The organism is Leptolyngbya sp. PCC 6406 (assembly GCF_000332095.2).
In the GTDB taxonomy this organism is placed as follows: Bacteria; Cyanobacteriota; Cyanobacteriia; order Phormidesmidales; family Phormidesmidaceae; genus PCC-6406.
Genome location: NZ_KI913949.1, coordinates 3,996,127 through 4,087,800, shown reverse-complemented (window position 1 = coordinate 4,087,800; position 91,674 = coordinate 3,996,127). Strand labels below are relative to the sequence as shown.

Annotated in this window: 75 protein-coding genes, 3 tRNA genes and 1 pseudogene (1 of these 79 only partly in view); 41 read left to right on the top strand and 38 right to left on the bottom strand. The window is 55.9% G+C overall.

The genetic code is table 11. The features are described 5' to 3' along the window. Positions 1-28 precede the first annotated feature (28 nt). A complete protein-coding gene (locus LEP6406_RS0218095; RefSeq protein ID WP_008313496.1) occupies positions 29-1,036 on the top strand; it encodes a cysteine hydrolase family protein in 1,008 nt (335 codons plus the stop codon). 84 nt (positions 1,037-1,120) lie between these two features. Here LEP6406_RS0218095 and LEP6406_RS0218090 read toward each other — a convergent pair whose 3' ends face one another. Next, positions 1,121-1,360: a UPF0175 family protein gene (locus LEP6406_RS0218090; RefSeq protein WP_008313499.1), complete on the bottom strand. Its 240-nt coding sequence runs from the start codon at positions 1,358-1,360 to the stop codon at positions 1,121-1,123. A gap of 161 nt (positions 1,361-1,521) precedes the next feature. Beyond that, positions 1,522-3,804: an ATP-dependent helicase gene (locus LEP6406_RS0218085; protein WP_036030967.1), complete on the bottom strand. Its 2,283-nt coding sequence runs from the start codon at positions 3,802-3,804 to the stop codon at positions 1,522-1,524. Positions 3,805-3,918: 114 nt separating this feature from the next. On the opposite strand from LEP6406_RS0218085, the gene LEP6406_RS33900 reads away from it, so the two are divergent. The 3 genes from LEP6406_RS33900 (at position 3,919) to LEP6406_RS0218075 (ending at position 5,791) form a co-directional block, all read left to right on the top strand. Further along, positions 3,919-4,161 carry a hypothetical protein gene (locus LEP6406_RS33900; RefSeq protein ID WP_225886569.1) on the top strand — a complete coding sequence of 81 codons (243 nt, stop codon included), beginning with the start codon at positions 3,919-3,921 and terminating at the stop codon, positions 4,159-4,161. Between the two features lie 116 nt (positions 4,162-4,277). Next, positions 4,278-4,350 (top strand) — tRNA-Thr (locus tag LEP6406_RS0218080). Positions 4,351-4,681: 331 nt separating this feature from the next. Continuing rightward, positions 4,682-5,791 (top strand): tetratricopeptide repeat protein, encoded by a 1,110-nt coding sequence (locus tag LEP6406_RS0218075; RefSeq protein WP_008313504.1) that lies wholly within the window; start codon positions 4,682-4,684, stop codon positions 5,789-5,791. On the opposite strand, the gene LEP6406_RS0218070 is transcribed toward LEP6406_RS0218075, so the two are convergent. Beyond that, entirely contained in the window at positions 5,774-6,085 is a 312-nt protein-coding gene (locus tag LEP6406_RS0218070; protein WP_008313506.1) for a TMEM14 family protein, read from the bottom strand. The two genes, LEP6406_RS0218075 and LEP6406_RS0218070, sit on opposite strands and share 18 nt — an antisense overlap. A gap of 259 nt (positions 6,086-6,344) precedes the next feature. On the opposite strand from LEP6406_RS0218070, the gene LEP6406_RS0218065 reads away from it, so the two are divergent. Continuing rightward, positions 6,345-7,019 (top strand): L-threonylcarbamoyladenylate synthase, encoded by a 675-nt coding sequence (locus tag LEP6406_RS0218065; protein ID WP_008313508.1) that lies wholly within the window; start codon positions 6,345-6,347, stop codon positions 7,017-7,019. A 374-nt stretch (positions 7,020-7,393) separates the two neighbouring features. Here the strand turns inward: LEP6406_RS0218065 and LEP6406_RS0218060 are convergent, their stop codons facing one another. Continuing rightward, positions 7,394-8,629, bottom strand: a complete 1,236-nt coding sequence (locus tag LEP6406_RS0218060) for an LL-diaminopimelate aminotransferase (protein ID WP_008313510.1) — start codon at positions 8,627-8,629, stop codon at positions 7,394-7,396. Between the two features lie 248 nt (positions 8,630-8,877). Here LEP6406_RS0218060 and LEP6406_RS0218055 point away from each other — a divergent pair, with 248 nt between their 5' ends. The 4 genes from LEP6406_RS0218055 (at position 8,878) to LEP6406_RS0218040 (ending at position 13,546) form a co-directional block, all read left to right on the top strand. Further along, positions 8,878-10,080 (top strand): ABC transporter ATP-binding protein, encoded by a 1,203-nt coding sequence (locus tag LEP6406_RS0218055; RefSeq protein ID WP_008313511.1) that lies wholly within the window; start codon positions 8,878-8,880, stop codon positions 10,078-10,080. A 118-nt stretch (positions 10,081-10,198) separates the two neighbouring features. Then, complete coding sequence (locus tag LEP6406_RS0218050) at positions 10,199-11,503, top strand: ABC transporter substrate-binding protein (protein ID WP_008313512.1); 1,305 nt, start codon at positions 10,199-10,201, stop codon at positions 11,501-11,503. 239 nt (positions 11,504-11,742) lie between these two features. Then, complete coding sequence (locus tag LEP6406_RS0218045) at positions 11,743-12,735, top strand: ABC transporter permease (RefSeq protein WP_008313513.1); 993 nt, start codon at positions 11,743-11,745, stop codon at positions 12,733-12,735. A 1-nt stretch (position 12,736) separates the two neighbouring features. Continuing rightward, positions 12,737-13,546: an ABC transporter permease gene (locus LEP6406_RS0218040; protein WP_008313514.1), complete on the top strand. Its 810-nt coding sequence runs from the start codon at positions 12,737-12,739 to the stop codon at positions 13,544-13,546. A gap of 17 nt (positions 13,547-13,563) precedes the next feature. Here the strand turns inward: LEP6406_RS0218040 and LEP6406_RS28740 are convergent, their stop codons facing one another. The 5 genes and pseudogenes from LEP6406_RS28740 to LEP6406_RS35695 all read right to left on the bottom strand — a co-directional run. Continuing rightward, positions 13,564-13,941 (bottom strand): DUF7980 family protein, encoded by a 378-nt coding sequence (locus LEP6406_RS28740; protein WP_225886568.1) that lies wholly within the window; start codon positions 13,939-13,941, stop codon positions 13,564-13,566. A 216-nt stretch (positions 13,942-14,157) separates the two neighbouring features. Beyond that, positions 14,158-14,994, bottom strand: coding sequence for an ABC transporter permease (locus LEP6406_RS0218030; protein ID WP_008313516.1), 837 nt, complete (start codon positions 14,992-14,994; stop codon positions 14,158-14,160). Continuing rightward, positions 14,951-15,763, bottom strand: a complete 813-nt coding sequence (locus LEP6406_RS0218025; protein ID WP_008313518.1) for an ABC transporter ATP-binding protein — start codon at positions 15,761-15,763, stop codon at positions 14,951-14,953. Before LEP6406_RS0218025 ends, LEP6406_RS0218030 begins: the two co-directional genes overlap by 44 nt. A 488-nt stretch (positions 15,764-16,251) precedes the next feature. Beyond that, positions 16,252-16,713: a MarR family winged helix-turn-helix transcriptional regulator gene (locus LEP6406_RS0218020; RefSeq protein WP_008313519.1), complete on the bottom strand. Its 462-nt coding sequence runs from the start codon at positions 16,711-16,713 to the stop codon at positions 16,252-16,254. Between the two features lie 543 nt (positions 16,714-17,256). Continuing rightward, positions 17,257-17,445: pseudogene (locus LEP6406_RS35695) on the bottom strand (PIN domain-containing protein); the annotation flags it as partial. A 65-nt stretch (positions 17,446-17,510) separates the two neighbouring features. On the opposite strand from LEP6406_RS35695, the gene LEP6406_RS0218010 reads away from it, so the two are divergent. After that, positions 17,511-18,507, top strand: a protein-coding gene (locus tag LEP6406_RS0218010; protein ID WP_155834715.1) for an IS1/IS1595 family N-terminal zinc-binding domain-containing protein whose coding sequence is annotated in 2 segments (ribosomal slippage) — positions 17,511-17,873 and positions 17,875-18,507 — 996 coding nt in all. Because the reading frame shifts where the segments join, the coding sequence is not laid out codon by codon here. Here the strand turns inward: LEP6406_RS0218010 and LEP6406_RS0218005 are convergent. Then, positions 18,475-19,332: a CHASE2 domain-containing protein gene (locus LEP6406_RS0218005; RefSeq protein WP_008311159.1), complete on the bottom strand. Its 858-nt coding sequence runs from the start codon at positions 19,330-19,332 to the stop codon at positions 18,475-18,477. The genes LEP6406_RS0218010 and LEP6406_RS0218005 overlap by 33 nt on opposite strands. Before the next feature lie 10 nt (positions 19,333-19,342). Continuing rightward, positions 19,343-20,035, bottom strand: a complete 693-nt coding sequence (locus LEP6406_RS0218000) for a response regulator (protein WP_008311157.1) — start codon at positions 20,033-20,035, stop codon at positions 19,343-19,345. 363 nt (positions 20,036-20,398) lie between these two features. On the opposite strand from LEP6406_RS0218000, the gene LEP6406_RS0217995 reads away from it, so the two are divergent. After that, the gene (locus tag LEP6406_RS0217995; protein WP_008311155.1) at positions 20,399-20,863 is read left to right on the top strand and encodes a phosphate-starvation-inducible PsiE family protein; all 465 of its coding nucleotides are present in this window, start codon (positions 20,399-20,401) and stop codon (positions 20,861-20,863) included. A gap of 533 nt (positions 20,864-21,396) precedes the next feature. Here LEP6406_RS0217995 and LEP6406_RS0217990 read toward each other — a convergent pair. After that, positions 21,397-23,214, bottom strand: a complete 1,818-nt coding sequence (locus tag LEP6406_RS0217990; protein ID WP_008311149.1) for a putative bifunctional diguanylate cyclase/phosphodiesterase — start codon at positions 23,212-23,214, stop codon at positions 21,397-21,399. Positions 23,215-23,220: 6 nt separating this feature from the next. Next, complete coding sequence (locus tag LEP6406_RS28735; RefSeq protein WP_008311147.1) at positions 23,221-25,794, bottom strand: GAF domain-containing hybrid sensor histidine kinase/response regulator; 2,574 nt, start codon at positions 25,792-25,794, stop codon at positions 23,221-23,223. Between the two features lie 1,373 nt (positions 25,795-27,167). Between LEP6406_RS28735 and LEP6406_RS0217980 the strand changes: the two genes are divergently transcribed. The 5 genes from LEP6406_RS0217980 to pth all read left to right on the top strand — a co-directional run bounded on the left by LEP6406_RS0217980 (position 27,168) and on the right by pth (position 32,861). Further along, positions 27,168-28,493 carry an AAA-like domain-containing protein gene (locus LEP6406_RS0217980; RefSeq protein WP_202807538.1) on the top strand — a complete coding sequence of 442 codons (1,326 nt, stop codon included), beginning with the start codon at positions 27,168-27,170 and terminating at the stop codon, positions 28,491-28,493. Between the two features lie 65 nt (positions 28,494-28,558). Beyond that, on the top strand, positions 28,559-30,151 hold the full coding sequence (locus tag LEP6406_RS0217975; RefSeq protein ID WP_008311142.1) for an Hsp70 family protein: 1,593 nt from the start codon (positions 28,559-28,561) through the stop codon (positions 30,149-30,151). 280 nt (positions 30,152-30,431) lie between these two features. Then, positions 30,432-30,968: a hypothetical protein gene (locus LEP6406_RS0217970; RefSeq protein WP_008311140.1), complete on the top strand. Its 537-nt coding sequence runs from the start codon at positions 30,432-30,434 to the stop codon at positions 30,966-30,968. 167 nt (positions 30,969-31,135) lie between these two features. Beyond that, a complete protein-coding gene (locus LEP6406_RS0217965; RefSeq protein WP_008311137.1) occupies positions 31,136-32,038 on the top strand; it encodes a DMT family transporter in 903 nt (300 codons plus the stop codon). Between the two features lie 181 nt (positions 32,039-32,219). Beyond that, complete coding sequence (gene pth, locus LEP6406_RS0217960; RefSeq protein WP_008311135.1) at positions 32,220-32,861, top strand: aminoacyl-tRNA hydrolase; 642 nt, start codon at positions 32,220-32,222, stop codon at positions 32,859-32,861. A 28-nt stretch (positions 32,862-32,889) separates the two neighbouring features. Here pth and LEP6406_RS0217955 read toward each other — a convergent pair whose 3' ends face one another. Next, positions 32,890-33,207 (bottom strand): DUF1825 family protein, encoded by a 318-nt coding sequence (locus LEP6406_RS0217955; protein ID WP_008311133.1) that lies wholly within the window; start codon positions 33,205-33,207, stop codon positions 32,890-32,892. 141 nt (positions 33,208-33,348) lie between these two features. Further along, a complete protein-coding gene (locus LEP6406_RS0217950; protein ID WP_008311131.1) occupies positions 33,349-34,263 on the bottom strand; it encodes a J domain-containing protein in 915 nt (304 codons plus the stop codon). A gap of 785 nt (positions 34,264-35,048) precedes the next feature. On the opposite strand from LEP6406_RS0217950, the gene LEP6406_RS0217945 reads away from it, so the two are divergent. Further along, positions 35,049-35,471: an SHOCT domain-containing protein gene (locus tag LEP6406_RS0217945; protein ID WP_008311129.1), complete on the top strand. Its 423-nt coding sequence runs from the start codon at positions 35,049-35,051 to the stop codon at positions 35,469-35,471. A gap of 132 nt (positions 35,472-35,603) precedes the next feature. Here the strand turns inward: LEP6406_RS0217945 and LEP6406_RS0217940 are convergent, their stop codons facing one another. The 3 genes from LEP6406_RS0217940 to LEP6406_RS0217925 all read right to left on the bottom strand — a co-directional run bounded on the left by LEP6406_RS0217940 (position 35,604) and on the right by LEP6406_RS0217925 (position 39,564). After that, positions 35,604-36,986 carry a UDP-glucose dehydrogenase family protein gene (locus LEP6406_RS0217940; protein WP_008311127.1) on the bottom strand — a complete coding sequence of 461 codons (1,383 nt, stop codon included), beginning with the start codon at positions 36,984-36,986 and terminating at the stop codon, positions 35,604-35,606. A 228-nt stretch (positions 36,987-37,214) separates the two neighbouring features. Continuing rightward, positions 37,215-38,177, bottom strand: coding sequence for a UDP-glucuronic acid decarboxylase family protein (locus LEP6406_RS0217930; protein ID WP_008311123.1), 963 nt, complete (start codon positions 38,175-38,177; stop codon positions 37,215-37,217). A 604-nt stretch (positions 38,178-38,781) separates the two neighbouring features. Next, positions 38,782-39,564, bottom strand: a complete 783-nt coding sequence (locus tag LEP6406_RS0217925; protein ID WP_008311736.1) for a Spy/CpxP family protein refolding chaperone — start codon at positions 39,562-39,564, stop codon at positions 38,782-38,784. 166 nt (positions 39,565-39,730) lie between these two features. Between LEP6406_RS0217925 and LEP6406_RS0217920 the strand changes: the two genes are divergently transcribed. The 4 genes from LEP6406_RS0217920 (at position 39,731) to LEP6406_RS0217905 (ending at position 44,062) form a co-directional block, all read left to right on the top strand. Next, positions 39,731-40,981, top strand: a complete 1,251-nt coding sequence (locus LEP6406_RS0217920; protein WP_036030939.1) for a sensor histidine kinase — start codon at positions 39,731-39,733, stop codon at positions 40,979-40,981. A 3-nt stretch (positions 40,982-40,984) separates the two neighbouring features. After that, positions 40,985-41,656: a response regulator transcription factor gene (locus LEP6406_RS0217915; protein ID WP_008311740.1), complete on the top strand. Its 672-nt coding sequence runs from the start codon at positions 40,985-40,987 to the stop codon at positions 41,654-41,656. Positions 41,657-42,013: 357 nt separating this feature from the next. Continuing rightward, positions 42,014-42,436 (top strand): hypothetical protein, encoded by a 423-nt coding sequence (locus LEP6406_RS0217910; protein ID WP_008311742.1) that lies wholly within the window; start codon positions 42,014-42,016, stop codon positions 42,434-42,436. 63 nt (positions 42,437-42,499) lie between these two features. Then, positions 42,500-44,062 (top strand): sulfatase, encoded by a 1,563-nt coding sequence (locus tag LEP6406_RS0217905; protein ID WP_008311744.1) that lies wholly within the window; start codon positions 42,500-42,502, stop codon positions 44,060-44,062. 222 nt (positions 44,063-44,284) lie between these two features. Here LEP6406_RS0217905 and LEP6406_RS0217900 read toward each other — a convergent pair whose 3' ends face one another. From LEP6406_RS0217900 to LEP6406_RS0217890, 3 genes are all read right to left on the bottom strand, one after another. Then, positions 44,285-44,719, bottom strand: a complete 435-nt coding sequence (locus tag LEP6406_RS0217900; protein WP_008311747.1) for a ferritin-like domain-containing protein — start codon at positions 44,717-44,719, stop codon at positions 44,285-44,287. A gap of 117 nt (positions 44,720-44,836) precedes the next feature. Further along, positions 44,837-45,244: an ExbD/TolR family protein gene (locus LEP6406_RS0217895; RefSeq protein WP_008311750.1), complete on the bottom strand. Its 408-nt coding sequence runs from the start codon at positions 45,242-45,244 to the stop codon at positions 44,837-44,839. Positions 45,245-45,313: 69 nt separating this feature from the next. Further along, positions 45,314-45,961 (bottom strand): MotA/TolQ/ExbB proton channel family protein, encoded by a 648-nt coding sequence (locus LEP6406_RS0217890; protein WP_008311754.1) that lies wholly within the window; start codon positions 45,959-45,961, stop codon positions 45,314-45,316. 406 nt (positions 45,962-46,367) lie between these two features. On the opposite strand from LEP6406_RS0217890, the gene LEP6406_RS0217885 reads away from it, so the two are divergent. After that, positions 46,368-47,732, top strand: coding sequence for an energy transducer TonB (locus tag LEP6406_RS0217885; protein WP_008311756.1), 1,365 nt, complete (start codon positions 46,368-46,370; stop codon positions 47,730-47,732). 331 nt (positions 47,733-48,063) lie between these two features. Next, positions 48,064-48,237, top strand: a complete 174-nt coding sequence (locus LEP6406_RS33000; protein WP_008311759.1) for a hypothetical protein — start codon at positions 48,064-48,066, stop codon at positions 48,235-48,237. A 764-nt stretch (positions 48,238-49,001) separates the two neighbouring features. Here the strand turns inward: LEP6406_RS33000 and pyrF are convergent. After that, positions 49,002-49,745: an orotidine-5'-phosphate decarboxylase gene (pyrF, locus tag LEP6406_RS0217875; protein ID WP_008311761.1), complete on the bottom strand. Its 744-nt coding sequence runs from the start codon at positions 49,743-49,745 to the stop codon at positions 49,002-49,004. Beyond that, positions 49,745-51,022 (bottom strand): tyrosine--tRNA ligase, encoded by a 1,278-nt coding sequence (gene tyrS / locus LEP6406_RS0217870; RefSeq protein WP_317133853.1) that lies wholly within the window; start codon positions 51,020-51,022, stop codon positions 49,745-49,747. Before tyrS ends, pyrF begins: the two co-directional genes overlap by 1 nt. A gap of 338 nt (positions 51,023-51,360) precedes the next feature. On the opposite strand from tyrS, the gene LEP6406_RS0217865 reads away from it, so the two are divergent. Beyond that, positions 51,361-53,280 carry a transglycosylase domain-containing protein gene (locus tag LEP6406_RS0217865; RefSeq protein ID WP_008311764.1) on the top strand — a complete coding sequence of 640 codons (1,920 nt, stop codon included), beginning with the start codon at positions 51,361-51,363 and terminating at the stop codon, positions 53,278-53,280. A 226-nt stretch (positions 53,281-53,506) separates the two neighbouring features. Here LEP6406_RS0217865 and LEP6406_RS0217860 read toward each other — a convergent pair whose 3' ends face one another. Beyond that, the gene (locus tag LEP6406_RS0217860; RefSeq protein ID WP_008311765.1) at positions 53,507-54,343 is read right to left on the bottom strand and encodes a hypothetical protein; all 837 of its coding nucleotides are present in this window, start codon (positions 54,341-54,343) and stop codon (positions 53,507-53,509) included. 652 nt (positions 54,344-54,995) lie between these two features. On the opposite strand from LEP6406_RS0217860, the gene LEP6406_RS0217855 reads away from it, so the two are divergent. The 4 genes from LEP6406_RS0217855 to LEP6406_RS0217835 all read left to right on the top strand — a co-directional run bounded on the left by LEP6406_RS0217855 (position 54,996) and on the right by LEP6406_RS0217835 (position 59,694). Then, a complete protein-coding gene (locus LEP6406_RS0217855; RefSeq protein ID WP_008311766.1) occupies positions 54,996-55,712 on the top strand; it encodes a Crp/Fnr family transcriptional regulator in 717 nt (238 codons plus the stop codon). A gap of 110 nt (positions 55,713-55,822) precedes the next feature. Beyond that, positions 55,823-56,566, top strand: a complete 744-nt coding sequence (locus LEP6406_RS0217850) for a PHP domain-containing protein (protein WP_008311767.1) — start codon at positions 55,823-55,825, stop codon at positions 56,564-56,566. A gap of 618 nt (positions 56,567-57,184) precedes the next feature. Then, positions 57,185-57,880: an MBL fold metallo-hydrolase gene (locus tag LEP6406_RS0217840; RefSeq protein ID WP_008311770.1), complete on the top strand. Its 696-nt coding sequence runs from the start codon at positions 57,185-57,187 to the stop codon at positions 57,878-57,880. A 50-nt stretch (positions 57,881-57,930) separates the two neighbouring features. Further along, positions 57,931-59,694, top strand: a complete 1,764-nt coding sequence (locus tag LEP6406_RS0217835) for a SulP family inorganic anion transporter (protein ID WP_008311772.1) — start codon at positions 57,931-57,933, stop codon at positions 59,692-59,694. A gap of 26 nt (positions 59,695-59,720) precedes the next feature. Here the strand turns inward: LEP6406_RS0217835 and LEP6406_RS0217830 are convergent, their stop codons facing one another. Then, on the bottom strand, positions 59,721-61,673 hold the full coding sequence (locus LEP6406_RS0217830) for a sensor histidine kinase (RefSeq protein ID WP_008311773.1): 1,953 nt from the start codon (positions 61,671-61,673) through the stop codon (positions 59,721-59,723). A gap of 673 nt (positions 61,674-62,346) precedes the next feature. Here LEP6406_RS0217830 and LEP6406_RS0217825 point away from each other — a divergent pair. From LEP6406_RS0217825 to kaiC, 3 genes are all read left to right on the top strand, one after another. Further along, a complete protein-coding gene (locus LEP6406_RS0217825; RefSeq protein WP_008317814.1) occupies positions 62,347-63,243 on the top strand; it encodes a circadian clock protein KaiA in 897 nt (298 codons plus the stop codon). Positions 63,244-63,312: 69 nt separating this feature from the next. Beyond that, a complete protein-coding gene (gene kaiB / locus LEP6406_RS0217820; RefSeq protein WP_008317811.1) occupies positions 63,313-63,621 on the top strand; it encodes a circadian clock protein KaiB in 309 nt (102 codons plus the stop codon). Positions 63,622-63,794: 173 nt separating this feature from the next. After that, positions 63,795-65,357, top strand: coding sequence for a circadian clock protein KaiC (kaiC, locus tag LEP6406_RS0217815; protein WP_008317809.1), 1,563 nt, complete (start codon positions 63,795-63,797; stop codon positions 65,355-65,357). A 306-nt stretch (positions 65,358-65,663) separates the two neighbouring features. On the opposite strand, the gene LEP6406_RS0217810 is transcribed toward kaiC, so the two are convergent. The 10 genes from LEP6406_RS0217810 to LEP6406_RS0217765 all read right to left on the bottom strand — a co-directional run bounded on the left by LEP6406_RS0217810 (position 65,664) and on the right by LEP6406_RS0217765 (position 81,822). Continuing rightward, a complete protein-coding gene (locus tag LEP6406_RS0217810; RefSeq protein ID WP_008317806.1) occupies positions 65,664-66,065 on the bottom strand; it encodes a fasciclin domain-containing protein in 402 nt (133 codons plus the stop codon). Between the two features lie 61 nt (positions 66,066-66,126). Next, positions 66,127-66,906: a uracil-DNA glycosylase family protein gene (locus LEP6406_RS0217805; protein ID WP_008317804.1), complete on the bottom strand. Its 780-nt coding sequence runs from the start codon at positions 66,904-66,906 to the stop codon at positions 66,127-66,129. 95 nt (positions 66,907-67,001) lie between these two features. After that, positions 67,002-68,282, bottom strand: a complete 1,281-nt coding sequence (locus LEP6406_RS0217800; protein ID WP_008317801.1) for a CO2 hydration protein — start codon at positions 68,280-68,282, stop codon at positions 67,002-67,004. A gap of 260 nt (positions 68,283-68,542) precedes the next feature. Continuing rightward, positions 68,543-70,060 (bottom strand): NADH-quinone oxidoreductase subunit M, encoded by a 1,518-nt coding sequence (locus LEP6406_RS0217795; RefSeq protein WP_008317797.1) that lies wholly within the window; start codon positions 70,058-70,060, stop codon positions 68,543-68,545. A gap of 243 nt (positions 70,061-70,303) precedes the next feature. Further along, a complete protein-coding gene (locus LEP6406_RS0217790) occupies positions 70,304-72,148 on the bottom strand; it encodes an NAD(P)H-quinone oxidoreductase subunit F (protein ID WP_008317793.1) in 1,845 nt (614 codons plus the stop codon). Between the two features lie 290 nt (positions 72,149-72,438). Beyond that, positions 72,439-75,327 carry an ATP-binding protein gene (locus LEP6406_RS0217785; RefSeq protein WP_008317790.1) on the bottom strand — a complete coding sequence of 963 codons (2,889 nt, stop codon included), beginning with the start codon at positions 75,325-75,327 and terminating at the stop codon, positions 72,439-72,441. A gap of 452 nt (positions 75,328-75,779) precedes the next feature. Further along, positions 75,780-77,099 carry a P-loop NTPase fold protein gene (locus LEP6406_RS0217780; RefSeq protein ID WP_008317787.1) on the bottom strand — a complete coding sequence of 440 codons (1,320 nt, stop codon included), beginning with the start codon at positions 77,097-77,099 and terminating at the stop codon, positions 75,780-75,782. A 171-nt stretch (positions 77,100-77,270) separates the two neighbouring features. Further along, a complete protein-coding gene (locus LEP6406_RS28730; protein ID WP_008317783.1) occupies positions 77,271-80,153 on the bottom strand; it encodes a GUN4 domain-containing protein in 2,883 nt (960 codons plus the stop codon). A 384-nt stretch (positions 80,154-80,537) separates the two neighbouring features. After that, positions 80,538-81,314 (bottom strand): enoyl-ACP reductase FabI, encoded by a 777-nt coding sequence (gene fabI / locus LEP6406_RS0217770; protein WP_008317780.1) that lies wholly within the window; start codon positions 81,312-81,314, stop codon positions 80,538-80,540. A 220-nt stretch (positions 81,315-81,534) separates the two neighbouring features. Next, positions 81,535-81,822 (bottom strand): hypothetical protein, encoded by a 288-nt coding sequence (locus LEP6406_RS0217765; RefSeq protein WP_008317777.1) that lies wholly within the window; start codon positions 81,820-81,822, stop codon positions 81,535-81,537. Positions 81,823-81,973: 151 nt separating this feature from the next. On the opposite strand from LEP6406_RS0217765, the gene LEP6406_RS0217760 reads away from it, so the two are divergent. Next, positions 81,974-82,411 (top strand): heavy metal-responsive transcriptional regulator, encoded by a 438-nt coding sequence (locus LEP6406_RS0217760; protein ID WP_008317775.1) that lies wholly within the window; start codon positions 81,974-81,976, stop codon positions 82,409-82,411. Positions 82,412-82,421: 10 nt separating this feature from the next. On the opposite strand, the gene LEP6406_RS0217755 is transcribed toward LEP6406_RS0217760, so the two are convergent. After that, a complete protein-coding gene (locus LEP6406_RS0217755) occupies positions 82,422-83,141 on the bottom strand; it encodes a Tic22 family protein (RefSeq protein ID WP_008317772.1) in 720 nt (239 codons plus the stop codon). Between the two features lie 174 nt (positions 83,142-83,315). Beyond that, positions 83,316-83,389, bottom strand: a tRNA-Pro gene (locus LEP6406_RS0217750). A 93-nt stretch (positions 83,390-83,482) separates the two neighbouring features. On the opposite strand from LEP6406_RS0217750, the gene LEP6406_RS0217745 reads away from it, so the two are divergent. After that, positions 83,483-83,920, top strand: a complete 438-nt coding sequence (locus LEP6406_RS0217745; protein WP_008317771.1) for a DUF4332 domain-containing protein — start codon at positions 83,483-83,485, stop codon at positions 83,918-83,920. Here LEP6406_RS0217745 and LEP6406_RS0217740 read toward each other — a convergent pair. Beyond that, positions 83,917-84,441 carry a GNAT family N-acetyltransferase gene (locus tag LEP6406_RS0217740; RefSeq protein ID WP_008317769.1) on the bottom strand — a complete coding sequence of 175 codons (525 nt, stop codon included), beginning with the start codon at positions 84,439-84,441 and terminating at the stop codon, positions 83,917-83,919. The two genes, LEP6406_RS0217745 and LEP6406_RS0217740, sit on opposite strands and share 4 nt — an antisense overlap. Positions 84,442-84,904: 463 nt before the next feature. Between LEP6406_RS0217740 and LEP6406_RS0217735 the strand changes: the two genes are divergently transcribed. The 8 genes from LEP6406_RS0217735 to rpsJ form a co-directional block, all read left to right on the top strand. Next, a complete protein-coding gene (locus LEP6406_RS0217735; RefSeq protein ID WP_008317766.1) occupies positions 84,905-85,630 on the top strand; it encodes an ACT domain-containing protein in 726 nt (241 codons plus the stop codon). A gap of 28 nt (positions 85,631-85,658) precedes the next feature. After that, the gene (locus tag LEP6406_RS30490) at positions 85,659-86,603 is read left to right on the top strand and encodes an alpha/beta fold hydrolase (RefSeq protein ID WP_008317764.1); all 945 of its coding nucleotides are present in this window, start codon (positions 85,659-85,661) and stop codon (positions 86,601-86,603) included. Further along, positions 86,594-86,665, top strand: a tRNA-Gln gene (locus tag LEP6406_RS0217725). Before LEP6406_RS30490 ends, LEP6406_RS0217725 begins: the two co-directional genes overlap by 10 nt. 223 nt (positions 86,666-86,888) lie before the next feature. Continuing rightward, positions 86,889-87,263, top strand: a complete 375-nt coding sequence (rpsL, locus tag LEP6406_RS0217720) for a 30S ribosomal protein S12 (protein ID WP_008317763.1) — start codon at positions 86,889-86,891, stop codon at positions 87,261-87,263. Positions 87,264-87,426: 163 nt separating this feature from the next. Further along, complete coding sequence (gene rpsG, locus LEP6406_RS0217715) at positions 87,427-87,897, top strand: 30S ribosomal protein S7 (RefSeq protein WP_008317761.1); 471 nt, start codon at positions 87,427-87,429, stop codon at positions 87,895-87,897. A 258-nt stretch (positions 87,898-88,155) separates the two neighbouring features. Then, the gene (fusA, locus tag LEP6406_RS0217710) at positions 88,156-90,231 is read left to right on the top strand and encodes an elongation factor G (protein WP_008317760.1); all 2,076 of its coding nucleotides are present in this window, start codon (positions 88,156-88,158) and stop codon (positions 90,229-90,231) included. A gap of 25 nt (positions 90,232-90,256) precedes the next feature. Beyond that, positions 90,257-91,486 carry an elongation factor Tu gene (gene tuf / locus LEP6406_RS0217705; protein ID WP_008317757.1) on the top strand — a complete coding sequence of 410 codons (1,230 nt, stop codon included), beginning with the start codon at positions 90,257-90,259 and terminating at the stop codon, positions 91,484-91,486. 142 nt (positions 91,487-91,628) lie between these two features. Further along, positions 91,629-91,674, top strand: partial view of a 30S ribosomal protein S10 gene (gene rpsJ / locus LEP6406_RS0217700; RefSeq protein ID WP_263971260.1) — the beginning only. Its footprint extends 263 nt past the window's final position; 46 of the gene's 309 nt are visible here — the first part of the coding sequence; its start codon is at positions 91,629-91,631; its stop codon lies off the right edge, out of view.

Sequence of the window (91,674 nt, the reverse complement as noted above, 5' to 3'; positions counted from 1 at the left end):
CCAACACCCCATCACCCCATCACCCCCCATGCCCCTCCCCAACTTCTTCACCCCCGACCAAGTAGAAACGGTCTACCGAGTTCCCTACCAAGACCGCGCCACCGCCGCCCGAACCTGGGCGACAGAGCATCACATCACCGCTGCCAGCGAGGATACGGTGCGGATCTGTCTGCTGTTAATCGATGTGCAAAATACCTTCTGCCTACCGGATTTCGAGCTGTTCGTCGGCGGGCGTTCTGGGCGGGGCGCAGTGGAGGACAATCGGCGGCTGTGCGAGTTTATCTATAGCAACCTGGGGCGGATCACCGCGATCGCGCCTACCCTCGACACCCACAACGCCGCTCAAATCTTCCATCCCCTATTCTGGGTGGATGACCAGGGCCAACACCCCGCCCCCATGACCTCCATCACCTACGGGGATGTGGTGCAGGGACAATGGCGGGTAAATCCCCAGATGGCTCCCTACCTCAGCGCCCCAGATCTACAAGCCTTTGCCCTCCACTACACCCAGCGCCTCGAAAAGGACGGCAAATATCCCCTCACCATCTGGCCTTACCACTCCATGCTGGGGGGCATCGGCCACGCCCTAGTGTCGGCGGTAGAGGAGGCTTGTTTCTTCCATGCGATCGCGCGCAATAGTCCCACCCGCTACGAAATCAAGGGGGACAATCCCCTGACGGAAAACTACTCGGTGTTGCGACCCGAGGTGCTGGAGGATGGTCAGGGAGTAGCGATCGCCCATAAAAACACCACATTCACTAACACCCTGCTCAGCTTTGACGCCATCATCGTGGCGGGACAGGCCAAAAGCCACTGTGTCGCCTGGACCGTGGATGATCTGCTGACGGAAATCCAAGCCCGTGATGCCAAGCTAGCGCAAAAGGTGTATCTGCTGGAGGACTGCACCTCTCCGGTGGTTGTCCCTGGGGTGGTGGACTTCACCGAGGCAGCGGAGTCTGCCTACGAGCGCTTCGCCGCCGCCGGAATGCACCGAGTCACCACCGCCACCCCCCTAGCTGACTGGCCCGGTCTATAGCGCCATAGATTTTTGGTATTAGACTGAGTTGCCCAATTTTCGCCAAGTTTGAAATTGGTGAGGTGTTACTTACGATAATCATCGCTATTCAGTTTCTTGTAAAACCTTGAGATCATCCTGAAACTCAGCAACATCATAATGGACGCAGATACCTCGATCAGAAAGCAGTTTTTGAAGCTGCATCCGATGTAATCCCATCAGTTCACTAGCTTTTCCCAAGCTAATTTTGTCCTGACAAAATAGCATAATTACAATTTCTACAAACAATTCTTTTTCTGATAAGCCACTAGCTTTTACTAGGCCATCTGAAATCACTAAACTCATGGTTGCTTCCCGAACTCGTCAGACTTCTGTTTAGATCGTAACAGCCAAAGTAAGGACAGGTCAGGCTGTTGGCAAGTGTAAAAATGGTGCATCTGTGCCAGTGATACACCTTGCGATTGTCATCTTTGGGGATGTTGCCGTGGCGGTATTGAGGATTGATATTAGGCAGAATTTTCGATCGCGCTTAACCCTGGACAAGGGGGAAGCTCCGAAAGATTGTCTGGCTTGCTCCAGGTGAAGGGAGCCTGATGGGCAGCGGCAATCCAGAGCAAGCGCTTGGCGCGGGTCATGGCCACATAGAGGAGGCGAAACTCCTCCGCCACCTTTAGATCCTGGGCCTGCTTCCAGGCGGTGAGGATATCGGGAATCGGGGCGGGCTTGTGTTCCGCATGGGTTTCGGCCCGGATTTGAGCCCGCACCACCTCCGACAGGCTGAAATCCCCCAGAAAGGTCTGCTGGGGGGGAACCCACAGATTCCCTGGAATCGTGCGGCTGTGGAGAAAGGGTAGAAACACCGCGTCCCAGTCCAGCCCCTTGGCCTTGTGCATAGTCAGCAACGTCAGTTGGCCGGGGCGGGTGTAGCGCTCGTCGCGATCCTCCGTATCCACTGCCTCAAAACGTTCTGTCCCCACGATCTCCTGGAGCGTGGCGATCATGGCCCGCAGGGTATTGTCTTCACGGGTTTGCTGGGCAAGGCGGACGGCAAGCTTATCCGCCGTCGCCAGTTCGCTCTGGTTATAGCCCAGGGTCAAGCCGATGAAGGGAACCAGGTGGTAGGGGGGCAGTTCTAACCGCGATCGCAGTAGCCCGGTACAGAGGTGCTGGGCTTGGCGGGCGGCCTCGGGGGCAGGGGCGGGATCTAGGGGACCGGGGTAGAGAAACTGCTCCGGCTGCTGGGCAAGGCGGTTCAAATCTTGGGTGGGGAGGCGTTGGCGGTTGACGAGTACCTGCAACGCCGCCTTGAGACGATCGGGGGAATGGGGCCGCTCAATGAATTGCAACAGCGCCAGCACCTCTGAGGGGACGTGGGTCTGACGATCCTGCGCCCCCACATCCAGAATCCGCAGCCCCGTGGCGAGCAAATCCACCCCCAGGCTTTTGGGATCGTTGAGCAGGCTGCTGATGAAGCGTCCCTGCTTGTGCTCCCGCACCAAAATGGCCAGGCGAATCTCGGGATCGGCTGCGTAGAGGGCCAGAACCCGCTGGGCAATGGACCGCACCGTATCCGTCACCGTATCCGGTCGGTGTATCTCCACCCCTTGCCCTAGGGGAGCCGGGTTGGCGTCGGGCTGGGGATCCCCCGGTGGCACCGGGCGAATCTGCTGCCAGCGAAAGGGTTGTTCATTCCCCGCCTGTCCCGATTGGTTGACCCAGCGCAGCAGCCCATTGGCTGCCGCCATGATTACCCCCGTACTGCGCCCCGCCTCGTCCATGGTCACTAACCGCCCCTGGGCTTGGGCGCGATCGCAAAATTGATTGAAAAATACCGGATCAGCAGGGGTAAAGGTAGAGTTAATCGCCTGGTTGGGATCCCCTACCCGCACCAGATTCAGCGGCACTTGGGGATCTACCGGATCCGCCGCCAGGGTTTCCAGTAGCCGAGTTTGCAGCGGTGACGAGTCTTGGGCCTCGTCCTCAAAGACGGCAAAAATCCGCGATCGCCAAAACTGCTGGGCCTCGGGGGAGTCCAACACCCGCAGCGCCGCCAAAATCATGTCGTCGTAGTCGATAAACCCCCGCTGGGCCAACAGAGCTTGATACCGCTCGTATAGGCCAGCGGCAATGCCCAGCCCGTCGTAGTCCTTCACCCCCTCCGGTAGGGCACGGGTGGTATTGCGGGCCAAGGTGGCTAAATCCTCCGGCATCAGCCCCGAACTTTTGGCCTCATGGATCACCGTCGTCGCTAGGGCAGGCAAAATCTCGGTCCGCAGTGTAGACTGCCGCCGCATCCGCTCCGTCTCTTCCCCGTCGAACTGCCGCCCCTCAATCATCTGCTGGTAGGCGTCAGGGTGGGTCACAATCCACTGCTCCACACAGGTCCGCACCAAGCGATGCCCCTGGCTCGGTGTCAGCAGGGTCAAGCTCTCCAGACTGATGCCCGACAGATCGGGATGGCGGGTGGCGATGGTCAGGGCTAGCCCGTGTAGGGTGTGGACCACAAAGCTATTCAGTGGCAGGTGCAGATCGAGTAAATGCCGCCGCACCTTTCCCTTCAGGTTCGCCGCCGCTGACCGGGTAAAGGTGACCAATACCAGTTGGTGACGGGCATTTAATCCATAGCGAGAAATTGCGATCGCGGCAGCCGCCGCCATGCCTGTAGACTTGCCCGCCCCCGGCACCGCCGACACCGCCAGCGGCCCCCCTCGCCAATCTGCCAACGCCTGCTGACCCACCCGCAGTTGGCCACGGAGATTCGCTAGAGCATCGGTAGAGGTTAATTTCATCCCCTTAGCGTAGCGAAGGGGAAGGTCCATCGCTAGACCCGGCTTAGGGCAACGTCCAGCTTAATTTTTAGGGTTCCGTAGGGTGCATAGCGCTATGGCGCGGCTTCGCCTTTTATGTCGCTTGCGAAACGCGAAGCAATGCACCGCAGATATACCACTGTGCCCATTTCCATGATCCATTCCCGCTGGGCTACGGAACTCAAAGACAACTACGGTACCCCCCAAGTACTGCCCTCAGTCATGGTGCGCCAGGAAAATGGCGACCCCTATGGGCCGGTGGGCTGGTTTGTCCCAGCATGGCGAGCCCTAAGAAACCGGGTTGCTGGCAGCGGGTTAGTCCGAAAGAGAAAGGGGTAACGAGTGCGGAGGCGATCGCGCTTTACCGCCGTTAGTAGCCGAGTCCGCCTGGGCAAATGCACCGTTCTCTTGTCCACTGCCACTACCCAAGATTTGATACACTGGTAGGCCATTACGCTGGTGTAGCTCAGTTGGTAGAGCAGCTGATTTGTAATCAGCCGGTCGCAAGTTCGAGTCTTGTCACCAGCTTCCAAGCCAGAACCCTTGTAACACAAAGGTTTCAGAGATTTTCTTTATGCTTCAGCCCAGAAGCGCGATCAGCGAGACTTAAAGCCAAGGGATCTATGGGTTCGTTTGGTTAAGGGACTCGCAAGAAAATAAGGTACCAATTGCCACCTTGCCTATTGGTGCATTGCTTCGCCTGGGCGAAGCCGCGCCTTAGCGCTATGCACCCTACCAGTGCTCAACGGTTCCGGTACTTTATTTAGACGCACGTCCCTAAGCTTTGGGCAAAGAGGCTATAACCCTCCCCCCAATCTCGCCCTAGAATAAAACCACTCCGACCCTTCACCCTTAGATCATGAAGGATTTAGTTAATGCGGCCCTAGAGCAAGGGGATTACCATACCGCTGCGGATCTCCTACAAACCTGGAAGCAGCAGCAGCCGGGGGATCCCTGGCTGCTGCTGACCATTGGGCGTTACCAGGAAGCGACGGAACGGTGGGAATCAGCGGAGAAGACCTATCTGCGCCTGCTGCGCCAGGTCACCTTACCGAAACTGATGACCCTGGCCCGTCAGGGCATCCAGCGGGTCCAGACCCATTTGCTCCAGGCGCGGGAAGAAGCCCTGGAAACGGTGCGGGCGATACCGGGTAGCGAGGATCCCGGCATTCTATGCCTGAAGCCGGTGCAGGGGGAGGCCCGCACCGCAGCGGCCCAGGGGCTTGCCAAGGTGATGCAGATGGATCCCTACATGGCGCGGCTGCAATTGCCCAGCAAGGCATGGCGACTGTATCGGGTGGGGCCAATTGGGGAGTTGCAATATTTGGGCCAGTCTTTGATTCAGGCCCAAACCCCGGCTTTTTGGGTCAAGTATGCCGATCTCAAGGCTGTGCAGGTTTTTCGGGTGCAGTACTTCCGCTCCGTCAGTCCCCAGGGGTCGGTGGTGTGCCAAAACGATCAGGGGCAACTGGGGGAAATTGGTTTCCAGTGGGACGAAGTGACCCAGGGGGTGCGGGGTCTGCTGCCTCTGTTTGAGTCTGTGGTGGATCGTGGCCCCTGGGGAGAAATTCTCCGCAAGGACAAGACGCAGGACTACGCGGAGGTCTTAGACCTCCATTTCCATGGCCGTCGCTGTGTGCTGCGGATATGCGATCGCACCTACCAATTTCGCCAGGGCAATCCCCTGCCCAATGGCGATCGTATTCCCGATCAGCAGACCTCCACCCGTCCCCAATGGAATGCACTGGTGAGCTACATCCAGGGCAAGATTCAGGGCCACCGCCATGACCAATTTGCCTCCTTTGGGGAGGGGGCGGTGGAATTTGTGGATCTGATGCCCTCTATGGCCCACCGCATTCCCCTAGTGCGCTTTAAGGAAACCAATTGGGATCCCGCTTTTCACCTCTACAGCAGCCTACATTTTCTGCAATATTCTGAGGGAAGGGAAGGGCTATCCCAGCCCGGTTAGCAGGGTTGCTCCTGCGACTAAGCCCGCTGCCACCATCAACCCCGCTGGCATCACCTTGCGGGTTTTAATCAAACGCACCACAAAGACGATTAACAGTAGGATCGTTACTGCGATCGCAAGTCCCAATCCCCAGGGTTGTCCCTTAACGATGCCCAGCCCGCTAATGGCCAGTAAAATACCGCTGACTAGGCCCGAAATCAGTGAGACCTTACTGCGGACTTGGAGAAAGCCAATAATGCCCCCCACCAAGGCCAAGGCTCCGTACCCAAATGCTGCGATCGCTGGAATCACCATACCCCCTACTCCAATGCCTTTACACCAGCTTCGAGTTTCCCAAAAAGAGGGTCAGCCCTCAGGATTTTGTATCAACTCTAAATCTGAATTCTAAATCCGGGCATCAACGTAAGCCGAGACAATATTGGCTCCGAGGAATTCAGGAGTTAGGAGCCAGAATTCAGTACTCTCCTGGCTCCTAACTCCTACCCACGAGATTTGTCCCGCTTTGAGTTGATACCCCTAAATCCGAATCTCAATCCGATCGGATGCCAAGACTATGCCCCAAGTTGCTTTAGAGGAATTTGTAACCCAGGTCGCCTCAGGTGCGGCCCTGGGCAGTTTCCCCACGGATACCGTCCCGGCCCTAGCGGCCCGACCCGACCAGAGCGATCGCATTTATGCCCTAAAGGACCGTCCCACGGGCAAGCCCTTGATCCTGATGGGGGCCGATCTCGCCGATTTGTTGCCCTATGTGGTGGGGACGGCGGCGGAGATCCAAACCTGGCAAGCCGTCGCCGCCCAGTATTGGCCGGGAGCCCTGACCCTGGTGCTTCCTGCCAGCGATCGCGTCCCCGCCGCCATGAACCCCCAGGGGACCGGCACCCTGGGCATCCGTGTCCCCAACCATCCCCTGGCCCGCCACCTACTGGCCCGCACCGGACCTTTGGCCACCACCAGCGTCAACCGTTCTGGGCAGCCTCCCTTGACCCAAATGACGGATATCGCCGCCCAATTTCCCCAATTGTTAATCCTGGCTGAATCTGCGATGGTCTTTGACCGGCCTTTGGCCATCGCAACCCTGACCGACGAGATTGGCCCCATTTCCATAGTCGCCTCCGGCTCTCCCTCTACCGTTGTGCGCTGGACGGGAAAGGGGTGGGAGGTTCTGCGGCAGGGGGCGGTGAGGGTGATGGGGAGTGTGAGGGTGGATGGGTTTGAGGGTAAGGGGTAGGGGGAGTGTGAGGGGCGGCGTAGATCCCGTAGGGGCAATCCCTTGTGGTTGCCCTTGTTGCCGGGTGATCGGTATTGGGGTGGGTAGGGGCGAGCGGCGCTCGCCCTTGCAGGGGAATTAGGGTGATTTCCGTTAACATCCCCTCTTGGGAGGGGTGCCCGAAGGGCGGGGTGGGTCAGGGGTGTGGGGGTATTGGGGTTATTCCCGTAGGGGCGGGTTTGGCTCGTATTGACGGGGAAATCCCGAATGGGAGGCTCAAAACCCACCCTGGCGCGTACTAAGGGATCTGCGGGTTAATAGTTTACCCAGTGGCCAGGTTTTCTCCCGAAGGGAGAAAGCCCGATCGGCGGGTAGTTTATTTTCCTGCAATTTCCCTAACCTTGGAAATTGGCGGTGATGCGGGTCATGGCTTGTTCCACGTTCTCCCGGCTGTTGAAAGCGGAGATTCGCAGATAGCCCTCCCCAGCCGCGCCAAAGCCGGAGCCGGGAGTGCCGACGACGTTGCAGGTGTGCAGCAACTTGTCGAAGAAATCCCAGCTAGAGAGGCCATGGGGGGTCTTGACCCAGACATAGGGGGCGTTGACGCCGCCGTAGGTGGTGATGCCAGCGGCGGAAAGCTGCTCCCGGATGATGCGGGCATTTTCGAGATAGAAGCGGATCAGGGCTTGGATTTGACTCTGTCCGGCCTCGGAGTACACCGCCTCCGCCCCCCGCTGAATGATGTAGGAGACGCCATTGAACTTGGTGGCCTGACGACGATTCCAGAGCCGATGGAGATCCACGGCGGAACCATCGGAGGCTTTGACCTTCAGGGTTTTGGGCATCACGGTAAAGGCGCAGCGGGTGCCGGTGAAGCCTGCATTTTTAGAGAAGGATCGAAACTCAATGGCACAGTCCCGTGCCCCCGGCACTTCGTAAATCGAGTGGGGCATGGTGGGGTCGGTGATGAAGGCTTCGTAGGCCGCATCAAAGAGAATCAGTGAGCCGTGTTCCTGGGCGTAGGCGACCCAGGATTCGAGGTGGGCTCGGGTGGCGGTGGCTCCGGTGGGATTGTTGGGAAAGCAGAGGTAGATCAGGTCTACTTTCTGCTTGGGAATCTCAGCGGTGAAGTTATTTTCAGCGGAAATGGGCAGGTACACCAGCCCCTCGTATTTGCCATCTTCGCTGGCATCTCCCGTATGGCCCGCCATGACATTGGTATCGACATAGACGGGGTAAACCGGATCGGTGACGGCAATGGTGTTGTCGTGGCCGAAGATATCCAAAATGTTGCCGCAGTCGCACTTGGATCCGTCGGAGATGAAGATTTCATCGGCGGTGATATCGCAGCCTCGCGCCTGGAAGTCCTGTTGGGCAATCTTTTCCCGCAGCCAAGCGTAGCCCTGCTCGGGACCGTAGCCGTGGAAGGTGGCGCGATCGCCCATATCATCCACGGCCTTGATCATGGCGGTGCGGCAGGCTTCTGGCAGGGGCTCGGTCACGTCCCCAATGCCCAGTTTGATGAGGTCGGCGTCGGGGTGGGCGGCGGCAAAGGTGCTGACACGACGGGCAATTTCGGGAAAGAGGTACCCGGCCTTCAGCTTCAAATAGTTTTCGTTGATGGTGACCATAGCTGTCGTTGACTGTCGGTAATAATTTGTTACGGCGTTATCGATCCAGCTTACTGCGATCGCGGGGACTCCCGACCTGCCTGAGCGGGTGTGCCGATTCCCCTCGTTTGGTCCCCAGAACTCAGCAAACGGTAACCCAGGCTACCCCGTCATCGGGCAGTCAATTGTATACAGTATTCAGGCTAATTTTTAGGGCTGGGGTGATGCGTCGCTTCTCCCCCCCCTACTCCCCCAGAGGATTCTGCCCCATGCGCACCGGTACATCATCCACCCCAGCGACAGCCTCTGCCTTGCCGACCCATACCCCTGAGGAGACCTACCAGGTCATTGCCCAGGCAGCGGCGGGGGTGTCCCTGCGATCGCTGACCAAGCGCTACGGATCCTTTGTTGCAGTAGAAGACCTGACGCTTGATATTCCCGCCGGGGCCTACTGCTGCCTGCTGGGGCCGAGCGGCTGTGGCAAAACCACCACCCTGCGGATGGTGGCCGGCCATGAAATTGCCTCCAGTGGGGATGTGTATATCGGCGATCGCCGCGTCACCAGCCTTCCCGCTGCCAAGCGCAACACCGCCATGATGTTCCAGAACTACGCCCTCTTTCCCCACAAAACCATTTGGCAAAATGTCGAGTTTGGTCTCAAGATGCGCGGCGTGGCCCCCGCCGAACGCAAAACCCGAGTCGGGGACATTTTGGAACTGGTGGGGTTGAGCCATACCTGCGATCGCAAACCCACCCAACTCAGCGGCGGTCAACAACAGCGCATCGCCCTCGCCCGTGCCCTCGTCACCCGGCCCCGCGTACTGATGCTCGACGAACCCCTCAGTGCCCTTGACGAAAACCTGCGGGTGCGAATGCGGAGCGAGTTACGCAAGATCCAAAAGCAATTTGGCCTCACCTTCATCCAAGTCACCCACCACGTCGAAGAAGCCTTTGCCCTCTCCGACCAAGTGGTGGTCATGGACCACGGCCACATCGACCAAGTCGCCACCCCCACAGATCTGTTCAGCACCCCTGCCTCCCGCTTTGTCGCCAAATTCATCGGCGACAACAATATTTTCGAGGGCAAGGTCGTGGGGGCCGTCCCCGACAGTGATGGGCTAGACATCATTGAACTCGCCATTCCCGGCATTGGCTCCCTCTTTTGCCGGGGCCAAGCCCTACCCCCCGGCACCGAGGCCGCCTGTTCTGTGCGACCCGACCTGCTCACCGTCCTGCCCCACAGTTCCACCCCAGACACCTCCCCGTCTCCCCAAGCCAACCACATCACCGCCCGCATCGTGGATGTAGAACTCACGGGGTACGTCACACGGGTGGGCCTATTGGTGGAGGCCACCGGCCAAGAAATGCTGTACAAAGCCCGCACCCAGGACTGGCAGCAGGCCGGAGGGCAGGAGGGGCAACTAGTGACCCTGCGCTGGTCCGCCCATGACGGCGTATTTTTGCCCAGCTAGCGCCTCTAGCTAGCGCCTCTAGTGGGGGACGAGTCGCGCCCATCCCCCTGGGTTCAGGCTCGATCTCCAACCCTTTTCCCCTCTCTGTAGACCACAACATAAGGACTTTCACGACACCATGGCCAAACTTTCTCGCCGCCAACTCATCCGCACAGGTCTCGCCACCGGAGCCGCCGTCGCCGCTGCCCGCTGCGGTGCACCCTCAGGCACCCCCAATAACCCCGCCTCTGGCCCCCAGGTCAACACCAACCAGATTAAAGATGTCACCTTGCGGTTGATTGGGACGGGGGTTTCGCAAATCAACGAAATCCGCGACAAAGCCCAGGAAGACCTAGGGTTCAAATTTGAAATGCGGGCGCTGAGTACCGAAGAAAACAACCAGATCGCCATTACCCAGCCCGGTCAGTACGACATTTTTGACGGGGAATATTTCAGCCTGCCCCTGGTCGTGCCCTCCGGCAACTTGAAACCCATTGAAATCAGCCGCATTACCGACTACGACAAGATCGTCTCCTTCTTCCGTACCGGGGAATTTGAGGGACTGCCCGTTGAGGCGTCCCAAGGCACCGCCCCCTACCGAGTCATGTACTTGGATGGGCCAGATTCTACGGAATTTTCCGCCACCCCCACCGACTACGCCACCCTCATTCCCTTCCAGTACAACGCCGACACCCTGGGCTATCGACCCGACTTGGTGGGGCGCACCATCGAGAGTTGGGGCGAACTCTTCAACGCAGAATTCCGAGGTAAAACCTCCATCCTCGACATTCCCCAAATCGGCATCATGGACGCCGCCATGGTGGCAGAAGCCCTAGGGCTGATGACCTTTGGCGACAAGGGCAACATGACTCGGGAAGAAATTGATCAGATCATTGAAATCCTGAAGGAGCAAAAGGCAGCGGGGCAGTTCCGCGCCTTCTGGAAAACCTTTGACGAGTCGGTGAACCTGATGTCCTCCGGTGAGGTGGTGCTGCAATCCATGTGGTCCCCCGCTGTCACCGCCGTCCAATCCCAGGGCGTCGAGTGCATCTACGCCCCGCTGAAGGAAGGCTACCGAGGCTGGGGCGGCGGCATTGGTCTGTCTAAAAACCTGGATGGTATCGCCCTAGATGCCGCCTATGAGTACATCAACTGGATGCTAGAGGGCTGGGTCGGAGCCTTCCTCGGTCGCCAGGGCTACTACAGTGCGGCCCCGGAAAATGCCAAGAAGTACATGTCCGAGGCGGAGTGGGCCTTCTGGTACGAAGGGCAATCTGCCCCTGAAGACATTGTGGATCCCTTTGGTAAGACCCTAGCGAAGACGGGGGCTACCCGCGATGGCGGCTCTTTTGAGGAACGCTTTGGCAATATCGTCTGCTGGAATTCCACGATGTCGGAGAACACCTACCTGGTGCAGAAGTGGAATGAGTTCATCGCTAGTTAGGGGTGTGAGGGTGTTGGGTGGATGAGTGAAGGGTGAAGGGTGGATGGGTGAAGGGTGACCATCCTATTCCCTCCGGGAAGGCTCCGCCAACGACTCCGCCGCTCAGGACAGGCAAGGGATTGCCCCTACGGGATCTATCTGTCACCTGCTGCATTGGGCGCGGTTTCCGCGCCCCTAAACCCAACACAGTTAAGGCACTGTCCACCGTTCCCTACAGCACATACCTGGATTGGTGGGCAATGCCCACCCTACGGTTTTGTTACCTGCTGCACTGGGCGCGGAAACTGCGCCCCTACCCGACCAACTCAAAACTCAAAACTCAAAACTCCTGTCACCCCTCAACACCCCAATACCCCATCCACACACACTCCCCCATGGACCAGAGTTGGAAAACCCTCAAGCCCTATCTGCTAGCAACGCCCCAGGCGCTGCTGTTGCTTCTGTTTTTGGTCGTGCCCATTCTGTTTATTGGTATTGTCAGCTTTTGGGAGTTCACGGGGTACTCCATGACCCCGGCCTTTACTCTGGATAATTACGTCAATATTTTCACGTCGGAAGTCACTCTGAAGACCTACTTGAATACCTTCAAGTTTGTGGGCATGGTGTGGCTGGCGACGTTGTTGATTGGCTATCCTGTGGCCTATTTCCTGTCTTTCCATGTCCACAAGTTGCAGTGGCAGATTTTGTTGTTTTTGCTCTGCACGATTCCCTTTTGGACCTCGAATATCATTCGGATGATTTCCTGGGTGCCGCTGTTGGGGAAGGAGGGGTTGGTGAATCAAATGCTGATGGGGATGGGCATGATTCAACAACCTCTGGAGTTTTTGCTCTACTCGGATTTTGCGGTGGTGTTGGGGATGGTGCATCTCTACATCATTTTTATGATTGCACCGATTTTCAACAGCCTGATGCGGATCGATCGCAATCTCGTTACGGCGGCGGAGGATATGGGGGCGTCGGGATTTGGGGTTTTTCGGGAGGTGATTTTACCGTTGTCGGCTCCTGGAATTGCCATTGGGTCGATCTTTATCGTCACGCTGGTGATGGGGGAGTTTATCACTGTGCGGCTGATGGGGGGCGGGCAGGCGGCTTCCATTGGCAAGCTGATTCAAACTCAGATTGGGAGTGTGCAGTATCCCCTCGCGGCGGCGAATGCCATGGTGCTATTGGCGGTGACGCTGGTGCTGGTGGTGGGGATTCTCCGGGTCGTCAATATTCGCAAGGAGTTGTAGGGTGAAACCGCGATCGCTATCTTTCTACCTCTTGGCTGGATTCTTTGGGCTGTTCGTGCTGTTTCTCTACGGTCCCATGCTCACCATTTTTATCCTGTCTCTCCAGGGACCGGATGGAGCCCTGACCTTCCCGGTGCGAAGCTTTGGCTTCTACTGGCTGGGGCAGGTGTTTCAAGAACAGCGGGTGGGCAATTTTGTGGAGCCGTTTCAACGATCGCTGGTGCTGGGGGCCATCGTGACGGTTTTGGCGGCGACGGTGTCGGTGCTTTCCAGCATGGCCTTCCGCGATCGCTTTCGGGGGGCAAACGGGCTGTTTTACTTGACCATCTCTAGCCTGATTGTCCCCAGTGTGTTGATCTCTCTGGGGATTGGGGTGATGTTTCAGGTGTTTGGCTGGCCGACGAACTGGCTGACTTCGGGCCTGGGAGCCCACCTGTCTTGGACGCTGCCCATTGCCTTTTTGATCATGCTGGGGATTTTCAACCGCTTTAACCCGTCCTATGAGGAGGCGGCGCGGGATCTGGGGGCCTCGGATGTGAAGACCTTCTGGGAAATTGTCATGCCCTTGATCGCCCCCAGTTTGATCGGGGTGGGGATGCTGACCTTTACCCTGTCCTATGACGAATTTACTCGGACTTCCCTGGTGTCGGGCCAGTACAACACGCTACCCCTGGAAATCTTTGGCATGACCACCAATGTCACGTCTCCGGCTCTCTATGCCCTAGGAACCCTGACGACCCTGTTTTCGTTCTCTATGATTGCGATCGCATTTTTTGCCTACCGTTTCCTCGCCCGCAAACAAGGAACCTAGGGATCTGCTCATAAGGGTCATAAGGGTAGCCAGTCCGGCAGCATAGAGGTGAGGGTGGGGCTCAACTCCTCACCCAGAAAGTCGGGGGTGTCGAGGATATGAAATTGCAGCAGCGCCACAATTACGACGGTGTAAAGGGTAGAGGTGATTAGGCCATTCCGCAGGCTATGGTTAGGGGTATCAGAGGTATCCCGGTGTAAAGCGGTGACAGCCCCCTGCTGCATCAACATAAATCCGGCCACATTAGAAAGCCAGTAGCCCACTACCGTCAGCGGAATCAGGGCATCGGGGTAGACGCGGCTGAGCAGGTAGCCAAAACCCAGGGCCAGGGGCAGATTGAACACGACATCGTTCCACCAGCAGAGAGGAGAGAGTAGGTAACCCAGAAGTACCAAACCCCCACCCCAAATCCGCCGAGGCCAGAAAAGGGACGCGGAGGAGTCGGCATCTGGTTGTTTTACCGCTAATTTTTCCTCTGGCATGGCCACGATGGGTTGGGGGAATACGTTCCATCTTGTCTCAGCTTCACCAGCGCCACAAGAGCCCAGGGACGGGTGGCAAGGAAAGCCGCGTTATGGGGAGGGTCGATTCGGCCCTCCCCCTGGCCTGAGCTATCGCACTAATCGCGGATAAAGCTGGCCACACCCGGCAATGAGAACCGTGGTGACGCTGAGCAACACGGCGAAATCAAGCAGGAGGCTGTAGTTGCCTGCGGGCTCCGTTAGCATCAGATGCCGCAGGGCATCTACCAAATAGGTCAGCGGGTTCAACCGGGATAGGATTTGCAGCCACGGCGGCATAATCGAAATCGGATAAATGGCATTGCTGGCAAAAAAGAGGGGCATCATCAGCAGTTGGCCCACCCCCATCACCCGCTCATGGGTTTTGGCCCAGCAGGCAACCATCAGGGACAGGGCTGAGAAGAGGGCGGCTCCTACCATGACTGCGATCGCAACTCCCAGGATTGCCAGGGGATGCCAGTCGAGATTAACCCGCAACGCCGCCGCTACCCCGTAGACAATCACCAGTTGAGACAGACACCGCACCCCTGCCCCCATGGTTTTTCCCAGTACCAGGGCCGAGTGGGGCGCTGGGCTTACCATTAGCTTGTGCAAAATGCCCAAGTCTTTTTCCCAAATCACGAGCAGCCCCGTGAAAATCGACATAAACAGGACGCTTTGGGCCAAAATCCCCGGTGTCATGAAGTCCATATAGCTGAGGTTCCCGGTGGGAATGCCCCGCACCTGGGTAAACACCTGGCCAAAAATGGTCAGCCATAGCACGGGCTGCACCGCGCGGGTCAGGAGTTGAATTGGGTCGTGGCGCAGCTTGCGGATTTCCAGCTCCGCCGCCACCAAGGCTTTGGTGCCAAATTCATAGATGGCAAAGCCGATGGGGTTGGGTCTAGCCCAGCCGTTGCGCGCTGCGTCGTGTGGTTGAAGTGTCACTGTAGTTTCCCTTTTCCTGAATAGCGTTAGTGGCGAGATCGTCCCCGGTGTAATGGATGAAGACATCATCCAGGGTGGCATCCCGGTGATGCAGGGATGCCTTGAGGCTGTCGGGGGTACCGATGGCCACCTGCTGCCCCTGGTACAGAATGGCAATGCGATCGCACAGGGCATCCGCCTCGTCCATAAAGTGGGTAGTCAAAAAAACCGTCGTATTGTGATCCCGTCGCAGTTGTAGGATCAGTTCCCACATCGCCTTGCGGGCCACCGGATCTAGCCCCACCGTGGGCTCATCCAGAAATAGGATCAGGGGATGGTGCAGGGTGGCCTGGGCAATTTCCAACCGCCGAATCATGCCCCCGGAATAGGTATTCACCAACCGCTGGGCCACCGACTCTAACCCCACATAATGCAGGGCAGCCTTGATCCGCTGCCGCCGCTGCCGGGAGGGCACGCCGTAGAGCTTGGCCAAAATCAACAGATTTTCATGGCCCGTCAGGGTGCCATCCACCGACAGGGCTTGGGGCACATAGCCAATACACCGTCGCACCGCCATGGGCTGGCGGGCAATATCGTACCCTGCCACCAGCGCCTGACCGGCACTAGCGGGCAACAGGGTAATCAGCATCTTGATCAGGGTACTTTTTCCGGCACCATTCGGCCCCAGTAGACCAAACACCTCCCCCGCCTCCACCGACAGACTGAAGGCATCAACAGCGGCTCTAGAACCGAAGGATTTGGTGAGGTCGTGGAGGGTGAGGATGGGCATGGGAGTGGGGGAGTGATGGGGTGGGGGAGTGTTGGGGTGGGGGAGTGTTGGCGAAGCCTGCCCGGAGGGCTTAGGGGTGAGGGGGGACAGGTTCTAGGAGTTTTGAGTTTTGAGTTTTGAATTGATGCCGTAGGGGCGCGGTTTCCGCGCCCAATGCAGGGGGTGACAGAACCGTAGGGTGGGCATCGCCCACCAATCCAGGTATGTGCTTTAGGGAACGGTGGACAGTGACTTATACTAAATCCTGCTTAGTTACCCCCGATTCAAAAGGGTGAATGCCATTCGCCTCTACAGTTTGACCGTTTGGGAATCGGGGTTATGTGACTCGGATTTGGTATTAACTGTGTTGGGGTTTGGGTAGGGGCGCGGTTTCCCCGCCCAATGCAGCAGGTGACAGATAGATTGCGTAGGGGCAATCCCTTGTGGTCACCCCTTCACCCTTCACCCTTCACCCCCTACCCATCCACCCTCACACCCCTCCACTCCCCTCAACGGGTCTCCTCAAACAGGTCGCCGAGAATGGCCAACCCCACCCTGACCTGATGCAGTTTCTCTTCAGAAAGCACCTCGATTCGCTGCGCCACGGTGGCCACGGTGGATCCGTACACCTGCTCCATCTCAGCGAGTCCCGCCGCAGTTAAGGTCAGGGCAACTCGCCGCCGCTCCTGGGGATTGTCGATGCGCTGCACCAAGCCGCGCTGCACGAGGCGCTCGACCATGGCGGACATGGTGGGACGGGTAACATCCAGATAATCCGCCACTTCAGATAGGGAGGAGTGGGGCTGGCGACGGAGGAAATACAACACCCGCAGTTGGGAGAGGGAAAAGTGCGGCTGGCCGTGGCTGCGAAGCTCTGCCCGCAAAAATCGGGTCATGGCGGGAATCACCGCCATGATGTCAGTGGCGCATTGGGCGGGTGTGACAACGTCCTGGGGAATGACTGGGCTCATCAGGCAGCGCTAATGGTTAGCTAAACTAATCATTAGCCTAACGCAAGTTTAGCTGGACTTGCCTACTCATAAAGACGTGTAAAGGTGCGGCAGGTCATTGGTCAGCCCTGCCCCTTACACTGGGGCCATCGGCTGAGACAGGCATCCCATGGCTATGCCCCCTAGCGATCGCACCATTTCGATTTTGATCTCATTCAGGCCAAACGCTACGAATTTGCCAGTGAATGCATTACCTCTGGTGCCTAGTGCAGCGTCAAGCTTAATTTTTAGGGTTCCGTAGGGTGCATTGCTTCGCCCACGCGAAGCAATGCACCGCAGGATGGCCGCGCTACAAATCAGGGGTAACCCTAAGTCTGAGTCTAGGCAGAGCCTATACGGCTACCTCTAAGTTTAAAAAATCCAAAGTCTGTCAACTTGCAGAGGATAGGCTTTGGCTTTGGATTTGGAAAGGCGAGAAACTTTGGCTAAGCGCAGCATTGTTTACATGGATGGCTTCAATAGCGGGATTGTTAGCTGGCTGGCATAGACACATCCTTAACTTTGCTACCAATGCTCCAATATCAATCCATCCACATAATCGAAATCAGTGTCATCACTCACTAAAACCCAACCATGTTCTAGGCATTGAGCAGCAATCCACACATCATTCATTGGAATTGGTCGCCCTTTGCGCTTCAACGCTAACCGCGTTTGGGCATATATTGTTGCTGTTTCTCTGCCCAATGGCACTGCTCTACAGGCACTGTCATCTTAGGGAGTGAGAGCTAGACTGTAGATACAGCAAGCCTTTAAGTCCAATGAACTGTATCCATTGTCAGAGTGAGGCCATCGTCAAGAATGGCACCAAACCCCTCAAGACGGGTCAAGTCCTTCAACAATACCTCTGTAAAACCTGTGGTCGTCGCTTCAATGAACGCAGCGGCACCCCCATGGCCCGCCTGCGCACCCCAGTCACCACCGTAGAGATGGCCCTCAATGCCCGCCACGAAGGACTCGGCATCAGAGCTGCTGCCAGGGTGGTGGGGACATCTCCCAGCAGTATTACCCCCTGGGAAGAACGGTTATCGTCTCATCTGCCCGCCTGGTCACCCCCTGCCCCAGAGGGCGGAGAGGTCACGATAGAAGGCGATGAACTCTACACCCGCGTCGGTGAGAACCTTCCCCCCCGAAGCCTCCGAGGGATGGACTATTAGCTTCATTGAGCGAGAGAGTCGCTACTGGCTAGAAGCCAGCGCTGGACTCAAGCAGGCTCAGTTGTTTGAGGAAGGGGTGCAACGGGCGTGGCAATGGGCAGAACCCAGCCTTTGGATTCGCTGGTTTACCGACGGTGAACGTCGCTATGGCAAGGAATTGTGGAAACTGGCCAGCGTCTATCTACCGAGCCACCTCAGCAGCGATGCCTATCCCTATCGCAAGGTGTGGCGGGAGGGGTTAGAGGTGGCCATCAAGATCAAAGGCTCTCAAGGTGAACCCAGGGTAGAGTGGCTCAAAGTTGAGCATCCTTGGACGGCCCTCAGTGCCCTCAGCGAGGTCCACGCCAATCACCTGGAAGCCTTCAACAGTGCCTTGAGGCGACGGGCAACAGCCTATCGCAGGCGGCAGAATCACTATGCCAAGCAGGTGGAGGGCTTGCAGCGAGCTTTGAATGTCCAGCGTCTGATGCACAACTGGGTGCGGCCCCATTGGAGTTTGGAGAAACGGACGACGCCTGCCATGGCCATGGGATTCATTCAGCGCCCCTTGAAACTCTCTGAAATCCTATTATCCAGGGGATTTGAGGCTCTCACTCTTTAATAGGATAGTGCCCAAGTCAGAAGCATTAATCACCTCAAAGGGGCGGGTTCCGGCCCGAAAGTTTACTAGGGTTTGCACCCCTTGAATCCCCAATTCTCGGGTATAGCCACCAGAACTGGGGATCAATCTAGGAATTTCTACACCTACGGGCCTCTGGCGCATTTGTCGCCCTTTCAGGGGTCTTTCAAAGCGCATTGCATCCTGATCAATATGGCCATTCACCAGCTCATAGCCCTGGGTAGATAGGTAGACTTCACAAATAGTCAGGGAAAAGGACTTTTTGAACTGCCTATTGGAATCCTCAAGACCCAGGAACATCCGCCGTAACCTACCATCCCTATCGATGGATTGATCATTGAAGCCGATTTGAGCCTTGGCAGTCTTCTCCGGCAACCCTTCCAAAGGAAATGTAGGGTTCGGTGGTAAAATCTTCTCCACACTAATGAGGGTGGAATGATCTGCAAATAGTGTCAATAGGGTCTGGCGATCTTTACTGGGCAGTGCTTCCCGCGTTAGGTTTAATCCCACCACCGCTGGTTGATGGGTATAGAGGGTTTGAATGAGTTCAATTAGTTGGGTGTCAGATACGGTTTCCTGCCCCTGCAAATAATCTGTATCTAGGCCAATGATCGTAATGTAGGGATCTGGACGTTCCTCGGCTCTATAGACAAAAAAGGTATCAATAGCCAACAGTTCTAGATTAGAAAATAAGCCCACGGCACGAGTGAACATGACCAAGGAAATGATGCCAAACCCCACCCGCCACTTCAGAGAACGTCTCAGGAGTGTTTTGAGCTGTCGGAGGTGACTCTGGTTTGAAATCATAGCTATTATCCTAGGCAATCAGACCCTTTTCTCGGGCCTTGATGCAGGTAATTACGCGCAGATTTTTGCCTACTTCTCGCTCGTCCTCTGGATAGACGCTGAGAACATCGTAAATTTTGCTCCAGTAGTTCCGCACCATCCCTTCAGAGACATGGAGTTTTTGTGCGATCGCACGGTCTTGAAACCCCGAGCAACAGGCTAAATCCAACGTCGTCAACCACTCTGGCTTCAGTTCTAGTCCTGCCTGCATCCCGCGAATATCGCGAGTGTGGGTGTAACCCTTGAGGGCACAGTCAAACCGTTCAAAGGTTTCCTGGGTGGAGCGGCCCTTGTCTGTGACGGTGAAGCCACCGAGATGGTTGTCAATGTCGGGGCGAATCCTGACCAGGGCATCCAGATAGGAACTATGGACGGCAATATTGAGGTGGGGATAGGTCTGCATCAGGGTTTTGAGCACCTCAATGCCCTTTTCCGTCGTGGGCAGATCCCCATCTTGGCGGGGGATTTGCAGATCTAAAATCACTAAATCTGGCTGAAGCGCTTGAATTGAAGCGAGCGCTTGATCGAAGGTATTGGCATGGGTGACCTGGGCACTGGCATAGAATCGGTTGAGGATGCTGCGAATGCCAGCCAAGGTAGTGGGATGGTCCTCAACGACCAAGATGGTGCAGTGTTCGCCACTGGATTTTGCCGTCGAACTCATGGGTTCCGTAGATTACAACAATGGATAAATGCCCACTGACTGACCATAGGTGCGGCGGGGACAACGCGATGGTTAGGGACCGGCCCGGAGGGGCCATCGCAGCATGTAGCCGTGTTCTAAAGTCACAGTGTTCTATTCTGCTGAAGCCCCCAAGCCAGATCAATAGGGAAAACTATAGTCCTGGTACTAAAAACTGTGCCTTGGTCCTCGGCACCCACTCGGACACGGAACCGAGATCACGCCACCTGTAGCGATTGTGATCAAACCCGGCCCACTTCATAACCCGAAAAGAGTCTGAAACAGCTCTCGGCAGAGGGCCGGAAATCCCGTATGCTCTCAGCAGCACCTTAGAGGACAAGGAGTATGGTTCGTCAGCGCAGGCGTCCCTTCCAGTGGGTAGTCCACAACTGGCAGGATGATCAATTTTTGAAGCGGCTACGCCAAGTGGAGGGAGTTGTTTCCAAGGTGCTCTCCCTAGCGATGGTGGGGGTGATTCTGGTAACGGTGGCGGATTTAGGAATTGTACTCTACAGCTCGTTGTTGACCATTGATAATGGCGGTTTCCTCCAGAACACCCTGATCGAGATCTTCGGCATGTTCCTAAGTGTGCTCATCGCCTTAGAAATTTTAGAAAATATCACCGCCTACATTCGGCAACATGTGGTGCAGGTAGAGCTGGTGATGGCCACTGCCCTCACGGCGGTAGGGCGAAAACTAATTATTTTGGATTTAGAAAAAGTCTCAGGGGTTAGCCTACTTGGGCTTGCAGGTGCCTTATTTGCCCTAGCGCTGAGTTACTTGATTGTGCATAAGGTGCATCAACAGTAGCATCATGGTCAAAGGACACCACTTGATTCGGAGTCGGGGATGTCAGGTTCGTGGAATTGGAAGCTGCCTGGGCGGTAGTAGGGGCCGATGGCAAGGGAAAGGAAAGGTTAAAGGTATCGCGGCAGCGAATATCGACCCAGACCCGATACACCGAGGAACTCGGCGTAATGAGGGTGAAGAATTCTTGACAAAGGGTATAGGCAAAATTAAAGGCTTCGCTTTTTTTGTTGCTATGGAAAATACCCGCCAGCCTTAGAATTCGGCCTTGAAAAAGGATTGCTTCATGGACCGCATGGTTATCGTAGAACTTAAAGACGTTAACTTTGGACTCTGGGATAACGTTAGGTACTGCCATGGGGATTCGTCCTTAGGATAAAAAGGGGGTGATTAAAAAAGGAAATAGATACGGCACTCACTTAGCAAATCCCTGTTTCTATAAAAGGGTTAAAATTGTTAAGCCTTAAGTTAACCATTCACGCTCAACTCCTATATTGTAACAAAAGTTAATTAACTTGTGTGTCGTAGCCATGAAGCTAGCCAGTGCTTTCGCAAAGTTTTTGAGGAGATAAAAATGCTTCGGCGGTGGGGGCTGACATGGGGCGAGCAAAGAGATATCCCTGACCAAAATCACATCCCATACTCTGAAGTTGTTCCAGTTGACTTGGGGTTTCAATGCCCTCAGCGACCACCTCTAATCGCAGCGCTTTAGCAATACCTAAAATTGCCGTTACCACACTGGCGTCACGGGTATTTTTACTGATGTCTTGGACAAAGGCTCGATCAATTTTCAGTGTGCTGACGGGGAGTCGATGGAGATAGCTAAGGGAGGAATATCCGGTGCCAAAATCATCGACGCTGAGACGAATTTTCTGGAATTCCAACTGTTTCATAACCTTGCTGGCAATTTCGTTGTCTAGAACACCACTCTCGGTAATTTCGAGGCGGAGATGGTGGGATTTAAGGTGGTGGCGGGCAAGACACTGTCCCAACTGAGTAGGCAAGTTGATCTGGGAAAGATGGCGGGTAGAGATATTGAGGCTGAGGTAAAAGCTGTCATTCACCACCCCAAGCTGTTGCCATTGACTCAGTTGGGTGCAGGCGGCATCTAGCAGATAGTTGCCCAAATCCACAATCAATTGGGTTTCTTCGGCAACGGGAATAAAGGTGTGGGGTAGGAGCAAGCCTCGTTCTGGGTGACACCAGCGGCACAGCACCTCCATCCCCACGGTCTGCTGGTTCTCTAGATAGACAATGGGCTGATAGTAGGGCAACAATTCTTGGCGATTGAGGGCTTGATGCAGCTCGGTTTCAATTTGCAGAATTTCGGCACTGGCCCGCTGCATGGCAGGATTAAAGAGGCAGAAACGGGCCTTGCCGTTGGCTTTGGCGCAGTACATAGCGGTATCAGCATCCCGCAGCATGTGCTCGGGGCGGTAGTGTTGGGCGGCGTTGCTGAGGACAACACCAACACTGGCGCTGATGAAAATTTCTCCCTGGGCTAGGTGAAAACTGGGGGTGAGGACATCCAACAGGGATTGGGCAATAGCATTAGCTGCCCGCTGCCCTGAGACTTGGTTGAGCAACACGACAAATTCATCGCCCCCAAAACGGGCTAGGGTGTCATTGGGTCCTAGGCAACTGGAGAGGCGCTGGGCAATTTCCATCAGGAGTTCATCCCCAGCGGCATGGCCAAAGGAATCGTTCACAAGCTTGAAGCGATCGCAGTCTAAAAACAGCAGCGCAAACTGGTAATCAGGGTCCGTCTGCATGGATTCCAGCGATCGCGCTAGACATTCCATCAACAGTGCCCGATTGGGCAACTTGGTGAGGTCATCGTGGTAGGCCAACTCCATAAGCTGGGCATTGGCCAGTTCTAGCTGCTGGGTGCGCTGTCGCACCTTGGCCTCTAGCTGGTGATTGAGATCCTGCACCACTTGTAGGGCCGACCGCAGCAGCAGGTGGTTGCGGGTGCGGGCCAGCACCTCCGCTGCCTGAAAGGGCTTGGTAATATAGTCCACCCCCCCCACGTCAAAGGCTTGGACTTTGTCCCCAGCCTCGCTGAGGGCGCTGAGGAAAATGACCGGCACCTGGGCCGCCTGAACCTGAGCCTTGATGCGTCGGCAAACCTCGTAGCCGTCGAGATCTGGCATACAGATGTCCAACAAAATCAAGTCGGGGATGGCGGTGTCCACCGCCCGTAGAGCCATTTCGCCACTCAGGGCCTTGCGCACCAGATAGCCTTGGGATTCCAGCACGTCGGCAAGAAACACCACGTTTTCTAGGGTGTCATCCACGATCAAAATGTCGGCTGGATGCGGAGCCTCTAAATAATTGCTGGCATAAGGATCCATCTGGTGTTAACCCCCTACAGGAACTTCAGGACTCGATAACAGCGGTGTGGTCACTGCCAAAATACGCTCGAATTGAAAGACAGAGGCCAAATGCAGGAGGGCCTGGGCTTGGGGTGCTTGGTCGGTGGGCATAGCCTGGGCAAGAACTTTAACCTTGGTATCGCTGCATTGACTGGCGGCGTGGTGCAAATCCCAGAGCCAATCGGAAGGCATGGTTTGCAGGGCAGAACTATTGAGGGTGAGGGGGGCGGTCGCTGTGGATCGTGCGAGGATTCCTTCTGCACCGGGGGAATTAGGGCTGCCGAGATAGCGGGCCATGGTGGCTAACAGGTCATCCCCGAGAAAGGGTTTTCGCACCATGTCGTCGCAGCCAGCGGCCAAAATAGCTTCGCGACTTTCTTCAAAGGCGGTGGCGGTGAGGGCCAGAATGACTGTTGGTTCCAGGTCCTGTTCGCACTCTAGGGCGCGGATGCGGCGGGTGGCTTCGTAGCCATCCATTTTCGGCATTCGCATATCCATCCAGATCAGGTGGGGCCGCCAGCAGCGCCAGCGCGCGATCGCATCTGCGCCATTTTCCACTTCCTGGAGTTCAAACCCCAGGGGAGTCAGATATTCCCGCAACAGAATACGGTTGGTATGGTTATCTTCCGCCACTAGCACCCGGTAGGGTTCTTGGCCCGAGGTCAATTGCAGCAGGGGGCTAGAGCGGTTGTAGCTGCGACAGCGCTGGGGCTGCGATCGCGCCGTCACCGCTAGCGCCAGAGTAAAGGTGGTTCCCTGACCCACCGTACTCTCCACCGCCAGATCTGCCCCCATCAACTGCACATAGCGCTGGCTAATGAACAACCCCAGACCGCTGCCCTGGCCCGACTTTACCCCCGTCTTAGTCTGCTGAAAGGGTTCAAACAGAACCTGAAGTTCCGCCTTACTCAGCCCCGGCCCCGTATCCTCCACCTCGAAATAGAGCCTGTAGTGGAGATCATCCCCCGCCTCTATCGAAGGCTGGGGGGAATCGGCCTGTACCCGCAACCGGACATGGCCGCTGCTGGTGAACTTGATGGCATTCCCCAGAAGGTTTAACAGAATCTGACGTAACTTACCCTGATCGGCACAAATCCATTCCGGCAGGGGCACCGCCTGCTCTAAATAAAAGGACAGGCCCTTTTGCCGTGCCCTCAACCCCAGCATGGCCTGCAAGTTTTCGAGAAACGGCCCCAACTCAAAGTCCGTGTCGCACCGTTGCAGACGACCCGCCTCAATCTTGGACATCTCCAAAATGTTGTTGATCAGCCCCAGTAGATGCTCGCCGCTGGTGTTGACAATATCCACATAGCGCTGGTGTCGAGGGGAAAGGGTGTCATCCCGCCCCATTAACTGGGTGAAGCCCAGAATGGCATTCAGGGGGGTCCGCAGCTCGTGGCTCATACTGGTGATGAAATCCCCCTTGGCACGGTTGGCCTGATCAGCAGATTCCTTGGCCTGTTGTAGTTCCGCTGTCTGTTGCCGGGTGCGGTGCAGGAGTTCCCCCTGCTGAATTGCCACCCCCAATTGGCTGCCCACCTGCACGACCATCTGAATTTCTTCCGGCTCCCAGGTGCGGGGGGCATCGTTTTGGTAGCTGGCCAAGAGCCCCCAGAGGGTTTGACCGGAATAAATAGGCACCGTCAGATAGGCCCGTGCTTGCAGGGCCGCTATCAACTGGACATAGCGAGGGTGGAAGTCCGATTGGCAGATGTCGGGGACACTGAGGTAGTCCACATTCTCCTGATAGAACACCCCTTGGGTAGCCTGGAAATGGGTGCTGAGGTGGTTATCGCCATTTTCCTGGAGACAGACAGCACAGCGGTCCTTTTTGAAGGTGGTTTGGGTCCAGGGCGTAGCGGTTAGATTGCCCTGGGGATCAAGGCAAGGCTCCCAACCCTCAGCGACGGTTTCTGCCACAATCGCGCCGCTCCAATCTGGATTAAAGCGATACACGAGCACCCGGTCACAGAGCAGTGCCCGCCGCAGTTCGGCAGTGGCAGCGGTGAAAATTTCGTTCAGGTCCAGACTGCGTCGCACCTGCTGAATGATGGAGGCGGTGGTGCGGGCTTGGAGGGCAAGCCGTTCTAGATGGGCATTGGCGGCGGCTAGGGCAGCGGTGCGTTCCTGCACCCGCTGTTCCAATACATCCTGCTCTGTGACCAATCGACGATTGAGGGTTTCGAGTTCTTGGGGCGATTTCAGGGCCAGAAACTGGGGTAGCCACGCCCGCAGCTTGAGGGCGGTAATGGCAAAGATCAGGGCGCTGAGACCCTTGACGATGCCCACCATCCAGTCTTGGGGAAACCACATGGTCCAGAGATTCAGTCCATGACCCAGGCCACAGATGCCAATGAAGGCTCCAAACAGCAGGAACAGATTGCGAAAGGGCGTGTCTTGACGCCGTCTAACAAAGTGCACCAGCATCACGGGGATCGAAAAAGCTGCGATCGCAGCTAGCAGATCACTGCCCCCATGGAGAATCACCAGGAATATACCCTCCAGGCTATTAGCAGCCTGAGGAATCAAATGAGATGCGCCAAAAATCCCGTTGCCCATTGTCAAACTCAACCATTCTGTCGGTGGACAGCATCCGTAGCAATTGTTCTTGTTGCACCCATCGACCTGGCAGAATCCCCTAGCAAAGATGTTGCCATGGTCAGGGACCGGCCCAAAGGGCCATCGCAGCATCTTTAATTTCCCTGTCCCCATCGACCGACAGGGCAAACCGCCCTCAAATCTTAAAACTTTATAAATTTTCTTGCCAGCACATAGAGACCCCAGAAAGTCACACAAACCCTTCCCTTTCTAGGGTTCAGCCTCTGTTTTGAAACAGATCTGTCCTAAAACAGATCTGTTTTAGGACAGATCTGTATGTATGATTAGCCCGCCTTCGGGCTGAATACGATCCGATCTGCGATTCCAGCAGTCGTGATGTCATTTCTATCCTTGGTGCCTGGGTCAACGCCGCTAGCCCCACTGACGGGAGTTAACAAACTGGGGCCTAGGGAAAACTACTGAGAGATGAAACAACTTAGACCGACTTAGATCTACCGTCAGCAAAGACGGGACGGGACACAGAGGGATGGGGACACAGGAGATGGTGACATCAGTGGCCTCACTTCTATCGTCATTGGGGAACCCTAGGGACCGTAGTCTCTAGAGCAGGCGTTACACCTTTCACAAAGAGGAGACCTACAAGAGGATCTCTACACCTGCCACCATCTATTGTAACGTTAAGTTAACAAACTGGATTTGTCCACTCAACTTCAAAAGTTAATCGCTGAATTTTAGGGTTTTCAGCCTCAACTTCCAAAAAGCAGGGAAAGTGAGAAGTTTATCGAATTTACATTGCTTTATGCTGCTCTAAGAACCAAGTTTCGGAGGCTAGAGCAGGATGCCAGCAGATAAAGGGAACCAAAGCCCCATATCTTTACGATCCAGGCAGCGAGTCAGATGGAGCCCGCCCCTGGATATTCTCATAAAACAGAATTGTCTCTCAGAAACAATAAATCCATCCCCCGATACATGCATTACCCCTGTGGATATCCTTCATATATGAGTTGTCCGTCTACCCTAGGATGAGGCATGGAATATCCAAAATATGGTTTTATCGTGGGAATACTTCTGACCCAGGGGGATACCAGCTAGAGCCTAAAAACTGGATCCGCCAAGCTTAGGGTTAAGGCGATAGGGGCACAATCAAACGCTCGTTGGCATGGGCTGATCAGAGCCCGACCCCGCCAAGGTTCAGCTCAATCAGTAGATATAGCCTGAGTAAGATTGGTAACATTGATTCGTCAGACCTAAGGGAACAGAGATAGTTTCCTGGGGACTAAGTAATGGCGCTGATTGTACTGAGGCGGAACGCAACATCCCCTTGCTGGACCTAACTTAACGGTTAGGGAGTACGGATGCACTCTCAGAAACCTATGCAGACACCTAAACGCAAACGAGGCGTAATCCTCAGCGTCCAAGGATGGCAGCGTCTCCAGTCAGCGGAGTACTTGTCCTATATGCGAGACAATAGTGGCAAGCCCTATACCCTCGATCAACTGGCAGAAATGACGGGCCTCAGTCCCAATACCTTGACCAAGGTCCGTCGTCGTCAAAAGTCAGTGGATACCCCCACCGTAGAAGACTATTTTCAAGCCTTTGGCCTGGTTTTAGAACCAGAAGACTGCCTGGGGCAAGAGGTGGAGTGCTGCCCCACCAGTCTGGCCAGTTTGCAACTCGGTCCCCTCAAAGGCCAATTAACCATAGACTCTCCCTTCTATATCTATCGTCCTCCCATCGAGCGACTCTGTAGCGATGAGGTGATGAAACCCGGAGCCCTAGTGCGGATCAAAGGGCCTTACCAATACGGCAAAACTTCCCTCATGGCCCAAGTGCTCAACCGGGTACAGAATCAGGGCTTGCGGACGGTGGTGGTCAGCTTGCGGGGGGCAGACCAGCAGGTTTTTCAAAGTACGGATCGCTTTTTGCGCTGGTTTTGTGCCATGGTGGCGCGGGGGCTGGGACTACCCGCCGCTATGGACAGCCGCTGGGACGGTATGTTTGGGGGCAACTATAGCTGTTCTGAATATTTTGAAACCTATCTGCTTCCCGCTGCCGAGGCTCCCTTACTGTTAGCGATCGATGATCTTGATGAAATCTTTCGCTATCCTGCCGTTGCCATGGATTTCCTCGGTTTGCTGCGGACCTGGTACGAGCGGGGTCACTACGGCGTACATTCACAACAATTTGCCCACCTGCGGTTGATGGTGGTTCATGCCACCTTGATACTGTCGCCCTTTAACTTGGGCCAGTCGCCCTTTGATGTGGGGTTGATGGTGGATTTAGACGCCTTTACCCTGACCCAGGTGCAAGAATTAGTCCAGCGCTATGGACTGGTCCCCCCAGTTACGGTGGCCCAACAACTCTATGATCTATTGGGGGGGCATCCCTATTTGACCCAACTGGCCCTGTATCACCTCAGCCAGAAACACATCTCTCTGGCGGAATTGCCCTTGTGCGCGATCGCGCATAAGGGTATTTTTAGCAGCCATCTGCGGCAGCAGCTCAGCTATCTTCAACGAGATCCGACCCTGTTGGAGGCGATTGCCCAGGTAGTGGAGCAGGACTGCGGCGTTACGCTTGATCCCCACATTGCCTTCAAGCTAGAGGAGGTAGGGTTGATTACCTTTGAGGGCCAGCGGGCTTTACCGGGCTGCAACCTCTATCGCCAGTATTTTGCAGCCCTGTGCGGCGACAGGTAGTTTGCCCTAGAGGGAATAGGGGGTGCACTCCGCTATGCTACCTCTAGTCCCGTACTGAAACTCGGATGACCTTTGCCATCGACTTTGGCACCAGCAACACCGTCGTTACCCGCTGGAATGCCGCTACCCAGCAGCCGGAGATCCTTTTTCTGCCCGCCCTAGTGCAGCAAATTGCCGATAACCCACCGCTGATTCCGTCGCTGATCTATATAGAAGATGCGGCAGCGGATACCGTCCAGGCGGGGCAAACCGTGCGCGATCGCGGCTTAGATCAAACCCGCGATCGCCGCTTCTTTCGCAACTTCAAACGGGGGATCGGTACGCCAATTCAAGGATTTCTGCCGGAGTTGGATGGGCGGAGCCTGAATTTCGAGCAGATCGGCCAGTGGTTTGTAACGGAGGTAGTGCGGGGACTCCAGACCCAGACCGAGGTCACGGATCTGGTGTTTACGGTGCCTGTAGATAGTTTTGAAGCCTATCGTCACTGGCTAGGAGGGGTATGCCAGAGTCTGGGGGTAGAGCAGGTGCGAATGCTAGATGAGCCCACGGCGGCGGCTTTGGGCTACGGCCTGCGGGATGGAGAAACCCTGCTGGTGTTGGATTTTGGCGGTGGCACCCTAGATCTGTCCTTGGTACAACTGGCGGCGGCTCCCCAGGGGCAACCCCTGGGCTTCATTTTGAAATGGGGCCAAAAGTCCCTGGCGGAAACCTCAGCCCAAAAGCCTCAAACCGCCCGCGTCTTGGCCAAAACTGGCGACAATCTGGGGGGCGCTGACATTGATAACTGGTTGGCAGATCACTTTCGTCAGACCCAGGGGCTCGATACGACCCCGCTGACGCTGCAATTGGTGGAGCGTTTGAAAATCCAGCTTTCTCGCCAAGAGCAGGCCACCGTTACCTATTTTGATGATGAAACCCTCGACAGTGTGGAACTGGCCCTGACGCGATCGCACTTCGAGATCCTTTTGAAGGACCAGGGATTCTTCCAGCGCCTAGACAGCCGCATGGAGCAACTGCTCCAGCAGGCCCGTCGCCAGGGTATCACCGCTGCCGATGTGGACGCGGTGCTGGTGGTGGGAGGCACCGCCCAAATTCCAGCGGTGCAAACCTGGCTCCAGGGCTATTTCCCCCAGAACAAAATCCGCAGCGATCGCCCCTTCACCGCCGTCGCCGAGGGAGCCCTGCAATTACAACGGGGTCTGGACCTCAAGGATTTTCTCTACCACAGCTACGGCGTCCGCTATTGGAATCGCCGGGAAAACCGCCACGGCTGGCACCCCATCATTCCCTCGGGGCAACCCTATCCCATGGCGGAGCCAATAGAATTGGTGTTGGGGGCTTCCACCGAGGGCCAACCCAGCATTGAGCTGATCATCGGTGAGCTAGAGGAGGGGGAGGGCATTGCGACAGAGGTATTTTTTGAGGGCGATCGCCTCATTACCCGCCAGCGAAAAACCGCCGCCGCCGCCGTCCAGCCTCTAAATGATCGCGACGGCAGCCGCACCATTGCCCGCCTAGCTCCCCTCGGGGCTCCCGGTAGCGATCGCATTCGCGTCCTATTCCAGGTCGATCGCGATCGCACCCTGCGCATCACTGTCGAAGACATCCTCACCGGCGAAACTCTCCTCCAGGATCGCCCTGTCGTCCAACTCAGCTAGCCTACCCACCATAGGTCAGAGGGATATAGTGTTAGACCGCAATGAGGAATTTTGGATCTATGCTCTTGAAATTGATTGGTTCATTCCTGTTGCGTGACGAAACTTTACTATCAAGGCATGGCGGAAGTAAACGGTAAACCTAAAGTGGGGCGCAGTGCTCGGCTTTTGGGAGTCAGGCTCGGCATTGGCATTAGCATTATGCCAAGAGTCACGATGCTCCTGGAAAAGTACGAGACCGCATTGACAAATACCCAAACTAGCTGAGAGAGGGTTAGTTAAAATGACGTGGGCATTTAGTTTGTCGGCTGAATGTGGGGCAAAACAGGTTGCTGCTGAGCAGTTTGCCCAGTATTTCGACGGTCTTTCCTATCTTTTTTCAAACGGTAATGCATCCCAATGCCATACAGCAATTTTTCAGGATATCGAGGGGAACTGGTGGTGTCAGGTTTGTCCCAGTGGCATCAGTGAAGCGGGAATTGAGGGTTCTGACATTGCTTACCAGATGACGGAGTTAGGTATTGAACTCTATCAGCAGTTGCAGTCTGCTCCCCCCTTTCGGTATGCCTTGGTTGGCGTGGAAGTTGATGAATTTAGAACCTATAGTGAGTTGATCTCGGAAGGAACCGTTCCCAGGTTTCCAGGTTTAGTCTTGGCTGAGGCAGTTTGGCAATCGCTCGGAGCCTCGACTTTATTTCAACCTTTCAGTACCGGCTACGTTTGGTGTCCCTATGAAGGCGAAGTTTATAAGCCACTGATGGTATCGCCAGACTTAAAGAATAAGTTAAGCGAACTACTGGCTCTTAAATGCGTTTCATAGATGAGGCGATCGCGATCGTTACGAAGCACTTCTTCACAGCTAAAACGGTCTCCCCATAATTCCAATGCAGCGGACGGTTGAGGGCCATTGATGTTGAGTTCGAGGTTATCTACCACCGCTGGCTTTTTCCGATAGGCTGACAAGGAAAATTCAGGCGGTGACAAGCATTGGATAATGGGTACCTGGGTCAGGGGGAAACCGCAGCCCTGACGGCGGCGGCACTGTGGGCGATCGCGACGGTGCTATTCGGGCGCTTGGGCAAAACTCTATCGCCCCTGGTTCTGAACTTGGTCAAGGGCGGCATTGCGATCGCATTTATTAGCCTGACCCTGGTGCTGCGATCGGGAACAGCGCCCCAATTGCCGGGAGCCTCGGTCCTGTGGTTAGTGCTGAGTGGAGCCATCGGCATTGGTCTGGGGGATACCGCCTACTTCAGCGCCGTCAATCACCTCGGCCCCCGTCGTGCCCTCCTGATGGAATGCTTGGCTCCCCCCCTCTCAGCGGTACTGGCCCTAGTTTTTCTAAAGGAAACCTTAAGTGCGATCGCATGGGTCGGCATTTTTCTCACCCTGCTGGGGGTGAGTTGGGTCATTTCCGAGGGTGTTCCCGCAGCGGGAGCCGGAGTAGGCTTGTCTCCAAGGCGCGGCATTGTCTGGGGGGCTTTAGCCGCCCTGGGGCAGGCCAGCGGTGCCGTCATGTCCCGCGCCGCCCTGGCAAACACAGCAGTAGATCCCCTCTGGAGTAGTCTGCTGCGATTGGGGGCTGGGGTCGGAGTCCTGCTCTTCCTGCTCCTAGGGCGGGGACAAGGCCGTGCCCCATTTCAAGGATTGCGATCGCCCCAGATTTGGCCCGTTCTGATACTGACCGCCTTTCTCGGCACCTATCTCGCCATCTGGCTTCAGCAGGTGGCATTCAAGTATGCCTCCACAGGCATTGCTCAATCCCTGACCGCCACCAGCCCCCTGTTTGTCCTCCCCATCGCCGCTCTCCTGGGAGAACGGGTGACGGGACGGGCCGTACTGGGCGTGCTCGTAGCCTTGGCAGGCATCTGGCTACTGGTGAGCAACTAGCTGAGCAGCCGTTTTGCCATTTTCCCTAGGAACGGCTCCGAGCGCCGTGGATCACCATTAGGGACTCGCAGGAAAATGCTGCCGCTTGGGGTAGCGACCTTGGACTTTGGCCACAGGATGGGGCCATAAGTTTGCAAAAATGAGATTGACCCGGCCCTCTGTTGTAATTCATTCTGTTGCCATGGCTGACGATAGCGCCACTCCCCACTTGATTATTCCCCGATTGGTGGTGGGCCTGGGGAATCCCGGCGAAAAATATGCCAAGACTCGCCACAACATTGGCTTTGAGGTGGTAGATACCTTGGCCCACCGCTGGCAGGTTGCCCTAGCCAGTCAAGCTAAGTTCCAAGGCATCTACGGCGAGGGCTGGGCCGCAGGGCACAAGGTTGGTCTTCTCAAGCCCCAAACCTACATGAACCGCTCCGGTCAATCGGTGCGGGCGGTCTTGGATTGGTACAAAGTGGAGCCCGAGGCCGTGCTCGTGATCTATGACGACATGGATCTGGCCACGGGGCGACTGCGGCTACGACTGTCGGGCTCCGCTGGCGGCCATAACGGCATGAAATCCCTAATTGCCCACCTGGGGGGGCAAGACTTCCCCCGTCTGCGCCTAGGCATCGGCAGAACAGCGACAGGGGAACCCGGTGATCGCGCCGTCGTGGCCCATGTCCTAGGCCGCCCCTCTGCCGCCGAGCGCGCCCACATGGAAGAGGTGGTTACCCTAGCGGCAGATGTCGTGGAAATGGCCCTGCGGGAGGGCGTCGAGAAGGCTATGAGTCGTTTTAATGGCCGCACCATTGAAGCCCCTAGCGCCCTGGGTTAGGCATTGGGTCGTCTAAGGGGGTCTAAAACTACTTATCGATTTCCGCCTTCATCCGTTCCAGAGTTTGATGCATCTGGTCAAACATCTGCTGGGGTGTGACCCCAAACTGATTGAGCTGGGTTTTGAGCTGCTCCACCGTCATCTGGGCGGCAAAGTCCTCAGACAGCTCGAAGCGCTTCATGAAGATGCGGTAGCGCTCCATCATGGTTTCCATCTTCTCGATGTAGAGGATCTTGCCCTCGCGGTCAAACTTACCGTAGCTACTGCCCAACTGCATCAGGTTTTGATAGTCCTGAAACAGTTGCATCGCTTCTTGTTGAACAATCTCGGAATCAAAAAAGCCCATATCCCTATCTTCCTCGCTGACCTTTCGTAAGTTGCCTTACCAGCTAGATTCCAGGGAACCGCTAGAAGGGTGTCTTAGATCTTGAATATCCCTAGCCTACGAAGGATCCCCGCCGCTGGCCAAGGTGAAATATCCCCACCCTTAGCGCTTCTTAGCAAACATGCCAAATAACCCGCCCCCCTTCTGTTGGGAACCATTGTTGTTGTATTCGCCGGTATCGATGGCAAGCTGGTGCGCGTACTTGAGGGCTACAGCATGGCGAGGATTGAGTTTTAAGGCTTGGCGAATATGGACCTTGGCCATCCCCTCCATCTTGTTGAGTAGGTAGGCTTGGCCCAGCATGGTGTGGTAGCCCGCGTTAGTGGCTTCAATGCGGACGGCATCCCGTAACTCTTGGATTGCTTGGGGGTAGCGCTTGTTCGCAATGTAGGTTTTGGCCCGCTCAATATGGCGTTGAGCGTAGTTGACGGGTTCGGGCTCCGGTTCGAAGGGGGCGGGGGGGGGAGCCGTTACTGGAGTCTGGATTGTGGCGGAGGAGACTAGACCGGCGCGTTTTTCCCGAATTACCGGATCCCCCATCTTGCGGCGCAGATAGATCATGTTCAATTCTGCGATCGCAGCGGTCTGCTGGATAAATGTCTCAGCAGACTCGTATTGAATCTCCGACAGTTGGGTGAGGGTCTGCTCGTAGAAGGTATCCACCTCTGATTCGGGCACGACCATCAACTTTTGCGCCAGATCCCGTCGCGCCTGGAGTTTCTCTTCGCGACTCAGACGGCGCACCTTAAACCGTAGAGTAGCCAGGGTTTCAGCACGCCCCTTCTCCTGTTTGAGGCGCTGATAGGCCGGATTCACAAACCGGGTCAGGACTTGATTTGCAAACGCTTCGCCGGCGTCATCGTTGCCAGATTGGACATCGGGGTGAAGTTGTTTTGCGACCTGGTGATAACGCTTCAAAATACGGCGCTCGTCAGCCGTCACCGCTAACCCCAGGACAGCATAGGGATCGGTCGCAAAGCGTTTAATCCAATCGGGCGAGAAATCGGCATTCGACATGCAAGACGGCCTGATGTGGCGACGGTAGGGGATAGAACGGGGTAGCGAAAGGGTCTGGGACAGGCGCTCCAGGAAAGCAGTGTACTCAAGTACGCTTCATAGACCTCTTTCGCTAGAGAAGGGTGGCTTCTCCGTCGTCTGGCCTAGGATCCGCTAGGACACGCCTCAAGAGAGCACCATTCCTTCCTAGGATAATGAATATACGAATATATACGGAGTCGGATTTGAGGCAAAGGGCAGCTCATTTTGGCTCATGAAGCAATACAGACCCATCGTTCTGGATTAGGGTTGCTTCTCACCGTAACCTAGGAAGACCGGAATCGGTGGACAGAAGTGATGAATCGTCAATCCTGGATCACGGCAGAGGGGGCTAGCCCAGGGTAGCTCAACCGCAATAGGGACGGGGGCGGTCCAATATGGAATGCGATACCAAGTCCAGCTCGAAATCTGGAGCTTCCCCACCGGGAAAACTCCACTTCTGGACTTGGGCAAGGTTTATTTTTAGGCGGCTGGTTTAAACTGACTTTTCTAGGCTCCAGGCCCCTCAACCGGACATAAACCAGATACCTGCGACCATTAATTTGGGATCTGGGGCATCTCCCGTCCAGAAAGTCCCTGTATTGCCCCCATGAGGACTCATCCCAGTTCTCCAAATAACCGCCACCCAAGCCCTATGCCAAAGGCAGGCTCATCGCCAATGGGCAGGCTAACTCCCTGGGAGTGGCTTCGCCAACGCCTTTCTTGAATGCCTTCAGGCTATACACACCCATCCACCCTCACACCCTATGGCCCCCCTTCTAGATACCCCTCCCCAAAATCCCCCGCGCAAGGTGGTGGCGGCCACCTTAGCCCTGGCGGGAGCCCTGAATCCCTCGCCTGTTCCCTTGGCGGGCCTCCACAAGTTTTATCTGGGCCAGCCCCTTTGGGGAGTGCTCTATTTGTCTTTAGGATGGACCCAAATTCCCCGTATGGCCTGTGCTCTGGAGGCGATTTGGTATCTGATGGCGATACCGATGGGGAGTGGTCTGCCCCAATTTTGGCGATCGCAGTCCCCAGCTACAGGAACCGCGATCGCACAACAGACCCAGGCCATCGCCGCCGCCATTCGCGATCTAGAACAGCTTCGTCAGGAGGGGCTAATTACAGAGCAGGAGTTTGAACAACAGCGACGACACCTACTGGAGTTGGCGGAATCGGGAACGTCCTAGGTGTCTGTCAACTTTACCTTTGGAGTCTGCGTAGGTTGGGTGAAACGGAGTGGAACCCAACAGCGGTGGGTCATGTTGGGTTTCGCTAGCGCTGCACCCAACCTACAAATTGAGGCTTGACAGAGCACTAGGCTAACGGCCAATACCCAGGTAGCGGAACCCTGCGGCTTCCATAGCCTTTTGATTCAGGAAGTTGCGGCCATCGATCAGCACTGGCGTGTGCATAAGCTTCGCCATCTTGCCGTAGTCGAGAGACTCAAATTGCTTCCAGTCTGTGACCAGTACGAGGGCATCACAGCCGTCCGCCAGTCGTTCGGGATCCGTTTCCACAATCACCCCCGATAGACCATCCCGCAGACCACTTTGGGAGACGATGGGATCGTAGGCTTTGACCCTGGCCCCCAGACGATTAAGCTGCTCGATCAGGGTCAGAGAGGGGGCATCTCGCATGTCGTCGGTGTCGGGCTTGAAGGTGAGCCCCAGAAGGCCAATGGTTTTGCCCTTCAGGATTTTGAGTTCCTGCTGGAGTTTTTCCAGGGCCACCAGTCGTTGGTGCTGGTTGACGCTGACGGTGGCCTTCAGCAATTCTGCCTCGTAGCCATAGTCATCGGCAGTGTGTAGTAGGGCCAGCACATCCTTCGGGAAGCAGGAGCCACCCCAGCCAATGCCCGCCTGGAGGAACTTCTTACCAATACGGGAATCGAGGCCAATGCCCAGAGCCACCTGGGTGACATCGGCTCCAACGCGATCGCAAATATTGGCCACTTCATTAATGAAGCTAATCTTGGTGGCCAGGAAGGCATTGGAAGCGTACTTCACCATCTCGGCGGAACTCAGGTCCGTCACCACCACGGGCACCTGAGGCAGATCCGCCTCCTCAGCAAACTTACGCTCCACCAAGGGGGCATAGAGTTCCTGCATCATCGAGATCGCGCGTTCATTGTTGCTCCCCAGGACAATACGATCAGGGTTGAAGGTATCGTAGACCGCCGAGCCCTCCCGCAGAAACTCAGGATTACTGACCACATCAAAGTCGGCCTGAATGGCCTCCTCCGTAGACGGTCCTCCAGCCCCCACCAGCGCCTTTCTGCGTTCGGCAATACCATCCAAGACGATCATCCGGACCCAGTCCCCCGAACCAATGGGCACCGTAGACTTATTGACGATGACCTTATAGCCCCCATTCAGGTGAGCGCCAATTCCACGGGCTACCGCCTCCACATAGCGGGTATCACTCTCCCCCGTAGGCAAAGGCGGCGTACCCACAGCAATGAACAGAATCTCACCGTGGGCCACCCCCGCCGCCAGATCCGTCGTAAAGGTGAGTCGCCCCACCTCCATAGAAGACTTCATCAACTCCGACAGACCGGGCTCATAGATCGGCGACTGACCCGACCGCATCAGGGTCACTTTTTGCTCGTTGTTATCAACGCAAATGACATCATGACCAATGTGGGATAGGCAGACACCGGTCACTAGGCCCACATATCCAGTTCCAATTACACAAACACGCATAGGGTTACAGTCCTCATTGCACTAAGGTGAGCTTTCCAAAATAGATGCCACTTGGCGGGGGGTGCCCATCAATATTGATATCTAGGGCTAGGGTTCCCAAGGGCAGCAACCGACACGATAGTTTCCAGTGGTAGTTTCCAGCGGTTAAACCCTGGGGTGTAGCGCTGGAAATCATCACCCACCAGCTCGTGGCCCAGTCGGCACTGAGCCACGAACGGTTAGGGAGATCTAGATCAAGGTAGATTCCGCCATGGAGGGGATCCCCATAGCAATGCGAGCCCGAAAATCTTCAATGGTCTTTTGCAGACCTAGAGTCAGGGGGATAGTGGGCTCCCAGCCAAGAGCCGTCTTGGCCAGAGTGATATCAGGCTTGCGACGGCGGGGGTCATCCTGGGGCAGGGGTTCAAACTTAAGTCGGGCTTCGGGGTTGACCATGGCCTGAATGGTTTCCGCCAATTGCAAGATGGTGTACTCATCCGGGTTACCCAGGTTGACGGGGCCAACGGTGTCGCTATTCATCAGCCGAATGAATCCCTCCACCAAGTCCGAGACGTAGCAGAAGCTCCGGGTTTGGGATCCATCGCCGTACACCGTCAGGGGAATGCCCTTGAGAGACTGGACAATCAGGTTGCTCACAACCCGGCCATCGTTCTCTAACATCCGGGGACCATAGGTATTAAAGATCCGCACCACCCGAATATCCACACTATTTTGGCGGTAGTAGTCAAAAGCTAGGGTTTCCGCCACCCGCTTGCCCTCGTCGTAGCAACTGCGGATACCAATGGGGTTAACATTGCCCCGATAACTTTCTGGCTGGGGGTGAATTTCAGGATCCCCATAGACTTCGGAGGTGGAGGCGAGAAAGAAACGGGCTTTAACCCGCTTAGCCAAGCCCAACATATTGAGGGTGCCGAGGAAGTTGGTCTTGCTCGTTTTGACGGGATTGTACTGATAGTGAACCGGGGAAGCGGGGCAAGCCAAGTGGTAAATCTGATCCACCTCTAGGCGGATGGGCTCTGTAATGTCGTGGCGAATCAGTTCAAAGCGGGGATTGCCAAACCAATGCTGAATGTTGCGCTTGTGCCCGGTGAAAAAGTTATCTAGGCAGAGAACCTCATGGTTAGTCTCCATTAGGCGGTCAATGAGGTGCGAGCCAATAAAACCGGCTCCGCCAGTGACTAAAATTCGCATAGGAATTAGGTGTCGAGAAGGACCAGGAACAAGGGGCTCCTGCGGCTACACTCAGGAGGATACCCCTCCTAGCCCTTGGAGTAACCCCTTCTACCAGGATTTACGGAGAACTGCGACTTCCCAAACACCTTATAGGGGAATGAATGCCCCAATTCCCATTCCGTTTGGCTTCGTTCACGGCAATCTGCTTTCTGGTTGCCGCCTTCCGCTTGCCGCCTAGATGTCCTAGAGGACGTGCAATTAAATAACACCCCACCACCAGCCCAATATCGGCCACCCGCCCACCGGGCAGCCACCCTACGACTCGGTTACTCCTCCCGAAGACACAGAGGGAAGCCTGTCATTCCGAGCGACATTCTGCATTGGGCGCGGAAACCGCGCCCCTACCCCAAAGCCCAATATCGGCCACCCGCCCACCGGGCAACCACCCTACGACTCGGTTACTCCTCCCGAAGACACAGAGGGAAGCCTGTCATTCCGAGCGACATTCTGCATTGGGCGCGGAAACCGCGCCCCTACCCCAAAGCCCTGCGGGCAGGCGGCGAAATCTTCGGTTCTGGATCGTTAATCCAGAACCGAAATCCAAAACCGAGCTGGGATCTTGTTAGCGGGGGCGACGAGCCCCGCGATCGCGGTGTTGTGCCATCAGGGCTTCCCGGAGTTGCTGGCGCTGCTCTGCCGTGAGCACCTCCGTAATTTCCTCCCGAGCAGTCATCATGACCGTCCGCACACCAGCCTTCTGTTCATCGCTGAGGGTGATGCTGGTAAACGCTTGCCAGTAACTTTGGGTTTCTGCGAAGGTTTCTGCAAAGGTCGCCTGCTGCTCTGCCGTGAGCAGTGCCGCCGCATCAGTGCGACTCCGGGCTACCACCTCCTGAATCTGAGACTTTTGATCCGTCGTCAGATCCAAGGTGGCTAGAGCCTGGACCACTGCCTCTGGGTTGGGGCCACCTCGCCCCCGTGCCCCATGCCCGTTACCCCGGCGTGCCCCCATGGCCTCCTGGAGTTCCTGACGTTGTTCATCCGTCAACACCTCACCGATCTCGCCATGGGCAGTGGCCATGATTTCGCGCACGGCAGCTTTTTGGTCATCGCTGAGGTTGGCCGCCTGAAATGCCTGCCAGTAGTTGGGGCTATCGTTGGGGCTGTCGCTCAAGGCTGCGGTAAAAGCTGCTTTTTGTTCGTCGGTGAGTAGGGTCTCTACCTCGGCTCGAATTCGGGCAAAGATGTCTCCAATGGCGGTACGTTGTTCCGAACTCAGCTCTAGGGTCTCTAGACCGGGATGACCATTGGCGCGAGCGCTATGGGGTTGGCTAACTAGGGTGGCTGCCCCCAGGGTTACAGCCCCCAATAGTCCAACCAAGCTCGCTGTTAACAGGCGTTTCATAGGGGTTCCTCTGGTGTTCTGTTAGGGATGAAATCTTGACGTAATCTCATCCTAGGCAGTGCCTTGAGGACTGCCCTGGGGCAAAGGTCATAGTTCAACCATGACTTTGGCCATGATCACGGGGGAGCCTCTTTGCGCTTTGATGGAGGTCGATGCAGGTAGGGTGATGCCCCCAATAATTCGTCCAAGTAACCATCCCTTTCCCTTTTTGCTGCATCTGGAGTGGGTGCTGCTGGGGGTGGCGGTAGTAAGTGAGTTGACTCCGGTGCCCTTACCCCGCCATACGGTAGGGCCGGGGGTTGCGATCGCGGCTCTACTCCTCTTTGGAGCCCTAGGGCTGCGGCTACCCACTCAGTCACCGTGGCTCCGAACCGTCCACATTGCCGTCCAGGGCTGTCTGATTCTGCTCGCCTCCCAAGCCGGGTTAGCGGGGTTACGACTATTTCCCTTTCTCTACTTAATTTTGCTGATTCGCAGTTGCCTGATGCTGGCCATGGCGGGACGCATTGTGGTGCTCTGCGGATCTTTTCTGATGTTTGCTGGGGTGTTGCAGGTGCGGCTGCGGCTCTTGGCAGAACGGCTACCCTTCCGGGTGGGACGGCCCCTCTTGCCGCTGTTGACCGGAATCCAGGTGAATTTAATCTTCCTGTTCGGGGTGCTGATGGTGTTTGTATTGTTCATGGTCAACGCCTTACTGGCGGAGCGACAACGGCGGGAGGAACTACGGCGGGCTAATGAAAAGCTGCGGGAATCCGCTGCCCAGATCGAAGCCCTGGCGATGGCCCAGGAACGCAGCCGCATTGCCCGCGACATCCACGACTCCCTGGGCCATTCCCTTACCGCTCTCAATATCCAGCTCGAAAGTGCCGTCAAGCTCTGGCCGGGGGATGCGGCCAAGGCCCATGACTTTCTACTCCAGGCCAAGCAAATGGGTTCCACCGCCCTAGAGGATGTGCGGCGGGCGGTGGCCACGATGCGCTCCAATCCACTCCAGGCCCGATCGCTGTCGGATGCGATCGCGCAATTAGCCCAGCAATTGACCGAGGCCACCGGAGTAACGCCCCAGATCAAGATCAATGCCCCCTCCCTCCCCAGCTACCTTCAGGTAAGCATCTACCGCATGATGCAAGAAGCACTGACCAATATTGCCCGCCATGCCGAAGCCACTGCCGTGGATATTTCGGTGCAGACTATCCCCGCTGACCATGGCGGCGGTATCTCCGTCACCATTCGCGACGATGGTCGGGGCTTTTTTCTAGATGACAACCGCACCGGGTTTGGCCTCAAGGGAATACGGGAGCGGGCGGAGGGAGATGGGGGTCGATTTCAACTGATCAGCGCCCCCGGTGAGGGCTGCACCATTCAGGTGTGGTTGCCGCAACCACCCTCGGCAGAAGATGAACTCCTGGGGAGATAGACCATGATTCGGGTACTGCTGGTGGATGACCAGGTGATTATTCGTCAAGGCTTACGGGTTCTGCTGGGGCTAGAGGCAGATGTGCAAGTCGTGGCGGAAGCGGAAAATGGTCGCCAAGCGCTCCAAGTTCTGCACACCTGTAGCAATGGTCCGGAGGCGGTAGAGGTGGTGCTGATGGACATGCGAATGCCTGTCATGGACGGGGTTGCCGCCAGTCGCGAAATCCGTCAGCGCTTTCCCACGGTGAAGGTTTTGGTCCTCACCACCTTTGATGAGGATGAGTTGGTACAGCAGGCGATCGCGGCGGGGGCGATGGGCTATTTGCTCAAGGACACGCCCTCGGAGGAGTTGGCGGCGGCAATTCGGGCGGTGCATCGGGGCTATACCCAGTTTGGCCCTGGCATTTTTCAAAAGATGATGCCGACGATGACCACTACGCCTGACGCGCCCCCCCTACCCCCTGGGTTCCAAGACCTCACCCCTCGGGAACGACAGGTGCTGGCGCTGATTGGGTCGGGGGCCAGTAACCGGGAAATTGCCGCCCAGCTCTACATCTCTGAGGGTACGGTCAAAAACCATGTAACCAATGTGCTGAATCGACTGGAATTGCGCGATCGCACCCAAGCCGCCCTCGTTGCGGCCACGATCCGTGACCACCTGCCCAGCGGCAGCTAAGCGGTTCAGTTCCTGGGTGGGTCTTTACCTGGGACTACCTCCTACCCTGGGGCGATCCTGTCCCATCAGGGGTTTAGAGCCTATGGCTATGCGATCGCCCCAGGGTAGGGGGGAGATCGCGACATCCTTGGGGATCTGAGTCGGGGAAATGTGGTCTAGTCTGAAGAAGTCTCGATGTCGGTGCCTAGGGCGATTACAGACCCGTGCAGATCCAGATCCATGCAGATCTAGATCCATGCAGATGCCCTAGACCCATGATGTCGGAACAGTGCGCTCTGGGCAGGCGGGGTTCTCTAGCCCCCCATCGCCACCCTGGACTGAAGGATACTGGACTGAAGGATAGTTGAGGATATCGCCATGTACCCCCAAGGAAATAACGCTCAACTCAACTTTTCGGGCCTAGGCTGCTGGCTGACGGTGATTGGGTTTGCATGGCTTTTGGGAGCCTTGGGTCTAGGCTGGCTGGTGAAGTCTATCGCCGTGTTATTGGTTCTACTGTTGGTGGCCCCCGTGATTGGCTTCCTGGGGTTTCGCTGGTGGCTGAACCGCAACCTGATTGAGGGAGCTTGCCCGGTGTGTCAAACCTCCTTGACAGGGTTAAACAAGATGCGGACGGTCTGCCCCAATTGCCAAACGCCGCTCCAGGTGACGCTAGAAGGGTTTCAGCGGGATGTCCCCGAGGGTACGGTAGAGGTGGATGCGGTGGACATAACGGACGATACCCGCGATGCCACGGTGGTCTCCGTGGAAGTGTTGCCCCCAGTGGAGGAGGATCGCTAGCCGCCGGATGTTCTTCCCCTACGTCGTTATGCTGAAAATAGTCTTCAACGGAATGTGAATGCCATGGTGAGCCCTCGTCCCGATATCCTCTTCATCGTGCTGGACACCCAGCGCGTGGATCGGCTTTCTTGCTATGGCTACGGACTTCCGACAACGCCAAATTTAGACCAATTTGCCGCCACCTCTACCCGGTTTGAAACTGCGATCGCACCGGCCCAATGGACGGTTCCCTCCCATGCCTCCATGTTTACAGGGCTCTATCCCTCGGAGCACACCATGGTCCAGACCTACTCGACGATGCCGGCGGAGATTCCCACCCTGGCGGAGCGGCTGCGGGACGGCGGCTACTTTACTGCGGGCTTTTGCAACAACCCCCTAGTGGGAGTGATCAACAATGGTCTACGGCGGGGCTACCTCAGCTTTTTGAATTACAGCGGCCTCCTCACCTCCCGGCCTAACCAGGCAGGCAGTTCCTCCGGCTGGTTGGATCGCTATCGCCAATGGTTCAAGCGGCGGCTCTCTGACATCATGATCAGGCTTCAGGATGCCTTTGCCCGCTCCGACTGGCTGCTGTCCCTATCCTTTACGCCCCTGATGGTTCCCCTGTGGCAGACGGCCCTCAGCTTTAAGGGCAACACGGCTAAATCCTTGGAGGATACGGCACGCCTATTGTGCGATCGCAATGGTGTCGATGCAGACCAACCCATCTTTGCCTTTGTGAATCTGATGGGAACCCACATGCCCTACCACCCCCCTCGCGCCTACGTAGAGCAATTTGCCCCCCATGTCCTGCGCGATCGCGATGCCCGTAGTTTTCTCCACCGCTTCAACAGCGACGTATACGGCTGGCTAGCCCCTCTTACAGGAGCCCTAAATGAGGAGCAAAAGAAAACCCTAGATGGCATGTATGACGCCGAGGTGGCAGCCCAAGATGAACACCTAGGGCGCTTCTTTGCCAAGCTGTCCCAATCCGGTTGCCTGGATAACACCCTCGTCATTATCTGTGCCGACCATGGCGAGCACCTAGGGGAAAAGCAGTTCATGGGCCACAGCCTATCCATCTATAACGAACTGGTGCGGGTGCCCCTGATTATTCGCGACCCCGCCCAGCGCCTGCCCCAGGGAGCCGTGGTCGAGGAGGTGGTCTCTACCCGGCGGCTGTTCCATACAGTGCTGGACGCAGCCCATCTGGCCAGCGAACCAGAGCAAACCCTAAGTCTGGTGACAGATCCAACCCTGGTCAGTACCGTGGCAGAACTGGACTATGTCTTTGCAGAAGCTATTCCCCCCCAGAACTTGGTCAACCTAATGCAGCGCCGCCAGCCACAACTGGTGCGAGATCGCGCCTGCGACCAACCCCGACGGGCAGTATGGATGGGACACCATAAACTGATTGAAACTGGGACCAACCAAGTAGAACTCTACGATGTCCAGCAAGATCCCCAGGAAAACCTCAACCTCAGCGCCATCCTGCCGGAAAATGTGGAAGTTCTTCAAGGTTGTCTCCAAGCCTTCGCCGGAGAAATTGACGGCTACGGCACCGCCACCACGGCCCCCCGTGCTCAAGGGTACGACGATCCCGAAGTGCAGCGCCGCCTTCAAGAACTGGGCTACCTAGAAGACTAAAGAATCTGCGATAAGGGTATCAACGTAAGCCGAGACAATATTGGTTCCGAGGAATTCAGGAGTCAGGAGTCAGAATCCAGTACTCTCCTAGATTCTGGCTCCTAATTCCTAACTCCTCCCCAAGAGATTTGTCCCGCTTTGAGTTGATACCCTGCGATCATATACAGCGATCCTGCATGAACTTTGAGTAAGCGTCTTCAGAGGGTTCGGGCAGAGAGGTCATCAGCTAAAATCGCGCAGCATTTTCTTGATTTCCAAGTTGTGCAGCTCCTCTTGGCCAATCTTGGTGCGGGCATATTCTTCTAGATAAATGCTGGCGTTCTCAACCACCCCCAGAAGCAGCTTGTACATCTGCAATGCTTTTTGCTCGTGGTTTAGACTCTCTTGCAGCAGGTCTCGCACCCCATGTCGATTCGTCTCCTCAATAGGCGCGATGCGCTGGCTGGGGTGTTCCTCCAGGCCAGTAATAATCTCCCCGGCCTCCTGAGCGTGGAGCAGCGACTCAGCAGCTTGGGCCTTAAAAAAATCCACAATGGGAATCCGGTTAGGCCCCGTCACCATCAAGGAATAGTGCGTGTAACGCACTACTCCCGCCAGCTCAAATTCCATAATCTGGTTCAGCAGTTCCGTCGTGGCTCTAGTATCAAGATCTTGCATTGGCTACAAATAATTAATTGACAACTCAAATCCCTTTCTCCTGCGGAAAAATTACGCTAACGACAAGCGCAGGACAAGGCCACCCATCTGCCCATTCACCTAGCCAGCCAGCCGCCCCTACTCCGACTGCTGCGTTGCAATCCCTAGCGTCGCCCCCTCAATCTCCCGCAATTCATCCATCACCGCAATCACTCGGCCATGGTTCACCGCCTCATCGGCATTAATGACAATAACCGATTCCTGAGTTGCGTCCATCAGGGCACGCACGCCCGCTTGTAAATTTTCGAGGTTAATCGCCTCCCGATTCAGGGCAATATCCCCCGAATCTTCCACCGTTACCGTAATCCGCGTTTGCTCTTGTACTTCAGCACTGGCTGCCTTAGGCAGATTCACCGGCAATGATTCTGATCGAGTCAAATACAGGCTAGAGATAATAAAGAACGTCAAAATCGCAAAGATGACATCGATCATCGGCACGATATTGAGTTCAAACTCGTCTTCGGCTTCTTCGGGAAGGTAGGACATGGGGTGTTGGGGTGTTGAGTGCTGAATTCAGCTCTACAGAGAGGCATCAAAACTTAGAACTCAACCCGCCTACCTCACAAAAGACTCTTCCCTAAGTTGGCTTCTGCGTTCGTAGTGGGTTTCGTAGAGAATTTCGAGCTGCCCGCCATATTCTTGAATTAGGGCGATTTGGCGCTTGTAGAGGCCACGAAACAGGTTGGCAAACATCAGTGTGCCGATAGCCACGACCAGCCCAGCAGCGGTAGAAATCAGCGCCTCGCTAATACCGCCTGTAACTGCCCCAGCATTAGCCCCCACATCCCCTAGCTGAAGAGCATCGAAGGAAGCGATTAAGCCCAAAATGGTACCGAGTAAGCCTAACAACGGGGCCACGCTGATGATAGTGGCAAACACGGTGCTAAAACGGCGTAGATGGGGAAGTTCGGACTGCATAGCGCTAGCTAGGGCTAAGTGAAATTGCTTGGGGCTGGCCCCTTCAATTTCCAGCGCTTCGAGAAAAATGCGGGCGATGGGCAGGCTAATGTTTTGCCGCAGCTTGGGGTAGACATCCATCGGAGCCTGTCGATAGGTGCGCAGAATGTCTTGCATCACTCGGCGCTGGCGCTGATTGAGCCGGACCCAGAAGATTAGCCGCTCGATGATGAGTGCGATCGCAACCAATGAAAACACCAGCAGCGGCCCCATGACAATGCCGCCTGCGGCCAAGATACTGCCCATAGTTAGTCCTTATCGTGCATTCCCAACTTCATCGCGCATTCCCGACTTCAGACGCCTACCCTGCCGTCGGGCTGGGTAGGCAACATCAAACTGTTGCAAATTACTGTCAAATGCATTGAGCCTGATTCTGGTGCCATTGTCAAGATCTTATAGGGAATAGATCCTGATAGTATATTGAGGAGGCAGGTTGTCTTAAGGCAGGTCAATTCTTTTTTCTGGCCTGTATTCCTTGTACACCAGGAGATTTCATCCTTGTTTATCAATCTAAACCTGTTCTCCACTTAAGCCTTTAGCCCAGCCCGTATAGCTACCTTGTTGAATTAATTGTCAACAACCTGCAACATAGTCAAGACTCCTTCTCAATATTGAGGAGGGTTATGACTCACCATTCCTTTGGACAGAGCCCATGAGTCTTTCTACCCTCTGCTTCGAACAACACGAGCAAGACCAAGCTAGGCTGCAAAAGCTCCTAGTCTGGGGGCTTTTAGGGTCGGTGGGGGTGCATGCGATCGCCTTTGGCCTCAGCCACCTCAACCTGCGGCCCAACACTGAAGAGGCCGAACTTGCCCTCATCGAGTTGATTGTCACCGAGCCTCTGGCCCCAGCCCCCACCCAGCCTGCCGACCTTAGCACTGAGACGCATGACCCAGCCCCGGCTCCAGCGACTCGGGCTCCAGCGACTCAGGCCCCAGCCCCAAAAGCAGCGGTGGTTACCGCTCCCCAGCCCGTCGAGGTTGCCAAGTCTGAGGTCGCTGAAGCTGTAGAACCTGAACTCGCTGAAACCGAAGCGGAATCAGACCTGGAAGTGCCTGAAGAAGTGCCTGAGGAGCAGGAAGAAGAAACCGCTGAGTCAGCCCTGCCACCCGAAGCAGTTGAGACGGAAGCGGAAATTGCCGAAGCAGAAGAAGAGCCGACAGCGCCAGACTTAGCCGCTGTGCCAGAAGACGCTTCCCAATTTGATCGACTCCGTGACTTTTTTCGGCGGCGGCGAGATGCCGATCGCGGTGCAGTCGCGACAGAGACTCCATCCGCTGGTAGCCCTGAATCATCTGGACCGCCGTCCCTTGACGCAACGGGTACCACCGAAACAACGGCTGCCCGCCCAGGCACGGGCACGTCAGAAACTGCCAATCCCTCAGAAGGCGGTAATGGTCAAGGTCAAGGTTCTCGTACTGTGGCTTGCCAAAACTGTGTGCGCCCCAACTATCCCCAAAGTGCTCTGGATGCCGGTGTTGAAGGCCAACCCATGGTCAGCGTCGATATCAACCCCGATGGCAGCGTCCGTAGTGTGACCCTAACCCGCTCTAGCGGTAACCCTGACATTGACCAAGCCGCTCTCCAGGCTGCCAGAAACTCACGGTTCCAGCCCGTCAGCGGGGGAGCCAGGGTGCCCATTGAGTATGACTTAACTATTGAAGGCTCGCGCCGTAACCGCGATGCTCGCCGTCGGGGCGAACGTCAAACAGTAGAGCTGCCACCAGAACCAACGCCTACCCCTGAGTCAGCCGCAACTGCGCCAAGTCAAGCCCCTACCGCTCCGCCAGTACCCTCTAGGGAAAATGTCGAAGCCAACCCACCAACGCCAGCACAACCGGCGGCTTCAGATTTAGATTCGGAATCCGAGCCCGCAGCCGAGCAAGCCGCCCCTGTGACTGAGCCCGAGGCTGCAACCCAGCAACCACCCCCTGCGGCTCAGCCCGAGCCTGCAACCCAACCACCACCCCCTGCGGCTCAGCCCGAGCCTGAATCTGACGACAATTCTGAGAGTTAACCCTCTCCGATACTCAGCACCACTTTGAGGTTGCACCTAGATGAGGATGGTGCGGCAGGGGGCAAGTCTGCACATGTAATGACTCCCCCCAGGGAACCAGTCCGATCAGCGAGACTTTATCGATCCAGGTACAGGCCAGGGACGGATCAACCCAGGAAGACACCCTGGAGCTGAGGATCAAGCCCGATCAGCGGGGACTTTATCGATCCGAGGGATGTTTTCGCTGAAAGCCTCGAAAGGCTGCCGCCCTGGAGGGAAATCTGAGAGAGTCCTTGTCAGTACGTTAAGGATTTGTTACATTAACGTTACAGATGTTAAAGAGCTTTTAGATATGCACCCTTCTACCCGTGACGCTCTGGCACGCTACTACGCCGCCCAACCCAAGGCGGCAGTATATACGGCCCAGATGACTGAAGATGCAACCCAGATCGACTGGCAAGAGGGACTTCTGGCAATTGCGATCGCAGCTTCCCTAACCGCTACGATAATTGCGATCGCAGCTTAGGTCCATCCTTATTACCTCCAGACCTTCAGAATTACCCTGAATAAAAAAAGGAGGTAGATGCGATCGCATCTACCTCCTTTTTTTATTGATGTAGTGCTCATAGTGAGATGATTTCTACCCGAGAGCCCCCCTGTCTCAGTCAGCACCAACAATATCGTCGGGGTGAACGGCTGTGCACCTAATGCGGAGACTTGCTTTCATAACGCCCGCAATCTAGTGCTCAGTCAATTAATAATTGACGGGTGACCGAAACCCTGGAGTTTAGTTGGGGTTAAATCTTGAGGGTCTTCGGCCCGTCAAAATTTTCCTGACAGAACACTAGGGCGTGTGGACAATTAACGGGGAAACCCTTGCGGGGTAGGCATGCCCCCATCCGCCCTACGGCATCAAGTTAGGGGCTGTAACCGCCCTATAACCAGGAAGCTGACTTTGATTTTCCACAGCCCCTAGCCGTCTCCAAGGAGTGATTCCAAATAGCTGAGGTGACGAGGGGCACGGGATTCTGCTGGCGGCTGATGTGGAACGGGACAAAACGCCGCTGCCCGGAGAACACCGTAGGGGACACGCCCTGTAAGCAGCGGTTGCGGCTGAGCGGTGCGAGTTTGAACCACCATGGCGATCCCTCGGTAACAATGCCCCCATTCTATCCAGGTGAAATTTTCTCTAGGGGATCTTGATACGTATATTGAGGTGATCTCAGAGAGGTGTCGTAGGTGATGGGTTTTTCAGGACGTGAAATCCCCTAGTCTCAACGCCGACGGAGGCTAGGCTATCTCATCACAAATGTGTTGAAAGGCTAAGGCTGGATCCGCCGCCTGGGTAATGGGCCGACCGATGACTAGATAGCTGGCTCCCGCTGCGATCGCATCCCCCGGCGTCATCACCCGACCCTGATCCCCCTGCGCTGCCCAACTTGGGCGCACCCCTGGACACACCAGCAGAAAATCCGCCCCGCAGATCAACCGCAACTGCGCCGCCTCCTGGGGAGAACACACCACCCCCGCCAGTCCTGCCTCCTGAGCCAACAGAGCCATTTGCAAGGCGTAATCCGTCAGCTCCAAAGGTACCTTCAGCTCCAAGGCCAACGTCCGAGACTGGATGCTGGTCAGCAGGGTTACCGCAACGATTTGGGGAGGGGGTACCTGTGCCAGCGCAGCCCCCTCCAGCACCGCCGCTTGGGCCACCACCAGCGCCGCCTTACCCGCCGGGGCATGGACCGTCAGCAGATCCACCCCATACCGCCCCGCCGCCCGACAGGCTCCCGCCATCGTATTGGGAATGTCGTGGAACTTAAGGTCCAGAAAAATGCGCTTCCCCCGCGCCTTCAACGCCGTCAAAATTGCAGGACCATCACTGACAAACAGTTCCAGCCCCACTTTCCAAAAAGACACCAGAGGCAGGGCATCCACCAACGCTAGCGCCTCGGTCACCGTGGGTAGATCCAACGGCACAATAATGCGCTCAGCAGGAAGGACAGGGGATTTCAGAGCAGACAGAAGAATACCCATTAGGGCACCAACCGCAAGAATTTCTTCTTGCCCACCTGCAAAACCTTCCCCAGCAACACCTCCGGACTGTCAAACCCCTGATTAGGATCGGTAATGCGATCGCCCCCCAACTTCACCCCACCATTCTGAATCTGACGACGGGCATCACTGCTACTGGCGCACAGAGGCGTTGCCCCCACCAAGTAAAAGGCTTTAGCCGGAAAATTCACCGCCGCCAGAGAAAACTCCGGCACTGCCTCCGCACCGCCACCGGTTTGCACCAGACTCAGGGCATCCTGCTGGGCCTGGTGAGCAGCCGCGTCGCCATGACACTGGCGCGTGATTTCCAAGGCCAAGAGCTTTTGGCGATCACGGGGATTCTCCGGCAAACTCTCCAGAGGCATCCGGGTCAACAGCTCAAAATACTGGGGAATCAGAGAATCGGGCACCTTTTCCAGCTTGGAATACTGGGTCAGGGGATCCTCCTGGAGGCCCACATAATTGCCCAGGGACTTCGACATTTTCTGCTCCCCATCAGTCCCCAGCAGTAACGGCAGCAACATCCCAAACTGGGGCTCTAGGCCAAAGTGTCGTTGCAGATCCCGCCCCACCGCAATGTTGAACTTCTGATCTGTGCCCCCCAACTCCACATCCGCCCGCACCGCCACCGAGTCATAGCCCTGCATCAGAGGATAGAAAAACTCGTGAAGAAAGACCGGACTCCCCTTCTCATAGCGCTCCGCGAAACCCTCCTTCGCCAGCATTTGCCCCACGGTCATGGTGGCAAAAAGATCCAAAATTTGGCTCAGATCCAGGATCGAGAGCCACTCAGAGTTGTACCGGATCTCCAACCGGCCAGGGGTATCAAAATCCAAAATGGCTCGTACCTGATCTAGATAGGTAGCCGCATTCGCCTTCACCTCCGCCTCAGTGAGTTGCTTCCGCACCTCCGACTTGCCCGTGGGGTCGCCGATGCGGGCGGTGAAATCGCCGATGATCAGCACAGCGGTATGGCCCGCATCCTGAAATGCCCGCAGTTTCCGCACCGGAATACTGTGGCCTAGGTGAATCTCAGACCCCGTGGGATCAATCCCCAGCTTGACCCGCAGGGGTCGAGCGTCTTGCCGCACCGACCCTGACCCACCGCAGGTTTGTAACCGGGCCAATAGGCTCTGATGCGGATCTGAGGTACCCGGCTGATCCGGGAAAACCTCGCTCACCCCCCGATAAATCCATTGAAACTCGTCTGGAATCAACGCCATCGGCTGAATTTGAAAGATATATAGAATCGCAATCAATCATATTACTTCCCGTCTTTGCCCAGGGCATAGGGCGCACCCGTGTGGTGCCCCTACGGAAAAATTCGTGACCTATTCCTAAAGGCATGGCACTGCTATGGACCCATGCTATGCCCTGATGTCAAGGAGGCGTGTTTTTGTCCTTTACCCGCCTAGACCTCCACCCGCCTGGAAGAGTGGCAGTCTTTCAGGGAGTACTCTATTCTGTTGCCATTGGTACAGACGAGATTTTCCTGGTCAATCCCCAACCCCTGCCGTTTCAGGTCTCTAGTTCCTATAATTGCAACACCTCAGGTTTCATAACCGCCTTTAGCATCCTTACATAACTTCTAAATCCGGTGTCTTCTAATACAGTTCCCCAACGGCGATCGCGCTCCATCCGCCAGACCTCAGACCTGATCAAATACATTCAGGATGTGGGACAAGTCACCGTGGCCACCCTCCTGGGCTCCACCATGCTGCTCAGTTCCGTAGCAGCAGGTGGGTTGGTGGGGCTGGCCATTAGTTTCCGCAACCTCCCCGACGTGCGGGTTCTGCGAAACTACTTACCCAGCGAAACCAGCTACATCTACGACATCAAAGGCACCCTCCTCTACAGCCTCCACGACGAGGCCAACCGAGATGTGGTGGATCTAGACGAAGTTTCGCCCAACCTGAAGCGGGCGATTCTAGCCATTGAAGACAGCCACTTTTACGCCCACCGTGGCATTAACCCCAGTAGCGTGGGTCGTGCCTTTCTGGCCAACTTTCAGGCAGGCTCTACCGTAGAAGGCGGTTCCACCATCACCATGCAGTTGGTGAAGAACCTATTTCTGTCACCTGATCAAACCATTAGCCGAAAGGTCGCGGAGGCGGTCCTATCCCTGCGCCTAGAGCAGATCTTTGAGAAGGATCAGGTTCTGGAAATGTACCTGAATCAGGTCTACTGGGGCCATAACACCTACGGCGCAGAGACCGCTGCCCAGAGCTATTTCAACAAATCCGCAGCGGATCTGACCCTAGCAGAAGCGGCCATGATGGCGGGATTAGTGCAGGCTCCCGAAGAATATAGTCCCTTTGTTGACTACCAGCTAGCCAAGCAACGGCAAGCCACGGTGCTGGGGCGGATGCGACAACTGGGCTGGATTACCGCCGAAGAGGAAGCCACCGCCAAGGCCCAACCCCTGATGCTGGGGGAAATTACCTCCTTTCGCAGCAGTGTCTCGCCCTATGTGACGGAGGCGGTGGTGCAGGAGCTGAAGGAGGTCTTTGGCAATGAAGCAGTGCTCAAGGGGGGAATGCGGGTCCAAACCACGGTGGATCTGGCGATGCAACAGACCGCCGAAGCCACGGTTCAGCGGAACCATGCCCTACTGCGACAACGGGGACTGAATGCGGACCAGATGGCCCTAGTAGCCATCGACCCCCGTACCCATTTCGTCAAGGCCATGGTGGGCGGTGTGGACTACACCACCAGCCAATTCAACCGGGCTGTTCAGGCCCAGCGTCAGCCCGGTTCTGCCTTCAAGCCCTTTGTCTACTACGCCGCCTTTGCCTCTGGGCGTTACACCCCCGACAGCATCATCCAAGACACCGCCGTTAGCTACCCCGACGGCTACGAATACTATTCTCCCCGCAATTACGATGGCGGATTCATGGGCAATATCCCCATCCGTCAGGCGCTGGAGGTTTCCCGTAATGTGCCTGCGGTGAAGTTAGGACAGGAAATCGGGGTGGCCCGTATTATCGAAATCTGTCGGCTCTTGGGGATTGAAAGTCCGATGGAACCCGTTATTTCCCTCCCTCTGGGAGCGGTAGATCTAACGCCAATGGAAATGGCCGGAGCCTATGCCACCTTCGCAAGCAATGGTTGGCATTCTCCGCCCACCTTCATCGTTCAGGTGACGGATAGCAGCGGTAATGTGCTGCTGGACAACACACCTAAGCCCCAGTTGATCCTTGATCCCTGGGCGGCAGCTTCTCTGACGGATGTGTTGCAGGGAGTGATTGCCCGAGGTACGGGTACTGGAGCCCAACTGGGTCGTCCTGCAGCGGGCAAAACTGGGACAACCGACTCTCAGCGGGATATTTGGTTTGCGGGCTATGTACCCCAGTTGGCGACAGCCATCTGGGTGGGTAACGACGATTACAGTCCCCTAGGCGTTGGGGCCACGGGGGGTGGCTTTGTGGCTCCTGTCTGGCGTGACTTTATGAATCAGGCGCTGGTAGATGTTCCGGTGGAAAATTTCCGCAACGCCTCCGAATTTGCTAAGCCCTAGTGCTCTGTCAAGCCTCAATTTGTAGGTTAGGTGCAGCACTTTGTAGAATTCTTGTGGGATAGCCATCTTGGCTGTCCTACTCAAGTTGGGCAGGCCGGAGGCCCACCCCACAAGAATTCCATACAAGGTTGGGTTGGGTGCAGCGCTAGCGGAACCCAACATAGCCCACCGCTGTTGGGTTTCACTTCGTTTCACCCAACCTACGCAAACTGTTGGCCTAGGACTTCTAAATACGCTCCACGGGCGGTTGCCCTAAGACGTGCAGGATGTGACCCAGCAAGACCTGCGTAGCCCGAATGACCCAGAGCACTCGCAGACGATCTCCCTCTGAGTCATCACCCTCTGGCCCCTGACCATAGGGCCGCCACTGACTCAGCAGGTCATAGAGAGATGCCCCCAAGCAGTAGCCTTGTCGCCAATAGGTTGGGGGGGTGCTATGGCGAGCCAGGGTATCTAGCGCCTGGACTAGGGCAATCAGGTGGGTCGCTCCCAGCCCAACAGACGGGTTTTCGATGGACTGCTTCCAGACGGGGGGTGCACTCACAATCGGTCGCGAGCTATGTGTCCCCGGTTCTAGGGCCAGCCACTTGGCCCCATCGGCCTGCACCAGCCAACTGCCGCAACGGCCATAGCTGTATTGAACAAAGGCGGGTAGGGAAAGCCCTACGCGATCGCAGAGGGGCAGATTCCAATTCCTAGGCGTCAGGAACGGGGACTGAGTTGGGGGTATCGCCCCTTCTCCCCGATACACCGCCGTCGCTTGCCATTGATTAAGCTGCTGGAGCCAAGCCATCACCCCGGCAAGACTGAGGGTAAACCACAAGTTCCCCTGGGGATCCGCCTCCACCCGCCACGTCACCAGCGCCTCACTGAGTTGTTGCGCCAGCCCTATCCCCCCCCGGAGGATTACGGGCTGTCCCCAGGTCACTTTATACACCAGGGGTAAACGACTAGGTACGAGGGTGATCCCAGGGGGGCGCTCCGTCGCCGTCGTGACCCCGATCGTCTTGAATGTATCCTGCAATACGGTTTTGGGGGACAGGGCAAAGAGCGCATCAGCCATGATTGGGCGATGCAGAAAAGAATATTTAGCGGTATTCATCAAAATCCAGTACGCCCACGGTAGGGGCGTATGGCTGTGCGCCTTGAGGGATATACACAATCCAACTGCATTTCGCTATTTATCCTAGAAGAATCCTAGAAGAAGGGGGACTCAAAAGTGCGATGGTTAGGGACCGGCCCACAGGGATCTTCGCGCCAGGGCATCCCCCGCTTCCCGCTCCATCCAACCCTTATCTCCCGTGACTACATCCCAGGAGAGACAACAATTCAAAACGGTATACCTTAGGATGGATGAAATCGATAACCCGCCTTCAGTAAATTCAACAGGGTCGTCTAGGCATAGAGAAAGGTATTTTAGGGGTAATTCAGGTTGGGCTGCTGCCCCAGCCCATCAGTTCCCAGATAGATTTTCGATGCAGCTAGCTTGTCTACGGAGAAAGTTTGGGTAGCCTTGTTCTTGGCTAGGAGCTGTAGACAATCAAAGCCAGATTACTGATCCAGATCACTGATTATGAGGCGTTTACAGCCCCTAGCTTAATTCAGTAGGGCAGGCGTGGTCATACTTACCCCGCAAGGGTGTCCTTGTTAATTGCCCACACGCCCTAGGTCCAGTTCAAACCTGCCCGTAGTTCCCTCCCACCTACACACTCACCATGTATTCACCCTCTTCCGCCGGCAATAGCGTTCGCCCCTTTCTAACCTGGCAGCGCATTTCAGACTGGGCTCAAGAGCACTACCGCTGCCGCACCTTTGCCAAGGATGAGCGTATTCCCGCCCGCCCCGGTCTCCTCTACCTTGTCCAGCGGGGATCCGTCCGCCTCACGGGCAATGCCCAGGTGAATGGTCCCCTTGACCCCGATGAACCCACCCCCACCACCGCCCTCATGGCCCAAGACGAGGAAGCCTTTCTCGGGTTTGTGGGAGCGGGTCAGCCCTTCGAGATTGTGGCTCAGGCTCCCTTTACCCTCCACAGCTTTGCCCACGTGGACCAGACTACGGTGATCTGGATGTATTGGCATGATCTAGACAACTGGCCCCATTTTCGGCGAGAGATTTCCGATGCCTTTCGCCACCAGCATCAACGTAAGCTGCTGTGGCTCAGCACCCTAGGTCAGCGCCGCACCATTGACCGCCTCATCGGCTTCCTGACTCTTTTAATCGAAGAGTTTGGTGAATCCTGCGACGAGGGCTATTATCTCCCCTGGTCCCTGACCCATGCTCAAATTGGCAGCGCCATTGGCTCCACTCGGGTCACCATTACTCGCCTAATGGGCAAATTGCGCCAGCGGGGCATGATTCAAGTCTATGGAGATGGCTTGCTGTGTCTACCCACCGCCGATCCCTCTACCCCGCTTCAGAAGCAAGCCTAAAAACAGGTCGATATCACACAAATCGTTGACTTGATCATGGATATACCCATTGACACTGAAAAGGCTGTGTATATTAGATAAAGACAAGTTATCGGTAGCTAGGGCAAGTCATGGTCACCAGCACCAGCCAGCTGGGTGTTACCACCACCGGAGCATTGGCGCGAGATGCTCAGAAGCTGAAAAGTATTTTTGAAACTGTAGATGCTGCCAGTTGTCCTAGGGAGTACAACTTTCACATGCACACCGTCTGTTCAGACGGTCAATTGACACCTACAGCCCTGATAGAACAGGCGATTGACTTGGGACTGAAGGAATTTGCTATCACCGATCACCATACGGTGGCGGGCTATTATCAGGCCAGACAAGAACTGGAGGACTGGCGGTGGCGTCACCCCGCTCGGGTGCGTCGGGGGCCGTCAGGGGTAGTCAGCGGTGCTCTCCCCCGCCTCTGGACTGGGGTGGAGATCACTACCAAGCTGGCGAATACGGATGTGCACATTTTGGGTTATGCCTTTGATCCGGTCCACGATGTCATCCAACCCTATCTGCAAGGGGGCTCTCCCCAAGGAGCCGATCAACAGGCGGCAGCGGTAATTGCAGCTATTCAGGGAGCGGGAGGCTTGGCGGTGCTGGCCCATCCGGCCCGCTATCGTCGCCCTGCGGAGGAATTGGTGCCCGCTGCTGTGGCCCATGGGATTGATGGGATCGAAACCTACTACGCCTACGAAAATCCTAGTGAGTGGCGACCCTGTCCCAAGAAAACTCCCCTTGTCCGTCAGTTGGCGGAACAATTTCAGATCTTTAGCACCTGTGGGACCGATACCCATGGCAAGGTGTTGACTCGTCGGATCTAAGACATCTTGGCGGTGAGAGCCTTGTTTTCCTGGACTTACCCCCTGGGAAGACTTTTTTGGCTCATTTTTAGTGAAAAAGGGTTCCAAATCGGGATATAGCGTTTATCCTTCAAGGCAAAATCAAACAAACTCAATCCGTGCTCCTCTCTTACCTGGATTTTCAGGAAAGCTGGAGGATGCCATTGAGTAATCTTGCTAAGACGAAACCCTCCTAAAACGCCATGCTAGTTGCTCCGATCTTTGTGATTGCTGTTGTGGTGCTGTACTTCTGGACCCAGGACAATTTCCCCAAGTTCTTTCTATTTCCCCAAAAACCCCCAAAATCCGATAAGCATGACAAGGTTGGGGAGGCCGTAGCCAAGTATCTCAGGGAGGTTATCAAGGAATAAAGGCTGTTCCCCAAAAAACCACCCCCCCTGCCAGCCCCCGTATCCCACCTTACCCAGGAGGATGCGGGGGCTTAATATTGCGAGGATATATTATTAGATAGTTATATCGTCATAAGTGTATAATTAATGGGATATGGTCCTAGACTCGGCGCGATAGTTCGAGATCGCGAAAGGCTGGCTCGTTGGGCCATCGTGCTAGCTAGGCCAAGTGTTTTTAAGGAGAGGGATGATGCTATTTCGCCAACTGTTTGACTACGACACCTGGACCTATACCTACCTGATTGCCGATGAGGCCACGGGCGAGGCCGTGCTGGTAGATCCAGTTTTGGAGCAGGTTGATCGCGATCGCACCTTGCTGACGGAGCTAAACCTGACATTGAAATACTGTCTGGAAACCCATGTTCATGCAGATCACGTTACGGGCACGGCACGGCTGCGGGAGATCACCGGCTGCCAGGGGATCGTGCCGGAACATGCCCAGGTGGCCTGTGCGGACCGTCACATTCAAGACAAAGCGGTGCTGAAGGTGGGGTCAGTCACTATCGAGGCCATCGCCACTCCCGGCCATACCGATAGTCACATGGCATTTTTGGTAAACGGAACTCACCTGTTAACGGGGGATAGCCTATTTATTCGGGGATGTGGTCGCACAGACTTCCAAAATGGGGATGCGGGACTGATGTACGATTCCCTGCACCGACTCTTGGCCCTCTCTCCCGAAACCCTGGTTTACCCCGGCCACGACTACAAGGGCCAGACCCTATCCACGATTGGGGAGGAGCAGCGCCTGAATCCTCGGGTGGTGGGTCGTAATCGGGAAGACTTTATTGACTTCATGGGGGGGCTCAATCTGCCCAACCCTAAGAAAATTATGGAGGCGGTGCCCGCCAACGAACGGTGTGGGGGCGTTCTGGCCTCAGTCTAGGCTAACTGCGCTGAACTGGCGTGCTGAACTGACGTTTGGATGCGATCTCGATGCCATCTCCCCTTTCCTCCACCTCTTCTGTCCCCAAACGGGGGCCAAGCTTTGCCCGCCTGAGTCGCTATGTTCCCCTCTTGACCTGGTTGCCCCAATACCGACGGGAAGACCTCGTGGGGGATACCATGGCGGGGATTATTGTCGCCATTATGCTGGTGCCCCAGGCCATGGCCTATGCACTGCTGGCGGGGCTGCCGCCCCAGGTGGGGCTCTATGCCAGCATCTTGCCCCTGATGCTCTACGCCGCCCTGGGGACAAGCCGCACTCTGGCGGTTGGACCAGTGGCGATGATCTCCCTGATGGTGGCCAGTGGAATTGCTCCCCTGGCGGAGTCGGGGGCTAACGCCATTGCGATCGCGCTGACCCTGGCCCTGATGGTGGGGCTGATTCAAACCCTGATGGGGGTCATCCGCCTAGGCTTTGTGGTCAATTTTCTCAGCCATGCGGTGATTGTAGGCTTCACCAATGCCGCCGCCCTGGTCATTGGGGTCAGCCAGGTAAAACATGTCTTGGGGGTACAGATTCCCCGATCTGAGAACTTCTTTGCCACCCTCCATGCCCTGCGACAGGGTCTGCCCGACACCAATGGCCCCACTCTGACCCTGGGTTTGGGGAGTTTGGTCGTCCTGCTGGGATTTTCCCACCTATTGCCCGGTTGGTTAGAGCGCTGGGGCGTGCCTCCAGGGTTGCGGATTCCCCTCAGCCGCAGTGGTCCCCTGCTTGTGGTGATTGTCACCACAGGGATGGCATATCTGTGGGGCCTGGATCGCACCGCTGGGGTAGCGGTGGTGGGCAGCATTCCCCAGGGACTCTCTCCCCTGACGGTGCCGTCTTTGAATGGGGAGTGGGTAACGCAATTGCTGCCGACGGCCCTGACCATTAGCTTTGTTGGCTTTATGGAGAGTGTGGCGGTGGCGAAGTCTCTTGCTAGTAAGCGGCGGCAACGCATTGATCCCAATCAGGAATTAATTGGTTTGGGGGTTGCCAATATTGGGGCTGCCTTTACCGGAGGATATCCGGTTACTGGGGGCTTTAGCCGCTCTGTCGTTAACTTTACCGCTGGGGCAAATACAGGGCTGGCCTCTCTGATTACAGCGGTGTTGGTAGCGTTCGTGGTGTTATTTTTCACGCCGCTGTTTGCTTTTTTACCCCAGGCCACCTTGGCGGCGGTGATTTTAGTGGCGGTGGTGAATCTGTTGGACTTTAGAACCCTAGGGCGACTGTGGCGTATTGATCGCGGCGAGGCTCTAGCCCTGGGCATCACCTTCTTGGCAGTGTTGTTTTTAGGGATTGAGCCCGGTATTCTGGCCGGGTTTGGGGTCTCGGTGTTATTTTTTCTGGGGCGCACCAGTCGGCCCCACTTTGCCGAGGTGGGGCGGTTGGGGGACAGTGAGCATTTTCGCAATGTGGTGCGTCATCCGGTAACCACCTCCAGTCGGGTGATTGCGATCCGTATTGACGAGAGCTTGTATTTTGCCAATACCCGGCAGTTGGAAGACTACCTGATGGGGGCGATCGCCCGCCATCCCGAAGCAGAGTTCCTATTGCTGATCTGGAGTGCGGTAAATCATGTGGACGCTAGTGCCCTGGAAACTTTGGAAACGCTGATTTCTGGTCTGCGCGAGGCGGGTATCCAGGTGTACCTCAGTGATGTGAAGGGACCAGTTATGGACCAACTGGAGCTGGCTCATTTTGTAGACTTCCTGGGGCGCGATCGCATTTTTCTGAGTGCCCACGAGGCGATGGCAACCCTGGGATAGGGAGGTGAATCCTAGACGCTGAAGGGTCAGGTCTTGGGTGCGATCGCGGCCTGGAGTACCTGCATCAACCAAGCCGAGACCTGAGTTTGTCCCTCCGGCACACGCCAGGGACAGGTGCCCACCAAACAGGGAAAAATCAGCAGATTGGGCAGGGTATGGGCAAACTGGGTCGCTTCAGCAGTCAGGGTAATCAGGGCAAGCTGGGCCAGATTGGGGATCTGGCTAATACCTTGTAAATAGACCTCTGGGTGTTGCAGAGCAGGATCCAGCACGATCACATGAGGTCGCCAGACCCGACTGATCAGGTCTGCTTGATCGAGATCATCCACCTCTAGAACCCGACAGCCACAATCATGAAAGAGGCTCGACAGATCATCCTCTATTGCTTCTTCCACCAGAATATCCGGCGACTTTAGGTACAGCACAGTTATGCGACTAGGAAGCGGAGGCACCGGAGTCGGAGGAGTTTGAAGCAGATCTGTGAGGCGATCTGAGGGCCAAGGGATCCCCAAATCAGCAGAGGCCACCGGGGCAGACAGCGTCTCCACATCTAGCACGAGGGCAATCACTGGGCAGTTTTGGGTTTGGGCATTCTCCTTGAGCTGGCCCAACAGTTGGGTGGGCGCAGCTAGGATCACAGGCACTAGCACCGCTGCGGGGGCCAGACGAGCGACCACATCCAGGGTTTCAGATCCGGGTTGAGTGACCAACAGGTGATAGCCTATGGGCTCAACCTGGGCATTTACTGCGATCGCAAGCTCACTATCCGCCGTTGCCAGCACCACCAAACGATCCCCCTCAGGGGCCACTGGATCGATGCTTCCGGGTAACAACAACACCGGCTCCAGAGGATCCAAATCCCCCGTAGTTCGGACCAAATCCCCCCCATGGAGATGGGCCAAGCGCCGCGTCAGCAGCAATTCTAGCCAGCCCCCAATTTCCACCCCATCCCCTTGAGACAGGGTAGCTCCATGCTCCCAAGCGCTTCCAGGCTGGGGCAACTGGGTAATACTCTGACCTAAACCCAGAGGGCGAAATACAACCCAGCGGCCCCAGTGCTGCACCTGGAGAGGCACCCCCTCAACCCGCCCTGCCCTAAGGGCCAACTGGATCAGGTAAGTCAGCATTTGGCCCAGCCGCAGGGCATCGGCCACCACCACCATTTCAGGCATGTTGAGGGGCAAATCCGTCACCGGGGCCGAGGCGTCGAGGGTCAGCAAATGAGCCTGACGGTAGGCTTCTTGACACAGGGGGGCAACCTCCACAATTTGGGGCATCAGTTGCAGACTGTTACCCTCAATACGCCCCAGATCCAACACAGCGTTCACCAATGCCGTCAGGCGACGGGTATGGTGCTGAATGAGGGAAACGTATCGACTTTGGCGATCACTCAAGGCCCCTAGATGCTCCCGATGCAGCAGGCTAGAGAGGCCCAAAAGAGAGGTCAAGGGGGTTTTAAGCTCATGACCTAAATAGGTGAGCATCGCCGTTGAGCCCTGGCCAGACTGATCCCTGAGATCGGCCTGGGACGCATCGTTCCCCCGATCTCCCTGGGAATGGCCTCGCAGGCTATCAAGCAATCGGGCTCCATTCAGCACACCGACATACCGCTGCTGGGCATCAATGACCAGCCAGGGATGTCCCGCTGCTCCAGCAATGATTTGGGCGGCCATCGACGGCGTGGTCTCCAGGGCAATGACCGGCGCAGATTCCAACAGAGAGGTCATTTCCGGCGAGATGACCTGATCCCCCCGCTTACTATCTCCCCAATGGGGCGCTGCCCGCGTCCGTTGGGGGCGATCGCGATCTAATATCGTCAGCATCCGGACTAGAGCTACGATACCCAGGGGTCGTCCCTGGGTATCCAAGAGCACCACCTGATTGCTCCCCGCCGCCAGACACGCCTGCCGCCACACCACCGCCGGAGCTGAGGCCGGACTGCTGGGCACAGAATCCACAAACGCTAGCAGTGACGCCATAGCCCCGCCTCAAACGCTGAGGGTCTCTGACCGGTGTTCATACACAGCCACTGGGTCCATCGCCGCTGAGTCTTGCCGTCCTGACCCTCCTGTTCCTTTCCGAGTCCCAGTACCCCCCACATCATCGCACTCAGCCTCTTCTAGGATTATCTGGGACCATAGCGCCAAAATGGCATCCAGGGGAGAGTCCAGCGCGGGAGTCTACTGAGGGACTCCAACTCGAAGCACTCCAACCCAGATACCACCACAGCCGGCCAGAATCAGTCCTACTTCCCTGGTTTTATTATGGCCCCCAAGCAAGGGGACAACAGCCCTTAGAATGGTTGGGTAATAATTACAGGAAATTTTCATTATCCAGCTCTAGGGCGTGTGGGCAATTAATGAGGAAACCCCTGCGGGTAGGCAGACCATGGCCACCCTACTACATCAAGCTAGTACCGCAGGGCGTAAATCAGTCCACTATTGTCGCGCGTCAGCCCAACATTTTCCGGTCCCCTCTCCCAAGGGGAGAGGGCTAGGGTGAGGGGCCGAGTGTGCCACGATAGAACGGCCAGGGTATTTCCGCCGCAGAGTACTAGGGGCTGTAACCGCCCCAGAACAAGGAATCTAGCTTTGATTGTCCACAGCCCCTCGCCTAACCCTACAAACTTTCCCACTGCATGAGTTCAAGGTCTTGCATTCACAACTGTTAATTGGCAGCCTGATTTTCTCCCCTGAGCTCGCTCAGCAACTCGGGACCCTTCTCTGTGAGCCCGAGTACGCCATTCATCACGACAACACCATCGACAACTTCCTCCAATGGATCGGAGAAAATCGGCATCGGGTTGATTGTCTACTTCTAGAGAGCTATGACGAGCTTCAGTCCCTGGTGATCCAGCTTCTGGGACGCGAGATCCTATTACCTACCGTAATCTTGGCCCCTACAGGATCACCAATCCCAGCAGGTCAGTTGGCCCCCGACAGTACGAACCCGCCCATTCCACCGGGGTGCCAAGTAGGCATTAGCTACCACCGTGCGATCGCGTGTTTACCCCAGGGGGAACTCTCCCTACTAGATCAGTACATTCACCAATCTATCGATGAGTTTCTGCGACTTTCCCATCACCAAGACATTAGCAACCTCCCCCCTCCCCCCATCGCAGATACCCGCCACTTTCTCCTCAGCCTGCAACAGCAGCGCCTTTCAGAAAAGCTCCGAGAACGCTTGGGCTATCTGGGGGTTTACTACAAGCGCAATCCCCAGAACTTTCTGCGGAACCTCAACCCAACAGACCGAGCTGAACTGGTCACCACACTCAAGAATGAGTACCGGGCCATTATCCTCACCTACTTTTCCGATCAGGAGGGCTTGAACCAGAAGATCGATGACCTTGTCAACATCGCCTTCTTTGCCGACATATCCGTCTCCCAAATTGTCGAGGTCCACATGGACTTGATGGATCAGTTTTCCAAGCAACTGAAGCTAGAAGGGCGTAGCGAAGAGATTCTGCTGGACTATCGTCTGACCCTCATCGATATCATCGCCCACCTGTGTGAGATGTATCGCCGCTCAATTCCTCGCGAGAAGTGAACCCATAACCCTGTTCACCCCTGGTAAACTGCTACGCTATTCTCGCTCCCGTTCCCATGATTGACTGCCATGAGTGCTTTGAAAAAGACCTACATCCTCAAGCTCTACGTCGCGGGCAATACCCCCAACTCGGTACGGGCCTTGAAAACCCTGAACCAAATCCTAGAGCAGGAATTTCAAGGAGTATACGCATTGAAGGTCATCGACGTTCTGAAAAACCCTCAGCTTGCGGAGGAGGATAAAATTTTGGCGACTCCGACCTTAGCGAAGATTTTGCCGCCGCCAGTCCGTAAAATCATTGGGGATTTGTCCGATCGCGAACGAGTCCTGATTGGCCTGGATTTACTCTATGAAGAACTGCGGGAAGATGAGTCATAATTCTCCTCCCACCTTCCACTCAGACGGAGCCCCCACAGACAGCCCCTAGCTTGATGTAGTAGGGCGGGCATGGTCAGACCTAACCGCAGGGGTTTCCCCGTCAATTGTCCATACGCCCTAGGGTGACCCAGTCCAAGTTTCAAGACGATTAATAATCCCTGTTTTTAGTTTCCATGACTCAAGTAGCTTTAAATGACTCCTCTAGCCCCCTAGCCCCCACGGGCGTGACTAAAATCCGCACCCTGATCGAGGGGTTCGACGATATTAGTCATGGGGGGCTCCCCATTGGCCGCACCACCCTGGTGAGCGGCACCTCAGGAACGGGTAAAACGCTGCTGGGGGTTCAGTTTCTGTATCACGGCATTGTTCACTTTGATGAACCAGGAATCTTAGTCACCTTTGAGGAATCCCCCGAAGACATTATCAAAAACGCCTTCAGCTTTGGCTGGGACTTACAAAAGCTAATGGACGAGGGCAAACTTTTTATCCTTGACGCCTCCCCAGACCCAGAGGGGCAGGATGTAGTGGGAAACTTCGATCTATCCGCCCTGATCGAACGGATCCAATACGCTATTCGCAAATATAAAGCCCAGCGGGTGTCTATTGACTCTGTGACGGCGGTATTTCAGCAGTATGATGCGGCGACCGTGGTGCGGCGAGAGATCTTTCGTCTAGCAGCTCGCCTGAAGCTAATGAAGGTCACGACCCTAATGACTACGGAGCGTGTAGACGAATACGGTCCAGTAGCTCGCTACGGGGTAGAGGAATTTGTTTCGGACAATGTAGTCATCCTACGCAATGCCCTAGAGGGGGAGCGTCGCCGCCGCACGGTGGAAATCCTCAAACTGCGGGGCACCACCCACATGAAGGGAGAATATCCCTTCACCATCACTAACGAAGGTATCAATATCTTCCCCCTTGGTGCCATGCGCCTCACCCAGAGATCCTCCAATGTACGAGTGTCTTCGGGGGTAAAGACCCTCGACGAGATGTGCGGGGGCGGTTTCTTTCGCGACTCTATTATCTTGGCCACCGGGGCAACAGGAACGGGCAAAACCCTGCTGGTGAGCAAGTTTCTGGAAAATGGCTGCGCCAATGGGGAACGGGTGATGCTGTTTGCCTATGAGGAGTCTCGGGCACAACTGCTGCGAAATGCTACGTCTTGGGGGATTGACTTTGAGGATTTAGAGGAGAGGGGACTCTTGAAGATTCTCTGTGCCTATCCAGAGTCGGCGGGTTTGGAGGATCATCTGCAAATTATTAAGTCAGAAATTTCCCAGTTCAAGCCTGCTCGGATTGCCATTGATTCCCTCTCTGCTCTAGATCGGGGGGTGAGCAATACCTCTTTCCGCCAGTTTGTGATTGGGGTGACGGGCTATGCGAAACAGGAGGAAATCACGGGGTTTTTCACCAACACAACGGAGCAGTTCATGGGGCTCCATTCCATCACGGAATCCCATATTTCCACCATTACGGACACTATTTTGATGCTCCAGTATGTGGAGGTGCGGGGGGAGATGTCCCGTGCTATCAATGTCTTTAAGATGCGGGGCTCTTGGCACGACAAGGGCATTCGCGAATACACCATCACAGGTGATGGGCCTGATATTCGCAGTTCCTTCCGCAACTTGGAACGCATCATTAGCGGCTCCCCCACCCGGACCTCGGTGGATGAGAAGAGTGAGCTATCGCGGATTGTCCAGGGTGTTCAGAGCAATGAGGATTCCCGCCTCTAGGGCGTGTGGACAATTAACAAGGAACTCTGGCGGGGTAAGCATGACCACGCCCGCACTACGGCATCAAGATAGGGGGTGTAACCGTCCCATAACAAGTAATCTGGCTTTGATTGTCCACAGCACCTAGTACTTCGTGGCGTAAATACCCTGACCGTTCCATAGTGGCACACCTCGGCCCCTCACCCTAGCCCTCTCCCAAGGGGAGAGGGGACCGGAAAGTGTTGGGCTGGCGCAACAGAATAGTGAGCCTGGGTGTACTAGTATTCGACGGCATAAATCTGTCCCGTAACCTAGCGCGGACTTCGTTTAACCCATCAATATCACCGTATCCAGGACATGGATGATGCCGTTTTCTGCTTCGATGTCAGCGGCGAGGACGGTGGCATTTTTGACCTCAAAGGTATCTCCCTGGCGGATGGGAATCGTTGCCCCCTCCAAGGACTCCACTTGGCCTAGGGCTACCAAGTCCGCTTGGGTATATTTGCCGCTGGCGACGTGAAATTTGAGGATCCGGGCTAGCTGGGGCGGATTCTGCACCAGGGTTTGCACCGTCCCCGGCGGCAATTTGGCGAAGGCGGCATCATTGGGGGCAAAGACCGTAAAGGGACCGGGACTTTGCAGAGCTTCTACGAGACCAGCGGCCTGGACAGCAGCAACCAGAGTGGAAAAGCCTTCGGTGTTGACAGCGATATCGACAATAGTAGGCATGGGAGATTTGGAGTTATGAAACTTGGCGAATAAAAAACTGTGAGAAATAAATTCTTATTAACTAATGGTGAAGAGCTTGAGAAATAGCCGACTTCCAGTAAGCCAACTTATTAACTCTTGTTGGAGAATCGCCAAGCAACTTGGCCCATGCTCCACCTGCTGCCCCGCCTGGATGAGGAAAGGCCAAATGCTTAATATCATATTTAACTTTATGCATTGCGAAACTGGCATCTCTACCCCAAGTAATAACTACAGATGGATTGATTATGGGAAGCTCCGCCTCTAAAGCCTTAAAGAACCGATTCTGATCTGTCAGAGGCAGCTTAATCCGATTGTAGGGTCGACCTGGATCGCAAACCCAGACTTTGAATATGTCAGTGAGGTAAACTCTGTAGTCCATTTGCATCAAGACAGCAATCATCTCATAATAAAATTTTGTTGTGCCCAGGACTTCCCTAGAACCTTTATGATGTAGCCCAAAGGGAGTTCCAATGGGTATTTCTTGTGAGTTTCTATCACTTTTGGAATCTTGAGCAATGATAACTATTGTTTGCTTCTCTTGACTACCATTGTCTAACTCGAAAGAGCTGGGTAAGTCAACCGCTATAACTGGTGATTTTGCATAAGTTTCCTGAAAAGATTCATCTCCACTTTTGAATATACTTCGTCTGATATGATGAGGCGGCCAGCCAGGTTCATCGAATGTAGAACGAATGTTATCATAAACTTCGGTTATTTCTGTTCGGGACATCTCAAAGACTGTGCATAGCAAGTCACATAACTCATTAAATTCATGAGATTTGAATTTAGAAAATAGCAAAGGAGAGTCTAAGAAAGTCATTATTTTGCTGGATAATGAACTGTAACAGAGAGAGCAAAGCTTAACTCTACAAATGTAGCAGTGCCCTCTCTGTATGTCCCTGTTTGACGACTTTTCTACCGATACTCCTGGCGCTGGATGTCGCGAAGGCGGGCTTCAGGGCGGAGGAAGCGATCCATTTGAGCCTCGAAGAATTGGCGGTTAGCTTGGCGATGATCTGGGTTGGGATCATCCAGGGGGTAGAGGAGGGCGGTGCGTAGGGCTTGGATCACCGCTGAGGTGACGTTGTACATGGAGCGCTGGAAGGTGATCCCCAATTGGATCAGCATGTCGTCTTCGCCGCGACAGTGTTGCTGGTAGTAGTCCTGCAAGTAGGGGGGCAAAAAGTGGAGCATATCCTGCATCAGCAGGGTGGGGGGAATCCCGGCGCTACCGACGGGGAAAACATCGGCATAGAGGATGCCGTAGTGGAAATCCTTTTGATCTTGGGGGACTTGACCCGCTTGGGCGTTGTAGGATTTTGTCCCCCGGAAGGGAGCGGTGCGATAAAACACTGCTTCCACGTAGGGTAGGGCGGCTTCGTAGAGCCAGGTGAAGCCACAGGATTTGGGAATCAGTTCAAAGCATTCGTCGCCGATGTAGACATGGTGGTAAATGGGTCTTCCGGCCACGGCGAAGATGCCATTTACCAGGAAATTCATGGCATCGGGGACTCCTTGGAAGCCGCCTTCGTCGTAGATGTCGGACATTTCAAAAAAGACCGGGGCCATGACTTCCCAGAACAGTCCTAGGTTGGCGTAGTAGGACAGTTCCCGACATTTTTCGTAGAACATGTCGGGGAACAGTTTGTGCAGCCCTAGCATCAAGGGGTTGCGCTTAAAGTAGGCGTTGATGGCGCGATCGCAGTTTGCCTTGTACTCATCCGTATAGAGGAAGTCATTGAACCGTCCGCCCATGTCCTGGTGCCACAGCATGGCCCGCATACAGGCTTCGGCGAACTCCATATTGACGCGATCGTGCCAGAGGTGGTGGAGCAACTTAGGGAGCTTGCGCTTGACCTCACCCTGCTCCATAAATTCCAGTAACTCAGGATGGGCCGTGGCTTCACCGCGCCAGATCCGCAGGTCCGCCGTCTCCCCCGCATAGTGGTTGTGCAGATCCAGATATTCCTGGGGCAGAAAGTATTTGAAAGCGGGCAGGGGATTCAGAAACACTCGCTCGGCGATGTACAGCAAATCTCGCCAGTAGAAGTCCATCGGTACCGCGTAAGCCTTGTAGATCCCGATGATCTGCATCAGATTTTCCGGCGTATCGGGCAGCATGGAACCGCCCGCCTCTAGGCGATGGATGACATCGGCGTGGGGATGGGTTGAGGGTGGGGTTTGGGTGAGGGGCATGGGAGTAGGGGGGTGATGGGGTAGGGGGGTGGGGGTATTAGGGGATTGGGGTATTAGGGGATTGGGGTATTAGGGGATTGGGGTATTAGGGGATTGGCCGTAGGGTGGGCAATGCCCACCAATCCAGGTGCGGGCAGTAGGGAACGGTGGGCAATGCCTTAGAGGTGATGGGGTAGGGGCGCGGTTTCCGCGCCCAATGCAGGGTGGTGGCGTAGGGGCGGGTTTGGCTCGGATCTACTGGGGAATCCGGAATGGGAGGCTCAAAACCCGCCCTGCCTGTCGCCGGGTGGCTGCAATGCCATCTGAACGGGGGGCTCGGATGGAGTCATTAGGGCTACCAGGGCGCTGGCGGTGGGTTCTCCCCAGCGCACTAGCCAGTTGGGTTGAATCCCTAGGAACAGAATCAGCGCTGCCAGCACTAGGGCTGGGAAGCGTTCCCCGAAAGTGACCTTAGGAAAGTATGCGATCGCATTATCCAGCTTGCCAAAACAAGTACGGTTGAGCAAAATCACGAAGTACACTGCCGTCAACCCTGTGCCCACCACCGCCAGCAGGGTGGGGATGGGGTAGGTGGCGTAACTGCCTTGGAACACTAGGAATTCCGTGACAAAGCCTACCAGGCCAGGGATACCGGCACTGGCCATGCCTCCCAGCACCAGCAGGGCACTGGTTAGGGGTAAGCCCCGCACTGGGTTCATCAAGCCATTCAGCACCTCCAGATCGCGGGTGCCCACCTTGGCTTCGACCAGTCCTACTAGGTGGAATAGGATGGCCAAAATCAACCCGTGGGAGACCATCTGGGACACCGCTCCGGTTAGGGACAAATCCGTCAGAGCCGCGCCCCCTAGCAACACATAGCCCATGTGACCGATGGAACTGTAGGCCACCATGCGCTTGATGTCTTTTTGGGCGATCGCCGTCACCGCTCCATAGAGCACACTGAGGGCGGCCCAAGTCGCCAGGTAGGGCGCGAGCAAACTCCAGCCGTCCGGGAACAGCCCCAAGCCAAAGCGGAACAGACCATAGGTACCCAACTTTGCTAGCACTCCCCCCAGCAAGATCGCCACTGGCGTAGAGGCGGCGCTGTAGGTGTCCGGTAACCAGGTATGGAAGGGCACCAGGGGAATCTTGATGCCAAAGGCTACCCCCAAAATCAGCAATAAAATTGCCTGGGTGACTAGGGGGAGAGACTGCCCTAAGCCACTGACATAGCTAAAATCTAGCCCTTGGGTCAAGAGCACCGTGGCCAGGAAGCCCGCCAACATCAACGCCCCCGACAGGGCGGTGTAGAGCAAAAACTTGGTCGCTGCGTAGCTGCGTTTTTCCCCGCCCCAAATCGCCACTAATAAGTAGAGGGGCACCAACTCAATTTCATAGAGCAGGAAAAACAAGAGCAAGTTCTGGGCTAGAAACGCTCCGGCTACGCCGCCGCTCACTAGCAACATCAGGCTATAGAACAGCCGGGGCCGCTCTATATCCGCAGGGCTAGTCCACAGGGCGATCCAGGTGAGAAAACTATTCAAGGCCACCATCAACAGGGACAGGCCATCTAGCCCTAGGTCATAGTGCAATCCCAACTGGGGTACCCAAAGCAGAAACTCCCGCATCTGTACTCCCGCTACTCCCAGGTCAAACTGGGTGAACAGCCACAGGGTCCATAGCAGGGCTATACCAGATACCGCCAAGGCGACGGATTTTGCTTGCTGTGCTGAGCATCCCGGCCAACAGGCCAGTGCGATCGCGCCGAGGATGGGGAGGGTGATGAGGAGGGTGAGCATGGTAGGGAGTGGGGGTGTGTGGGTGATGGGGTGATGGGGTATTGGGGTGTGGGCGAAGCCTGCCCGAAGGGCTTAGGGGTATTGGGGTGAGGGGGTGATCACCGTAGGGGCGGGTTTAGCTCGTGTCTACTGGGAAATCCCAAATGGGAGGCTCAAAACCCGCCCTACCCAGTGCCGGGTGATCGATATTGATCTGGAGCGGTTTCTGTGCCCGATGCAGGACGTGGCAGGGGACAACGACTATCACAGTCCTGGCAAGTATTGCCAGGTCATGAACAACGCGATCGCAACTACACAGAGGGAAATCGTCAACATATAGAACTGGAAGCGACCGCTGTTGTTATATTTCAGGGCTTCACCACTGACCAACGAGGCCACCCCCACCAGATTGACTAGGCCATCTACCAGATAGCGATCCAGCCAATCGGCAATCCGGGAGAGGCTATCAACCCCTAGCACTACGCTGAGGCGATAGAGGCGGGGGGTGTAGAAATCGAATGCCAGCAGATTGCGGAGCCTTAAGGGCACAATTGCGTCAGGGCGATCGCCCCAGCGGCCAATGTAAAGCAGCGCGCCTATGCCAAAGCCAGAAAGACTGACCCAGGTCAAGGCCAAGGCAAGATCTCCATTCAGCTCGGCCCAGGCGGGTAATAACCCCAGGGTTTGCAACAACAAGGGCAGGTGCAGGGTCAAGCCCACCATCACCATCATCGGCATCACCATCAACCAAATCGGCTCTGGGGCGCGGGTGGTCATCTGGTTGGGGGTTCCTGCGAACATAAGGCCAAACAACCGCGCCAAGCTAAAGGCGGTTAAGCCGTTCACAGCCAAGACGATGACCACCAAGCCCCCATAGTGGTCAGTCCAAAGTCCCGTCATCAGTTGCAACAGCGCCCAAAATCCCCCCAGGGGCGGCAGGGCCACCAGACCAAATGTCCCCACAAGTATCGTTAACCCGGTAATGGGGCGACGACTCCCCAGGCCCCCCATCTGGGTCAAGTCCTGGGTAATCACCGACAGGATGATGGAACCAGTTCCCATAACCAATGCCGCCATGGCCAGGGCATAGGTGAGCACCAGCAACAGGGCTGCTTCCGGTTGATGTGCCCCGACCGCGATGAAGACCAAACCCATGTAGGCACTGGAAAGATAGGACAGCACCCGCTTGGCATCAATCTGCGCGATCGCAATTAAGGTCGCCCCTAGAGCCGTGACCGCTCCAATAACGATCGCCCCCGTTGTTGCCACTGGAGACAGGGCCAGCACCGGCTCCAACTTCACCAGTATCCAGGCCCCCGTCGCCACCACGACCCCATTGCGCAGGATCGTACTGGGCAGCGGCCCTTCCATGGCTTCATCCAGCCACAGGTGTAGGGGAAACTGAGCACACTTACTCATCGGCCCCGCCACCAGTCCCAGGGCAATCAAGGCCATGGCCGTGGGCTCCACCTCAGCAGTTTGCGCCCAGGCTGCCAACTCACGAAAATCCCAGGTATGGGCCAGGGGGTAAATAGCCAGCACCGCCATCAGCAGGATCAAATCCCCCACCCGCTTGGTCAAAAAAGCATCCCGCGCCCCCGTCACCACCAAGGATTGATTAAACCAAAAGCCCACCAGCAGATAGGTGCCCAGGGTGAGAATTTCCAGCAGCACATAGGCAAAGAACAAAGAGTTGCACAACACTAGGGCACACATCCCCGCCTCGAATAGGGCCATGAAGGCAAAGAACCGCCCCCAACCCCAGTCCATTTCCAGGTACCCGATGGCATAAACCTGGGCCAGCAAATTCAGCCCCGTAATCAAAATCACCGCCCCCAGGGTGATGGCAGACACCTCCAAGGGAATGGTCAGGTTCAGATCCGCCACCTGGAGCCAAGGAGCGAAGAAAAACTGGGGGGAGGAATGGCGGTTCCAGAGAGCATGGAAAGCCAGTAAGCTATGGATAAAGGCCATCAGCGTAGTGGCGATATTGATGTACCCAGCGGGACGCGGCCCGGTGCGTCGGATCAGACCAGGGGACCAGGGAATGGTCAACAGGGCTCCGATCAGGGGATAGAGGGGAATCAGCCAACTGGTTTCGGTAATCATGACGGACCGGGAAAAGGAGGACTAAATCCAAGGCACAAGACTGTAGAACCCAGATCCCAAATGGACTTCGGGCATGAGTCTATGACAAAGCTTTTTCGATTGACTTAAATCTATACAAGCTTAACTTTAGCGCCCCAATCCCCCCAGAAGCAAGATGCAAATAGAGTTTAGGCAATCAATATTCCATTTTGAATTGATAAAAATCTTTGATAAGTCGGCCCCTAAATAGGGCGTGTGGATAATTTGCGACTTCGCTCAAGCTTCAGTGATCAAGGGCTGAGCGAAATCGTTCATGTCCATTCGGGGGTCTGGACCTGGCGCACGTAGCTGACTAAATAGTCATGGACAAGCTGATAGCGATCTTCCGGTTCCTCCGGAACCTCAAACACCAGCCCCGACCCCACTAAGATCGACAGCACCATGTCGAGTTGGGCGGCCTCAAAGGGGATTTTCAATAGCGCTAGCTCATACTCTAGGTCTTCCCTGGTGCGCAGAGGGCGATAGAGGCGTTGATCTCGGTCTTCATCGGTGAGTAGGTAGAGCACCGCCCAGGCTAGTCGCTCATGGGGGGGACCACAGTCATGAACAACATAGGAGAGGAATCTTTGTACCAGGGTTTCCTTGGGCAATTCTCCCAGATGCTCATACTGGGCCAGGGTTTCAATTTCCTGGCGCTGAAGTTGGGATCCGACTACCTGGAGCTCAATGGGGCGCACTTCTCCGAGAGGCGCGGCCAGATCCTCTACCAAGCGATGGATTAGCGCCTCCTCTAGAGGATATTGGGCTGCTTCCGTTAGGCGACGAATTACGGCTTCCGCCGCCGCCAAGGAGAAATTACCCAAGGCATAGCGCACCGAGCGGCTGAGCAAGTCCACATCCCCCATGGGGCTGACCTGATTGATCACCCGCTCCGCCTCCAGCAGATGGTGGAGGTAATCCTCTCGTAGGGCCAGCACGACTTTGATCCAGGGTTGATCGATGCAGTATTGGAGAAATTCGTAAAACTTGCGCCGTTCCTCCGGTCCTTTTTCCTCAAAGAAAAACTCCTCAAACTGATCGAAAATCAGCACAAAAAAGCAGTTTTTATCTAGTCCTGCCTGGAGCCGTGCTCGCAGTGCGGTCCCCTGGAGTGGTGGCGGTGGTGGTCCTCCAGTCAATAACGCAGTCACGGTGGCTGGGGGTTCCGGTTCCCAAGGCACTAAGGCTTTCTCTAGTTCCCGAGCGATGGCTTGCTGCCAACTACTATAGGTTTGCACCAGAATCGGGACAGTGGTACGCCCTTGGGGATAGAGGGTCCGTAGGGCTGGCAGAAGCCCTGCGTTGAGGACTGAGCTTTTGCCCACCCCCGATGGGCCGTGGAGGACGATCAACTGGCGTTGTTGATCCTCTAGGCGGTTGACTAGGGCTTGTACATCCTCTAGTCGCCCCGATGCCCGAATTTCCGCCGCGACAATCTCTGGGGTTCCTTCTAGGGCGGGGGGGATGGCTCTTGGGGACCGATCCTTGGGCGTCGCTGGGCGAGAGTGGGGTTGCACTGCCCCCGCCCCAATGAAGGCTCGCAGATTATAGCGATACTCCACTTGGCGGAGTTCCTGCTTAACATCAAAGGCTTCCCAGTAGTCCCCCTGATCAAAATGGTGGTGAATCAGGGCTTCTAATACCTGACGGTGGAGGGTCAGGTCTACCTCGGGGTCTGTTTCCCAGCGAGCTGCTTCTAAATATGCGATCGCAGCTTTGGGATCCTTCAAATAGATCTGGGCCTGACCTAGCAAAAAGCGATACCATCCCCGCTGAAAGCGATCGGCAATCTGTACGGCTCGGGAGAGGGTGCGGTCTTCTGGGGCCTGCCCTGCTGCCTGGGTGGCCTGCTCCAGTAGCGTAAGGGCTTGGGCTGCTTCATTTTGGGCCGTCAGCCAGTCCTCCTTAATCAGCGCCACCTCCGCTAGGAAGCCGTGATCTCTGGCCAGTCGGATGAGATCGCGGGTTTCCTGATGCAGCGTTGTGCCCTCCACCGCCAGACTCTCCAGAGCCTCCCAGTCTCGCTGCTTTTGTAGAACCTCTGCCAGGACGTGAATGAACCGCGCCAGTCGCTCTGTTTGATCCTCCTCACGAAAAATGGCAAGACAGGCGGTGAAATATTGGCGGGCCTGCCGTAACGCTTGGGAATAGGCTGCCCGCTGCACCACCCCATAACTGCGCCACCACAACCCCAGGTGCAGCAGCAGCACTGCTTCCCGATCTAGAGCCGTGGGGGCTGGCTGGGGCCAACGGGTCTGCACTGCCGGAGCTTGCCAATAGCTCAAACTGGCTTGGTAATGGGTGCGGGCGGTCTCCATCTCTAGGCGACTATGGGCTTCTCGCCCCCGTAGAAAGTCCAGACTGGCGGCTAAATCGGGGTCTGGTTGCCAACCCGTCACCTTCAGATCTTGCAGAGCAAACTCCAGTTCACTGCGGAGCAGGGGGCTGCCCCGCAGACGAATGGTGGTGGTGCCTGCTAGGTCGCGATCGCCCTCGTATTCCAAAATGTTGAGAAACAACTGGCTGGTGCCCTGCTCTAGGGAATGGATCAGGGCTGCTGGCGGGAGGGTAAATGCGATCGCAGAGGGACTAAAGCTCCGTAAATCCGGCGCATGGCGGACAAAATGCTGGCGAACGATCTCATTCATCCAGAGCACCACCGGACAGGACAGTCGCTTGCGCAGTTCATCCCGTGACAGATTGGCCCCCTTCAGCAGAGCCAGTAAGTCCTCCACCGCCTCCAACCCCGTCACCATGAGTGCCGGGGGAACGCTATTGCCGATCTGGGTCTGAATCGCCGCTAACAACCCCGGTACTCGCGCCGGAAGCCGTACAACTGTAATCCGCGATCGCAGTTGAAAGTCCTCAATCACCACCTGCCGCAGACGATGGTAATTGCAGGCCGCCAGAGTTAAGGAAAACTCCCCCGCCTCCCGCCGCAACACCGTCCGCAGTTCCTCCAGGCTGTTCTGGTTATGGCGCAGTAGGTCCGTGTCGTTGGGGTAGGAGGGCATGGGGGGTGGGGAGATGGGGTGATGGAGTAGGGGGGTGTTGGCGGAGCCTGCCCGGAGGGCTTTGGGGTAGGGGGTGACAGGAATTTGAAGTTTTGAGTTTTGAATTAAATTTCCCGTAGTGGTTGCCCTTGTTGCCGCGTGACCCATGATGGGATAGGGGCGCGGTTTCCGCGCCCAATGCAGAGGGGAAGAGGAAGGCGGGGTGATACCTAACGGTATTCAAGAAAGGTGTAGCCTGCCCGTTCGTGTGGCGATGCCGAAGGCATCAGGGCTTAGGGGCAGATGGCCTAACGGCATTCAAGCAAGAAAGGCATAACCTGCCCCGAGGGCTTTGGGGTGGGAGAGTCCCGAGTTTTCCGTAAGGGCGCAGGCACCGCGCCCCCACGGCGGCATCCTGCATCAGGTGCGGGCACCACGCCCCTACGGCGGCATCCTACATTGGGCGCGGAAACCGCGCCCCTACGGGAAATTCAATTCAAAACTCAAAACTCTCTCACCTCCACCCCATCACCCCTAAGCCCTCCGGGCAGGCTAACTCCCAGGGAGTGGCTTCGCCAACGCCAACGCCAACGCCAACACCCCATCACCCCATCACCCCATCACCCCATCACTCCCTCCCCCTCCCCCGCCCGCCATTCCCGAAAAGTATCCGTCTCCGCCAAAACGGGATTGATATCGACCCAGCGCCCCCGGTTGTCGCGGTATTCGTAGAGAAACAGGCTGCGGAGCAAGCTGTTGTAGTCGCTGTCTCCTTGCAGGGTGCGGGCCTTGACGGCGCGGAAAAGTTGTTGCCATTCCTCGGCGTTCACCAGTCCGAGTAAATCATTGCGTTCATCGCGGATGACGCGCTCTAGGGTATCGCGCCCCAGGGGGGGATCGTGCTTGCGGAGGCAGCTATAGAGGTAGCGCACGAGGTTTCGCATGTGGCCACCGCTAATGGTGCAGAGGCGGTCCAGGGTATCGCTATGGTCAAAGACTTCCTCTAAATGGGAAATGCGATCGCGCTCTCCCAAATCAGGAAAGGCCCGCGCTAGCACCATCTGCCGTAGCTTGGCTAAGCTCTCCGGTTGACAGTTGCCCTCTAGATCGATGACGGGCACCATCGTCAACACCGAGGGGCTGACGCCAAAGCGATTGGTCAACAGGGGCAAATCATCGGAAAAGGCCAGGGATAGGGGAATGGTATACAGCAGGTGACAGCCCAAGCGCTTAAGCTGATCCCCCCGATCCACAAACAGATATTCCGGCTGGGGCCGGTCCCCCAGTTTGCGGCTGCTGGAAACCCGGTCTAGGTTATCCACAATCACCACTAACCCGGCTTTTCCCAGTTGTTTGAGATGGGCGATCGCGGGTTCCAGCAGTTCCCCATTGATGGCATCCAGAATGTTGCGGGTACGGGGCTCCAAATATTGGTGCAGTTGACTCCGCAGGTCCGCACTGTCCTTGGACTGGGTCGTAATTGTGGCGATCCCCACCGACAAACTGACATTAGAGATTTCCACCGGCATTCGCAGGGTATCGGCAATGCTCTGAAACAGCCGCTGAAAATAGGGGGGGCGCATCGTCACCCCCGTCATTTCCAGGCTAACGGCCACCTGACGGGCAATCACCAGCAAAATGTCCGTCACCTCCACATCCGACATTTCCAAGTCCCGGTCAGACTCGAAATAGACCACGTGGTACCCCGCCGCCTCCAGTACCTTCTTCAGACGCAACAGCTCCGTAGACTTGCCGGAACCAATGTGCCCTGTCAATAGTTGGGTCGTGGGCTCATCCGGCGACAGGCGCGTAATGGTACGGGCCAGCTCCTCCACAATGTCGCCCCCCCGCACCGAGGAAAAATTGATGTAATAGCGATCGTCTTGGAGGGGACGACTGGGGTTGGTGGCTTTGTAGAACTGGCTAACATCTAAGGCCATGACGGGAGTTGGGGGGAATGATTTTTATGGTATAGGAGATGGGGTGTTGGAGTAGGGGCGCGGTTTCCGCGCCCAATGCAGAATGTCGCCGTAGGGGCGGGTTTGGCTCGTATTGACTGGGAAATCCAGAATGGGAGGCTCAAAATCTGTCCTACCCAGTCGCGGAAAATCCTAGAGCCCGCAAGCCCTAGCGCGGGAAAAGAGAAAACTGCCCAGGGTTCCCGCTGCAATTCCCTGATCTTGGGATGCTCCTGACCAAAGGTGACCAGGAAGATGGCCCCAGGGAGCCGCCAGACTAAATTCAAAATCGGCATACTGCCGGACGGTGCCATTCAGCCGCCAGCCCGTCGCCTCACAAAACTGATGCCACTTTCGCAGATCACACTGATTCTCCATAAGGGCGTTGCCCATTTCCACATAGATCTGCCGCTGTACACTAAAGCCGAAATGACCACCACTAAACTGCACCCAGAGTTGATCCAGTATCCGCAGGTCTTCGCAGGGAAACCCCCGAATGTCCTCCACCCGTAGGGGACCTAGCTTCTGCCGTTCCGTCATAGTCAAAGACTGCCCCCTAGGGGCCATTGCTATCATCAATGCCTCGGTTTCCCGATCCGCCTGTGCCCAGCGGCAATTAGCCAGGTAGTTCACCAGGGGTTCATAGTGACGCGGTAGTTCCTCCCGCACCACCAAGATGGCATTGCCAGGGGGGGTGGGGCGCTCCGTCCAGGGCCGGGGGAGATCGTAGAAGTTCGTACTAAGGGCGACGATCGCGCTTTCATCGTCACTGTCCCTCAGCATTGAGGAATAGAAATCAATGTCGCGAAGTTCTGCCCCCGTCGGCAGCCGATAGCTAAAGACTCGACCTTCCTTTTGCAGGCTAGCCTGGGTGCTGAGCCAAGCACAAAACCAGCGGGCATCCTCCCAGGAACTGCCTTGGACGGGCTGACTTTCCTCGCCCTCAGGGCAGCGCAGCCGCTTTGCCTCGGAGTGGAACTGGCCTGTATCCTGGGCCTGGAGAAACAGCTCATACTCGCCCCAGGTGATAAAGGTGGGCGAGATGGCCTTTAGTCGGTCGGAGACCATCGCGCTACTCTCCGTCAGGGGCGTCAGAGTACTGAAACGTTGTTGCAGCCGCAGATCAGCTCGCAGCTTGGTCAATACCGGATTATTAGCGCCTTGAATAGGATCCAGGGCTTGAATGGTAAAGGTTTCCACCAACTTCTGGAGACGGGCTAGGGCGGCCTGATCGATTTCACGCCCCTCCTCCATACAGCGACGGGCCAGCAGCAGACTGTATTCCGTCACCTCAGCGGTCAACAAGGCGTTGATAATGGCGGTGGCATCCCCTAGGGCAGCATAGAAACGCACGATCTCCTGCCAGCGATCGCGGTCTAGCTTCTCCAGTAAAAATGCCTCCCCCTCCGGACCGCATTCCCGCAGATACTTCGCCGCCAGATATTCCTGAAAGGTCTGATGGGCAAACTCGTAGCGACCCAGTTCCTTTTCCACCAGCAGCCCCGCTACCTCCGTCATCTCTCGCCAAAACTGGGCAGGGCTCAACTCCCGTTCCTTCAGACATCGTTTTAGGGGTTCGGCAATCCAGATCTCCCCCTGGGCCGGGGAAAACTGAGTAATCTCTTCCATGGCCAAGTGCCAAGCTAGAGCCTGGAGCACCGCCCGACATTCCGACGCCGTCAGAGTCAGGGTGGTGCGTTTGGCATAGGGGCGAGTGCCCAGCAACAGGTCAAAAATCTTGTCGTAAAGTTCCACCCGGCGTTTGGGCAATACGGTCTTAGCCCGGTGGGTGGAGGCGATCATGGTGATCAGGAGCGGATTACGGGCCAGATCATTCAGAGAGGGGCTGTTGACGACTTGCCGCACCAGATCCGCTGCACTATCCTGGGCCTCTTGAGTACTCTTGAGGCGCGCCTGGGCCTCGGTCAATTGTTCCGGCTCCGGTCGGCGCAGACTGTCCTGCCACAATCGCTCCCACTTCATCCGCCAAAAGACCGTGTGGTACCACTTCTCCACAAAGGCTTGCTTTTGGTTGGGCGTAAAGTCCAGAACCCGCAGTTTGAGATCCACTGCGATCGCAGGGCTGGGATCATCGGGCTGGAGCTCAAAGCCATGGGGGCGTGAGGTGAGAATGAACTGGGTGCGGGGATAGCGTTTCATCTGTTGATCCACCCATAGCCGCACCTCAGGCCGCAGTAGGCTGGGCACCTCATCCAACCCATCCAGCATCACTAAACAGTGCCCTCCCTGAAGCTGATCCGTAAACCAGGCATCCGCCTCTGCCAAGGAGGCGTAGGGGCTAAACTCTGCCTGGGTGCGCAGATGGCGCACCACCAGTTCCGGCAGGTGCATGGGGCGATCGCTACCAGGATCATCCTGGGGTCGTCGCATCAGTGGGTAGGTTTCCCGCAACCGCAACAAGATGGGCATCAGCGCCCGCACCGACTCCGGAGGCTGGGTGACAAAGGTGAGGGTCAAATGGCGCAGCAGGGTCGTCTTGCCATAGCCGGGAGCCGCCAAGATCACAATGCGGCGGTAGGGATAGGTCTCGATAGCTTGATCGCGACGGGGCAAAAATCGCCAGATTTCCTGGGGACCATCCACCGCCCTCCAGAGGTTTTGGTCCGATTCCACCCGTAGCGGCACAAAGACATCCTCTAGGGCCAGCCCTGGCAGGTCTTGGAACCCCTCCACCTCTAGGGCGTAGCAATGGGACTGGAGGGCACGATGATATTGCTTATGCACCCCCGAAAGCTTGGCCCAGGTGCGGGCCATTGCCCCCTCTACCGCCTGATCCGTCGCTGCCCCTAGGGCCGCCCCTCGCCGTTGCATCCCCCCCTTAAGTTGCCCCATCAGCCCCTCGCCAAAGGCGGTGAGTAGGGAAGCGCCCGCAGCGATTAGGGCCGCGATCGCGGCCTTGGGCAATTCATTGACGTATAGAAAATAGATCGCCGATCCCCCGCTACCCGTAATCAGAACCTTGATCAGGACATCAGTGAGCTGGGCGGAGAAACCAGAAGGCGGCGTTGGAGACATAACCTCGGAGCTAAAACCTCTCCCTTGGTATTCCCATCCCTCCTAGGCAATTACACAGAACACCGAGTGATAGATGGATTTTGCAGTCACCCGGCAACTAGGCAGGGCGGGTTTTGAGCCTCCCATCCCGGATTCCCCAGTCAATACGAGCCAAACCTGCCCCTACAGACACATTCTGCACTGGGCGCGGAAACCGCGCCCCTACCCTACACCCCAATACCGGTCACCCAGCAACAAGGGCAACCATCCTTCGACTTCGCTCAGGACAGGCAAGGGATTGCCCCTACGAAATCTCCTCACACCCCCACACACCCTTCACCCTTCACCCTTTACCCTCACACCCCTCTAACCCCCCACCCTCACACCCTCATACCCCCACACCCTCTACATCCCCATAATTTCATAGCCAGAGTCTACATAGAGAATCTGCCCGGTGATGCCACTGGCTAAGTCGCTGCTGAGAAAAGCCGCCGCATTGCCCACTTCCTGTTGGGTCACTGTCCGCCGCAGGGGAGCCACCGCCTCAACGTGGTGAATCATGTCTAAAATACCCCCCACCGCTGAGGACGCTAGGGTCCGAATCGGACCCGCTGAAATGCCATTCACCCGCACTTGTTGCGGCCCCATTTCAGCGGCCAAGTAGCGCACATTCATTTCCAGGGCAGCCTTGGCAATACCCATGACGTTGTAATTAGGCACCACCCGCACGCCGCCCAGGTAGGTGAGGGTAACAATGCTGCCACCACTGGTCATAAGGGGTTTTGCCCCCCGCGCCAAACTGACCAGAGAATAGGCACTAATATCCAGGGCGGTCTGAAATCCTTGACGGGAAACGGCGCTAAAGTCCCCCATGAGATCATCTCGATTGGCAAAGGCCAGACAGTGAATCAAGATATCCAGCTTGCCCCACGCTGCATTTACCGCATCAAAGGTAGCGGTGACCTGGCCATCATCCTGCACATTACAGGGCAGAAATAGGGAGGGGGCAAGGGGCTCTACTAGGCTACGCACCTTATTTTCCATCTTGCCCTTGTCGTCGGGTAGATAGGTCACCCCCAGATTGGCTCCTGCGGCATGGAGCTGTTGGGCAATGCCCCAGGCAATGGAGCGGTTGTTGGCAATTCCGGTGACGAGGGCGTTTTTTCCAGTGAGATCTAGCATAAGAGTCCCGCTAAAGGCCACCTAGGAGAATACTCAAAAATCGGATCCCTTCGATACCCCTTGGGTTGATCCACAAGGGAAAGAAAGGGGCATCAACGTAAGCCGAGACAATATTGGCTCCAAAGAATTCAGGAGTCAGAATCCAGGAGAGTACTGACTCCTGACTCCTGACTCCTCCCCAAGAGATGTGTCCCGCTTTGAGTTGATACCCGAAATTCTCTCAGGACTGGACCCGGCGACGTTTGGGCCGTTGGAACCACATCACCATCCCCGTTACCACCATCACCAAGAGTCCCAGTCCATTCAGATAGGGATAGATAGATTGCAGATTCAAGGGGCCAAAATGCCCCCGATGAAACTCCAGGAGCCAGAGAAAATCCCCGCTACGCCCCGCCGCGATCGCGGTTTGGAACAAGATCCCCGTCAATAAGGTGATCAGCAGCGGCACCACCATCATGGGAGCCAAGGCCCGATGGAGTTGCCGCAATCGTAATTTCCAAGACCCCATGATTTCTCCTCCCAGCACTATCTCCCAAGGCCACCCAAAATGTAGCTCTACCCTAATCCACAAGTAATGGGGATAGGGGATATCTAGAACCCTCCAGTTTGCAGGAGAGTTTTGCTACAGTGGATGGGAGAAAATTGTAGAAATCTGTACCATGCCCGTCATCTCAGCCGACCTCCTGCGCATTGGTGAAGTCAGTGCCCGAGTAGATCTGCCCGTGAAAACCATCCGCTACTACGAAGATCGGGGGCTGATTCAGGCCAGCCGCCGATCTTCAGGGGGATTTCGCCTCTTTGACGACACTGTGCTGACCCGGTTGCGGTTTATCCGGCGCGCCCAGGCCCTCGGCCTCAGTCTCCAAGATATCCAAGAGATTCTTGCGATCGCAGATCACGGCGATCGGCCCTGTCAAGACGTGCGCCACAAGTTCCAAGCCAAAGTATCAGCCATCGACGAGCGCATCATCCAGCTTCAGCAGCTTCGAGGGCAAATTGTGGACTTGATGGCCGCAGCAGATCAGACAGAAACCCTAGAGGCCGAAATATGCCCGATCATCGAACATGCCGCTACTGCCCCCAATGGGATGGCCTAGAACCGCAATCCTATTGACCCTGGCGAAGATATTGCACCGTAGCCGAATCGGGCACAAAGCGCACCAGTTCTAGCAACTGATCAAGCTCAGGATTGTTGCTTTCCATCCCCTGGATTAGTCCCTCCAGGGTCAGCACCTCGACCCCAATCACATCCCGCAGTTCAGGGTTCGATTCAAACAAGGGGGTAATGCTTGCCTGAAGGTCCGCTAGAGAGAAATACACCGGCAACACACCATCGGCGGTCAGTAGATACTGGCCATTCTCAAGGCTGACCGCCGTGAACAGAGGTACCCCATTAAATTCCTGCCCTTCCGCGATCGCACTAGCCGCCGCTAGAGACTCAGACGTCGGCACATAAAAGAGTGCCTGCCCGTTAGACAGTTGGGTACTGGCTTCTTGATACAGCGCCCCTAGGGACAGAATTGCCACTTGGCCTGTTTCAGCAATAGCTGCATTTTCAGCCTCAGCCTGCGCCAGAAACGCTTCCGCAGAAGGACCACTAATAAAAACGATAGGAACACTCACCTCCTGGCTGTTCCCAGAGTCCACACTAGCCGTCAGCGATCGCCCCTCAGCGTCCACGATCATAAACACCGGCACTGTGGAGAGCTTCTCAACAATCTCCTCATCACTCAGCGCCAAAACTGCTTGAGGGTTGACAGTTGCGGCCCCCAAAAATGTCCCACCTATCAAACCCAATGCGGTCAGTTGTTTCAAAAAGCCCTTCATACGTCTCCCTAGCCCCATAGAGGGGATAACTTGCTTCAATGGGTACCTTTGACGGTCGGGGGGGATCAGAGTTCCACCAAGCCGCGCCCCACCTTACGGCAAAGAAGCTAGCCTGCCACCGGACTCCCGTCCAAAACCATCCACTTCCTAGCCTAAGGTCAGCACGCACAAGTATCGGGATGACAGGATTTGAACCTGCGACATCCTGCTCCCAAAGCAGGCGCGCTACCAAGCTGCGCTACATCCCGTAAAGGCACTGTTACCTTTGTCAGTTAATAATATAGCTTGGTTTTGGGCCACCGCCTACCATAACCACCCCCCCTAAAATCCTGCACCTATCCATGAACATCAAAATCTGGCCCCTTGCCAGCCTCCCCGGCCTATCTGCCGAACATCAACGTCAACTCCAGTCCGCAGGGCTGCACACAACAGCAGACCTCCTACAGCAAGCGCGATCGCCCCAAACCACCCAGACCCTCGCCACCACCCTCGGCCTTCCCCTGCGCTATCCCCGCAAGTGGGCGGCCCTAGCCAACCTGGCCCGCCTCCCCAGCGTCGGTTGCCAACATTGTGGGCTGCTGCTTCATAGCGGCGTCCAATCCATTGAGCAACTAGCAGTGAGCACCCCTGGCCGACTCCACAGTCAGATCAAGCGACTGCATACCGCTCAACTTCAGCGGTCCGATCTATGCCCACCCCCAGCCCAAGTAGTGCAGTGGGTGCAGGAAGCCCAGCAGTTCCTTCGCAGCGCTTCTCCACATCCACATCCGCACCGCTAGTCAGGGTACCAAAACATCCCCTTAATACCCTCGGGATCGGGCATGAACCCGAGAGTGCGGTAGAAATCCACCACATGGGGATCGGCAAAGAGGGTGACATTGCTAATGTCCTCACTCCGCAACTTTTTGATCAGTTGCTTCATCAATGTCTTGCCCAAACCCTTACCCTGATAGTCCGGATGTACCACCACGTCCCAAATGGTGGCATTGAAGGCATGGTCAGAAGTGGCCCGAGAAAAGCCAATCAAACGCTTGCGGCTGCCCCGTTGCTCCCACATGGACACCACCAGAAAACTATGTTGAATCGCCTTGCGGACCTTGCGAATGGGGCGTCTGGCCCAGCCCACCGCGTCACAGAGCTCTTCCAACTCGTAGAGATCAATCTCGCGATCGGTGCTAAAAAAGATACGCCCGCCGCGATCGTCTCCCGTGGGAACTTCTGCCAGGACGCCCCCCGACTGAGGCAATTGGGTCGAGGGCACCGTATCGGCCCCTGTGAATAGACTTTTCCAGAAACCCATACAGGCTTGGATGATGATGATAGATGATGAATGAACGGGAACTAGTCTACTAGACTAATATATCTGCTCAAAGCCCCTAGAGCGTGTGGACAATGAACAAGAAAATCCTTGCGGGGTAGGCATAACTACGCCCGCCCTACTGAACAAGCTAGGGGCTGTAACCGCCCCATCACCAGGGGCCTGGCTTTGATTGTTCACAGCCCCTAGTATCCCGACCTCATATCCCCAACCAAACCCATCCTCAGCAACTAACCCTAAAACAATCAGTCCCCGCTGGCCTTCTTCGTCCTCGCTTAGGGCAGACTACGTCCAGGGTCAACAATAACAGCAGCAACAAGATTCCTCCATAGAGGAATCCTTGCCGGAAATCCCCTGAAATCTATGGTTAATGTCCTGAGGTGGCTGCCCCACTTCCATAGAGCTCCCCAAATCAGTTCCTCCTGACGTCACCCCTCCTCTTTCTATGGCTGCTGGCTTAAAGTCATCCACGATAGAGTTGCTTAAGCGGTTCAACCGAGGCTTCCCCCAATTTTACGAGCAATTTGTTAGCAGTGAAATTCAGCTTCAGAACCTGCGGCTTGCCTATCAACTCTACAAATCTCGTAAGGCAGTCATTGAACTGAAGCCGGAAGGCAATCGCAGTGCGCTGCATTTCGCCTATCGAAATCAATCTTTTTTGCTGAGTGATATTTTCGGAGTGCTGGCAGCCTATGGCCTCACCATCCACAACCTCAGCCTCTACGGCCAGATCTACCCCCCCATGTTGGTGTTTATCAAACTAGTGGTGTCACGGGGAGGAAAGGCATTGCCCCCGAAAACAGCGGACAATGTTCGCCGCGCTATCCGAGAAGCCCTAGCGGGGCGCTTTGAAGTGGAGGAGATGCTCACAGTTGAGTTCAATCTGGACGCAGGGTTGGAGCAGGTGGAAACGGAGTTCTATGTAGATCCAGTCTTCCATCTGCCCGCCCTACTGATTGAGGCCGATAACCAGCCGGGACTCTTCTACAAAGTCATGTACGCGATCTGGCAGGAGGATCTACTTGTGGTCAATGCCAATCTGCTGGTTTGGCGGGGCCGCACGCGGCTAATCCTCTATCTTCTAGGGCCAAATGAAAGCTTAATTCCTGAATATCTGGGGCAAAAAATTGCCGAGGGAGTCCGCTATCGCCTCCTTGGCAGCGGGTTTTAAGAACATCCCTGAGCGTTAGGATTAGAGGATGCCGTACCTTCAGATTCAGACTACTCCCCATTTCTACGACCTGACTCCGGCTATCCCTGGTGCCGCCACACTGGTCTTTATCCACGGTTGGGTGTTGAGTCACCGATATTGGACTCCAATCACCAATACGTTAGCTTCCCACTACCGTTGTCTGACCTACGATCTGCGGGGGTTTGGCGCTTCCAACCACATTCCGCCGTCAGTCGACTCTGGCAATGGAGTTACACCGGACTATGGTCTATCGGCCTATGCCCGCGATCTGGAAACCCTCTTGCAAAAGCTAAACCTGGGGCCTGTCTGGTTAGTAGGCCATTCCCTAGGGGGGAGCATCGCCCTCTGGGCTGCCCATCTATGGCCCGATCGTGTTCAAGGCGTCATCTGTGTCAATGCGGGTGGGGGAATTTACCTGCCGGAGGAATTTCAGCGGTTTCGTAGGGCTGGAACCCAAATTGTACGTTGGCGCTCCTCTTGGCTGTCCCGGATACCGCTGCTTGATCTAGGGTTTGCCCGCATGATGGTGGCCCAGCCCCTCTCTCGTCAGTGGGGGCGTCAGCGGCTACTGGATTTGCTCGCAGCTCACCCGGAGGCGGCCCTGGGGGCTCTCTTGGCCTCCACGACAGAAGCAGAGGTTCACCGCTTGCCCCAAGTGGTGGCCAGCCTCCGACAGCCCACCTATTTTGTGGCGGGGGGAGCCGATCCGGTCATGGAGGAGCGCTATGTTCGCCACTTAGCCAGTTTCCATACCCTCTTTCATCAAGAAGCGGGAAATGTCTCCGTATTGCCCCACTGCGGCCACATGGCGATGCTCGAACAGCCCTCAGCTCTAGCCCAGCAGATTCGGCAGTATGTTGAAGCGGTGGCGAGAATGGATACCGCCGCAAAACCTATTGACAGTCATCGGGCAACAACTGCTATATTACAAAAGCCCATGAATGGGGTGTAGCCAAGTGGTAAGGCAGCGGGTTTTGGTCCCGCCATTCCTAGGTTCGAATCCTAGCACCCCAGTATTTTCTCGGACAATTAAAGACTTCCCTGAGCCTTTTCCTTAGGATCATAGGCTTGGTGCTTGCTATCAGGGAAGCATTAGGATCCAGGCAGTTAACATAACGATAGCGCCAACAAAACAAAGCAAAACTGTAAAATCATTGACACTTTACGAAAAGGCTCGGTACCATAAGAGCTTGTGACAACACAGATTTATTCACCCCAATAGACCCTTGACGACCCAATGCCCACTATCCAACAGCTAGTCCGGACTGAGCGCCAAAAAATTGTAGACAAGACCAAATCCCCCGCTCTCAAGAGCTGTCCGCAGCGGCGTGGGGTCTGCATCCGTGTCTACACGACTACCCCCAAAAAGCCGAACTCCGCTCTCCGTAAAGTGGCGCGGGTCCGTCTCACATCTGGCTTTGAGGTGACGGCGTACATCCCCGGTATTGGGCATAACCTGCAAGAGCACTCCGTTGTCATGATTCGTGGCGGTCGGGTTAAGGATCTTCCCGGTGTGCGCTACCACATTATTCGCGGTACTCTCGATACCGCTGGGGTCAAGGACCGCAAACAGGGCCGCTCTAAATACGGTGCTAAGCGCCCGAAGGCATAGGAGCCTGCCTCGGATCAAGGGCTTGCCCATTGATCTGTTATCAGTCTTTCTGGGGTTTGGATTCCGTCGGAATCGTTTGATCCCAATTTGCATACCAGTTCATCTGGCCAGTTCATCTGGCTTCTATCCATACACTATCCATCGATATCGCTAGAGGGTTTCCATGTCTCGCCGCAATACCGCACAAAAGCGTCCGGTCCCCCCTGACTCTGTCTACAACAGCCGCCTCGTCAGTATGATGGTGCGCCGCCTGATGTTAGATGGCAAAAAGTCTGTGGCCACGCGCATCGTCTACGACGCCTTCAAGGTGATCGAAGAGCGTACCAGCGGCGATCCCCTAGATCTGTTTGAACAAGCCGTTCGTAATGTCACCCCTTTGGTAGAGGTCAAAGCTCGTCGAGTAGGTGGCGCAACTTACCAAGTGCCGATGGAAGTGCGTCAAGAACGGGGCACAGCCCTAGCCCTACGCTGGCTGACCCAATATTCCCGCAGTCGGGGTGGCAAAACCATGGCTATGAAGTTAGCTAATGAACTCATGGACGCCGCCAACGACACCGGCAGTGCTGTGCGAAAACGGGAAGAAACCCATCGGATGGCGGAAGCCAACAAAGCCTTTGCCCACTACCGTTACTAATCGGTAGCAATTGGCTAAAAAGGGGTTGCCCTCACCATCTATCCCTCGGGGGTGCTATTCCTAACATGGCTTGTATTTGGAGCATTTAGGAACTGGAATTGTTTCCTGGGGGAATTCCCCCCAGGAACTTAAGAGTCATTCCCTGTAATGACGGCAAATAAACCAGACTGAACCGGGAAATTTGTCGCCTCCCGGTACAACTGTTTAGAATTTATGGGTGCCTAAGCTAGAGTCTCTGGCTGTACGAAGGAGGTCATTGTGCCCCGCACTACCCCGCTGGAAAGCGTTAGAAATATTGGTATCGCTGCCCACATTGATGCGGGCAAAACCACCACTACTGAACGGATTTTATTCTATTCCGGCGTGGTCCATAAAATTGGTGAGGTGCACGAAGGTACCGCTGTTACTGATTGGATGGATCAGGAGCGTGAGCGTGGTATCACCATCACCGCAGCGGCGATTACGACCCACTGGCGCAATCATCAAGTCAATATTATTGATACTCCTGGCCACGTGGATTTCACCATTGAAGTAGAGCGCTCCATGCGGGTGCTGGATGGGGTAATCGCGGTGTTTTGTTCTGTGGGTGGCGTGCAGCCCCAATCGGAAACTGTTTGGCGACAAGCGGACCGTTACCACGTCCCCCGTATCGCTTTCGTCAACAAGATGGATCGCACCGGAGCTAACTTCTTCAAAGTGTATGAGCAGGTGCGTGATCGTCTCCGCGCTAACGCCGTACCTATTCAAATTCCCATCGGTGCAGAAGATCAGTTTCGGGGTGTTGTAGATCTGGTCCGCATGCGGGCTCGTATCTACAACGACGATCTCGGCCAAGACTTTTCCGATACGGAAATTCCTGAAGATGTCAGAGCCGCCGCCGATGAATATCACATCAAACTGGTTGAAGCAGCGGCGGAAACCGATGATGTTTTGATGGGGAAATATCTGGAAGGAGAAGACCTGAGTGAAGCCGAAATCGTCGGTGCTCTTCGCAAAGGCGTGGTAACCGGGACAATCGTCCCCATGCTCTGTGGTTCTGCCTTCAAGAACAAAGGCGTCCAGCTTTTGCTAGATGCGGTTGTTGATTACCTCCCTTCACCCCTAGAGGTTCCTGCCATCAAAGGAATTCTCCCTGGTGGCAGCGAAGCTGAGCGTCATGCCAATGATGATGCTCCCTTGGCTGCCTTAGCCTTCAAAATTATGGCGGATCCCTATGGTCGCCTTACCTTTGTCCGGGTGTACTCCGGCGTGTTGCAAAAGGGCAGCTACGTCTACAACGCGACAAAGGACAAAAAGGAGCGAATTTCTCGCCTGATTGTGCTCAAAGCAGATGATCGCATTGAGGTGGATGAGTTACGAGCAGGAGATTTGGGAGCGGCCTTGGGTCTCAAGGAGACCTTTACCGGAGACACTATCTGCGATCCCGATCACGCTATTGTGCTGGAATCTCTCTTTGTTCCAGAACCTGTGATCTCGGTGGCCGTAGAGCCCAAGACGAAGCAGGATATGGAGAAGCTGTCCAAGGCTCTCCAGTCCCTCTCCGAAGAAGACCCCACCTTCCGCGTTAGCATCGATCCTGAAACTAACCAGACCGTGATTGCTGGAATGGGGGAACTCCACCTCGATATCCTGATTGATCGGATGCTGCGAGAGTTTCGGGTCGAGGCCAATATTGGTGCACCCCAGGTTGCTTACCGGGAAACCATCCGCAAACCTAGTCAGGTGGAGGGGCGGTTTGTGCGCCAAAGTGGAGGTAAGGGCCAATATGGCCACGTGGTGATCCAAGTCGAACCGGGTAAACCGGGTAGCGGTTTTGAATTCATCTCTAAGATCGTGGGCGGAGTCATCCCTCGGGAGTACATCCAGCCAGCGGGGCAGGGCATGAAAGAGGCTTGCGAATCTGGTATCCTAGCTGGGTATCCCTTGATCGACGTTAAGGTCACCTTGGTAGACGGCTCCTACCATGATGTGGATTCTTCTGAAATGGCTTTCAAGATCGCCGGATCTATGGCCATGAAAGAAGGGGTAATGAAAGCTTCCCCAGTCCTACTCGAACCGATGATGAAGGTCGAGGTCGAAGTTCCCGAAGATTTCTTGGGGGACGTTATGGGTGACCTTAACTCACGTCGCGGGCATATTGAGGGCATGGGGTCAGACGATGGCATCGCCAAGGTGACAGCTAAAGTCCCCTTGGCTGAGATGTTTGGCTATGCCACCGATATCCGCTCTAAGACGCAAGGTCGGGGCATTTTCTCGATGGAGTTTAGTCAATATTCTGAGGTACCTCGGAATGTGGCTGAAGCCATCATCGCTAGAAACAGTGGGAACGCATAGGTTTAGTTAGGGACACGTAACGTAAATGGCACGAGAGAAGTTCGAACGGAAAAAACCTCACGTCAACATCGGTACCATCGGTCACGTTGACCATGGGAAGACGACGTTGACGGCTGCAATTACCATGACCCTGGCGGTGACCGGGGGAGCTAAGGCGCGTAAGTATGAGGATATCGACGCTGCGCCGGAAGAAAAGGCTCGTGGTATTACGATCAATACAGCCCACGTGGAGTACGAGACTGAACATCGTCACTACGCCCACGTAGACTGTCCTGGACACGCAGATTATGTGAAAAACATGATCACTGGGGCGGCCCAGATGGATGGGGCCATTCTAGTGGTGTCTGCGGCGGATGGTCCCATGCCCCAAACACGGGAGCACATTCTGCTAGCAAAGCAGGTGGGGGTTCCCAGCATTGTGGTCTTCCTCAACAAGCAAGACCAAGTTGATGATGAAGAGCTCCTGGAACTGGTGGAACTGGAAGTCCGTGAACTGCTGGATTCCTATGAATTTCCTGGAGATGATATTCCCATCGTGACCGGTTCTGCCCTGAAGGCAGTGGAAGCCCTGACGGCTAACACTAAGCTGGCCAAGGGAGACGATGAGTGGGTAGACAAGATTCTGTCGTTGATGGATGAGGTGGATGCTTACATCCCCACCCCTGAACGGGATGTGGATAAGCCTTTCTTGATGGCGGTGGAAGACGTGTTCTCTATTACGGGTCGGGGCACGGTGGCCACGGGCCGAATTGAGCGGGGCACGGTCAAGGTGGGTGAAACTGTCGAGATCGTCGGTATTCGTGACACCCGTAGCGTCACGGTCACGGGCGTTGAGATGTTCCAAAAGACCTTGGATCAAGGTCAGGCGGGAGATAACGTTGGTGTGCTGATGCGGGGTATCCAAAAGGATGACATTGAGCGTGGCATGGTGCTAGCTAAGCCCAAGTCCATTACGCCCCACACTAAGTTCCAGGCTGAGGTGTATATCCTCAAGAAGGAAGAAGGCGGTCGTCATACGCCGTTCTTCAGTGGTTACAAGCCCCAGTTCTATGTGCGAACCACCGATGTGACCGGCACCATTGCCAGCTTCACCGCTGATGATGGCACCGATGCGGAAATGGTGATGCCTGGAGACCGTATCAAGATGAATGTGGAACTCATCAACCCCGTGGCTATTGAGCAGGGAATGCGTTTTGCTATCCGTGAAGGCGGACGTACCGTCGGCGCGGGTGTGGTTGCCAAGATTACTGAGTAACCTCACGGCAATATTGGCAAGGGGAAGGGGCATCTCAATGGGAGCGCCTTCCCCTTTCTGATCTCAGCCTCGACTTTTTGAGTCCAGGATCTCGACCCAGAACCTCGAAAATTCAATCCCACAGGACATCCTAATGGCTACTATTCAGCAACAGAAGATTCGTATTCGCCTAAAAGCCTTTGACCGGG

What these genes read in the sequence shown, in the direction of transcription:
- LEP6406_RS0218095 (WP_008313496.1), top strand. Translation starts at nt 29, where the DNA reads ATGCCCCTCCCCAACTTCTTCACCCCCGACCAAGTAGAAACGGTCTAC.
- LEP6406_RS0218090 (WP_008313499.1), bottom strand. Translation starts at nt 1,360, where the DNA reads ATGAGTTTAGTGATTTCAGATGGCCTAGTAAAAGCTAGTGGCTTATCA.
- LEP6406_RS0218085 (WP_036030967.1), bottom strand. Translation starts at nt 3,804, where the DNA reads ATGAAATTAACCTCTACCGATGCTCTAGCGAATCTCCGTGGCCAACTG.
- LEP6406_RS33900 (WP_225886569.1), top strand. Translation starts at nt 3,919, where the DNA reads ATGTCGCTTGCGAAACGCGAAGCAATGCACCGCAGATATACCACTGTG.
- LEP6406_RS0218075 (WP_008313504.1), top strand. Translation starts at nt 4,682, where the DNA reads ATGAAGGATTTAGTTAATGCGGCCCTAGAGCAAGGGGATTACCATACC.
- LEP6406_RS0218070 (WP_008313506.1), bottom strand. Translation starts at nt 6,085, where the DNA reads ATGGTGATTCCAGCGATCGCAGCATTTGGGTACGGAGCCTTGGCCTTG.
- LEP6406_RS0218065 (WP_008313508.1), top strand. Translation starts at nt 6,345, where the DNA reads ATGCCCCAAGTTGCTTTAGAGGAATTTGTAACCCAGGTCGCCTCAGGT.
- LEP6406_RS0218060 (WP_008313510.1), bottom strand. Translation starts at nt 8,629, where the DNA reads ATGGTCACCATCAACGAAAACTATTTGAAGCTGAAGGCCGGGTACCTC.
- LEP6406_RS0218055 (WP_008313511.1), top strand. Translation starts at nt 8,878, where the DNA reads ATGCGCACCGGTACATCATCCACCCCAGCGACAGCCTCTGCCTTGCCG.
- LEP6406_RS0218050 (WP_008313512.1), top strand. Translation starts at nt 10,199, where the DNA reads ATGGCCAAACTTTCTCGCCGCCAACTCATCCGCACAGGTCTCGCCACC.
- LEP6406_RS0218045 (WP_008313513.1), top strand. Translation starts at nt 11,743, where the DNA reads ATGCCCACCCTACGGTTTTGTTACCTGCTGCACTGGGCGCGGAAACTG.
- LEP6406_RS0218025 (WP_008313518.1), bottom strand. Translation starts at nt 15,763, where the DNA reads ATGCCCATCCTCACCCTCCACGACCTCACCAAATCCTTCGGTTCTAGA.
- LEP6406_RS0218020 (WP_008313519.1), bottom strand. Translation starts at nt 16,713, where the DNA reads ATGAGCCCAGTCATTCCCCAGGACGTTGTCACACCCGCCCAATGCGCC.
- LEP6406_RS0218005 (WP_008311159.1), bottom strand. Translation starts at nt 19,332, where the DNA reads ATGATTTCAAACCAGAGTCACCTCCGACAGCTCAAAACACTCCTGAGA.
- LEP6406_RS0218000 (WP_008311157.1), bottom strand. Translation starts at nt 20,035, where the DNA reads ATGAGTTCGACGGCAAAATCCAGTGGCGAACACTGCACCATCTTGGTC.
- LEP6406_RS0217995 (WP_008311155.1), top strand. Translation starts at nt 20,399, where the DNA reads ATGGTTCGTCAGCGCAGGCGTCCCTTCCAGTGGGTAGTCCACAACTGG.
- LEP6406_RS0217990 (WP_008311149.1), bottom strand. Translation starts at nt 23,214, where the DNA reads ATGGATCCTTATGCCAGCAATTATTTAGAGGCTCCGCATCCAGCCGAC.
- LEP6406_RS28735 (WP_008311147.1), bottom strand. Translation starts at nt 25,794, where the DNA reads ATGGGCAACGGGATTTTTGGCGCATCTCATTTGATTCCTCAGGCTGCT.
- LEP6406_RS0217980 (WP_202807538.1), top strand. Translation starts at nt 27,168, where the DNA reads ATGCAGACACCTAAACGCAAACGAGGCGTAATCCTCAGCGTCCAAGGA.
- LEP6406_RS0217975 (WP_008311142.1), top strand. Translation starts at nt 28,559, where the DNA reads ATGACCTTTGCCATCGACTTTGGCACCAGCAACACCGTCGTTACCCGC.
- LEP6406_RS0217970 (WP_008311140.1), top strand. Translation starts at nt 30,432, where the DNA reads ATGACGTGGGCATTTAGTTTGTCGGCTGAATGTGGGGCAAAACAGGTT.
- pth (WP_008311135.1), top strand. Translation starts at nt 32,220, where the DNA reads ATGGCTGACGATAGCGCCACTCCCCACTTGATTATTCCCCGATTGGTG.
- LEP6406_RS0217955 (WP_008311133.1), bottom strand. Translation starts at nt 33,207, where the DNA reads ATGGGCTTTTTTGATTCCGAGATTGTTCAACAAGAAGCGATGCAACTG.
- LEP6406_RS0217950 (WP_008311131.1), bottom strand. Translation starts at nt 34,263, where the DNA reads ATGTCGAATGCCGATTTCTCGCCCGATTGGATTAAACGCTTTGCGACC.
- LEP6406_RS0217945 (WP_008311129.1), top strand. Translation starts at nt 35,049, where the DNA reads ATGGCCCCCCTTCTAGATACCCCTCCCCAAAATCCCCCGCGCAAGGTG.
- LEP6406_RS0217940 (WP_008311127.1), bottom strand. Translation starts at nt 36,986, where the DNA reads ATGCGTGTTTGTGTAATTGGAACTGGATATGTGGGCCTAGTGACCGGT.
- LEP6406_RS0217930 (WP_008311123.1), bottom strand. Translation starts at nt 38,177, where the DNA reads ATGCGAATTTTAGTCACTGGCGGAGCCGGTTTTATTGGCTCGCACCTC.
- LEP6406_RS0217925 (WP_008311736.1), bottom strand. Translation starts at nt 39,564, where the DNA reads ATGAAACGCCTGTTAACAGCGAGCTTGGTTGGACTATTGGGGGCTGTA.
- LEP6406_RS0217920 (WP_036030939.1), top strand. Translation starts at nt 39,731, where the DNA reads ATGCCCCCAATAATTCGTCCAAGTAACCATCCCTTTCCCTTTTTGCTG.
- LEP6406_RS0217915 (WP_008311740.1), top strand. Translation starts at nt 40,985, where the DNA reads ATGATTCGGGTACTGCTGGTGGATGACCAGGTGATTATTCGTCAAGGC.
- LEP6406_RS0217910 (WP_008311742.1), top strand. Translation starts at nt 42,014, where the DNA reads ATGTACCCCCAAGGAAATAACGCTCAACTCAACTTTTCGGGCCTAGGC.
- LEP6406_RS0217905 (WP_008311744.1), top strand. Translation starts at nt 42,500, where the DNA reads ATGGTGAGCCCTCGTCCCGATATCCTCTTCATCGTGCTGGACACCCAG.
- LEP6406_RS0217900 (WP_008311747.1), bottom strand. Translation starts at nt 44,719, where the DNA reads ATGCAAGATCTTGATACTAGAGCCACGACGGAACTGCTGAACCAGATT.
- LEP6406_RS0217895 (WP_008311750.1), bottom strand. Translation starts at nt 45,244, where the DNA reads ATGTCCTACCTTCCCGAAGAAGCCGAAGACGAGTTTGAACTCAATATC.
- LEP6406_RS0217890 (WP_008311754.1), bottom strand. Translation starts at nt 45,961, where the DNA reads ATGGGCAGTATCTTGGCCGCAGGCGGCATTGTCATGGGGCCGCTGCTG.
- LEP6406_RS0217885 (WP_008311756.1), top strand. Translation starts at nt 46,368, where the DNA reads ATGAGTCTTTCTACCCTCTGCTTCGAACAACACGAGCAAGACCAAGCT.
- LEP6406_RS33000 (WP_008311759.1), top strand. Translation starts at nt 48,064, where the DNA reads ATGCACCCTTCTACCCGTGACGCTCTGGCACGCTACTACGCCGCCCAA.
- pyrF (WP_008311761.1), bottom strand. Translation starts at nt 49,745, where the DNA reads ATGGGTATTCTTCTGTCTGCTCTGAAATCCCCTGTCCTTCCTGCTGAG.
- LEP6406_RS0217860 (WP_008311765.1), bottom strand. Translation starts at nt 54,343, where the DNA reads ATGGCTGATGCGCTCTTTGCCCTGTCCCCCAAAACCGTATTGCAGGAT.
- LEP6406_RS0217855 (WP_008311766.1), top strand. Translation starts at nt 54,996, where the DNA reads ATGTATTCACCCTCTTCCGCCGGCAATAGCGTTCGCCCCTTTCTAACC.
- LEP6406_RS0217850 (WP_008311767.1), top strand. Translation starts at nt 55,823, where the DNA reads ATGGTCACCAGCACCAGCCAGCTGGGTGTTACCACCACCGGAGCATTG.
- LEP6406_RS0217840 (WP_008311770.1), top strand. Translation starts at nt 57,185, where the DNA reads ATGCTATTTCGCCAACTGTTTGACTACGACACCTGGACCTATACCTAC.
- LEP6406_RS0217835 (WP_008311772.1), top strand. Translation starts at nt 57,931, where the DNA reads ATGCCATCTCCCCTTTCCTCCACCTCTTCTGTCCCCAAACGGGGGCCA.
- LEP6406_RS0217830 (WP_008311773.1), bottom strand. Translation starts at nt 61,673, where the DNA reads ATGGCGTCACTGCTAGCGTTTGTGGATTCTGTGCCCAGCAGTCCGGCC.
- kaiB (WP_008317811.1), top strand. Translation starts at nt 63,313, where the DNA reads ATGAGTGCTTTGAAAAAGACCTACATCCTCAAGCTCTACGTCGCGGGC.
- kaiC (WP_008317809.1), top strand. Translation starts at nt 63,795, where the DNA reads ATGACTCAAGTAGCTTTAAATGACTCCTCTAGCCCCCTAGCCCCCACG.
- LEP6406_RS0217810 (WP_008317806.1), bottom strand. Translation starts at nt 66,065, where the DNA reads ATGCCTACTATTGTCGATATCGCTGTCAACACCGAAGGCTTTTCCACT.
- LEP6406_RS0217805 (WP_008317804.1), bottom strand. Translation starts at nt 66,906, where the DNA reads ATGACTTTCTTAGACTCTCCTTTGCTATTTTCTAAATTCAAATCTCAT.
- LEP6406_RS0217800 (WP_008317801.1), bottom strand. Translation starts at nt 68,282, where the DNA reads ATGCCCCTCACCCAAACCCCACCCTCAACCCATCCCCACGCCGATGTC.
- LEP6406_RS0217795 (WP_008317797.1), bottom strand. Translation starts at nt 70,060, where the DNA reads ATGCTCACCCTCCTCATCACCCTCCCCATCCTCGGCGCGATCGCACTG.
- LEP6406_RS0217790 (WP_008317793.1), bottom strand. Translation starts at nt 72,148, where the DNA reads ATGATTACCGAAACCAGTTGGCTGATTCCCCTCTATCCCCTGATCGGA.
- LEP6406_RS0217785 (WP_008317790.1), bottom strand. Translation starts at nt 75,327, where the DNA reads ATGGGTCACGCGGCAACAAGGGCAACCACTACGGGAAATTTAATTCAA.
- LEP6406_RS0217780 (WP_008317787.1), bottom strand. Translation starts at nt 77,099, where the DNA reads ATGGCCTTAGATGTTAGCCAGTTCTACAAAGCCACCAACCCCAGTCGT.
- LEP6406_RS28730 (WP_008317783.1), bottom strand. Translation starts at nt 80,153, where the DNA reads ATGTCTCCAACGCCGCCTTCTGGTTTCTCCGCCCAGCTCACTGATGTC.
- fabI (WP_008317780.1), bottom strand. Translation starts at nt 81,314, where the DNA reads ATGCTAGATCTCACTGGAAAAAACGCCCTCGTCACCGGAATTGCCAAC.
- LEP6406_RS0217765 (WP_008317777.1), bottom strand. Translation starts at nt 81,822, where the DNA reads ATGGGGTCTTGGAAATTACGATTGCGGCAACTCCATCGGGCCTTGGCT.
- LEP6406_RS0217760 (WP_008317775.1), top strand. Translation starts at nt 81,974, where the DNA reads ATGCCCGTCATCTCAGCCGACCTCCTGCGCATTGGTGAAGTCAGTGCC.
- LEP6406_RS0217755 (WP_008317772.1), bottom strand. Translation starts at nt 83,141, where the DNA reads ATGAAGGGCTTTTTGAAACAACTGACCGCATTGGGTTTGATAGGTGGG.
- LEP6406_RS0217745 (WP_008317771.1), top strand. Translation starts at nt 83,483, where the DNA reads ATGAACATCAAAATCTGGCCCCTTGCCAGCCTCCCCGGCCTATCTGCC.
- LEP6406_RS0217740 (WP_008317769.1), bottom strand. Translation starts at nt 84,441, where the DNA reads ATGGGTTTCTGGAAAAGTCTATTCACAGGGGCCGATACGGTGCCCTCG.
- LEP6406_RS0217735 (WP_008317766.1), top strand. Translation starts at nt 84,905, where the DNA reads ATGGCTGCTGGCTTAAAGTCATCCACGATAGAGTTGCTTAAGCGGTTC.
- LEP6406_RS30490 (WP_008317764.1), top strand. Translation starts at nt 85,659, where the DNA reads ATGCCGTACCTTCAGATTCAGACTACTCCCCATTTCTACGACCTGACT.
- rpsL (WP_008317763.1), top strand. Translation starts at nt 86,889, where the DNA reads ATGCCCACTATCCAACAGCTAGTCCGGACTGAGCGCCAAAAAATTGTA.
- rpsG (WP_008317761.1), top strand. Translation starts at nt 87,427, where the DNA reads ATGTCTCGCCGCAATACCGCACAAAAGCGTCCGGTCCCCCCTGACTCT.
- tuf (WP_008317757.1), top strand. Translation starts at nt 90,257, where the DNA reads ATGGCACGAGAGAAGTTCGAACGGAAAAAACCTCACGTCAACATCGGT.